Source organism: Paenibacillus sp. J22FR83, assembly GCF_059691955.1.
Genome location: NZ_JCAUAM010000024.1, coordinates 1 through 104,094, shown reverse-complemented (window position 1 = coordinate 104,094; position 104,094 = coordinate 1). Strand labels below are relative to the sequence as shown.

75 protein-coding genes and 2 pseudogenes are annotated in these 104,094 nt (G+C 45.0%); 54 read left to right on the top strand and 23 right to left on the bottom strand.

Annotated features, from left to right (window positions below; all coding sequences use genetic code 11):
* Window positions 1–359: 359 nt before the first annotated feature.
* From AC58PV_RS31200 to AC58PV_RS31185, 4 genes are read right to left on the bottom strand one after another with little or no spacing between them, the layout of a single operon-like run.
* Window positions 360–1,052 (bottom strand): LrgB family protein, encoded by a 693-nt coding sequence (locus tag AC58PV_RS31200; protein WP_497436806.1) that lies wholly within the window; start codon window positions 1,050–1,052, stop codon window positions 360–362.
* Window positions 1,049–1,447, bottom strand: a complete 399-nt coding sequence (locus tag AC58PV_RS31195) for a CidA/LrgA family protein (RefSeq protein ID WP_497436805.1) — start codon at window positions 1,445–1,447, stop codon at window positions 1,049–1,051. Before AC58PV_RS31195 ends, AC58PV_RS31200 begins: the two co-directional genes overlap by 4 nt.
* Window positions 1,448–1,479: 32 nt before the next feature.
* On the bottom strand, window positions 1,480–3,288 hold the full coding sequence (locus AC58PV_RS31190) for a cache domain-containing sensor histidine kinase (protein WP_497436804.1): 1,809 nt from the start codon (window positions 3,286–3,288) through the stop codon (window positions 1,480–1,482).
* A gap of 4 nt (window positions 3,289–3,292) precedes the next feature.
* The gene (locus AC58PV_RS31185) at window positions 3,293–4,912 is read right to left on the bottom strand and encodes a response regulator (protein ID WP_497436803.1); all 1,620 of its coding nucleotides are present in this window, start codon (window positions 4,910–4,912) and stop codon (window positions 3,293–3,295) included.
* Between the two features lie 222 nt (window positions 4,913–5,134).
* Between AC58PV_RS31185 and AC58PV_RS31180 the strand changes: the two genes are divergently transcribed.
* From AC58PV_RS31180 to AC58PV_RS31155, 6 genes are all read left to right on the top strand, one after another.
* Window positions 5,135–6,535 (top strand): ABC transporter substrate-binding protein, encoded by a 1,401-nt coding sequence (locus tag AC58PV_RS31180; protein WP_497436802.1) that lies wholly within the window; start codon window positions 5,135–5,137, stop codon window positions 6,533–6,535.
* An 81-nt stretch (window positions 6,536–6,616) separates the two neighbouring features.
* A complete protein-coding gene (locus AC58PV_RS31175; RefSeq protein ID WP_497436800.1) occupies window positions 6,617–7,513 on the top strand; it encodes a carbohydrate ABC transporter permease in 897 nt (298 codons plus the stop codon).
* Between the two features lie 11 nt (window positions 7,514–7,524).
* Window positions 7,525–8,355 carry a carbohydrate ABC transporter permease gene (locus tag AC58PV_RS31170; protein WP_497436799.1) on the top strand — a complete coding sequence of 277 codons (831 nt, stop codon included), beginning with the start codon at window positions 7,525–7,527 and terminating at the stop codon, window positions 8,353–8,355.
* Window positions 8,356–8,417: 62 nt separating this feature from the next.
* A complete protein-coding gene (locus AC58PV_RS31165; RefSeq protein WP_497436798.1) occupies window positions 8,418–9,335 on the top strand; it encodes a dihydrodipicolinate synthase family protein in 918 nt (305 codons plus the stop codon).
* Window positions 9,336–9,354: 19 nt separating this feature from the next.
* Entirely contained in the window at window positions 9,355–10,038 is a 684-nt protein-coding gene (locus AC58PV_RS31160) for an N-acetylmannosamine-6-phosphate 2-epimerase (RefSeq protein ID WP_497436796.1), read from the top strand.
* A gap of 11 nt (window positions 10,039–10,049) precedes the next feature.
* A complete protein-coding gene (locus AC58PV_RS31155) occupies window positions 10,050–11,006 on the top strand; it encodes an ROK family protein (protein WP_497436795.1) in 957 nt (318 codons plus the stop codon).
* 443 nt (window positions 11,007–11,449) lie between these two features.
* On the opposite strand, the gene AC58PV_RS31150 is transcribed toward AC58PV_RS31155, so the two are convergent.
* Window positions 11,450–12,250 (bottom strand): helix-turn-helix domain-containing protein, encoded by an 801-nt coding sequence (locus tag AC58PV_RS31150; protein ID WP_497436793.1) that lies wholly within the window; start codon window positions 12,248–12,250, stop codon window positions 11,450–11,452.
* 166 nt (window positions 12,251–12,416) lie between these two features.
* On the opposite strand from AC58PV_RS31150, the gene AC58PV_RS31145 reads away from it, so the two are divergent.
* Window positions 12,417–13,181, top strand: a complete 765-nt coding sequence (locus tag AC58PV_RS31145; protein ID WP_497436792.1) for a phytanoyl-CoA dioxygenase family protein — start codon at window positions 12,417–12,419, stop codon at window positions 13,179–13,181.
* 60 nt (window positions 13,182–13,241) lie between these two features.
* Here AC58PV_RS31145 and modB read toward each other — a convergent pair whose 3' ends face one another.
* Complete coding sequence (gene modB, locus AC58PV_RS31140; protein WP_497436791.1) at window positions 13,242–13,913, bottom strand: molybdate ABC transporter permease subunit; 672 nt, start codon at window positions 13,911–13,913, stop codon at window positions 13,242–13,244.
* A gap of 2 nt (window positions 13,914–13,915) precedes the next feature.
* Window positions 13,916–14,776: a molybdate ABC transporter substrate-binding protein gene (gene modA, locus AC58PV_RS31135; RefSeq protein ID WP_497436790.1), complete on the bottom strand. Its 861-nt coding sequence runs from the start codon at window positions 14,774–14,776 to the stop codon at window positions 13,916–13,918.
* A 172-nt stretch (window positions 14,777–14,948) separates the two neighbouring features.
* Here modA and AC58PV_RS31130 point away from each other — a divergent pair, with 172 nt between their 5' ends.
* The 6 genes from AC58PV_RS31130 (at window position 14,949) to AC58PV_RS31105 (ending at window position 20,747) form a co-directional block, all read left to right on the top strand.
* A complete protein-coding gene (locus AC58PV_RS31130; RefSeq protein WP_497436788.1) occupies window positions 14,949–15,902 on the top strand; it encodes a substrate-binding domain-containing protein in 954 nt (317 codons plus the stop codon).
* Window positions 15,903–16,085: 183 nt separating this feature from the next.
* Window positions 16,086–17,141: an ABC transporter ATP-binding protein gene (locus tag AC58PV_RS31125; protein ID WP_497436787.1), complete on the top strand. Its 1,056-nt coding sequence runs from the start codon at window positions 16,086–16,088 to the stop codon at window positions 17,139–17,141.
* Window positions 17,138–17,947, top strand: a complete 810-nt coding sequence (locus AC58PV_RS31120) for an ABC transporter permease (protein ID WP_497436786.1) — start codon at window positions 17,138–17,140, stop codon at window positions 17,945–17,947. The genes AC58PV_RS31125 and AC58PV_RS31120 overlap by 4 nt, the downstream gene beginning before the upstream one ends.
* Before the next feature lie 4 nt (window positions 17,948–17,951).
* Complete coding sequence (locus AC58PV_RS31115) at window positions 17,952–18,773, top strand: ABC transporter permease (protein WP_497436784.1); 822 nt, start codon at window positions 17,952–17,954, stop codon at window positions 18,771–18,773.
* 446 nt (window positions 18,774–19,219) lie between these two features.
* Entirely contained in the window at window positions 19,220–19,948 is a 729-nt protein-coding gene (locus tag AC58PV_RS31110) for a hypothetical protein (protein ID WP_497436783.1), read from the top strand.
* Window positions 19,914–20,747, top strand: a complete 834-nt coding sequence (locus AC58PV_RS31105; RefSeq protein ID WP_497436782.1) for a hypothetical protein — start codon at window positions 19,914–19,916, stop codon at window positions 20,745–20,747. The genes AC58PV_RS31110 and AC58PV_RS31105 overlap by 35 nt, the downstream gene beginning before the upstream one ends.
* Before the next feature lie 260 nt (window positions 20,748–21,007).
* Here the strand turns inward: AC58PV_RS31105 and AC58PV_RS31100 are convergent, their stop codons facing one another.
* Window positions 21,008–22,519, bottom strand: coding sequence for a sulfatase family protein (locus AC58PV_RS31100; RefSeq protein ID WP_497436781.1), 1,512 nt, complete (start codon window positions 22,517–22,519; stop codon window positions 21,008–21,010).
* Between the two features lie 158 nt (window positions 22,520–22,677).
* Here AC58PV_RS31100 and AC58PV_RS31095 point away from each other — a divergent pair, with 158 nt between their 5' ends.
* Window positions 22,678–23,520 (top strand): AraC family transcriptional regulator, encoded by an 843-nt coding sequence (locus AC58PV_RS31095; protein WP_497436779.1) that lies wholly within the window; start codon window positions 22,678–22,680, stop codon window positions 23,518–23,520.
* Between the two features lie 11 nt (window positions 23,521–23,531).
* Here the strand turns inward: AC58PV_RS31095 and AC58PV_RS31090 are convergent, their stop codons facing one another.
* Window positions 23,532–24,368, bottom strand: coding sequence for a helix-turn-helix domain-containing protein (locus AC58PV_RS31090; RefSeq protein WP_497436778.1), 837 nt, complete (start codon window positions 24,366–24,368; stop codon window positions 23,532–23,534).
* A 177-nt stretch (window positions 24,369–24,545) separates the two neighbouring features.
* On the opposite strand from AC58PV_RS31090, the gene AC58PV_RS31085 reads away from it, so the two are divergent.
* Window positions 24,546–25,685 (top strand): glycoside hydrolase family 88 protein, encoded by a 1,140-nt coding sequence (locus tag AC58PV_RS31085; RefSeq protein WP_497436777.1) that lies wholly within the window; start codon window positions 24,546–24,548, stop codon window positions 25,683–25,685.
* An 83-nt stretch (window positions 25,686–25,768) separates the two neighbouring features.
* On the opposite strand, the gene AC58PV_RS31080 is transcribed toward AC58PV_RS31085, so the two are convergent.
* The 4 genes from AC58PV_RS31080 to AC58PV_RS31065 form a co-directional block, all read right to left on the bottom strand.
* Window positions 25,769–27,379, bottom strand: coding sequence for a type 2 periplasmic-binding domain-containing protein (locus tag AC58PV_RS31080; RefSeq protein ID WP_497436776.1), 1,611 nt, complete (start codon window positions 27,377–27,379; stop codon window positions 25,769–25,771).
* A 161-nt stretch (window positions 27,380–27,540) separates the two neighbouring features.
* Window positions 27,541–28,422 carry a carbohydrate ABC transporter permease gene (locus tag AC58PV_RS31075; protein ID WP_497436774.1) on the bottom strand — a complete coding sequence of 294 codons (882 nt, stop codon included), beginning with the start codon at window positions 28,420–28,422 and terminating at the stop codon, window positions 27,541–27,543.
* Between the two features lie 10 nt (window positions 28,423–28,432).
* Window positions 28,433–29,413, bottom strand: coding sequence for an ABC transporter permease (locus AC58PV_RS31070; RefSeq protein ID WP_497436772.1), 981 nt, complete (start codon window positions 29,411–29,413; stop codon window positions 28,433–28,435).
* A gap of 200 nt (window positions 29,414–29,613) precedes the next feature.
* Window positions 29,614–31,932 carry a helix-turn-helix domain-containing protein gene (locus AC58PV_RS31065; protein WP_497436771.1) on the bottom strand — a complete coding sequence of 773 codons (2,319 nt, stop codon included), beginning with the start codon at window positions 31,930–31,932 and terminating at the stop codon, window positions 29,614–29,616.
* Between the two features lie 397 nt (window positions 31,933–32,329).
* Here AC58PV_RS31065 and AC58PV_RS31060 point away from each other — a divergent pair, with 397 nt between their 5' ends.
* From AC58PV_RS31060 to AC58PV_RS31025, 8 genes are all read left to right on the top strand, one after another.
* Window positions 32,330–38,977: a CBM96 family carbohydrate-binding protein gene (locus tag AC58PV_RS31060; protein WP_497436770.1), complete on the top strand. Its 6,648-nt coding sequence runs from the start codon at window positions 32,330–32,332 to the stop codon at window positions 38,975–38,977.
* A gap of 76 nt (window positions 38,978–39,053) precedes the next feature.
* Window positions 39,054–40,814, top strand: coding sequence for an S-layer homology domain-containing protein (locus AC58PV_RS31055; protein ID WP_497436769.1), 1,761 nt, complete (start codon window positions 39,054–39,056; stop codon window positions 40,812–40,814).
* Between the two features lie 463 nt (window positions 40,815–41,277).
* Window positions 41,278–42,429, top strand: coding sequence for a Gfo/Idh/MocA family protein (locus AC58PV_RS31050; RefSeq protein ID WP_497436815.1), 1,152 nt, complete (start codon window positions 41,278–41,280; stop codon window positions 42,427–42,429).
* A gap of 13 nt (window positions 42,430–42,442) precedes the next feature.
* The gene (locus AC58PV_RS31045; protein ID WP_497436767.1) at window positions 42,443–43,615 is read left to right on the top strand and encodes a dihydrodipicolinate synthase family protein; all 1,173 of its coding nucleotides are present in this window, start codon (window positions 42,443–42,445) and stop codon (window positions 43,613–43,615) included.
* A 5-nt stretch (window positions 43,616–43,620) separates the two neighbouring features.
* On the top strand, window positions 43,621–44,442 hold the full coding sequence (locus tag AC58PV_RS31040; protein ID WP_497436766.1) for a sugar phosphate isomerase/epimerase family protein: 822 nt from the start codon (window positions 43,621–43,623) through the stop codon (window positions 44,440–44,442).
* A gap of 91 nt (window positions 44,443–44,533) precedes the next feature.
* Window positions 44,534–45,328 carry a helix-turn-helix transcriptional regulator gene (locus AC58PV_RS31035; protein ID WP_497436765.1) on the top strand — a complete coding sequence of 265 codons (795 nt, stop codon included), beginning with the start codon at window positions 44,534–44,536 and terminating at the stop codon, window positions 45,326–45,328.
* Window positions 45,329–45,371: 43 nt separating this feature from the next.
* A complete protein-coding gene (locus tag AC58PV_RS31030; RefSeq protein WP_497436763.1) occupies window positions 45,372–46,601 on the top strand; it encodes a DUF455 family protein in 1,230 nt (409 codons plus the stop codon).
* 57 nt (window positions 46,602–46,658) lie between these two features.
* On the top strand, window positions 46,659–46,811 hold the full coding sequence (locus tag AC58PV_RS31025) for a hypothetical protein (RefSeq protein WP_497436762.1): 153 nt from the start codon (window positions 46,659–46,661) through the stop codon (window positions 46,809–46,811).
* Between the two features lie 58 nt (window positions 46,812–46,869).
* Here the strand turns inward: AC58PV_RS31025 and AC58PV_RS31020 are convergent, their stop codons facing one another.
* Window positions 46,870–49,113, bottom strand: coding sequence for a helix-turn-helix domain-containing protein (locus AC58PV_RS31020; protein ID WP_497436761.1), 2,244 nt, complete (start codon window positions 49,111–49,113; stop codon window positions 46,870–46,872).
* Between the two features lie 237 nt (window positions 49,114–49,350).
* On the opposite strand from AC58PV_RS31020, the gene AC58PV_RS31015 reads away from it, so the two are divergent.
* From AC58PV_RS31015 to AC58PV_RS30975, 9 genes are all read left to right on the top strand, one after another.
* The gene (locus tag AC58PV_RS31015) at window positions 49,351–50,241 is read left to right on the top strand and encodes a carbohydrate ABC transporter permease (protein ID WP_497436760.1); all 891 of its coding nucleotides are present in this window, start codon (window positions 49,351–49,353) and stop codon (window positions 50,239–50,241) included.
* 64 nt (window positions 50,242–50,305) lie between these two features.
* Window positions 50,306–51,859, top strand: coding sequence for an extracellular solute-binding protein (locus AC58PV_RS31010; protein ID WP_497436758.1), 1,554 nt, complete (start codon window positions 50,306–50,308; stop codon window positions 51,857–51,859).
* Between the two features lie 81 nt (window positions 51,860–51,940).
* A complete protein-coding gene (locus AC58PV_RS31005; protein WP_497436757.1) occupies window positions 51,941–52,861 on the top strand; it encodes an ABC transporter permease in 921 nt (306 codons plus the stop codon).
* A 141-nt stretch (window positions 52,862–53,002) separates the two neighbouring features.
* A complete protein-coding gene (locus tag AC58PV_RS31000; protein ID WP_497436756.1) occupies window positions 53,003–54,751 on the top strand; it encodes a sensor histidine kinase in 1,749 nt (582 codons plus the stop codon).
* Window positions 54,752–54,754: 3 nt separating this feature from the next.
* The gene (locus AC58PV_RS30995; RefSeq protein ID WP_497436755.1) at window positions 54,755–56,317 is read left to right on the top strand and encodes a response regulator transcription factor; all 1,563 of its coding nucleotides are present in this window, start codon (window positions 54,755–54,757) and stop codon (window positions 56,315–56,317) included.
* Between the two features lie 96 nt (window positions 56,318–56,413).
* On the top strand, window positions 56,414–57,748 hold the full coding sequence (locus AC58PV_RS30990) for an ABC transporter substrate-binding protein (protein ID WP_497436753.1): 1,335 nt from the start codon (window positions 56,414–56,416) through the stop codon (window positions 57,746–57,748).
* Between the two features lie 553 nt (window positions 57,749–58,301).
* Window positions 58,302–59,204 (top strand): carbohydrate ABC transporter permease, encoded by a 903-nt coding sequence (locus AC58PV_RS30985; protein ID WP_497436752.1) that lies wholly within the window; start codon window positions 58,302–58,304, stop codon window positions 59,202–59,204.
* Between the two features lie 67 nt (window positions 59,205–59,271).
* Window positions 59,272–60,048, top strand: a complete 777-nt coding sequence (locus AC58PV_RS30980; RefSeq protein ID WP_497436814.1) for a carbohydrate ABC transporter permease — start codon at window positions 59,272–59,274, stop codon at window positions 60,046–60,048.
* A gap of 31 nt (window positions 60,049–60,079) precedes the next feature.
* Window positions 60,080–61,123, top strand: a complete 1,044-nt coding sequence (locus AC58PV_RS30975) for a glycoside hydrolase family 88/105 protein (RefSeq protein WP_497436751.1) — start codon at window positions 60,080–60,082, stop codon at window positions 61,121–61,123.
* A 312-nt stretch (window positions 61,124–61,435) separates the two neighbouring features.
* Here AC58PV_RS30975 and AC58PV_RS30970 read toward each other — a convergent pair whose 3' ends face one another.
* A complete protein-coding gene (locus AC58PV_RS30970) occupies window positions 61,436–62,194 on the bottom strand; it encodes a YheC/YheD family protein (protein ID WP_497436750.1) in 759 nt (252 codons plus the stop codon).
* Window positions 62,195–62,314: 120 nt separating this feature from the next.
* Window positions 62,315–64,306 (bottom strand): beta-galactosidase, encoded by a 1,992-nt coding sequence (locus tag AC58PV_RS30965; protein ID WP_497436748.1) that lies wholly within the window; start codon window positions 64,304–64,306, stop codon window positions 62,315–62,317.
* 251 nt (window positions 64,307–64,557) lie between these two features.
* Here AC58PV_RS30965 and AC58PV_RS30960 point away from each other — a divergent pair, with 251 nt between their 5' ends.
* Genes AC58PV_RS30960 through AC58PV_RS30950 form a run of 3 tightly spaced genes read left to right on the top strand, consistent with a single transcriptional unit; the run spans window position 64,558 to window position 68,071 of the window.
* Window positions 64,558–65,529 carry an ABC transporter permease gene (locus AC58PV_RS30960; RefSeq protein ID WP_497436747.1) on the top strand — a complete coding sequence of 324 codons (972 nt, stop codon included), beginning with the start codon at window positions 64,558–64,560 and terminating at the stop codon, window positions 65,527–65,529.
* 23 nt (window positions 65,530–65,552) lie between these two features.
* On the top strand, window positions 65,553–66,437 hold the full coding sequence (locus tag AC58PV_RS30955) for a carbohydrate ABC transporter permease (RefSeq protein ID WP_497436746.1): 885 nt from the start codon (window positions 65,553–65,555) through the stop codon (window positions 66,435–66,437).
* Between the two features lie 47 nt (window positions 66,438–66,484).
* Complete coding sequence (locus tag AC58PV_RS30950) at window positions 66,485–68,071, top strand: extracellular solute-binding protein (protein WP_497436745.1); 1,587 nt, start codon at window positions 66,485–66,487, stop codon at window positions 68,069–68,071.
* 61 nt (window positions 68,072–68,132) lie between these two features.
* Here the strand turns inward: AC58PV_RS30950 and AC58PV_RS30945 are convergent, their stop codons facing one another.
* From AC58PV_RS30945 to AC58PV_RS30935, 3 genes are read right to left on the bottom strand one after another with little or no spacing between them, the layout of a single operon-like run.
* On the bottom strand, window positions 68,133–68,918 hold the full coding sequence (locus tag AC58PV_RS30945; RefSeq protein ID WP_497436743.1) for an ABC transporter permease: 786 nt from the start codon (window positions 68,916–68,918) through the stop codon (window positions 68,133–68,135).
* A 29-nt stretch (window positions 68,919–68,947) separates the two neighbouring features.
* Window positions 68,948–69,940: an Ldh family oxidoreductase gene (locus AC58PV_RS30940; protein ID WP_497436742.1), complete on the bottom strand. Its 993-nt coding sequence runs from the start codon at window positions 69,938–69,940 to the stop codon at window positions 68,948–68,950.
* A gap of 26 nt (window positions 69,941–69,966) precedes the next feature.
* Window positions 69,967–71,013 (bottom strand): aliphatic sulfonate ABC transporter substrate-binding protein, encoded by a 1,047-nt coding sequence (locus AC58PV_RS30935; RefSeq protein WP_497436741.1) that lies wholly within the window; start codon window positions 71,011–71,013, stop codon window positions 69,967–69,969.
* 120 nt (window positions 71,014–71,133) lie between these two features.
* Between AC58PV_RS30935 and AC58PV_RS30930 the strand changes: the two genes are divergently transcribed.
* A complete protein-coding gene (locus AC58PV_RS30930; RefSeq protein WP_497436740.1) occupies window positions 71,134–72,039 on the top strand; it encodes a LysR family transcriptional regulator in 906 nt (301 codons plus the stop codon).
* Window positions 72,040–72,075: 36 nt separating this feature from the next.
* Here the strand turns inward: AC58PV_RS30930 and AC58PV_RS30925 are convergent, their stop codons facing one another.
* Window positions 72,076–72,846, bottom strand: a complete 771-nt coding sequence (locus AC58PV_RS30925; protein WP_497436812.1) for an ABC transporter ATP-binding protein — start codon at window positions 72,844–72,846, stop codon at window positions 72,076–72,078.
* 235 nt (window positions 72,847–73,081) lie between these two features.
* Here AC58PV_RS30925 and AC58PV_RS30920 point away from each other — a divergent pair, with 235 nt between their 5' ends.
* The gene (locus tag AC58PV_RS30920) at window positions 73,082–74,884 is read left to right on the top strand and encodes a sensor histidine kinase (protein ID WP_497436738.1); all 1,803 of its coding nucleotides are present in this window, start codon (window positions 73,082–73,084) and stop codon (window positions 74,882–74,884) included.
* Complete coding sequence (locus tag AC58PV_RS30915; RefSeq protein WP_497436737.1) at window positions 74,881–76,047, top strand: response regulator; 1,167 nt, start codon at window positions 74,881–74,883, stop codon at window positions 76,045–76,047. The genes AC58PV_RS30920 and AC58PV_RS30915 overlap by 4 nt, the downstream gene beginning before the upstream one ends.
* A 57-nt stretch (window positions 76,048–76,104) precedes the next feature.
* Here the strand turns inward: AC58PV_RS30915 and AC58PV_RS30910 are convergent, their stop codons facing one another.
* The gene (locus tag AC58PV_RS30910; protein ID WP_497436735.1) at window positions 76,105–77,016 is read right to left on the bottom strand and encodes a LysR family transcriptional regulator; all 912 of its coding nucleotides are present in this window, start codon (window positions 77,014–77,016) and stop codon (window positions 76,105–76,107) included.
* A gap of 118 nt (window positions 77,017–77,134) precedes the next feature.
* On the opposite strand from AC58PV_RS30910, the gene AC58PV_RS30905 reads away from it, so the two are divergent.
* The 12 genes and pseudogenes from AC58PV_RS30905 (at window position 77,135) to AC58PV_RS30850 (ending at window position 95,553) form a co-directional block, all read left to right on the top strand.
* The gene (locus AC58PV_RS30905; protein WP_497436734.1) at window positions 77,135–78,391 is read left to right on the top strand and encodes a YbfB/YjiJ family MFS transporter; all 1,257 of its coding nucleotides are present in this window, start codon (window positions 77,135–77,137) and stop codon (window positions 78,389–78,391) included.
* Complete coding sequence (locus AC58PV_RS30900) at window positions 78,372–79,196, top strand: alpha/beta fold hydrolase (protein ID WP_497436733.1); 825 nt, start codon at window positions 78,372–78,374, stop codon at window positions 79,194–79,196. Before AC58PV_RS30905 ends, AC58PV_RS30900 begins: the two co-directional genes overlap by 20 nt.
* Window positions 79,197–79,685: 489 nt before the next feature.
* Window positions 79,686–81,076, top strand: a pseudogene (gene ltrA, locus AC58PV_RS30895) (group II intron reverse transcriptase/maturase).
* Between the two features lie 390 nt (window positions 81,077–81,466).
* Window positions 81,467–83,029, top strand: coding sequence for a type 2 periplasmic-binding domain-containing protein (locus AC58PV_RS30890; RefSeq protein ID WP_497436811.1), 1,563 nt, complete (start codon window positions 81,467–81,469; stop codon window positions 83,027–83,029).
* A 106-nt stretch (window positions 83,030–83,135) separates the two neighbouring features.
* On the top strand, window positions 83,136–84,152 hold the full coding sequence (locus tag AC58PV_RS30885) for a response regulator (RefSeq protein WP_497436732.1): 1,017 nt from the start codon (window positions 83,136–83,138) through the stop codon (window positions 84,150–84,152).
* Complete coding sequence (locus AC58PV_RS30880) at window positions 84,149–85,957, top strand: cache domain-containing sensor histidine kinase (protein WP_497436731.1); 1,809 nt, start codon at window positions 84,149–84,151, stop codon at window positions 85,955–85,957. Before AC58PV_RS30885 ends, AC58PV_RS30880 begins: the two co-directional genes overlap by 4 nt.
* 220 nt (window positions 85,958–86,177) lie before the next feature.
* Window positions 86,178–86,996, top strand: a pseudogene (locus AC58PV_RS30875) (ABC transporter permease); the annotation flags it as partial.
* Window positions 86,997–87,070: 74 nt separating this feature from the next.
* Complete coding sequence (locus tag AC58PV_RS30870; RefSeq protein WP_497436810.1) at window positions 87,071–87,898, top strand: carbohydrate ABC transporter permease; 828 nt, start codon at window positions 87,071–87,073, stop codon at window positions 87,896–87,898.
* 193 nt (window positions 87,899–88,091) lie between these two features.
* On the top strand, window positions 88,092–90,437 hold the full coding sequence (locus AC58PV_RS30865; protein WP_497436729.1) for a helix-turn-helix domain-containing protein: 2,346 nt from the start codon (window positions 88,092–88,094) through the stop codon (window positions 90,435–90,437).
* A 123-nt stretch (window positions 90,438–90,560) separates the two neighbouring features.
* Entirely contained in the window at window positions 90,561–93,128 is a 2,568-nt protein-coding gene (locus AC58PV_RS30860) for an exo-rhamnogalacturonan lyase family protein (RefSeq protein ID WP_497436728.1), read from the top strand.
* 95 nt (window positions 93,129–93,223) lie between these two features.
* Window positions 93,224–94,420 carry an FG-GAP-like repeat-containing protein gene (locus AC58PV_RS30855; RefSeq protein WP_497436809.1) on the top strand — a complete coding sequence of 399 codons (1,197 nt, stop codon included), beginning with the start codon at window positions 93,224–93,226 and terminating at the stop codon, window positions 94,418–94,420.
* A 26-nt stretch (window positions 94,421–94,446) separates the two neighbouring features.
* Entirely contained in the window at window positions 94,447–95,553 is a 1,107-nt protein-coding gene (locus tag AC58PV_RS30850; RefSeq protein ID WP_497436808.1) for a rhamnogalacturonan acetylesterase, read from the top strand.
* 778 nt (window positions 95,554–96,331) lie between these two features.
* Here the strand turns inward: AC58PV_RS30850 and AC58PV_RS30845 are convergent.
* The gene (locus tag AC58PV_RS30845; protein ID WP_497436727.1) at window positions 96,332–98,497 is read right to left on the bottom strand and encodes an S-layer homology domain-containing protein; all 2,166 of its coding nucleotides are present in this window, start codon (window positions 98,495–98,497) and stop codon (window positions 96,332–96,334) included.
* Between the two features lie 414 nt (window positions 98,498–98,911).
* Here AC58PV_RS30845 and AC58PV_RS30840 point away from each other — a divergent pair, with 414 nt between their 5' ends.
* The 4 genes from AC58PV_RS30840 (at window position 98,912) to AC58PV_RS30825 (ending at window position 103,552) form a co-directional block, all read left to right on the top strand.
* A complete protein-coding gene (locus AC58PV_RS30840; RefSeq protein ID WP_497436726.1) occupies window positions 98,912–99,202 on the top strand; it encodes a hypothetical protein in 291 nt (96 codons plus the stop codon).
* Window positions 99,203–99,293: 91 nt separating this feature from the next.
* Complete coding sequence (locus tag AC58PV_RS30835; protein WP_497436725.1) at window positions 99,294–101,021, top strand: AAA family ATPase; 1,728 nt, start codon at window positions 99,294–99,296, stop codon at window positions 101,019–101,021.
* Between the two features lie 121 nt (window positions 101,022–101,142).
* Window positions 101,143–102,816 (top strand): FAD-binding dehydrogenase, encoded by a 1,674-nt coding sequence (locus AC58PV_RS30830; RefSeq protein ID WP_497436723.1) that lies wholly within the window; start codon window positions 101,143–101,145, stop codon window positions 102,814–102,816.
* Between the two features lie 40 nt (window positions 102,817–102,856).
* Window positions 102,857–103,552 (top strand): Dph6-related ATP pyrophosphatase, encoded by a 696-nt coding sequence (locus AC58PV_RS30825; RefSeq protein WP_497436722.1) that lies wholly within the window; start codon window positions 102,857–102,859, stop codon window positions 103,550–103,552.
* A gap of 293 nt (window positions 103,553–103,845) precedes the next feature.
* Here AC58PV_RS30825 and AC58PV_RS30820 read toward each other — a convergent pair.
* On the bottom strand, window positions 103,846–104,094 hold a 249-nt coding region (locus AC58PV_RS30820), incomplete at its 5' end, for a hypothetical protein (protein ID WP_497436721.1).

The following is a 104,094-nucleotide window of genomic DNA, read 5'->3' as shown; positions in this document are numbered from 1 at the left end:
GTGGAAATTACCGTAATATCCAAGGTGAAGAACGTCGGAAAGCCGTGTGAGGGAAAACCTCACGCACGGTTTGATGAGGAGAGGCTGGTAAACCCAGCCTTTCACTCTACAATTCATGTGAAATTGAAGAATTGGTAGAATTATATGGAAATTAACTGGAGAAAATCCATCTATTGTTGCAATATTGGGAGAATCAGCAAAAATAGATACATAAAATCCATTTAATTTGTTTTTGACGGTTGAGAAAGGTTTGAGTGTCGCTAAAGGTAGAGATAGTAGTATAGGCAGAGGAAGAACGTCCAAAATCGCCGCCAAGCTGAAGCAATAGCTTGGCGGCGATTTTGGGTGCACAATTCCCTCTAACTAAACCACCAATACACCGGAATAAACAAAATCGACGTTATGATCCCTGCGGCGCCCATGGCGAAGCCGCTCATACTGCCTTCCTCCTCCGAATCTTTGAGGAGGCGAGCAGTGCCAATCCCATGCGCGGCGGTGCCAACGGCGATGCCGATGGAGAGCGAATCGCGCCATCCGAGCCAAGTCAGCAGCTTGCGGCCGATCATGCTGCCGAATAGCCCGGTGAGGACTGTTAGCACAGCCGTTAGCTCCGGCAAGCCGCCGAGATGGCGTGAGATTTCGAGCGCGATGGGTGAGCTAACGGATTTCGGCAGCATGCTGAGCAGAATCTCACGGCTTCCGCCGAGCAATCCAACCAGAGCGGCAGCGGTGACAATGCCGGCTAAGGATCCGAGCGTAACCGCAAGCAGGATGCTGGTGAGGTGTTTTTTTATCAATCCCGCGTGCTTATACAGCGGAACACCTAAGGCTACAGTTGCTGGCCCAAGCAACAAGGTAATCAGATCCGCGCCTACCTTGTAGGCGGCGTAAGGGATGTGGAAGCTAAGCAGGACCAAGATGATGAAGCCGGAACAAACAAAAAGCGGATGCAACCATCGCCACCGCTGATGAATGAACTGAGCAGCCGTATAGGCTGCGACACTGAGCGTGATGCCGAACATCGGGTTCATTAGCCAAGAGGAGGTCGTCATTTCATACCACCTTCAGCAGTTTTTGGCCCAGTAGCACCAGAATGGGTGCGATGTCCTTGATCTTTGCGGTTCGTCATTTTGGATGTGATAAAGCCTGTTACAAGTAAGACCGCGATCGAACTTCCCATGACGCCTACTCCGATAGAAAGCCAGTTTCGCCCAATCAGGGGGAAGAAGGCCATGGTGCCCACGACAAATGGCAGAAAAAACAGCATCATATGGCCCGTGAACCAGTTCGCGGTCGTTTCGACCCATTCGAGCTTAATAAGCTTTGCAAACAGAGCGATGGTAAAAAGGATAAGTCCAATCACATTGCCTGGTAGTGGGATATGAAAGCTCGTTTGAAGCCAAATGCCAATGAAGTTAAATGCAAGCAATATTGCGAGTCCTAGCATAAGGTCCTCCTGTCTGATGTCGTGTTATTGCACTACCGCGCTGGAATCCGTATCCTCACGAGAGTCCCTTCGCCAAGCTGACTCTCCACTTCGATCCCATACGAATCGCCGAAGTAAAAAACGATACGATCATGCACATTTTTGATGCCAATATGTGTTTCGTCCAGTGTGTCCGAAGGTTGAGCGAGCCGATTTCGCAACTGGCCAAGTTTCATTTCATCCATGCCAACTCCATTATCCTTGATCTGGATCAGCAAGTCATCCCCCGAAACCATGGAATATACTTCCAGAAGCCCTGCATGACTGCTCCTTTCCAGTCCGTGGACGAAGGCATTTTCGATTAGCGGCTGCAATGAAAAATGCAGAACTTGCAACGTCTCACTATCTACCGCGAGTTCTTCGCGATACTGAATTTTATCCCCGAAGCGCAGTTGTTGGATTTTCACATACAGGCGAATGTGGATTAATTCTTCCTGTAGGGTAACGGTTTCTTTTCCCGTCTGAATATGAATGCGGAACAACCGGCCGAGAATACCGACCATTTCACCGACATCACGCTGTCCGCTGATAATTGCTTTCATTTGAATTGTTTCCAGCACATTGGCGAGAAAATGCGGATTGATCTGACTTTTCAAAGCGCCATACTGGGCAACCTTCTGCTGGGCTTTGGCCATGGAGGAACGTTCAATATAGTTCTGCAAGTCTTCTAACATTTTACGAATACCTTGATATAGCACGCCGAACTCATCCTGCCGGTCCGAGCTAAGATCCACATCGAAATTGCCTAAACCAACCATTTTTACCTTGCGGCTCAGTAGAATGATCGGTTTCGTCACGCGCGCGGATAGAATGAACATGAATAGAACGGCAGTTCCTAAGGATAAGAAGGCTAGGGCTAATATAATTTTGATCAAAATCTCCGCCTGCTTCGTCATTTCTTTCTCATCGATGGATTGAATGACCTTCCAGCCCGAGTAGGGCGAGGTCACGAAGTTAATGAACGAATTGGCACCGGCAAAGTACGCGTAAAAGCTCCCATTCTCAGCATTCAGAACGTTCTGAAGCTTCTGATTCTCGAGTGTAATCGGTCCATTGGCATTCGCAGACGTATTTTCAGAATTATAAATACTAGCACCTTGGCTATCTATAATCGTGAAGTTGCGTTTACTCGTCTCCGACAATTTCAATATTTCCCGTAAAGAATCCAACCGAATATCAATCAGCATAACCCCGAGTGGCTGCTTACTTCCGACTTTGTTAATGACCCGCGCGATGGAAATAACGGGATCCTTGGCATTTACACGATGAAAGGGGAGGTGTGTTCCGAATAAAACGATGCCACCTTTACTTTGCTGTGTCTGCAAGTACCATTCCTCATGCGTGAAATCTTCCACATCATAATCCGAACGATTGAAATTCGCCGAGTAGAAAACACGAGAACCTGCGTAAATTTGCACGCTATCGACATTCTTGATTGTCATTTCGATCGAACTGACGAAGTGCTCAATCGTGTTCCCGTATTGAATCCGCTGATCGTTATTGTTCTCATCGCCATCTGCAACCCAATGCTCCAAGGCATTCTGCAGTTGCCCGTCCATTTGCGCGTTGAGCGTTCCTTTCTCGATACTTTGCAAATATTGGTCGATATTGAAGGACAGATTCGTAAGAATAAGGTTCGAGGAGCTTTGGTACTCATTTTTGACGGCTTGGATGGAGAAAAAATAAATAATGACCGAGATAATCAATAAGGGTACGGTAATAATCAGAATCATGAGCATGAAGATTTGATGGTTAACATGCTTCATCCGATACTGCTGCGAGAGCCGCCGCCATGCGTTCAAAGGTTCACCATCCCCATTTCTTCCGATAGTCCGTTGGTGTCATATTTGTAAGGCTTCGGAAAGTTTTGACAAAATGTTTGTAGCTTTTATACCCGCACATCGCGCACACATCAGTGACCAGATATTCTGGCTTCTTCAAGCATTCTTGCGCATATTGGATACGAATTTCGGTTACAAACCGCATATAGTTCTTATCTAATTTTCTTTTGAAAATACGACTTAAATACGAAGGATTATAGAAGAATCGATCGGCTACCATCTGCAGCGTAATATCTTGATCGATATGCTCTTTAATATAAGCTTCAATGAGCTCGAAAATAAGCACATCCTGGTGATTCGTTGAAGAGAACTCATCTCGGTACACTTCGCTGACTTGTACCATCCAAGCAGCCAGCCAGTTGAACAGGGCATCGAGCGTTGGAAAGTCATCGACACACGTTAGCTTTAGCAGTTTTTCACTGTAAACGCCTTCAACAGGAATGCCATTGCGATGGGCGAAGCGAATGGTAATCGAGATGATGTCTTGTATATAGGCGAATCCACGATCCAGCGAAGTGTGGGGCATATGCGTACGCAGATCCGTGGCTAATCGCTGCATGAGCTCCTCAATATCCCGTTTATTACCGCTCTCAAGTCCTGCGATCATTCGGTTCTTATCGGCGTCTTCCAGAAGTAGTCGGGAATCCTTAGCACGCGAGTGGATCTCGTTCGATTCACTTGGCATGAAGAACTGTCGATGGGCATAATAGTAGCGTTGATACAGCGCTTGATCCGTTTGATGAAGCAACTGTGGCAATTGCGAACTATCCGATGTTGGTTTACCAATTGCCATGTATAAGCTGGTATCGCCCATTGAAAATGAGTCGGGATCGACCTCGTGTGTACTTGGTTGATCACTTAATAGCGCAATTGCATAGCATTTGGTCTTATCTATATAGAAGACTATTGGTGTGGGAATACTGGAACGATACACTGTTTCAATGGCCGTCCGAATAATGCCTTCGGCTTGTTGTCGGAACTCTCTTTTATCATAAAATGAGGCCGGATCTTGAGGAAACCATGTCACGACCATGGGTTGATACTGAGTCGTCAAATGCCCAAGGTCATTGAAATGTTGACGAACGCCTTCCTCCCAAGCTGCGTATTCATTTTCCAGTAGAAACTTGACCAATTGGTTGCTTTTATAGGTTCTGTTTTCGTTAGCTTGTTGTTCCAAATCCATACGTTGCGCTCGTTCATGATGCCTTTGCTTTAGTGTAGCCATACAGCTTTGAAGAGTCGCGAAACTCTCCTCATATTCAAGCGGCTTAAGTAGAAAGGCTTGTACACCGCCAAGACGAATCGCCTTCTGCGCATATTCAAAATCGTTAAACCCCGTCAAAATAATAAAAAGGGTATCCGGGCGTGTCGCTCGAATGTGTTCAATCATCTGAAGACCGTCCATCTCGGGCATCCGAATATCTGTAATAATCAAATCAGGTTGCTCTTGAAGCGCCGTGAGCCAACCTTCCTTGCCATTGACAGCTTCAACAATCGTGGTGACACCAAGTTCTGTCCAGTTAAAATAGTGCTGCAAGCCAGCTCTGATGAGTGGTTCATCCTCGACAATTAGTAGTTTATACATGAAGTTCCCCCAGCTTGTTAGGACTTGAAACCGTGCGGTCACTCCAGTATAACACTAAAATTATCGGAAATGAGGCTCTCATTTGCTGGAAAACGAACAGGTCAGAATACGACTATGAATGTAAAGATACGGGGATTCTCCAACATTTTAATTTCACGTATGCTTAGTGCACGGAATGAAACGAACCATGTTTATTCCACAAACATTAACGGGGGTGCTCACATGAGGGCTATGAAAAAAGGACTTATGACACTGGTAGGCGTTGCTCTTGTCGGGTCGCAGTTAGTTGCATGTACGAATTCATCTACGAATACACCAGCGAACACAGCCACGAGTACGACTGAAAGTAAAGCGGTTACACCAAGTCCAGTGGCTGCGAAGCCAGTTGAGATTACATGGTGGAACTTCCCGAATTTTCAACCGCTGGATGGAGAAGTTGGGAAATACGAGAAGGGGATCATTGCCGCTTTTAACAAGAAACATCCAGAGATTAAAGTCAATTTAGAGATGATTACCTTTGAAGGTGGTCCGCAAAAATTGAACGTTGCCATCGCTTCGAATTCGGCGCCAGATGTGATCTACGATGCGCCTGGCCGCATCATTGACTGGGGGAAGAAGAAGTTACTCGCTCCGCTGAATGACATCGTTACCGAAGAAGTGAAGAAAGATATTACGCCAGCCCTGTGGAAGCAATCCATGGTTGGGGATCAGATTTACATGTATCCGATAAATACAGCACCGTTCATGATGGCCGTTAATAAGACCGTATTTGAGAAAATCGGTGCGCTGGATTTGCTGCCGCTAAGCCGTCCTGACCGGACGTGGACCATGGCTGAATATGAGAAAGCGTTGCAAGCCGTGAAGGAGAAAGCGCCTGAAATCATCCCAACGGGCTTCTTCGCCAAAAGTACAGCAGGAGATCAAGGGACTCGCGCCTATATTGCCAATCTAGGAGTTTCAAGATTCTTGAGTGAAGATAACTCCAAAGTAGCGATTAATACGGACAACGCTGCCAAAGCATTGGATTGGGTTGCTAAAGCAACGAAGGATAAGATCAGTGTGTCCGGTTCTGCTTCCCTTGCTGCAGCGGATGTCAACGATTTATTCTTGCAAGGTAAATTAGCTTTCACGCTTAATTATTCAGCAGTTCTTAAAGCGCAGAACGTTCCGCTCAAAAAGGTGCAATTCGAAGATGTCTTGCTGCCATTCCCAACATTAGATGGGTCTAAGCCTAAGCTTGAGCCGTATTTGGGCGGTATGGCCGTGTTTAATAACGGAAATGCGGACAAGATTACAGCAGCCAAGAAGTTAGTCGATTTCATTGCGAACGATCCTGAATATGCGAAGAAAAACTTAATTCAAACAGGCGGTTTGTCTGCCCGTACGTCGATTACAGGTCTTTATAGTGATGCTGAGTATAAATATGCAGAGACAGCTCGTCAATTCATCACCGATGCACCAACAATTGCCGATGGTTACGCTGAAATTCGTACGTTCTGGTTCCCTGAGTTGCAACGTGTGTTAACAGGCGGAGCAACAGGCAAGGAAGCGTTGGATAGCTTTGCGGCTAAGGCGAACGAGGCCATTGCCAAAGCGAAGAAAGAGCAAGCAGCTTCCAAATAAGTCATGAGGCATGTCCACTGGGAGTAGAGTGCGATTGTACTCTACTCTTTGCATCTCAATAAAGAAAGGGAGGGAAGAAACATGGAGGTTACGGTTCGTAAAACCAAAAGTTATATTCGTCGAGACTGGCTTATGAGCTATATTTTTCTATTGCCTGCACTTGGATTCTTTCTGCTATTTGTTGCTTATCCCATGGTGAAAGGGATTTACATTAGCTTCTTCGATTATTCCTTGCGTACATTTAACTTTATAGGATTCGCTAATTACGTCGATTTGATTCATAACGAAACGTTTCTAAAATCGATGCGAAATACGCTCCTGCTTGTCGTGATAACGGTTCCTATTGTCATTATTTTCTCCTTATTCGTAGCGGTTTCCATTTATAAGAAAAAGGAATTTGCACGATCATTCTATCGAGGCGTATTCTATCTGCCAGCCGTTTCTTCTGTCGTTAGTATTACGGTTGTATGGGGATGGATCTACCATCCGAATTATGGCATTCTCAACTATTTAGGGGGATTAATTGGACTTGAACCGATGTCATGGCTTGGTGATCAGCGAACAGCTCTGTTGGCGATTATCGCCGTTTTAATTACGACATCTGTCGGTCAACCGATCATTCTTTACGTAGCTTCCTTAGGCAATATCCCGACTTCTTATATTGAAGCAGCTGAGATCGATCGGGCTAATCCGTGGCAAATCTTTTTGAAAATTATTTGGCCTATGCTCATGCCGACCAATCTCTATATTATCGTCATCACGACGATCAATACGTTTCAATGTTTCGCCTTAATTCAGTTGCTAACTTCTGGCGGACCTGTTTATAGCACTTCGACCGTCATGTATGGCGTGTACGAGCAGGCTTTTGTGCTTGGTCATTTCGGCAGCGCCTCGGCGATGGGCGTATTCCTTGCGATTATTATCGGGGTTATCTCGTTGATTCAATTTAAATTCTTTGGCAGCGATGTTGAGTATTAGGAGGGGACATCATGAGAATAAACGCTGGGCAAAGGGTATTTAACGGATTTTCTACGTTATTATTAATTCTTTCTACATTGTTTTTCATATTTCCGTTTTATTGGATTGTGACGGGGGCTTTTAAATTCCAAACGGTGGCTACGCAAATTCCGCCAGAATGGTTCCCGCTCAAACCGACTTTACAGAATTGGGTAGATTTATTCAAAAATCCCGTATGGCGCTGGACGTTAAACAGTTTCATCATTGCGGTAGTTGAGATGTTCGCTGTCTGTCTGGTTTCGGCTTCTGCCGGTTATGTCCTGGCGAAGAAGTTGTTCCCAGGCCGGAAAATTATTTTTACCATGTTCATCGCTGCGATGGCATTACCGAAACAAGTCATTCTTGTTCCGCTCTTTACGATGTTGGCCGACTTCGGGTGGGTCAATACGTATCATGGACTTATTTTACCAGCAATCGGTTGGCCGTTCGGTGTATTCTTAATGAAACAATTCGCTCAAACAGTACCGGGGGAGCTAATTGAAGCGGCGAAGATCGATGGCTGCTCCGAAATCCGACTATTCTCTACGATTATCTTGCCATTACTTAAACCAGCATTAGGCGCGTTAGCGATCTTTACTTTCATTGCCTCTTGGAACGATTATTTCAGTCAGCTCATTATGACGAGGTCCACCTCGATGATGACACTGCCGCTAGGGGTAGCCACGATGCAAGGCGAATTTACAACCAACTATGGAATCATGATGGCCGGAGCCGCACTTGCGTCTGTCCCTATGATTACGATCTTTCTCGTGTTCCAAAAAGCCTTTACACAAGGGATTACGATGGGTGCGGTCAAAGGTTAAGGTTACATGTGCAGTACATGGCTTAACAATTCAATCAAATCATCACTTGGAGGAAATAGGATATGAAACCTTATCATTTAGAACAATTTCGCGGTATTATTATCGCTTTATATGCGAGTTATGATGAGCAGGGAGAAATGAATACAGTCGCTGTTCGTCGATTGGCTCGTTATTATGCCTCGACTGGCGTCAAAGGCCTTTATGTTGGGGGCAGCTCAGGAGAGGGCATGCTGCAAACGGTTGAAGAGCGTAAGACGATTCTTGCTGCTGTGATGGAGGAAGTCGGGAATGAACTGACGATCATAGCTCATGTAGGAGCAGCCGCTACAAGAGATAGCGTTGAGCTTGCCAAGCATGCAGAAGAAGTTGGTGCGCACGCGGTTTCAGCAGTTCCTGCGATCTATTACCGCTTATCACCCCATAGTGTAGAGGGACATTGGCAAGCGATCATTGACAGTACTTCGCTGCCGTTCATTATTTACCATATCCCGCAAACGACGGGCTTTCAATTATCGAAGAGTTTGTTAGTGAAAATGGCTGCGCAAGAGAAGGTAATTGGCGTGAAGATTTCCGCAGAAAGCACCTTTGAACTTCAACAGTTCAAGGCGGCAGGAGGCAGCGACTTCCTCGTATTCAACGGTCCTGATGAGCAGTATTTAGCTGGGCGCAGTATTGGCGCGGATGGTGGCATTGGCGGAACCTATGGGGTGATGCCGGAGCTATTCCTCAAGATCGAACAATGCTATGTAACGGGACAAATGCGCGAAGCGCAGGAGTGGCAGTTCAAGGTTAACGAACTCATTGTCGAATTACTTTCCTTTCCGTCCTTATATGGGGCTTGCAAAGCGATTCTAAAGCTGCGTGGTTACGATATTGGAGAGCCGAGAATGCCATTATTACCATGTACAGCAGGAGATCAAGGGCGGATCGAAGAATTGAATACGCGGATCATGACGCTGGTTCAGTTGGCTAAGGCATAAGTAAGGAGGAATGGTAACGATGGAACCTAGAGAGATATTTCAAGCAGGCGGCTTGATCGTTTCCTGTCAGGCGCTAGAGCATGAACCTCTTCATGGTGGAGATGCGATGGCGAAAATGGCCAGAGCAGCTGTTCAATCGGGAGCGATTGGCATTCGAACGAACGGTGTTCTCGATATTTTGATGATAAAAAAAGAAGTAGATGTGCCTGTGATTGGACTTATCAAAAGAGATATAGCTGGCTCTGATGTATTTATAACACCAACTTTGGATGAAGTAAAAGCGATTGTGATGGCAGGCGCTGATGTTGTTGCGCTTGATGTTACGAATCGCGAAGGACGATTGGAAGCGGTGAAGCCGCTCATTGCATGGGCTCACGAAATGGGAGCCGCTGTGATGGCGGATATTTCAACCTTGGAAGAAGGACTTGCAGCAGAAGCGCTCGGTGTGGATTTCATCGGAACGACGCTAGCTGGCTACACACCCTATAGTACGCAGCAAGAAGGACCTGATTATGAATTGCTTGAACAGTTATGCGGAAAAGTTCGTGTACCTGTTCTCGCCGAAGGGCGGATCTGGACGCCGGAGGAAGCGGTGAAAGCGATGGCTTGCGGCGCTTCCTATGTCGTGGTGGGGAGTGCGATCACGAGACCGCAGCTCATTACCGAGCGTTATGTGAAGGCATTATCCACTTTGCGTGTGTAGGGGGAGGACAGATGGTAGCCTATACGTTTAACCCCTCAGCGGATTATGTGATTGGCGTTGATGTAGGAGGTACGAAGATCAATGCTGGTCTCGTAAATGGGCAAGGTGAAGTCTTGCGCATGGTCAGTTTAGCGACAATGGCGGGCGAAGCGAAGACGGTGGATCGAATTCTGCAAGCGATTCAGGAAGTGATTGCAGAGGCTGGGAGCATGGAGCCATGTTTATGTTTGAAAGGCATTGGCGTCGGAAGTGCAGGGCAAATCGATTGGGCGAGCGGCTCGATTCGCTCGGCGTCTGACATTATCCCCGGTTATGCGGGAACGAGGCTTAAGGACATCCTCGAGGAGCACTTTCAGCTGCCTGTTATCGTGGATAACGATGTGAATGTGCTCGCGGTGACGGAGAAACATTTGGGGGCTGGACAAGGTGTGGCGCATTTTCTATGCCTTGCGCTAGGAACAGGTGTTGGCGGCGCACTCGTTGTAGATGGCCGACTGGTCCACGGAGCATGGGGCGGTGGCGGTGAGCTTGGCCACATCTCAGTTGACTTCAACGGTCCCCCATGTGTATGTGGCGGGATTGGATGTTTGGAGCAATATGCGTCAGGGACTTCGATTGCTAGACGGATGCGCGAGAAACTTGCGCGCAGGGGAGAAGGCGAAGATGGTGTTGACTCCCGTGAGGTTTTTGCGCGATGGCATAGGGGAGATTTGTTAGCGAATGAACTTATGCAGGAAACCATGTCAGCGCTAGGATCGGCCATAGCTTCTTTCATCCATATGTTTAATCCCTCGTTAATCGTCATCGGCGGCGGGGTAGCCGAAGCGGGTGATCGGTTGTTTGGTGAGCTACGCAGAGAAGTAGCACGAAGAACAATGCCTGCCATGCTGGATGGTGTTCGAATCGAGCCAGCCTATCGTGGCAATTGGAGCGGTATGATTGGTGCAGCACTGCAATTGTGGGAATGATCGTGGAGGGCCTCGCTACTGAAGCGAGGCTCTTTGTTTGTTTAGACCTTGGTACAACTCAACAATTTCAGCTTCTTAGTAACTCAGCAACTCACCCATTCCAACAATCTAGCAACTCCAAAACCACAAATAGCACCACTACTGTTACTCGTCACGCCAACACTCATCTACTTTCGACCAATTTGGACGTGGCTCGCAAGTTTAACTGGAAAACCTCCATCTATTTTCGCCCAAAAAACCTAGAATTGCTGATTAGATGGAAAATATACAGGTATATTTCCCTCTATCCCTTGTTTGGGCTAAATCCGGGCAAATTAGCTGTAGAAAATCCATTTAGTTGAGCGGATTCGATGAAACGGAGGGAATTAACTGTAGTTTTTACAGTTAAACTTGGCTAAGGCGCAGACAATGTGGGGAGGAACAGCTTAGTTAGCCCGCGCCCATCATTTCCCACGCCAGTTGCCTTGCCGGTAATCGGATGGCGTTGTGCCTGTTGTACTTTTGAACACACGAGCAAAGTGAAACGAATTCTTGAAGCCGCAGCGCATGGCGATCTCACCAATGGCTAAGCCGGTTTGCGTCAGCAACTCGTTGGCTCGTAGAATGCGATAGTTCCACACGAATTTGATTGGTGTGATGCCTTCGTGTTTACGGAACAAGCGAACCAAATGCTCGGGAGACAAGCCAACTTCATCGGCTATGCCTTCGAGCGAGAGATGATCATGAAATTGCTGCTCGATATATTGCTTTGCGTGTAGAACCGAAGGGTGCGTATGCTGCATGTGATTGCTGGTCGATTCTGCAATAAATAACTGAATAGCCGCTAGTCCCAGACTGCGAAGGGTATCTGATGCCGTCTCGTAACGCAATTTTAAGGAGATGAGGATATCTGTTAAGCGATTCATTTCTTCACTTATAGGTTGTGTGTGTGGCAATTGTGCTAATTGGTCGCGTTGATGCTCCGAAAGCTGGTCAACATGAACGGCTATCCAGCGATGCCAAGTTTCTTGTTCTTTCGCGAACAAGAAATGTTCTTGATGTCCAGGTTTCAGAAGAATCACTTGCCCGGGCTGTATCGTATGGGGAATCTCATCTATATACACGGTCATAGAGCCAGTGTGCAGCAAGACTAATTGGAGATCAGCTTGTATGCGTGGACCAAATCGACTGCCAGGCGGGTAGACAACCGTTCCGCCAACAGCTGCATGTACCTTAGGTAGGTGTATGTTGAATTCGGAGGTCATAAGCATGTTCCTTTTCAATAATATAATGAAACAGAGTGCAGTTAATCATTTGACATGAATATCAATTACAGATATATTATCGTCAATCACAGCCATGTTCGAAATGCGAGTTCATCTGTATGCTAAGTATATAGCTAGAGCTTACATTTTGAAAGGGGAATGGGATATGCAAAGTGTAATTAAGGAACGATTAGCACCTTTAGGGGAAGAAGAGTTGGCGTTTTTTCATAAACATGGGTATTATTTGTTGAAAAAGGGGTGCAGTTCAGATCTTGTGGATGCCTTTAATGGACACATTCACAGTATTCGCTCCGCAGATGAGATAGCCGAATGGGCTCTCCCCAAAAAAGGCACTCAAGAAGTCTCGGATAAGGATCGATTCTCGGTGCGATTATTTAATCCACATAAGCATGATGGCTTCTCACGACAACTCATGAAGCTGCCTATCGTGCGAGGTGCGCTTGGTCAGATGATGGGAGACGAGGCCGTTTGTGTGCAAAGCATGTACTTCTATAAGGAGCCAGGCTCACCAGGGCAAGCGCCGCACCAGGACTATTACTACATTAAAGATGATCCGAAATCAATGATCGCAGCTTGGATCGCTTTGGAAGAAAGGGTGGATGAAGAAAACGGCTGTTTATGGGTTATTCCTGGCACGCACAACTTAGGATTGCTTCCACATGGTAAGGTGAAGAATTTAGAAGAACATGAAAGCTGGACAGAAGAAACCGAAGGGGTAGATCTTACCAAAGAGATCCCAGTTATTATGGAAAAAGGGGACATTTTATTTTTCCATGAGCTTCTCATCCACTCTTCCTATAAGAATCGCAGTCTGGATCGTTGGCGCCGCTCGTACGTGTGCCATTATATCCGCAATGATTCCAGTGTGCTGTTTCGAGAAGATTTACGCGTCAAGTATCCTCTATACTAAATAGCAAAACCGCAGCTTCTACAAGAGGAAAGCCCTCCTTTAGATGCTGCGGTTTTTTGTCTAGTTCTTCGTTCTGTAATTCGCGATAAACAGCAAACCGAAAGAGATCAAGATGATGGCTGCTGCCCAGTACCAAGCTAGCGTTTGATTCCCGGATTCCACGGCAATATATATCGCAGTTGGTAAGGTTTGGGTCTTGTGCGGGATGTTGCCTGCGATCATGAGCGTCGCACCGAATTCGCCAAGCCCTCTGGCGAAGCCGAGGATATAAGCGGCTATGAGTGAGCGCCATGCCAAAGGCAAGGTAATATGCCACAGCACCTGCCATTCGCTTGCTCCAATAGATCTTGCGGCATCCTCAAGGTCTTTGCTGACAAGTAGGAAGCCGGTTTTCATCGTTTGGTACACGAGGGGGAAGGCCACTACAATTGAAGCAATCACGGCAGCTCCCCACGTGAAAATGATGGATTGATGGAATGCATAGTCCATCAAGTGCCCGATCCAGCTTCTTTTACCAAGGAGAATTAGCAATATGAAGCCGACGACGGTAGGAGGTAATACCAAGGGCAGCATAAAGGTAGTCTCTACGACGATCTTCCCTTGAAAACTTCGACGTGACATTGCCCAAGCAGCTAATCCGCCGAAGATAAGGACAAACACACTGGATACAATAGCAACTTTTAATGATAAGAGAATAGGATCAAGGAATTCAGTCCAGTTGATTTGAGCCATCTTTATTTAGGTATTGAGAATCCGAATTTAACGAATACATCTTGTGCTTCTTTACTTTGCAGGTAGGTGTAAAAGTCGGACGTTTCTTTGCTGTGCTTGGTAGCTTTTACGATCCCTGCAGGGTATTCGATTGGTGTATATGTTTTTGGATCCACACGGAAGGCAACTTTTACACTTTTGGAAGTCAGCGCATCGGTTTTATACACGAAACCAGCTTCGGCGTTTCCGGACTCTACGTAGGTAAGTACTTGGCGAACGTCTTTACCTTGTACTATTTTCGCTTGGAGGGAATCCCATAACTTCACATTCGTCAATGCCTCTTTGGCATAACCACCGGCCGGAACAGTTGCAGGCTCACCAAGAGCTAGATGTTTGATGCTATCGCTGGAGAGATCTTCAACTTTCGTTACTGCAACTTTACCATCTGCTGGAATGATGGCAACTAACTCGTTAATAAGCAGGTTTTTTTGCTGTGTTGTATCGATCAATTGTTTGTCGACTAAGGTTTTCATATTTTTGGTAGCCGCTGAGAAGAATAAGTCCGCAGGAGCACCTTGTTCGATTTGCTGTTGTAATGCGCCGGAAGCGCCGAAGTTAAAATTGAGTTTGATTTGTTTGTTTTTAGTTTCGTAGTTCGTTTGAATTTCTTTCAAAGCATCCGTTAAACTAGCTGCAGCGGAAATTGTTAACTCAACTTTTTCCGTAGGTACAGGCGTAGCGGCTGGTGTTGCTGTTGATTGTGCAGCTTGCGTTGGTGCTGTGCTTACTGCGGGTTGTGCTTTTTCGCTAGAGCACCCCGTAATGATCATGGTTGCAATTGCGAAACTCAACAAAACCATACTAAACTTCTTTACATATGACATAAAACACCCTCCGATTATCGTTTTTCTATCTATTTAGATATAAATGATACTATCTAATACTTTCTTATTATATATAACCCTAATTAAATCGTCTATATCAGGATTGAAATACACCTTATATCAGCTTATGATAGGAAAGAATGGTTTCGAAAGATACCTTATGGAGGTTCCTATGGCAGCAGACGTTTCCTATACAACGGAAGAAATATCTAAACTTTTGAAAATCTCCAAATTAACCGTGTATGATCTGATCAAAAAAGGCGATCTAGCCGCCTACCGTGTCGGCAAGCAAATGCGCGTAGATGCCTCGGATCTTGAAGCCTATAAAACGCGTGCAAAAGGTGGGAAGGCTCCTGTCGTGCACAACGAAGCATCCGAGCCTTATGCACAGCCAGCAGTGTATGCCGGACGGTCGTCCAAGCAGTCCCTTGTCATAACGGGACAAGATGTAAGCTTGGACATTTTGGCCAAACATATCGAAAGACAAATCGCACCTTATAGACCGCTTCGCGCCTATGTCGGAAGCCTGGATAGCCTGATTTCAATGTACAAAGGCGAGTCGGATATTGTCAGCACGCATCTGCTGGATGGTGATACAGGGGAATATAATCTGCCTTATATCCGAAAATTACTGATTGGTTCTTCCTACGTCGTTGTAAATCTGGTTTCACGCTCAGCGGGTTTGTTCGTTCAGTCAGGTAATCCGAAGCAACTCTATGGCTGGGCAGATCTCAGTAGAACGGATCTTCGCATGGTGAATCGCGAGAAAGGGTCTGGCGCACGGGTTCTTCTGGATGAGCAGCTTCGTCTTCATCACATTTCACCGCAGTCGCTCAGCGGATATGACCGCGAAGAATCGAATCATATGGGCGTTGCGGGAAAAGTTGCTGTAGGTGAAGCGGACTTCGGCGTAGGGATCGAAAAGGCCGCATCGATGGTAGGTGGCGTTGATTTCATCCCGCTCATCCAAGAACGCTATGATTTGGTAATGTTAAAGAAGCCGGAAAACCTTGCTTGGATCGAACGCGTTAAGCAAATCCTGCAATCCGAAGCTTTTCGGAATGAGTTGCGTCCTATTCGAGGCTATGACCTATCCTTGACAGGACGCGTGTTATACGAGACTTAGTTGCACATAGTGTAATCAAAGGGATGTCTACGAATGAGTAGACATTTTTGGCATATCGTTTCGACTAACCGCGGAATGGCGTTATAGGGAAAGTCATTTGGAAAAAATAGTTACTCCCAGTTGGAACACTGATATAATGGTTGAAGTTCAGTTGAGACTATCGCAACCAAAGGGGAGAGCGCATTGTCATTCATTGAGGTCAAACATTTACGCAAAACATTCGAAACTGATGTAAGACGAACAGGGCGATTTGCCATGATTCGGAGCCTGATTAAGCCGGAGAAGCGAGAGATGGTCGCTGTCGAGGAGATTTCTTTTTCCATTGAAAAAGGCGAGAGTGTTGCCTACTTGGGACCGAACGGTGCGGGCAAATCGACAACGATCAAAATGCTGACCGGCATCTTGGAGCCGAGCGGTGGAAGTATTGAAGTGGCGGGCTTAGTTCCGCATAGGAGTAGAAAGCTTAGTTCGTATCAAATTGGTGTCGTATTCGGACAACGGAGCCAGTTGCTGTTTGATTTGCCTGTGAAGGATTCGTATGATTTATTGCGATATATGTACAGCATCTCATGGGAGCGATATCACAGAAATTTACGTGAGTTTGCCGAGGTTCTGGAAGTCGAACATTTACTTAACCGACCTGTAAGAACGCTTTCACTCGGTCAACGGATGCGTTGTGAAATCCTGGCCTCCTTGTTGCACGAGCCAGATATCCTCTTTCTGGATGAGCCTACAATCGGGCTTGATGTTGTGGCGAAGGAACGAATCCGTGCGTTTATTGAGAAGATCAATCGGGAAAAAGGCGTCACGCTGCTCCTAACCACACATGACATGCATGATATTGAACGGTTATGTTATCGGACAATGATTATCGATAAGGGTCGCCTCATTTATGATGGCAGCCTGCAGCATATTCGCGACCATTATGCGACTGAACGTCAAATTAAGGCTACTTTCGAGGATACCAATCTCGCAGAAAAAGCCGCTTCGCTGTTCGCGGACTTCCACGTGCACACGTTGGTTGAAGAGCGCATGCTCAAAATATCCTACGATCAGCATCACATGGATACGTCCACCCTACTAAAGCATCTGTTAGAATATGCACAGCCGCGTGATCTGACCATGCAAGATGAGAATATCGACGCATTAATTTCTCGGATTTATCGCGAAGGGATCTCGGATTCGCAGCAGAAGCCTGAGTCTGGGCGCGAGTTGGAAAGTGTGGTTATCCCTTCATGAATACTCTTCAACGACTAGGCGGAATGTCCCGTATTGCGGTTCGCCAGCGCATGCAGTTTCGGTTTGATTTTATGATGACACTCGTGTCAACGCTTATGTTCTGTGTGCTGTATTACATGCTTTGGAAGGCGATTTACATGTATGGCAGCGGGCAGGTGTTGCCTTGGGAGCAATTAATTACTTATGTGATGGTTGGCCAAACGATTAACTTTGCTCGCTGGTCACCAGCGGAGCGTGCGCCTACCTATGCCATGGCGTTGCGAGTCCGTTCCGGGGACATTGCACTGGATCTGATTCGACCGGTGGACTTTCAAGTACAGCGATTTGTAGAAGCCGCAGGCTTTTTTGCCGTGGAAATGTTGTGGGTCAATATTCCTGCGCTCCTGCTTCTCATCTTCGGGCTTGGCATTCAATCACCAACAAGCTTGGGGGCTGGAGCTGCCTTTGTGCTAAGTCTTATCATCGGTTTCTTAGTAGCATTTAGCATTAATTCAATTATTATGATGATTTCGTTCATGACGACGAATACGTTCGGGGTACAGTTGGCGAAGCGAGCGATGATGGATATTTTCGCAGGAACGTTGATTCCATTCGATTTCTTTCCAAGCAGCCTACAAACCGTTCTGACCTATTTACCTTTTCAAGCTATGGCATATATTCCCTTATCCATTTATACAGGCAAGCTGACGGGGGCGGATATGGGCTTCGCCCTATTGGAGCAGCTAGCGTGGGCAGTGGTGATGATTGTCATTAGTCGATTGTTGTGGATGAAAGCGGCGAAACGCTTAGCGATTAACGGGGGGTGAGAAGATGTTAGCACCAAAGCGAAGTTTCATGGGTCAGATAGCGTATCTGATAGGAATGTATGGTCATTTTCTAAAAGTGTATGTCAAAACGTTGGTCGCGTATCGTGCGGATACGATCATTGCGGTCATTGCGGGGATCGTTGCGCAGGGAAGTACGCTGGTATTTTTGACAGTCATATTCAAACGGATTCCCATGCTAGCAGGTTGGGACTATAACGAGTTAGTCTTTATGTTCGGACTTGCGGCCACGGGGCGAGCACTGAACCAAACCTTCTTTAATGCGCCATTCATGCTAACGGGCAACATTCGAAATGGGCGGATGGATATGATGATGGTGCGGCCTGTTGGCGTGCTTTTCCAAACCATAGGCTACTCACAAGAATTAAATGGCGTCGGCCAGTTGATTACGGGCATTGCTATTATGGGGTATGCGGCATCCCATTTGGATATGAGTTGGACGTTCTGGAGCGTGCTATACGTCGTCATTGCTCTACTCTGCAGCGCTCTTATTCAATTCTCAATCCTACTAACAATAAGTGTATTCACATTCTGGTTTCAGGAAATTCGATCTCTGATATATCCAATAACTTGGCTATATGACTTCACGAGGTATCCCATGCAAATCTTTCATCCGATTCTGCGTGGATTGCTAACGTACATCATACCGTATTCCCTAGCTAGCTTCTATCCAGCGGCATATTTATTGCGGCCAGAGCAATACGGCTGGGCCGCTTGGGGCGTACCAGCCGTCACATTGGTGATCGTCATGGGGGCTTACTTTATATGGTCACAGGGGCTAAGGCGTTATTCGAGTGTTGCGGGATAAATGGCTCGCTGCGACTACAGTCGATATACATCGGATATACACTTTCCTGGCTAGGGGGAGACACTTTGATGAGTATCGGAGAAATCGCTGCGGGCAGGGGGGCGTGCACGTTGGCAGCTGTCTGTCTGAGGCGTTTACTCTTCTCGAAAACATCAATGACGAGATAGTACATAATACATAGCACGATAAAACCCAATCCGCAGATTTGTAAGTTTTGCATCCTAGTACGCCTCCTATGAATCTTTTTTCATAGATTAACGTATTTGGGATGCGATGTCGCTCGAAAATCGGTGTCGTATTGTGACGATTTGTAAAAAGACTCCTAATTGTATGCCTTTATCTTGACATTACCAGTGAGAACCATTATCATTCGAATTAGAGATCTAAATGAAAATGATTATCAATAGGTGACGAGAGTGAACGGCATCATGAGGGGGCTAGTCGATATGAATCATAGCGAGAATGGTATTGGTGTCGGGACCTTGCAGGTAATAGCAGACTTTCAGTTAGAACGCTGGCTGCATACCCTTACGCATGAAGATCATGGGAGAGATTCGCAGGATCTGAATTGGCAGCAGCTTACCCAATACGCAGCGTATCACGCGATTCATGCATGGTATACATTACCACCTGCTGCACGTACACAACAGGTGATTAATCATGAATTTGAGAAAAAGTGGACGAATAAGGTGCAGAAATTCGGTAGCGATACGTTCTATGGCGAGGTTAAACATCGCGTTATTGATCAGTTGTATCGTATTCTGACGAGTAGAAGTCGGATCGAATGGCCACTCCTTTTATTCGAAAGCTTGGATATATGGGTTGATGAGCTAGATTTGGGATTATCGATGATTGTTCAGGTGATGGAATCATCTCAAGACACGATTGTCATTCATAAATTTGTCGTGGAAGACAGCGCGGCTTCCCTTGACCTGTTTACACATATGTCGGTAGTTTTTTGTAACAAGGCGTTCGGAGGGAAGCCTGTGAAACTGCAAGTTGTTAATCTAATGACGGGTAAACAACACCAAATTGAAACAAAGCATTTCACAATGGACCAATCGCTTGATTATCTTAGACTTGTGAAAGATCTGTATTTGGAAAGTCGCAGATGCACCTGCTGCAGAGAGGAAGGACTTCATGGAAATAAACTCGACATGGCAATCCACCAATGACTTGCTATCCCTAAAGTTTACTACGTTGACCGCATCCCCAGAAGGGGTGTTGTATGCGGGGACGGAAGAACACGGCGTAGTCCAGTTCTCGCCGCTGCGTTCCTGGGAAAGCGCATCTGATGGATTGCCAGATGCGGTCCACGTGTACCGTTTAGATTGGGTGGAGGCACAGTTATTCGCTTCAACGAGCCAGGGATTGTATCATTTAGAGGATGAGATATGGCAGCAAACGAGCGTCACCGATCCTTGTTACGCGGCAATTGGCTGGGGTGATCGATTTGTACTTACTGAAAATGGTTTACTCTGTGGGAATGATGATGACTGGCTGCCACTCGCTTACCGCGGGAAGAAAACCTATGATTTGCTAGTGACGCCTCATTTTATATTCCTGGGGTATGAGGATGGCGTTGCTTTTTATGATTTATTTACAGGTAATTGGTGCAGTATGCCCCTCCATCATGCCGTGACTAGTTTAGCTGTATTCAACACGAAGCTGGTCGGAACAACAGAGCGCGGTGGTTTAATTGTGGGGAATAAGAATGGCGGGTTCAATCAGCATCGGTTCGAGGGAATGTTCTTGAATCGCTTAGTCACGCATCGCGGCGAGGTCTACGTGTGTGCCAACACAGGGCTCTATAAGCTGATTGAGATCAGAGGGAACGTCGTACTGCATGCATTAAACGCGCAAGCTGAGGTGACCGATCTGCTGATTTGGCGTGATATGATGGTCATCTCGACACGAGATTCAGGTATTAAATATAAACATGCGGACAAGACGGGTTTTCAAACGGTTCTGTAAGAAAGAGAAGCTCCCAGCGACGAGTATGCGCGGGAGCTTTTTCAATTACCCTATTCGGTTGTCCAATAGCGAATTCGGAAACATAGCGTTATGCCATAGTGTTATTTCGACATAAATGACCGGATTCGCTTGATTATAACGAAATAGTGCTATATCGTAATTCTATTTTCCCAAAGAACACCCATTTGGAGCAAATAACGTTATGGCAGAGCTTTATTTGAAATAGCACGTGAAATTAGCGACCTTCGGAGTCACGAGCTTTAAGCGTGCCAAATCCGTGGCATCGCTAACGGTTCTTTCCCCAGCTCTGCCCAAATATAAGAGAGCAGCAGGCGAGATTTCAAATCTCGATACGCAGGCTCATCCCACAAATTACGAATCTCACCTGGGTCTTCTTGAAGGTCAAAGAGTTCGCCATAAGTTTGATTATAGTAGACGGTTATCTTATACCGCTCGTCCACATAGGTTTTCTGGTGAATCGTTGTTTTCTCGTGGCGGAATTCGCAAATCGCATGGTCTCGTGCATGTTCGGCCTGACCTGTCCATACGCTGCTTTGGTCAACTCCTGTCATGAAGCAAGGTATAGGCAGTCCAGCCATGGAGAGGAAAGTAGGCGCAAGATCGACTAGAGATTGGATCGCATTCGAAGTTCTGCCCGCTGGCACGTGACCAGGGTAACGAACGATGAAAGGGAGCTTGATCAGATCCTCGTAAAGGAAGCCGCCTTTATATTGAAGACCATGCTGTCCGAAGAAGTGACCATGATCCGTTGTGAATACGACAATCGTATTTTCGGCAAGCCCTAGCGCATCTAGTCGATCCAAGATACGACCAATGTGAGCGTCCATACAACTGATCATGCCGTAATAGGTGGCTACGAGCTGCTTGCGCTCACTTTCTGGCAAGTGAGAATGAGAGTGGTAACCATGGATGCCATAACCGCTTTCTTTCAGATAAGAGAAGTCGGGATTCGCTTCTTGTGTGAGCTGAAAGTGTGGTGGATTCTTCTCATGTTCACCGGGTGTGACGGATGGGATCGTCAATTTCTCGGGATCATACATCGTATCCCATGGCGAAGGGACTAAATAATCCGGATGTGGATCGAAGAAACTTGACCATAGGAAGAAGCCTTCATCGGACTCCTTATACTGTTCCAACAGCGCATTGGTTCTTTCTGCAATCCACGTATTATAGTGAAATTCCTCTGGAATTGCCCAGTGATGCAACTGATTCGGATCCATTGTCCCCGTCGGAGCCAAGAAATAGTCCCGCCAGTTCGTTAGCCCCTTCTCTACCATCCATAGCGCATAATGTTGTCCCACATGAGCTTCATTCGTATGATTGCGTGCTAATTCAACATGGTCAAAACCATAGAAAGGTTGATCGAACGCTTTCCAGTAATCCAGGTCCTGCAGAAGGGGGTAAGCTTCTAGTGAGGGATACTCGTCTGTCCCTTTGAGCGGCTGGAAGTGGGCTTTACCAATCAGCGCAGTGCGATAATCTGCTCTCTTGAAATCTTCCCCTAAGGTGTGGCGATCCTCCAAAAGCTTGGTGCCGAGCGTCCATGCGCCATGTTGGCTAGGATATTGGCCGGTTATAATGGAAGATCTAGTCGGTGTACAAGTCGGATTAGGGCAGTAAGCCCGTGTGAAAGTCGTTCCTTCTTGCACGAGTCGATCCAAATTAGGCGTAGATAGCTCTGGATTGAAAGCGCCAATCGTATTCCAATGCTGCTGATCACTTGTGATGAGTAGAATATTCGGTTTCTTCAAGAGATGTTCCACCTTTCTATTTGCCTATCTACAAGTAGTATAGAAATAGGATCGTAAAAACAACATGATGGAATGTTAGAAAGTTGTCATTATGTCTACTTTTTCGTAAAATTAGGGGTGAGTAAGTTGGGCAATTGGCGTGCAAGGGGAGGAACAAGATGCAAGAATATGAGATGGAATTCGCTGATGTTTGGTTTGCTATTCCCCAGCCCTTTCAGACCGCAAGCGGTTGTTGGATTGTGCGGGCAGGGCAGAATGTGGCTAAGCCAACGTATCACATTGGACCTAAGGTAATTGAACAGACGAGCTTTCATTGGATTGTACAAGGCAAAGTGAGCGTGACTTCACTCGATCATACCGTTGAATTAAGCGAAGGCGACGTGTTCTGCTTATTTCCAGGACGTCCCTATGTATATCGAACGATGCAAACGGAAGAAGGTATCCCGCCTTTGAAAATGATCTGGCTAGCCATGGAAGGCAGTCAATTGCCGATTTTAACCGCAGAGTTTGGCTTGACGCCCAATAAATATTGGTTACATGACATTGTGAATAACGAAGTTGGCGAAGCGTTGCGAAGTGTGATTGGTGCTCTTTCGGGGACGAAGAGGAATATGTTTCTTGAACAGCGGACACTCAGTGATCTTTTTTATAAAATGAACCTGCAAGCGAACCGTTCTGCCTCCAAAGAGAAAGAGAACTGGCTCGCACAAGTGAAAGAATTCTTCGATTTACACTATACGGAGCATATTCGTGTCGAGGATGCCGCTAACCATTTTGGCTACCATCGGTCGCATGTGTATGCTGCATTCCTGAAGAAGTATGGCACCTCACCACAGCGTTACTTAGCTCAAAAGCGCTTAGAGAAGGGGGCGGAACTACTCAAAACCACGTCGTTATCAGTCACGGAAATCGCCTATTCGTTGGGCTATTCCGAGTTGTATGCTTTCACACGGGCATTTACGACGTATAAGGGAGTCTCGCCACGTACCTATCGGGGGTAATTGCCACGAAGCTAGGAATATCCCGCAGGCGATACGCCCGTAATTCTTTTGAACGCTTTATAAAAGTTAGAGTAGTCCTCAAATCCTGTCATTTTACATGCTTCGGCAGGGGGGACGGACAACTTCAATAATTCGATGGCTTTGGCGATCCGTTTATGTATCACGTATTGTTTGAAGCTATACCCTGTTACTTTCTTGAACAGATGCGAGAAATAGTACCGATTAATATAGAACGTATCCTCGATATGCTGAAGCGTTAGTTCGCGATACAAATTGTTGTGGATGTATGTAACAATGTGCTCAATTTTCGCATTATATTCTCCTTCTAGCTGGGACGTATGAAGATGCGTAGCAATGATGTCATTAAGATGAATGAGAAGTCGAATGAACGTCAATTCGATCAGCACCTGACTCGCAGGTTGATTGGCATGGTAATGTTCTTCCATATCTGTAAAATATACGCCTAGTTGTTCAACCAATTTGCTTGGAATACGGTTGAAGCTTCCGGGCTTTTTGCGTTCAAAATAGTGCAGAATGGGGTAGCTCTCATGGTGATAATGCTGGCAAAATTCAGGCGTGAAGAAAATGATAATTCGCTCATAGCTGGAATCCGACGTGAAATAGGGGCGATGCATTTCCTTATTCGTGATAATCAATAAATCCCCGGGACTCAAGGAATACGTCTGATCTTCTACTTGATAATTCACACTGCCAGAAATAAGATAATAAATTTCGTAGCAATCCAACATATACGAGCGGTGCTGCTCATCATGTGGACTTTGAGTAATGGAATGCATGTAGCTAAAGGCACCATTCTTGAGCTGAAATGATGTAAGCTTCTCGTTCATCGTATCCCTCTTCGAGTTTGATTTAGTTAGCTTTACTATATCATGAAAATCAAAGATAAAAAGCAAGTTATGCAATGTTTCTCGCAAGGTCTACTATAGGTTACAGCCCTGAAATCCCACTATACTTAGCTCATTGGAGCTGCAAGGATCCAAGCTAATATCGAGGAGGTATGTAAATTGAAAGCGATTTTACAAGAGAATAAAACGTTTATTCAGGGGACTTGGGACCGAATTGGTGCAAAAATTTCGAAGACATCCCAACGCATTCAAGATGGTTTCCCACACACCACGATCAATGGTGTCTATGACGATTGGCATGATGATCTTTCCTGGTGGACCAATTCATTCTGGGCGGGTATTCTGTGGCAGCTGTACAAGGATGATCCAAGTAACGAAACCTATAAGGGTTATGCCCAAAGTATAGAGAAGAAAATGGATGCTGTTCTACATAGCTACGATCAATTACATCATGATGTAGGCTTTATGTGGCTGTTAACTTCGGTGTTGAATCATGAAATAACAGAAGATCAAGGTGCAAGGCAACGGGCGATGTTGGCAGCGAATGTATTGTCTGCTCGTTACAATATGGCAGGAGGCTATATTCGCGCATGGAACGGAGAGGGGAATGAGGGTTGGGCAATCATCGATTGTATGATGAATATCCCACTTCTATTCTGGGCGAGCGAACAAAGCAAGGATGATCGATTTAAGCATATCGGTATTCAACATGCAGACAAGACGATGAAAACATTCATTCGAGAAGATGGTTCCGTCAACCATATTGTTAGCTTCGATAAGGATACTGGGGAAGTGGTTGATATCCCTAGAGGTCAAGGCTATGTAAGTGGATCTTCGTGGTCAAGAGGGCAGAGTTGGGCCATTTATGGCTTTGCACAAACGTATAACTGGACTGGGAAAACGGCATATTTGCAAGCTGCGAAACGAATTGCACATTATGTAATGACGTGTCTACCGCTAACGGGTTATGTGCCGCCATGCGATTATCGCCAACCTGCGGATGCCACATTGTTAGACAGCTCAGCTGGAGCCATTACTGCTTGCGGATTAATTGAAATTGCCAAGGCTGTTCCTGAGGCAGAGAAGGATCTGTACTTACAATCTGCTATCCTTATTCTTAAAGCACTTGATGAGAAATGTGCGATCTGGGATCTATCGGATGAATGCATCTTAACGAGCGCAACAGCAGCGTTTCATCGAGGAAATAATCCACGTACAGCAGTCGAGAACGGCGCATTAATCTATGGCGACTATTATTTCGTGGAAGCCATTGCGAAGCTAAGAGAGTTAGTAGACTAATTATTGTTTGTGAGAAACCATCCAGTGCTCCGCAGCCAATTCGCTGTTCAAAGCCTGGATGGTTTTATTATGACGGTATAAGCTTAGCGTTTATTGTAGCGATCCAAAGCAGCTTGTTGAATTTTGATAGCTTCATCGATGTTTAATGATTTAAGTTTCTTGATAAAAGTATCATAATTCTCAATCGGTTCTGCATTCATAACGAACTTGTTAAACATTTCGCCTACATAGGTGTTCACATCACTCATAATGGAAGCGAATTTAGCGCTTTCTTCCGGCGATGGTGTAACTGGCGGCATTTTCTTCTTGTTGATGGCATCACTCCAGTTCTTAACGGACTGCTTCAGAACAGGTGTTGTCCAGCTGTATTGCTCGTTATAACGTACATCGATTAATTTAGGAGAACTGCCAGCATATTTCGATAACGCTTGTGCCATTGGTAAGCCCTGTGGGTTTTTCATAATAAGATCGGTATATTTCGGATAGCCATTCTCCATCGTGTAGGAAACGCCTTCGATGCCGAAGTTAAAGAGAAGATTACCTGCCTCACCATAGCGATAATCAAGATATTTCACGGTTTCGATAGGGTTTTTATTCGCTTTTGTAACGGCTGCACCAAGACCATTGAAATAGTTGATTTTTTGGCCAATTTCCGCGCGATCACCTTTCTTGAGGGTCGGATAGGTGATACCTTGGAGCACGAAGTTAGGATTCTTATCTTTCATTAATTGATTGAATTTCCCTACACCTCCGCCGGCGAGGACAATACTCGAACCAATTCGTTCACCTGTTACTTTGGCATCAAAGAGCTTCTCATCGTTTGTCGCATACTCAGGGTCCAATAGGCCTTCTTTGTACCATTTCTGCATCGTCTTCACATACTCTTTGAACTCAGGTTGAGTCACACCGTACTTCACAACACCGTTATCTTGATAGAATTCGAAGCCAATACCCCAAGCACCTACAAGGAAGCTGGAATCTCTCAACCAGAAATCGGTATTGATATGGAACGGAATTTCATCCGCTTTGCCGTTGCCATTCGGATCTTTCTCTTTAAATGCTTTCAATACGGTATACCACTCATCAACGGTTGTCGGTGCAGCTAAACCTAACTTATCCAACCAATCCTGACGGATGACAGGTCCCGTATACGTTAATTGTTCATTTTTCAAACTGAGATCGGGGAAGGAATAGATTTTACCACTATCTGTGGAAATTTGTTTCTTCACTTCTGGATTTTCCTTTAGGATCTTACTCAGATTTGGCGCATACTTATCAATCAATTCCTTGAGGTCAATGATCACGCCGTCATTAATCGCTTTCTCAGGTCCACCTGGATAAGACAGCCAGTTAAAGTCAATGACATCCGTTAAATTATTGGAAGCAACCATCAGATTTAACGCTTGTTTGACTTGCTCAGGACCTATTGGCGGATGGGTATACTCTACCTTAACTCCAGTACGCTTCTCTAATTCCTTATACATCTCTCTATCATTGTAATTTTTGGAGACAGGAGCTGCGTTGTTGTTCATTTCTAAAAAATAAGTAAGTTTCGTTAATGGTTGTGTTGTTGCGCCTGCGGATGCTGCTGGACTAGTGGCTGGTGTCGGTGTGCTGCTGCATGCACTCAGCATGGCGGCTATGACAATAGCAGACGTGGAACCGATTACAACATTTTTCAAGGTTACTTTCATTTCGTGTTCATCCCCTTAGTGTTTTTTTGTAGGTTGTCTAACCTTCAACGCAAATATAGTGAACATTCAGCTGGTTGAATACCATCCATTTGGGATATTTACTATCAAATCTCTGCTTTTCGCGACCAACAATCGGTACACAAATCCATAATTGCTGTAGATTACCCTTTGATTGCACCAATCATAACACCTTTGACAAAGTACTTCTGGAGAAAGGGATAAACGATGAGAATTGGTGTCGTTGTCACAATAATTGCCGCATATTTAATGGTGCTGGCAACAAAAGCACGATCATCTGTCGTCATATTCGTCGTCATGCTGTCTGTGCTATTGATAATCAGGATCTCTCGTAAAATCATTTGCAGCGGATACAAATCCCTGTCTCGCAGATAGATGAGTGCGTTAAAGTAAGCATTCCAATGACCAACACCGTAGAATAATATCATAACCGAGATAACGGGCATGGATAAAGGTAGGATGATGCGAAATAATATGGTGAGATCATTCGCTCCGTCAATACGAGCCGATTCCTCCAGACTATCGGGTATAGCTTGAAAAGAAGTGCGCATAATGATGAGGTTAAAAGTTCCTACTAATCCAGGTAGAATAAGTGCCCATCGTGTATCATACAAGCCAAGCCCATTCACCAGTAGATACGTTGGGATCAGTCCGCCACCAAAAAACATGGTAAATACGATAATCATCATAATAGGGTCACGAAGCATGACATTTTTACGAGACAAGGCGTAAGCACCTAAGCTAGTGAAGAAAATATTGAGCACGATACCAATGACGACGTAGAAAATGGTGTTTAAGTACCCAATAGCAATCATTGGATTATTGAAAACGAGCCGGTAACCCTCTAGTGAAAACCCTGTAGGCCAGAACATGAGACCTCGCTGCTGTGCAAACTTGGCAGGATCACTGAATGACGCCATAACAATATAGAAGAATGGGTACAAAGTTACGATGCACAACAAGGTGAGGATGAGGTATGTCGTCAAATCAAAGCTGATATCGCCAATCGTTTTACGTTCTTTCATGGTGAGCCTCCTACCACAGTTTCGTGTCCGTTAAGGAACTACTGAGTCGATTCGTAATGATTAATAAGATGAAATTAATGACAGAATTGAAGAGTCCAACAGCTGCGCTGAAGCTATAGTTAGATTCCAGTAATCCTTTGCGATAAACAAATGTTGAAATCGTATCTGCTGTTTCATACATAGCGGGATTGTAGAGTAGAATAATTTTCTCTGCGCCTACGCTCATGAAATGCCCAATCGTCAGAATGAACAAGATGATGATAGTCGGTGCGATCCCCGGCAGTGTAATATGCCGAATCTGTTTGAAGCGGTTCGCACCATCTACGCGAGCTGCCTCATAGAGAGCAGGATCAATGCCCGCAATCGCAGCCAGATAAATAATAGATCCCCAGCCAACGCCTTGCCAAATCCCAGATCCTACGAAGAGGAAACGGAAGTAATCGGAGCTATTGAAGAATTTGAGCGGCTCTACACCGAATAAGCCGAGCAACTGATTGACTAATCCATTGAGAGAGAAGAAATCGACGGTCATTCCAACCACAATAACTACGGAGATAAAATGGGGGATATACGTAATGGTTTGCACGGCTCTTTTGAAAAAACGTACGCGCACTTCGTTTAATAGCAAAGCCAACAAAATGGGTGCTGGAAAACCAAAAATAAGTTCGTAAAAACTGATTAATAGTGTATTCTTTAGGACGCGCCAGAAGTAAAACGAACTGAAAAACTGCTTGAAGTGGACGAAGCCGACCCATTCACTAGCCAGTATACCTTTCGCAGGTGAAAATTGCTTGAAGGCAATTTGCGCCCCGTACATGGGTACATAATGGAAAATAACGTAATACGCGAGAACGGGTAGAAGGATGAGGTAGATCAGTTTATTTCGAACTAGATCCTTCTTGAGCCTAACCAAGTAACCCGCTTTCTTCTTGACTGCAGATGCGTCGATGGACCTCGCAGCGGTTGTCGTGCTGCTCGAATTGCTATGCATGGGGATGATCACCCTTTCTATGTGTTTAATTTGATTATAGAAGGGCAACTAGCTGTCAGCCTACCGTATATCTACCCCAAAAGCCTGCGGAATGCCACATTACGGACAATCAAATGGTAACCATCGCCTGCAAGTTTCCTTGTTTGGATAGAAAAAAGTGAAAAACCAGAGGTCCTGCATACGAGATGCAGGCTTCTGGTTTATTTGTTTCCAGTTCGATATTTGCCAGGTGTTAGTCCCGTATGTTTCTTGAATATGCGCTGTAGGCCTATATCCGTTGAATAACCGAGCTTTTGGGAAATGTCTAGTACGGTCATATCTGTCTCTATAAGTAATTTCTTCGCCTCTTCGACCCTCATCTTGGCAATGTAATCCGTAATCGTTTCACCTATATGGAGTTTAAAGAAACGTGATACATACTTGGGCGACAGCCCGAAATGGTCTGCGACATTCTCGAGCCCTAGATTGGCATCGTACACGCTAGTTTCTAGGTAGGTAACCATTCTGCTCATTTGCTCATGATTATGATCAGACCGATCGCTATCCACATATGTGCAGAGTGTCGCATACATCTGTTTAATCTCTTGATACATTTCTATGGACGTATCGCAGGCGGCTAATCGTTTGTCGGGATCGTCATCCTGATCGAATACTTCACGGTATGTGAGATTGAGAAGCTGTAAACATTTCAAGAGTGTACTCACAATGTTGTACATAAGCCATTTTCCTAGTTCAGGAGCGATGGCGCCACGATCGAAATTCATGGTATATACCTGATCTAAGAGTTTATTGACCTGATCTAGTTCACCATGTTTGACGAGATTAATGATTTGACTTTCGGTATCAACTGGATAGAAGTAGGTTTTCTCTTCTTCACCCAGATCGTTGTAGAAGATAACCGAATGTTCACCCTTCAGCCATTTGTGCTCCATCGAACGCAGCGCTTCTGCATAGCATTCGCCAATCTGCGAGGGAGAGGGACGACTATCACTAACCGCAACCGTGATAAAGATGGAAAGGCGGCTCTGAAGTACTGCATTTAATTCCTCCAAGCATGGCAATATGTTAGGTTTCCATTGATCTTCTTCTAGACTGTGGTTGATCAGAACACCTACTTGTTCTCGCTCTATTTCGGCAAAGAAGGCGGACATGCCTCTCTCCTTAATCAGGTCTTGGAGAATGTTCATAACAATGAACCTTACATGAGCCCATTGACGCTCAGAGTTATCTTTGACAAATTCCGAGCAATCATCCAACTCAATCAGGAGGACAGCGAAATGGTTATAGGCAAAAGGAGCGCCTAACATCTCCATTGCTGATTCTTGAATAGATTCACTTTCAACGCGCCCCCGAATAAGACGGTGAATATAGCTGGATTGAACTGTAGGAAAGTGTTTGTGAAGCTGACCACGTAATTGGCGCTCCTCTTCCATAGATTCCTCCATGGAGTTCTGCAAGGCCGTCCATTCATCCCATTTCCCAGAGCGAGAAGTAGGTAATGGCTTAGGATTAATTACGCTGATTAATTTACGTAAAGGGCTGTAATTCCTTTCCGTCAATAGGTACGCCGCAATAAGGCCGAGTAATAGGCAGGCCACAATGGCAGACAAAGCAGCATATTTGACATGCAATACGGGAGCAATAAAGGATTTCTCAGGAACCGTAGCGATAAATGTCCAGCCTGATTGTTTGGAATTCTCAAAATTAACCATGCGATGATCCGTATCTGAAGTCGTTGTAAGCGAACCAGATGGGGATTGTGTAAGAGCTGTCAGGATTTCATCTTGTAACGGGGCATCTGATGTACGCATAATAATTTGTTTATCCTTATTCAGGATATAGAACTGCACTTGGTTGGATGCGGAAGACATTTCTGCCGAGTCTAGCAACTTTGATTGATCCATCGTCATTATTAATTTCCCGAGCGGATTCGTTCGATCGCCAAGCGGAATGGATGATGTGTAGGTTAACATGAATTGACCGGAAGTCGTCTGGATAGCGGGTAAATAGTGCTGATAGCTATACCCAGTTACAAAGGATTTCATCCAATCCGCATAGGTTACATTTCTAAAAGGTAGATAATTGTCATAGTAAAATTGCGTATCCATGCGTGCATTAGTTGTGAAAATACTATTGATGGGTTCGCTGCTTATTATGAAGTCATCAATTATGCTATTGACCTGCGAATAATTTCGAAGCTCAACAAGGAGTTGGCTTGCAACATAATCTTTATGCGGATTATCAGGTTTAAGTTCTGCCAATAAGGTTTGGATTTTGGGATTTACAGAAATTAAATAGCCGAATTGTTGGAGTTCGGTTATTCGATGATCGACATTCTGACGAAGTTGACTAATTAAGATACTATTGGCCTGGTAAGCGTTCTCATAAATGATCTTCTCGAGTTGCGTATACATCCCCCAACCAATAAGGAGAGGAAATAACAGCATGATGACATTGGAGGTAAATAAGCGGTAAAAAACTTTTTTGCGAGGTGCAAGGAATTTCGTTCGGTAGATCATGTAATCACCGCCTTAAAGGGAAGAATAAATGAACTAGATGATAGAGTCCAATTGAGCTTTATGTTGTTATTTAGCATTCTAGCATAAGACGATGAGGATAGACCAGCAGCATTTCAATTTGCTAAAAAGTAAAGTCTTTTCACTAAAATGTATAAGAGTGAAGTTGTGACTACGAGATAAATTAAACGAATAAACATGAATTTTGTTAAAAAGTGCAGCGTTTTGACAAGTTAGTCAAGTATACAAGAAGCGTTGGAAAATTTAAGCTAAAGTTAGGAGGTTTGTCATACTTTCACCCTTGATAGCGCTTTCTTATAAACTGGCAATGAGAATACGTGGATCGTAGAGTGAAGAGAACATCCTATATTACTATATTTTGAAGTCGAGGAGTGAAGTGATGTCAAAAATGAGATTTAAACAGACGGTTAGCAAGATTCTTTTGGCCACATTGCTGTTAGGTACCTGCAACACCTTTCTGACGAGTCCGCTGAATAAGGTGGAAGCCGCAGAGACCAAATATTTACCAGAAGCAGATACCTATGTATCTAGCGTTCCTGCTGAGAGAGACGTTAATTACAATGTAGCGCCTGTCGCCAATCAGTTGCATTTGAGAACTTCAGGGGATAATAACACACAGTATCCGTTTTTTCGCTTTAACTTGTCTCAATTACCAACCAACTTGGATGGGGCAACGTTTAAGCTTCGATTATTTAATAACTATGTAACGAGCACGGAGACGGTTGCAGTCAATGTCTATGCCGTTGCCGATGATACATGGTCAGAGACAGCCATGACTTGGAACACTCAGCCTGCCTACGGTCCACTCATCACGACGTTCAATTTGGAACAAGCGCCTGCAGCAGGGGGGCCAGTAGATATAGATATTACAGACTACATTAAACAACAGAAGGCATTAGATGGGAAAGCAAGCCTAGTTGTGATTAGCAAATCCAGCTCATGGCGAGCGTTCACGAATAAGGAAAGAACGTGGGAGGCCAATAAACAACCAGGGTTGATCTACCTAAGAGATGCGGAAGCACCGATTTATCAATCGGCAACCGTCAGTTCTGATTTTAAGGAAATCTTTTTAAAATTTGACGAGGTACTCGTTGATCATACAGCTGGAAGCCTTAAGAGCAAGGTGCTGCTCACAACTGATGGGACAACATTTCATCCATTAGGTGTTAGTGATACAGTGACAGTTAGCAACAATGTCTACTTAAGAGTAAATCTTAACACAGGCTTAGTAGGCGAAAATAACAAAATAAAAGTGTTAGCCAACACGTTAAAGGACGGTTATAACAATATTGTTTCTACTGATGTGGTTACTGCTCCCCTAATCGGGCAGGTAGATTTAACCGTACCCAACTATTTATCAGCTACTGTAGGCGGTACTGCCAAAACGGTATATCTTAACTTTGATAAAGCGCTAGCCTGGACGAATGGTAACCCCAAGGCAAATTTTCAAGTTTCCAGTAACGGGGGTAGTACTTATCAAGCGCTTGGAGCAAATGATACCGTTGCCATCAATGGCACTACCGCTTCAGTTCAATTTGCATCAGCATTAATTGGAAGCAACTATAAAATTAAGGTGCTAGGTAACACCATCAAATCACTGGCAAGCAATTTGCCAATTACAACCGATCTGATAACCAATACACTGAACATTCCGGCTCCCTTAACATCACTGGCTACGGTCAAAGTTGCAGCTGATACGTATGTCGATGCAGGTGGTGCTGTGGGAACTTCAGATGTTAGTGCAAACAGTCCTTACTATAAGAATTATGGAAATGAAGCGCTCATGTACATTAGAGAGGTGTCTGGTGCTAATGTGATTGGCGCAGCAAAAGCAAGATCTTTCATGAAGTTTGATATCGCAAACTTAGGAACATTCAATACCGGAAAATTGAGGGTTTATCTGCAATATGGGACCACACAAGCTGGAACGGCTTCTTTCTATGCGATAGAAGATGACAGCTGGACAGAGACAGGTATGACGTATGCGAATCAGCCTGCATATGGGGAATTACTTGGTACTGCGGAGATTAGTGCCAACCGGACAGATACTTGGTATGAAGTAGATATCACGGACTATCTCAGTAAGCAGAAAGCCAAAGATGGCGTTGCTAGTATCATGATTATGAACGATTCAATTTCAACAACAGTTGCAAGAAGCTTCAGGACCAAAGAAGGTTCGACTGTAGGAACCATTTATCCTCAGCTTGCTATTGATTATGACAGTAAAGCTCCTGCTGTATCTGGTGTTGTCGTTACGGATAATCAAAAAGTTGAAGTAACTTTCAATGAAACGATTACGAATAAGGCTCCAGATTTAAAAACAGCACTGAGCGCATCATCGAATCGTGTTGACTTCACAGCGCTTGCTGCGGGGGATACAGTTAGTATTGGTGATAAGAAGCTGACAATCAATTTTGCTCAAAAGATTACAGCATCTGCTTTGACAATTAAAGTAGCAGCGGGAACTTTGGCGGATCCATTTGGCAATGCCAATGAGGTAGCCATCGTGACGCAAGCTATTGTGCTCGATGTAGCTGCTCCTATTTTAGAATCAAATGTAACGTTAGATCCTAGTAATAAAGTGATTACGATTCGAGCTAATGAGGCTCTTATTAGTAAGGTTGCTGATGCTGCGGCACTTAAAGCAGCCGTTACAATTAGCCAGAGCAATCAAGCGTTCGTACCTTTGGCACAAGGAGATACTGTTGCAATTAGCGGAAATTCACTCGTTGTAACACGGGCATCCAAACTGTCGGGTTCCGATTACAGAATCAAGGTGGCTGCATCTACATTAAAGGATGCAAGTGGAAACTCCGTAGCCGAATATGTATCGAACTCCTACTCTGAAGATGTGGAAGCACCGACATTGACTGCCGTTTACACGGTAAACTTTAACAAAACGATTAAAGTAGCATTCAATGAACCCATTACCAATAATTTAGGGGATTCTGCTGCCTTAAAGAATGCTGTCCAGCTTTCTTCCGATGGCGGTGTCACGTACCAGCCGTTGGGGGCTAACGACAAAGTTGAGATTGGTAGTAAGCAATTAAATATTATTCTTCAACAGCCTGTTGCTGGAAGCAATAGAAAGGTCAAGATACAAGCATCCGCACTTAAAGATACAGTTGGTTTGGCAACTGCTGAAGTTGTAGGAACATTCTCTGCACAAAGTGTAGGTTATCCTTACGCAGAGCCGTCACAGCATTACCTAGACGATGCCTTGCTTCATATTCGCAATATTACATTCGTCAATCCGAATACGGGCCAAGGAAGCGCACCGGAGACAGAGAATGCGAAAGGGTTTGCCGTTGTGGCCCAAGCGATTGCTGCTGGAAACGATAATCCAGTGCTAGTTGATGAATATGTGGATGCACTCAAAAAAATCTTGACTGTACCGGCGAAAATGCCGAATCTTCAAGCAGGACTTGATGATCGCTCACAATCTCCGATCGTGTATGCGATAGCGCTTCTCTGGAACGATTCACGCGTCACATCCAGACTAACAGCGAATGAGAAGGAAGCATTGAGCACTTTCATGAAAGCTGCACTCATTGCCGAAATGTACATGTTGAGCGATTACGATAAAGATGACAATTATATTGGGCATACAACGAGAAGATTAGCGATGAATGGAGATTCCAATAACGGGGTTACGGGTAACTTTGGAGAGCCTCACTTAACGAGTTTATTTGCCTCTGCATTTGCCATTGGATTGGATAATATTAAACCAATCCTTGCTTCTTATGACCACAAAGCTTTTATTGCAGAGTTAAAAAGCAAAGGTTTAACAACCATTGCAGCTAGCTTTGAGAATACGAACAATTTCTCTACCGCTGCGACGGATGCACTTAAACTGACAGAGAAAGCAGCTAGAGTAGAAGCTACTTTGAAGTCCAGTAAATGGTCATTTATGAACGTTACACTGAACGAGTTCTTGGAAGATCCTTTAAAAATTCATGCGGCTCAAGAAGCTTACAACTGGCCGTATTTGGCAGAGGATGGCGAGTTTCAAGGTCAACTCGGGATGGGTTTTGAATTTCAATCAGCCGATCAAGGCGGACCAAGAGAATCGCCGAGTTACGTAGTCCTAGGATTGGAACCGGCCATCTCGAATACCGTTTTGTTAAATTATTTTGGATATTTGCATACGCCAATAAGCACAGATGTAGCGAATCACATCGAGAAGATACAGAAAGTTGCAGCAAATGATCTGTATGCGAAATTGGTCAATGGGTATTTTGGCCAAAGCTGGATTGATACCCATACGTATACGATTGCGAATGATGTCTGGGCTTTCTTAATGGAACTGTTATTTTCTACGGGGAATATTACGGCAACAACATTCAATGATACGTTCAATTACAACAGTGTTGGGGATATGACGGCCAAAAGCTGGGTGGTTGATCCCGCTGCATCATCAGTAACGCATGACAACATCATTCCTTTTAACAAAAAAGCGGTCACGAATGCTTCCGTCGTAGGCGGTCATAACTATGATGAGAATGAGAAAATATTTACGTTAAATGGGGGCGCTTCGACTGTCATCGCTTACCATACAGCGAAGAAATTAGCCAACATTAACTATTATGCTTGGATGAGCACACCTGCAATTGGCAGCGGCGAAGCGGGAATCCTTGCGCGGGTCACAGATGCCAACAACTACTATCAAATATCTTATACGCAAGATAAGCTCTTCATTAAGAAAAAGGTGAATGGCAACTTCAGCGTTATTGCGGAGAAATCTTTTACATTGCCAACGACTAGACCTGGGGCTATTTTCTACTTTAACCCATGGGGTTGGAAGGATACGTTAGTAGAAGCCAAAACTCACAGATTGCGGGCAGAGCTAACGAATGACACGATAAACGTTTATGTCAATGGGAACAAAGAGCTAACAGCTCAGGATTCAACATTTGCAACAGGGTATGTGGGGATGACTGCTACTGGTGCGAGTACGAAATTTGATGGTCTGCTGGCTTCTTACACACTACCTGATAAACCAGTATTGAATTCTGTTCATGTGGGGAACGGCAGTTTAAGCCTTGACTTTACACCGGTGGATGGTGCACTGAAGTATAAAGTGAAGTATGGAACGACTTCTGGCGTATATACGAACAGTATTACAACGGGTAGTACAACTCCGGTTATTCCTAATCTCGCCAACGATACAACGTATTATTTTGCTGTTACATCGTTAACTGTGCAAGGTGAGAGTGAGATTTCCAATGAGGTATCGGGTACTCCTAAGGCACCTGATGCTGTGACACCTGTCATTACGAGTTTACTTGCAGATGGCAACAAAGTTACGGTGAACTTTACAACCGATCCTAAGAATACTTCTTATATCATTAAGGTTGGGAAGTCGAGCGGGAATTATTTAGGTACGACTTTCAATGTGACGAATTCTGGTTATGTTGTGGATTTGCCGCCAACTTCAAGACCGTATTACTTTACGATCGTGCCTTACAATGCGAATGGTGCAGGTACGCCTTCGAATGAAAGCAGTGTTGTACTAGATACTCCATTCTTATATATTGCTGGGGTAACGGCTAGCTTGGATGTAGATCCGAAATATATCGCTATGAATACAATTGATGGTGATCTGGATCCTGAATCACGTTGGTCAGCAGAGAAAGAACAGTGGATTCAGTATGACTTGGGCGCACTTAAAGAAATTAATGCAGTTTCGCTAGCTTTCTCGAATGGTCATGTTCGGAAAAATTACTTTGATATTGCGGTATCTAGCGATGGTGTCAACTGGACGACTGTGTATGCTTCTGGTGTAACAAGCGGCACAACGCAGGCATTAGAAACATACAGATTTAATGCCATGACCGCGAAATATGTTCGTATCTTATGTCACGGACATTCGGTTGCAGGCTATGGACTTGGGTTTAATAGTATTATTGAAACTCAAATTTTCGCGGCTGCTCCAAGCAAGCCAACAGGTCTGCAAGTTAACAACATAACGGCTAACTCTGTAAGTTTAGCTTGGAATGCCTCTACAAATCAAAGTACTGCTGCAATCAGTTATGATGTTTGGCAAGATGGTATTAAGATCAACAACACAGAAATCACGAATACGGCTTATACGGTATCTGGCTTACATCCGAATAGAGAGTATGTATTTACAGTTGTAGCCAAGGATTCGGATGGAAAGACATCCATATCCAGCAATGCGTTGACGGTAAAAACAGAAGCAGGTGCAATGAGTGGAACGGTAACCTTAACGGGGGAGAGCATTGTAGAACCGACAATTCCACTAAGTCTGTTCTATGGTCTTGCAGGCGCGGAGAGTATTACCGCACAGGATATTACCGTTTCTTATGACAAAGCCTTATTCCGTTTCGAAGCTGCAACTCCTGTTCCAAATGGCACAACGATTGAAAGTGTAAATAACGTACCGGAGCAAGGAAAAGTCCGCATAATTGTGTCGCATACGGGTGCAAACCATGCAATTCAGGGTGATGTACCTCAAATTGTGAAACTGACATTCACACCGCTAGCTTCTGGAAATGGGTCCATTAGCGTAACTGCCATTGAGCTAGGCAATGGGCAAGGAGACATCCTCGGGGCTCAACTTGCTAGCAAGTCCATTACCATTGGATCGGACAAAACCGCATTGATTGCCACTATTCAATCTGCTCAACTCATCTATGACGCAGTTATTGAAGGGCTGGCCAACGGACAGTATCCAGCAGGTACGAAGTCGCAATTGTTGAATGCCATTACCGCAGCAACTGTTGTACGGGATGGGATTTCAGATGCAGATCAGATTGCAGCTGCTATTGCTAGTTTGAATGGTGCGCTTAGTACATTCCAAAGCTTAGTGATTACTAGTCGAACTGGCGACTTTAATGACATAGTTGGGTATGATATCGGGGATTTGAGTAAGGTTGCTCCACAGTTTGGTAAACATGCAGGGGTATCCGATTGGAACGTTGTTAAACAAATGGATATTAATAATGACGGTATAATCGGTATCTATGAAATAACATTTGTAGTAGAGAAATATATTAACAAATAATAATTCCTACAAACAGCGGATAGGAAGGTTGCGTAAGTAGCCTTCTTATCCCTATTTATGAAGAGGAGCGATATAGATGAAGTTTTCTAAATTAATGCATGCACTACTGCTTTCCTCCTTAGTTATTAGTTTATCATGCCCTATTGAAAGAGCCGATGCTGCTGTTGTTGCAACGTCGTTTGATATACAACTCGATAAAACCGCCATTGTTAATGGAGATGAGGTGGTTGTGACCTTAGTAGGAGCTGGAGAGCAATTGTTTAAAAGCTATGAAGCGGAGGTTGCTTTTGACGCAACGAAGTTGAGTTTTATTCGTGGTGATGCAGGTTCGCAACAATTTACCTATCAAGCCGATTATGTAGAGGGCAATCATGCTAAAGTGGGTGTAACGAGCTCCTCTTCAAGTGTCGTTTCTGCAGATGGCATTCCTATTCTAAAGTTCAAATTCAAAAGCATTGCGATCGGTTCCGCGGATGTCACTCTTGTTGGCGTAACGGCCTTGAAACCACCCATTCTAGCTGCGACAAATTTTTCGCCGAATGTTACTAAATCGTTCACAGTAAGTACAGCTACCAGTCAGCCACCAGGCGGTAGTGGAGACCCGCCACCAAACGGTAATGGAAACAACCCATCTCCTGTAACCTCACCACCAGGAACAGTTGAGGTTCAAACAACTAAGCAAGGGGAATCCGCTCGAGCAGGGCTAGATGCTTCAACCTACGCGTCCGCTCTTGGACAAGCGCCAATGGATCAACAAGGGAATAAAGTTGTCACAGTGGTGCTTAAGTCGGAAGAAGGCGTCAACCAATATATCGTGACATTGCCAAAGGAGGCTTTCAATGCTACGAAGCCCAAAGCGCAGGAGTCAGATAAGAAAGTTGAAATTCAGTCACCGCTTGGAAGTATTACGTTACCTGATAATATGTTTAAATCGAAGGATTTGGGGACGAACCCCTCATCAATCGAGTTCTCCATTGCCAAGGCGAATACCAGCTCATTCTCTCCGAAATTGAAAGAGAAAACGCAGAACAAGCCGGTTATTGAGCTGACTATCAAAATCAATGGGGAAGTCGTTGCTTGGAAGAACAAAGATGCACCAGTCACCGATAGTGTACCCTACACGCCAACAGCGAAGGAGCTTCAGAATCCCGAACATATTGTGATCTGGTATGTAGATGGTGATGGCAAAGTGATCAAAGTGCCATCGGGTAAGTATGATGCTACGACAGGCAACGTGACCTTTACCACTACGCACTTTAGTATGTATGCAGTAACGTACGAGGAAACTACGTTTGATGATATTCAGGGTATCTCTTGGGCGAAGAAGCAAATCGAGGTTTTAGCTTCCAAAGGTGTAATTAATGGCACTACGGAATCCACATTTACACCGAGTGCAAACATTACGCGTGCGGATTTCCTTAAGCTATTAGTGGAGACTTTAGGTTTACATGCAGAAGTAGAGGGTAACTTTGAAGATGTCCAACCAGCGGATTATTATTACGAGGAAGCTGGAGTGGCTAGACAACTCGGAATATCTGCAGGTGTAGGGAGTAATAAGCTGAATCCGAAGGATTTTATTTCCAGGCAGGATATGATGGTTATGGTAGAAAGAGCAATTAACATTGCCGGGAAAAATGTGAAGGTCACAGGTGCTGCTACTGTGGATATGAACGCATTCAATGACTTCGTGAACGTTGCAAGCTATGCGAAGGATAGCATCAAAACCTTGATTCAGCAGGGATTGGTTGAGGGAGATGGGCAGAACATGCACCCGACAGGGAATACGACCCGCGCGGAAGCAGCGGTATTACTCTATAAACTGTATTATTTACAGTGATTGATAACGATTAAGACTTGCGTGATTGTGGGCGCGAGTCTTTTTTGCTCTTAGTAGGTTCTGAAAGGTTAAAGAGTCTGATTTAACTGGAAAATCTACAGCTATTATCACGCTTTGGAGTCGGAAATAACGATTAGATGGAAAAAATGTAGTTATTTTTTGATTATTTGCTTGTTATGCGGAGAATGGATGAATTTAGCTGCATATTTTCCATTTATTCCATTTTTAAAGGGGGGAATCGTGAATTTAACTGTACTTTTTCCATGTAATGATTTGATCGAGAGTTGGGGACGAGGGGGAGATGATGAGGATGGGAAAAATCGAGTAAATTATAGTTCCGAAAATGAGAATTCATATCTTAAAGTCATATGACAAGAAATGGAAATGTACGTAGGATGAAGATAGTACGTTAGGCAGTGGATCGAATGAGCGGCCAACGGGAAATGAAAGGGGAGAATGAATGATGGCAATTCATCAAATCGGTATTATCATGAATGGTGTTACGGGACGAATGGGAACGAACCAACATCTTATCCGTTCGATCGTAGCAATACGCAATCAAGGCGGTGTCAAATTGCCCAATGGCGATGTCATCATGCCGGATCCAATTTTGGTCGGCCGCCAAGAGAATAAATTGAAAGCGCTAGCAGAAGCTTATGGCATTACGCGATTCTCTACGAATTTAGATGCATGTCTGGCAGATCCCCATGATTCTATATATTTTGATTCACAGATCACTAGTTTCCGTGCTGAAAGTGTTCGTAAAGCGATCCAAGCAGGAAAGCATATTTATTGTGAGAAACCAACGGGGACGAGTCTTGAGGAATCACTAGATCTTGCACGCCTTGCCAAAGAGGCCGGTGTGAAGAATGGCGTCGTGCAAGACAAGTTGTTTCTCCCAGGTTTGATGAAGCTTAAACGGCTGGTGGATTCCGGATTTTTTGGCGACATATTGACGGTTCGGATGGAGTTTGGTTATTGGGTTTTTGAAGGGGATTGGCAGCCGGGACAACGTCCATCTTGGAATTATCGCAAAGAAGACGGCGGCGGAATTATTGTCGACATGTTTGCCCACTGGCGTTATGTCATCGATAATCTATTTGGCAAAGTGCGCTCAGTATCGTGCTTAGGCTACACACATATTCCTCATCGTGTCGATGAGAATGGTAACCGATATACGTGTACAGCAGATGATGCAGCATATGCGACCTTTGAGCTGGAAGGCGGTATCATCGTGCAAGCCAATTCTTCCTGGGCCGTGCGTGTCAACCGTGAGGACTTGCTAACCATTCAAGTAGATGGGACCGAGGGAAGCGCTGTTGCCGGTTTACGTGACTGCAAAACACAACATCGTGTAAACACCTGCAAACCTGTTTGGAACCCAGACATTCCGAATCCATTTAATTTCAAAGAGCAGTGGATGGAAGTACCGGATAATCAAGTATACGACAATGGTTTTAAAGTGCAGTGGGAATTATTCCTTAAGCATATTGTGCTGGATACACCTTTTCCTTGGGATTTGCTGGAGGGTGCGAAAGGCACGCAGTTATCCGACTTGGGACTGCTCTCATGGAGCGAACGCCGCTGGGTTGATGTTCCTGATTTGAACGTGTAGGAGGAATGTACAGATGTCGAGCCATTTGAAATTGATTGGAGAAGACAGATCTCTCTACGCATATAAAGCAGGTCGTGCAGGTGCATTTGAAATGCCGAGCGGAAAATCGTTCGTAAGCCGGATCGCTTACTCAGCAGCACACGTCGTCTGCGATCCCTATGCGGATGCGGATCCTCTCGCCAATGCTCAAATTGATTGGGAATCGACCTTAGCATACCGACGGTACTTATGGTCCCTAGGTTTATCCGTAGCGGAAGCGATGGATACCGCACAACGCGGGATGGGCTTGAACTGGGATCGGTCCAAAGAGCTGATAGCACGCTCCATTGCTGAGGCAAAGGCGGTCGGAGGTCGGGTTGCCAGTGGCGTGGGAACAGATCACTTGCTTCCAAGTGCAAGTGTCACCATTGAGGATATTATCCGTGCCTACGAAGAACAATGTGAGTTTGTGGAAAGGCACGGCGGCGCAATTATCCTGATGGCAAGCCGAGCGCTTGCCAGTTACGCCAAAGGCCCTGAGGACTATGAGCGCGTATATGGCCATATTTTGCGGCAAGTGTCGAAGCCAGTGATCTTGCATTGGTTGGGAGATATGTTCGATCCCTCGCTCAAGGGATATTGGGGGCATGCGAATGTGGACGAGGCTATGGAGGTCTGCCTTCGTGTCATTCATGCTAACGCTGAGAAGGTGGATGGCATCAAGATTTCTCTGCTGGATGCCAATCAAGAAATTACGATGCGTCGTCGTCTGCCCGCTGGCGTCAAGATGTACACGGGTGATGATTTTAACTATCCCTCGCTTATTCAAGGCGACGAGAGGGGCTTTAGCCATGCCTTGCTTGGCATCTTTGATGCCATTGCTCCGGCTGCAGCTTCGGCTATGCACGCTCTTGATGAAGGGGATTTAGCGAAATATAACGACATACTGGCCAAGACAGTACCTTTATCACGCCACATCTTTCAGAAGCCGACTTTTGCGTATAAGACAGGGATTGTCTTTATGGCGTATTTGAATGGACATCAGTCTCATTTCAGAATGATCGGCGGAGCAGAAGGAGCACGCTCTATCGTACATCTCTCGAAATTATTTACACTAGCCGATCAGGCAGGTTTATTGGTTGATCCGGAACTAGCAACTCAGCGAATGAAGTTAGTCTTGGCACTATCAGGAATTCAAGGGGGATAAGAGGTATGCAGCTACTACGCGATTGGGAACGTCTCAGCTTAAATCAAATCACTACAGCAAATTGGAGTTTGAAAGAGGCTGTAGAAGGCAGTGCAAGAGCAGGCATTCCTTGGATTGCTCCTTGGCGTCATAAGGTTGCAGAGATAGGCCTAGCAGAAAGTAAGCGCATCATTCGTGATACTGGATTACAAGTATCGAGTCTTTGCCGTGGCGGCATGTTTCCCGCAGCAACAGCTGCCGAACGCAAGGATAAGCTTGATGACAACCGCCGTGCAGTGGAAGAAGCAGCGGAGTTAGGCACAGACGTGCTGGTACTCGTATGTGGACCAGCACCGGATCGGGACCTTGGCAGTGCAAGGCAATGGGTTGCTGAAGGAATAGAGCAACTCGTTCCATTCGCGCAGTCGCATGGGGTTAAGCTCGGAATCGAACCTCTTCACCCGATGTATGCGGCGGAGCGATCGGTCGTTGTGACATTAGCGCAAGCGAATAGCCTTGCTGAGCCTTTCCTCCCCACGCAAGTTGGGGTTGTGGTTGATGTTTTCCACGTGTGGTGGGACCCCGAATTGTATGCTCAAGTGGAAAGGGCGAGTGGACGTATCCTAGGTTATCATGTATCAGATTGGATTGTCCCTACACCAGACTTGTTGCTAGGACGCGGAATGATGGGCGATGGCGTCATTGAACTGCGCAGAATAAGGGAAGCGGTAGAAGCAGCAGGATATGCAGGGCCAATTGAAGTGGAAATCTTTAATCAAGCGATATGGGATTGCTCAGGTGATGACGTGCTGGAATTGATGAAGAATCGTTATTTGGAGTATGTATAAGTTGGAGCTGTTCGCTATAATAAGGATGAAGAGTGAGCCATTCGCTCCTCATCCTATTTCGCTCTAACAGTATTATGGAGGTGCAGCGGCCGTGAACGGTATCCACTTGTACGAAAATAAACATACGGAGGGCTATAATATCCGCGTACATTTTCATCATCATTACCAGTTATTGTACGTCATTGACGGGGAAGGCAGCATTCTGCTGGAGGGGGATTCACACCACATATCGGAACATTCGACGATGGTTATATTTCCGTACTCGAAGCACGCCGTTTCCTCCAATACACGTATGACTTTACTGGTTTTGTCATTTGATGAAGATATGTTGGAAGGCATGTTCACACCGTTAAACAAGGAGGATATCGGTTTTACAGGGTCGTTTTGTTGTAAACTTCCTCATCTGCAAGCGAATGAGATCAAATTACTTCTGAGGAAGCTCTTATTCGAGGAAAGACAGCAGGGGTTGTTTCATGACTGGGCCATGCGAACGCACCTAAGCGAAATCCTATTGGGATTATGCAGAGCAAGGCAGTCTGAATGCATGCAAGATGCGAATAGTCTCCGAGCAGAGAAAATTCGCACTTATATAGAGAAGCATTATTACGAATCGCTGACTGCCGAGCAGTTGGCACAAAAGTTTGGAGTCAGCGCACGCTATTCGAATACGATATTTAAAGAACGGTATAAGCAGACACCTATGCAATATGTGAATGAGATCAGGCATAGTTTGGCTAAGAAACTACTTGCTGAGACGGATATGAACATTGTATCGCTATGCTTTGAGGTAGGCTACGAATCATTACCGACGTTTTACAGAAGTTTTAAACAACTGGCTCAGATGTCCCCTACTGTATTTCGTCAGATGAATCGGCATGAAACTTAACTTGTAACCGCTATCATTTCTTGATTGAAAGGGAGAATGTACGATGAATGAGAACTTACAGGCTTATGTAGATCGTCGTGGTCAAAAGGGGATGGACATTAGCAAATCAGTCGAGCTATTTAGACGGTATGCTTATGTAGAGCAGAGTTGCATTAGAGCGCTTGCCGGGTGGTTTCTCAAGATGCCGAATTGGGAGACTAAGATTAAACTCGGTTATCATCTCTACGCACATGCAGAACGGTTGAATGAGCTTGGGACGCGGTTGGAAGAGTTGCGCGGCGGTCGCCATCGCGATGCCAATATTGAGCCAGGGCTAGCACGAATTGGGGAAGAATTGGTTCAAGCTCCAGATGATCACAGTTTTATTACTGGCTTATCTTGGATGTTGGGGCATCTCGTCCATATGTACAAAGAACATTTGGATGTTGCAGATGCAAGTGCCAATGCGTTGGAAATCCGAATCTTACTTCGATTACAAGTAGATGCAGAGAATGAACTACAGGCTGTCCAAGAGCTTGAGCAGCAACAGTACGGGAATTCACAGGTGAATACATCGCCGTGGACACAATATTTGGAAGGACTCATCGAAGAAGCCGGCGGTATTAGTGGATTAGGACTTCGTAGCGGGAAGAGTGCGATGCGACCGGAGAAGGCTCAATTCGATTGGCCATCTACGATGGTATTTGATCATCGTATTGTTCATGCCGATTTGGGAAGTTATCAATCTAAGCTTAACTTACCTCTAAAAGAACGCTCAATAGGGGAATTTAAAGTCTATTTCAACGAGTTTTATGCTGCTGCTTTACTGGCTACGATTATCTATGATTCATGGAAATTGGATGCCCCAAGGCAATATTTCATGGATATTGCCCACCACTTCTGGGATGAAGTCAGGCATGCGGAATTTGGAGCCATTCGCTTGCGTGAATTAGGCGTCGAGCCTTCCGTAGTCAATATGGTATTATTCGATAATTCTCAAGGGCTGCCGTTACTTCATCGGCTTTGTTATTTGACATTAGGACTTGAGGTTTATTTTATGCCTCGCAAGAGTGTAAGGGTAAGATACTACGAGCAAGAAGGAGACCCACGTTCGCAGTTGTTTGCTGATGTAGATTGGTCTGACGAGTCGAATCATGTTCGTTACGGCAAACAATGGATGGATTTTTTTCTCAAGGACGACGCCAGAACGATTGAGGATGTTCAAGCAGAAATTGCCAAATATATGGAAAATAATGCTAATAATATGACTGAAGGGCAGAAGGTTCCATGGTAAGTGACGCAAGGTTCTCATAATAAAGTGGATAGCGTGTGCCTAGGAGGCGAGAACGGTATGGATTCAGATTTCATTTGTCAATTCTTGTTTTGGCAAGAAGATGGGGAAGAAGTTGCCAGTGAAGAGCGAAGGAATAACTGGAGAGATATCTGGAGAGATCTGTTTGGCAGACATGAGCGAAACGAGGAGAACGATCGTAATTGCGACTGATTTAGTAAATAGCAATAGCAAGGGCTTGCACAGTCTACTGTGTAAGCCCTTTTTCCTACTATCCGTTCCTATACTCAGCCGGGGTAATGCCTGTATATTTTTTAAACACTTTATAGAAGTAGGTACTGTTGTTGTATCCTGTTTTCTGCGAAATTTCCTCAATGGAGTCATGCGTCGTGGAAAGGAATACCTTCGCCCGCTCAATTCGATATTCATTCAGATAATCAGGGATAGACTGCGCAATCAGTTTCTTAAAAATTCGTCCTAGATAAGCAGGTGACATATCGATGAGTTCAGCAATTTTAAACAAGGACAATTCACGATCGGCATAGTGTTCCTGAATGATTTTATCCACGGTAGCTACAAGGTTATCATGTTTGGAACTCTTACGCTCCTTCAAACCAGCGCATATGGATTCAATTAAATCACTGAAATGGTTGCGAACATCTTGCAAGGTTTCCAACCTATGCAGCTGCTGAACGAAGTGCGTGAAGTCATAGTTAAACGTGATGCCTGAGCTTTTCTCCAAATGAATGGCAGTCGTCGAGATAGAATAGGCTAATTGGTGGAAAAGCATCGTATAGACAAGATAAGATTGATGATCCGTTGCCGTTAATATGTCATTGAACCATTTCCTCGTCTCATCTGCTTTCCCTAGCTTAAGCGTTTCCAGCATATTATTCTCAAGGGCAATAGGATGAACAAACACCTGTTGCGCAGCCTGCGGAACATGGGAACTCTGCAAGATGCTTCGGTATCCGAAGACAAATTTATGCTCCAACAATTGCACGGTTTCTTTGTGAAGATCCGAGATTTCGAATAGATTGTCCCCTACTTCGCTGATCGCAATGGTCATCGAAAGGTTTAAATAAACTTGAATGGAATCTTGTACTCGCAAGGCTAGCTCTCGAAGAGGCAGGGTGTCCTGAAAATCCCCATTTAACAGCACAGCCACATGTCGCTCATCCACATCTATACACTCACATTTACCAAGACTTCCGAATAGTTCTGTCGCAATATTCATGGTTCCGTACTTCAATAGAGAACGATCTTCAAAGTTGTATTGACTGGAAAACTGGTCGAAATGATCGATACTTAACAGGATGACGATGAAATCTCGGTAGGGATCTACGCCAATTTCATATTCTTGCAGTTTGGCTTCCATATCCATAAGTCGCTTGGAAGAGCTATCCCAAATTAATCGGCGTAGAAAATCTTGTTTGAGTTTAAATTGATTGTTACGTTTCTCATTGGTAAGTAAATTCATTCTTGAAATGACACGATCAATTGGTTTGTGCAAGGATTTGGAGATGAGATACGAAACGGTAAGGCCAATTAGTAAGAGAATGGTGCAAACGATGAGCACATTCTTCTTCATAGCATCAATTTTACCCATAATCGTATCGTAAGGAAGAACACGGATGAACGTCCAGCCCGTTTGATCATGTTTAGAATAGACAACCAACGATTTCACACCCTCGACATCATCAACAAAATAATCCGAAGGTTGCATCGTGGAAGCGGTTAACAGCTTATGAATATAGGGACGATCCTTTAAGTCTGAAAGGAAAGGCATAGACTCTGTACTTGTGACTAATTGGCCCTTGCTGTCAATGATGAAAGTGGAGCCGCTTTTATTCATATCCAAGCTCATAATCGCTTCCTTCATCCAACGTTCGGAAACATTAAGCATAATGACATTGTCCAAATCTTTAGAAGGACCTTGCAAATCGTAAAATACGAAGGTGTACACATTGGTCAACTTCTCAACACCTTGAAAAGGCGTCTGAATGGGAATGATTCGTGGTATGGGTGCAAGCCGCTTATAGGTGCTGAAATTCTCAATTAGTTTGACAGCATCAGGATCTGAGAAATGCTCAATATCTTGTATATTTTTGATGGAAGATTGAGATGTAGCGTAAATGGTCTTTGAGTTTTTGCTGTAAATATAGATGGAATGGAAGAAATTACTTACATTCATATAGGTGCTCAAGCGGTTGAGCGCATTATTCGTGTCTAATGAATTCGGTGCAGTATAGTGGAGCAATTTATCGAACTGCGGATCTGCATAAATTTGGAGAGCATAATTCGTTGAGCTTTCAATCATAGATTTAGCACTATAGCTAGATTGGGAAAGGCTGCTTTTCTCTGAAGCATAAATATTCGAAAGCGCGATTTTCTCAAAATTAGCATAGAGCGCAAACGATAGGGTCACGATCGTAACAATGATGCAAATGATGAGTGAGAGAAAAATGTTCGCATAAAGTTTCTTGGAGGTGCGGGCTTCTGTAATGATCTGCATATGTTGTTGCTCCTTCATCAAACAGGATCTTCCATGTACGTTTTATTATAATGAAATACCTAAAAATACGTAAGTGTATCTGCAAAAAGTGTATAGATGTACAAATTTGTATAGCCCAATTCCTCTAAAAAGTAGAGTGTTTTCAAGGGATTGTGAAGTATACATCAAATTACGACATGGGCTAGTATGAAGGTAGGAAACCGGTCATCCTAACCACACCTGAGATGGAGGGTCTGCATGGAGAGTAGACATACTGTAGAGAAATATTCATTTAACATTATCGGATATCTAATTATTATTGCATTCGCAGCATTGTGTGTGATCCCATTTGTCATGATTATTATGGGTTCATTGACAGATGAATCCGAAATCGTTAAAAATGGCTATCAACTGTTCCCGCAAACATTTTCGACAGAGGCATATTCGTTCATTATTAAAAATCCAAAGCAAATACTAAATGCGTATAAAATTACGCTGCTAGTAACAATCGTGGGTACGATCGTTGGTTTGTTTCTTTCGGCGATGACTGCCTATGTATTGCAAAGGAAAGATTTTACGTATCGTAATGTGATTTCCTTCTATTTCTTTTTCACAACGTTGTTTTCAGGGGGGCTAGTTCCTTGGTATATCTTGATTGTCAAATACTTGGGCTTCAAGGATTCCATTCTGGCCTTGATTGTACCCCTGTTGTTGAATGTATTTTACATCATTATATTAAGAAGCTTTATTAGCTCAACAATCCCGGATGCCATTAGTGAATCAGCGAAAATAGATGGAGCTGGCGATTTCCGAATTTTCGTCTCTGTGATTTTGCCGCTGCTGAAACCAGCACTTGCTACGATTGGCTTGTTCATTGCGCTGAATTATTGGAACGATTGGTACCATGCGACCTTATTCGTAAATAAAGAGAGTTTATACCCGCTGCAGTATTTCTTGTACAAAATTTTGAATAGCTTAACGTTCTCCAACGCTTCCGTTGCCGCTCAAGGCGCGGTCGTCATGGATACGCCGAAAGAATCGTTTAAGCTGGCTATGACGGTTGTGGCAACAGGTCCAATCATTTTATTGTATCCGTTTGTACAAAAATATTTTATCCAAGGAATTACGATTGGCTCTGTAAAAGGGTGAACCCGGTTTATGCCGGTTTATCATATGGCTTCATGTATAATCAGATTAAGGGGAGGATTTATCAATGAAACAATTCAGAGTACTTATGGCCGTAGGTTTAACCGCTTCCATGCTCATCGCAGGTTGTACATCCAAAACCGCTACGGAAGAAACGCCAAAAGGCAGTACAGCACCGGCGACAACGGAAGCGGCAGCCACGAAGCCAGATACATCCAAAGAAGTTAAATTGAAAATGTATTTAATTGGAGATGCCCCGAAGGATCTCGGACTTGTCTATGATGAAGTCAATAAAATGCTCAAAAAAGATATTAATGCTACGGTAGAGCCCGTCTTTTTATCTTGGGGCGATTATGCTCAGAAATACCCGTTGTTGTTCGCAACTGGGGAAGACTTCGACCTTGTATTCTCTGCGAATTGGTACAAATACAGCGAATTTGCGAATAAAGGCTCATTCAAAGAATTGACTCCTGACTTGCTGAACAAGTATGCACCGTTAACGATGAAAGAAATGCCGAAAGAAGCTTGGGATCAAGCCAAGGTACAGAACAAAATCTTCATGGTGCCTAACTCCAATAAAGATTTCGGTATGGCAACTGTAGGAGTAAGAGGAGATCTCCGTGAAAAATATAAAATTGCTCCACTTAAAACGATTGATGATTATGAAAAATATTTAGACACGATTGCGAAAAATGAACCTAGTTTGGTTCCGTTTGACGAGAATGGAGCCGGTTACTCGATGTACGATATGATTATCGGGGCGGAAACGACAACGAAAGTTATTGTGAGCAATTCCTTACTTTCTATCGATCTGAAGGATAAATCAGGAAAAATCGTTGATGTTGCACAATCTCCACAATATTTGGAGTATGCCAAGAAGATGGCGGATTGGAATAAACGTGGTTTCTGGTCCAAAAATGCGCTTGTCAATAAAACACCAAGTAAGGAATCTTTCCTAGCAGGTAAAAGTGCTTCTATGGCAGGAAACTCCCTGGATATGAGCAATACAGTTACTGCGGCAAACCAAAAACATCCAGAGTGGAAAGCCGAAATGTTTGACTTGTACAACGGTAAAGCAACGTATGTAAATAACTATACAGGCAACGGAATGTCGATTAATGCAAATTCCAAGAATCCGGAGCGCGCGCTAATGATGCTGGATCTTTTCCGCAACAACGAAGACTACTTTAACCTCACTACGTATGGTATCAAAGGGAAACATTATGACTTGACATCTGATAAGAAAATTCAAGCATTAAACGGTTCGGATTCAGGCTTCAAACCGGATTCAGGTTCACCTTGGGGTTGGAGAACGGCAGGTCTTTATAAAGCATTAGCAGATCAACCAGCTGCCTTCACCACGATTAAAGAAGCATGGACGAAAACGGCCGTAACGAATCCATTGCTTAACTTCGTACTAGATACAACGAATATCAAGAATGAATTAGCAGCTATTAAAAACGTGAAAGATCAATATCGTGATCCAATCAATCTTGGTGTTCTTGCAGATGCAAATGAAGCGGTAAAAACATTAAATGCGAAGTACAAAGAAGCTGGCTTAGAGAAAGTTCAAGCAGAAGCACAAAAACAAATTGATGAGTTCTTGAAAAACAATAAATAAGAGAGATCATGGGAGCAAGAGAGACAGCGCCTGTTATCGGGCGGTCTCTCTCTTGTTATTGGCTACTAGGAGGTTATTCGGATGATCGCAAAGAGATTATGGGGAGATTTAATTAAAAATCGTACGATGTACATCATGATTTTGCCAGCCGTGCTTTTCTTTCTTGTATTTAGTTATTTACCAATGGCAGGTTTGGTTGTAGCCTTTAAATCCTACACGTATAGCAAGGGGATATTCGGTAGCCCCTGGGTTGGGTTTGATAATTTTACGTTTTTCTTTGAATCGGGGAAGGCACTTCTCGTCACCAAAAACACCATCGTATATAACTTTATTTTTCTCATCGTGAATAACTTTCTGGAAATTTTCATTGCAATTGTGCTGTTCGAGTTAGCAGGGAAGTATTTCAAGAAAATACTGCAGTCTGTCATTTTTCTACCCTATTTCATCTCTTGGGTTGTTGCTGGAGCCATCGTTTACAATCTATTGAACTATGAATTCGGTGCAGTCAATACCGTGTTGAAATCTCTGGGTTTCGACCCAATGAACTTTTATAACAGCCCGAAACTATGGCCGTATATACTTGTTTTCTTCAGCGCTTGGAAAACAGTTGGTTATGGAACGGTCATTTATTTAGCGAGTATTGCAGGGATCGATACAGAAATGTATGAAGCAGCCAAAATAGATGGCGCAAATGTCCTGCAACGTATTATTCATATTACACTTCCATCTATTGTACCAACCATCATGGTTCTTCTTTTGCTAAAAATTAGTCAAATCGCGCGAGGCGATTTCGGCATGTTCTATCAACTTATTGGTACGAACGGTATATTATTTGATAAAACAGATGTCATTGATACATACGCATTTCGTGCGCTCCTTGATATGCAGGAATTTGGGATGTCCGCAGCCGTTGGCGTGTACCAGTCCGTACTGAATTTCATCATAATTATCATTGTAAATACTTCTGTTAGGAAGGCTAGTAAGGAGAATGCTTTGTTCTAAGAAGCAGCCGTATAGTGTAATAGGACCGCGTTTCCTTGATATTCAAGGGAAGCGGTCTATTTCGTTTTTAACTGTTTAACGTTGACCATTTTCCCTCGGAATGCCATAATCGATAAAAACGAAATAGGGAGTCGGCCAGCTATGGGATTACGTTCAGTTCTTGATACGTATCGGCATATGAAGATCAAAAATAAGTTGTCGATTTTGATAACGATGATTATCGCGGTTTCATTGGCATTTACAATTCTGATCCAGCAGTATGTGTTTTCGATCTACGATGGGCAAATTTATGATAAATCTTCACGTGTACTCAATTTATCATCCACAGCGATCGAAACAGAACTTAAGCGGTTGCAACAGCTCTCATATCGGATTCTGGCCGAGGAGCAGGTGCAAGAATGGTTAACTTCACTCAAGAAAAATCCGTCCGATTATGACCGTCTCATCATTAGTCAATATTTGGTAGATCGTTTGATCAGCTATTCAGGTGAAGAACCTTATTTATTTTCTATTCAAATTATGGATGCCAATGGAAATGAGCATGAAGGCGGTAACATTCTTAGAATGGACGCTGAACGGAAAAGGCAAATTATGAATGTGGCAGCAGAAGGGAATGGCGAAAATCGCTGGATATATCCGGATAGCAAGGACTCAGCCTTGCTTGCAACACGAGAAATTCGTTCGTTTCACAAAACGAACTTTGATTTGGACTATCTAGGCACATTAGTCATTCGAATTAATATTGAGAAGCTTGTACGTGATATCGCGCCTGAAGAGGGCGATGTGATGATTGTATCCGATGAACATGTTATCTTTCCAAGTGAACCTTCCTTCGATTTGCGTCGAATAGCGAAGCCTGCGAATGCGGGTAAAGGCTATGATATCCAGAACATGAATGGGGAAGAATATTTCATTGCCCAGATCCAGTCACTGAATACAGGTTGGACATACTTAAATTTAACGCCATTTAATCAAATTTTTGATCGTATTATTTTTATCAAGGAAATGGTCGTATTCGTCTTTATCGGGATATTCGTCGTTGTGATTCTGTTAGGCATACGTTTCTCCTATAGTTTAACCCGGCCGATTGACGAACTTATGGTGCGGATGAAACTAGCGGAGAAAGGTAATTTCGAAGAGGCGAATTTATTTCCGTCAGTGGGCCAAGTGGCCATGGATGAACTAGGTCTCTTACAGCGGAGCTTCCGATTCATGATTGAGCGCATCAATACGCTGATTCAAGAGAATTATGCGAATCGACTGCTCATTAAGGAAACGGAATTTAAGGCCTTGCAGTCTCAAATTAATCCTCATTTTCTGTACAATACGTTGGAATCCATTAATTGGATGGCCAAAGTGAATCGCCAAGCCAAAATTTCCGAGATGGTAGAAGCGCTAGCGTATTTGCTTCGCCACTCTGTTGATTTGAAGGAGCCTATTATTACTCTCGGTGAAGAGATTGATATCGTCCGCAGTTATGTGACGATACAGAAAATTCGCTTTGAAGAACGATTGGTGTTTAAACTGAATGTGCCTGAAGAATTAATGAGCCGGCCTATTCCCAAATTGACTCTTCAACCATTGATGGAGAATGCGATTCATTATGCGCTGGAATCCACGATTGAACCTTGTGAAATCTCGATCCGCGGCTGGAGTACCGAAGACGGAGTCTTCCTTGCCGTTGATGATACAGGCCCGGGATTCCCGAAAGGGATGATTGACAGGCTGCGTAGTGGTGAAGTAACTACGAAGGGCAAAGGCATTGGTCTTCTCAATATTGATGATCGAATGAAGCTAGCCTTTGGAGAAGCCTATGGTATTCATGTGGATGAATCTGCTGAGCAAGGGGCTTCCATTATTCTACGTTTACCCAAAGGACAGGAGGAATAAGTCATGTATAAAGTATTGTTAGTTGATGATGAACGAATTATTCTGGATGGCATTTCACGTATGGTGGACTGGACTTCTTTACAAACAGAGCTTATGGGGACTGCACGAAATGGTGTTGAAGCCTTTGAATGTATACAGCGACAGATGCCTGACATAATTATAAGCGATATTCGTATGCCCGGGATGGATGGGCTAGAGCTTGTGGCCCGAGTGCATGAGGCTTATCCACAGATTCGCTTCGTGCTGCTATCAGGTTTTGGCGAATTTGATTATGCGAGCCGTGCGATGCAATATGGTGTGAAACATTATTTACTCAAGCCGACGAATGAAGGGAAGATTGGGGAAGCGCTTAAGGAGATCGTGGCTGACCTTGAACAAGAAACGAGTAAGGAATCATTCGTTCGGAAGATGAAGGCGGAGCTTGAGAAAGTAATGCCGCATGTAAAGGAACAATTCCTCAAGGAGTTTGTGACGAATAAGACGTATGGCCAAGTGGATTGGGATTATTTCCGAAGCTTGTTTAAGCTTGATTTTGATTACCAAATTCGACTGCTTTTGTTCCAGTTGGAAGAAGGGTTTGAGTTTGAGCATCTGTTTGCCATCAAGAATATTGCCCAAGAAATATTAGTTAGTCCGCTGCTAAGTACGACAATAGGCAATCATGTTTTAATTTTGCTGGAAGAATCCGATGAAATTGATCAGCTCCATGAGCGCATTTATCATATACGAGACACTTTCCAAAGTTATTATAAAAGAGATGCAACCATCGCGTTAAGTGAACCGAGCCATATTACTGGAGCTAGAACATTGTATAGACAATGCTTGCATCTGCTTAATTATCGCTTTTATTTGGGAGAGGGCAGTCTCATTACCCGGAAAGACACCGAAGTCTCTCAAGAAGCTTCGCCCAAGGAGCTTGTTTGGGATGAGGAACGACTCAATATGTCAGTGAGGTCAGGACATCGTGAGGAAGCGGAAGCGGCTTTACTTGCTTTTATCGGGGACTTGAAAGAAGCTCAGCTAGATATTGATGCAACGAAATCCTATGTCATTCAGCAATTTGTATCTCTTGTCCGACAATGCGCGCCAGACGAGATGAATCACTATTTCACTCAAATTCCCTTGATTGTGGAGATGAATACGCTTCAGATGATTCAAACGTTTATGGAGAATGTCGTTATTACCATGACGGAACGATTCTATGGACTTAACAAAGTGAAACATAGTGCGATTGTTCAAAAAGTAATTGACGTTATTAATTCCCAGCTAGGCAACTCAGAGCTGAGCTTGAATTGGGTTGCGCATGATATGTTGTATATGAATGCAGACTATCTTGGAAAGCTATTTAAGAAAGAAACGGGAGAGAAGTTCTCTAATTATGTGATGAAAACGAGAATTAACCGTGCCACTGAAATGATTGCTGAGGATGCCGATGTCAAAATATTTGAACTCGCTGAACGACTTGGTTTCGGAGACAATCCTCAATATTTTAGTCAAGTGTTTAAGAAATATCGAGGTTCAACCCCATCAGAATACATGAAATCGACGGACACCTCTGCATTTTAAACAAATAGGTCTGTATTTTGGATTAACGTTTGCTCCTTCCAGCGGCATAATACAAGTAGAAAGAAAACGATTACAACTTTGGGGAGGAAATAACAGATGAAAAAAGTCATGTTTACGGTTATATCAGCTGCATTACTACTTGCAGGTTGTGGGACAAGCGGTTCTAGCGGATCTACAAGCGCACCAAGTACAGGCGCTAGCCCAGCAGCAAGTTCAGCACCTACAACAAGCAGCAAAGGGGATCCAGTTACACTGCGCGTAGCTTGGTGGGGCGGACAAGCACGTCATGACTATACATTGAAAGTCATTGAGCTGTATCAACAGAAGCATCCGAATGTGAAAATCGAATCCGAATATGCAGCATTCGACGACTACTGGAAGAAGCTTGCACCACAGGCTGCTGCTAACGGATTACCAGACGTTTTCCAAATGGACGTTTCCTACGTTACGCAATATGGTACTAGAGGGCAATTGGAAGATTTGACACCATTTACAACAAGCGGTGTACTGAATGTGAAAGATGTTGCTGAAAATAGCCTCTCTGGCGGTAAAATCGACGGTAAACTGGTTGCAATGAACGCAGGCTCCAATGCTTTAGGTGCTACCATTGATCCGCAAATGTTGAAAGATAATGGCATTACACTTAAGGATGACTGGACATTCGGTGATCTAGATGCCGTGGGCGCATCGCTGAAAGCCAAAGGCAAGTTGCTTGCTGGTGATCTTCGTCACGATGTGTACTTCCCGTTCTATCTGAGAAGCGTTGGTCAAAAGCTATATGCAGCTGATGGCGCTAGTCTTGGCTATTCCGATGATAAAGCGTTTGTTGACTACTACACGATGTACAAAAAATGGTATGATTCCGGTTACTTACTGCCGCTAGATAAGTTAGCACAGAAAAAAGGAACAGCGGAAGACGATGAAATGGTACTTGGCAACGCGGCTACAACATTTGCTTGGTCCAACCAATTTATTGGATTCAACACAGCTGCGAAGCGTTCGCTAGATATCATGAAAACGCCAAGCTGGGGTCAAAATAAAGCACTCTTCTTGAAACCAAGTATGTTCTGGTCTGTGTCCAAAAGCTCCAAGAACAAAGAAGAAGCAGCAAAATTCGTTGATTTCTTGATCAATGATATCGATGCGAACAAAATCATCATGGGTGAGCGCGGTGTACCTGTTTCCTCCAAAGTGAAAGAAGCTTTGATGCCGCTATTGACGCCTGAACAAAAGAAAGTATTCGAGTACGTTGCATGGGCTGAGAAAAATGCTTCCCCAATGGATCCACCAAACCCAATTGGCTCTGTTGAAGTAGAGAAATTGCTTAAAGACACAGCAGAACAAATCATGTACAAAAAGTTGACAGTCGAAGAAGGCGCCGCGAAATTCCGTAAGGACGCAAATGCAATCTTGGCTAAAAATAAAAAATAAGCTTGTGCTGAAAGCCTCCGCATCTCTATATGTGCGGAGGCTTTTCATTGTTCAGGTGGGATCGGTGAAGAGCCGGATCCGTCGGGATCGACAGCTTTAGTGATGTTTTTCATCACTAAAGCGTAGGAGAGGAGTCCGATCCGCCGGGATTGTCAGCTTTAGTGATGTTTTTCATCACTAAAGCGCAGGAGAAGAGCCGGATCCGTCGGGATCGACAGCTTTAGTGATGTTTTTCATCACTAAAGCATAGGTGAAGAGCCGGATCCGTCGAGATCGTCAGCTTTAGTGATGTTTTTCATCACTAATGGCAGGTGAAGAGTAGAATCCGTGGGGATCGTCAGCTTTAGCTCTCAATTAACACCCGAGCCTGCCGTACCCCACGATAGAAATGAACATCTAATCGAAGAATGTAACCGTTATTATCAGTCTGTTATTTATACAAACAGAACGGTTTTTTGCCTTCTGGCAGCTCTTCGATTCTTTTATAATGAAGATACAAAAGAGAGGAAGCGAGGCTTCCACTTCAAAAATCGACGTTAGGGGTTGATCACCAATGAACAAGCTGCGCTATAACGATAACCTGGTGGGGTACATATTTGCTTCCCCTTTCATTCTGGGGTTTCTCATCTTCACACTGTATCCGATTTTTTCTTCACTCTTCTATTCATTTACGGATTACAACCTGTTTGATGCACCTAGTTTTATCGGTTTCGACAACTATGAAAAAATGTTTACCGCGGACGACAAGTATTGGAAATCCGTCAGTGTAACTTTCACGTACGTGTTCGCCAGTGTGCCACTAAGACTTGCATTTGCTTTAATGGTGGCAGTTCTGTTGAATAAAGCGGTCTCTGGTATCGGTGTTTATCGCTCCTCGTTTTACTTGCCTTCCTTGATCGGGGGCAGCGTGGCCGTATCCATCATGTGGACGCAAGTGTTCGGAGATAAAGGTTTGATTAACTCCGCATTGGGTGCAATCGGCATTCACACAGATACATCTTGGATTGGTAATCCGTCGACAGCACTATGGACGCTGATTGCCCTGTCCGTCTGGCAGTTCGGTTCTTCTATGCTAATCTTTCTTGCTGGTCTCAAAAACATTCCAGCTTCCTATTATGAAGCGGCTAGCGTAGATGGCGCGAATAAAATTCGCCAGTTCTTCAAAATCACACTTCCACTACTTAGCCCAATTATCCTGTTCAATCTGATCATGCAAACCATCTCTGCCTTCATGACTTTTACACCAGCTTATATTATCTCGCGCGGTGAAGGTGGGCCACTGGACAATACCTTATTGTATTCTTTGTACTTATACCGCAGAGCATTCCAATTCTACGAAATGGGTTATGCTTCCGCGATGGCATGGGTCATGCTAATTCTTGTTGGTATCATTGCACTCGTTATTTTCCAAACATCGAAATACTGGGTTTACTATGAAAACAAAGGAGAGAAATAATATGGCACATTCGAATCCTTATAAACGCTTTAGCTATCATCTCCTTCTAGTTCTAGGCTCGCTTATCATGATGTATCCCATCATTTGGCTGCTTGCAAGCTCGCTGAAGCCTAATAGTGAAATCTTTTCAACCGCTTACAGCTTGATTCCGAGCAAGATTGCTTGGGAGAACTTTCAAACAGGTTGGAAAGGCTTCGCAGGCAATTCTTTCGGTCGCTTCTTCATGAACTCGTTCTATATCGTAATCCTATCCACGATCGGTGCGGTAGCAAGTTCTGCGCTTGTTGCTTATGCTTTTGGGCGTATTCCATTTTTTGGCAGAAACTTCTGGTTCGGCTGTATGATGTTAACGATGATGCTGCCGCATGATGTGACTATCATTCCACAATACGTATTGTTTGCAAAATTAGAATGGATTGGCTCCTTTAAGCCGATCATCGTTCCGCAGTTTTTCGCTATTCCATTCTTTATCTTCCTGATTATGCAGTTCATTCGCACGATTCCTATTGAGCTAGATGAAGCTGCCAAAATGGACGGCTGCTCTAAATACAGTATCTTTTTCCGGATTTTGGTTCCACTTATCGTGCCAGCGCTTATCACATCAACGATTTTCTCTTTCTACTGGCGTTGGGAAGATTTCATTAACCCGCTCTTATATTTAAATAAACCGAGCATGTACCCTGTGTCCCTGGCGTTGAAATTATTCTTGGATGGAGAGTCTGTGAACAACTGGGGCGGCATGTTCGCTATGGCATCCGCGTCACTTGTACCGATTGTAGTCGTATTCTTCATTTTCCAACGGTACATTGTTGATGGGATTAGCACGAGCGGCTTGAAAGGATAGAGGATCGAGAATGAGAGGAGAGCTTATAGACATGCCGAAATTAGTATTTGAGGAAAATGATATCAGAGCAGCCATTGACCGTGTGGTAGATCGCACGTTTCGAATGGACTTCGGATGGGATTGGCCAGGTGGTGTTGCTTTCTATGGGGTATGCGAAGCTTATGAGGCAACTGGAAATGAATCCTATCTTACAAGACTGAAGGCTTGGGTAGACGAAAATATGGAGGACGGCTTGCCGAAACTTTCGGTCAATGCGGTTTCTATCGGTCACTCCCTTCTGACTCTCTATGAGGTGACCCAAGAAGAGAAATACTTAGACACGGTAAAGGAAATGGCTGATTTCCTTGCGACACAAGCGGAACGGTTTGGAGATGACATTCTCCAGCATACGGTTAATTCGGAGACGTATAACTTTCCAGAACAAGCTTGGGTAGATACGATGTTTATGGCGGGTTACTTCCTGCTTCGTGTTGGGAAATTACTAAATAAAGATGATTATTTCGAGCTAGGCTTGAAACAGTATCATGGGCATGAGAACGTCTTGCAGGATGCGAAAACGAACCTGTACTATCATGGCTGGGACAATATCGCGCAAAATAATATGTCCGCTATGTTCTGGGCACGCGGGAACTCCTGGGCGGCCCTTACGATGGCACGTGCACTTCATCTCGTTGAAGTAACGCATCCTTCGTTCATGATCATTGATGGATCGCTGCGTGATCAACTAAGTGCACTTGTCCGATTGCAGGATGATTCAGGTTTGTGGCACACCATTCTGGATGATGCCTCAGCGCCGCTGGAAACTTCCGGATCAGCTGGAATTGCCACAGCTTTGTTAACGCGAGGCCGACTGTATAACAAATACACGCAGAAATCGATCGACGGTATCTTGGCACGCATTACCGAGGAAGGCACAGTGACTGGCGTCTCCGCGGGTACGGCTGTCATGAAAAACGCCGAAGGTTACAAAGGCGTTCCGGACAAACGCATTCAAGGATGGGGACAAGGGTTAACCTTGACGTTCCTTGCTGAGGTGCTGAACTCGAAGAAGGATAACTTCGGAAACGGGTGCTAATCGGCCATAGCCCGACCGACCAACATGACCCGACTTATCACACCTTAGCCCGATCGGCATAGGTTAGATGGAAAAAATAAAGTTATTTTCAAGTATTTCTGGTGAAAAGTAAATATAAATGGAAAACCTCCAGTTAAAATCGGTCATTCTCTGCGAAACGCACAGAAATGGCTTAATTAACTGGAGGTTTTCCTGTTATTTCATAAAATTGGAAATAAAACAAAGAAAAAGATGGAGGCTTTCCATCTATTTCGCATATTTCACATATGTCATATGTTAGCTGATTTGTCTCATGATCCTAACCAACAACTTCTACTTCTTACGCCCATACTGCTTCCCTATGTCGACCATCTGTCGATACAACTTGCGATTAGACATGTTCTTCAGCGGGTAGAACTGTGGCCTCGTATTCACTTCAAGTATCCAGGGAACCCCTTGGGAATCAATTGCGACATCGAGACCCAGTTCTCGGAATCCTCGTTTGTGATTGTCAAATGCATTTCCAACCGCCACGCCTAATTGCTTTAGTTGCACTTCACGCTCTTGAATGTCAGCAGCGCCGTAGCCTGCTCCGCGCATCGTAGGCTTGAAATAGCCAATAGTTCCGCCCTGATTATAGTTCGTAGCTACTTTTCCTTGTCTTCCGATTTTGGCAAAGATGCCTGTGCTGACCCATTCACCTTGATTGTTTTTCTGCACCATCACGCGAATATCGAAGGGTCTGCCATTGGTTTTGGCAAGCTTAATCCCTTTCTGGAGTAAATAGGAGCGCTTGCCCGCATGTTTGGACAAGTTGCCGTGCAGTATCTTCCTAGTGGAATAGAAGTGTTTCGTTCGATTCAATTGGGTTTGGAAGCCTTCCGGCTGCCTTTTAATACGTATAATATTTGAACCTCCAGAACCATCTGTCGGCTTGAAGAAGACCGTCTTATAGTCATTTAGCATCGTATGCAAATTGGTTTTCGTAAAAAGCAATGTTCGAGGGACATAGTGACGCAACTGAGGTTGCTCAAGCAGCCACTTTGTTTTACGCCATTTGCTTTTGATTGAACTGCTTTTATACGTGGGCATAGGAAGTACACCTCTTTTTAGACATCGTATGTGAGGTGTACGCTGCTTGTCAGTGCTTATACCCAGTTGAGGAATCCAATTTGCATGGCTGCTATAGTGGCTTAGTTTAGGTAACTTTAACTAGTCAGCAGTGAATTGAATCACTTTATGTTCATAACGGCCAAGTGTGAGCTGCCCTTCAGGATAGACAGTTCCCGTGATCGGATCTACACCCTCACGCGGAAGTGTCACACGGCCGCCTGCGCCATCCATGTTAACCACGACCCATACCTCGCAGCCATCGCCATGTCGCGGTGCAACAATGGTACCTGCCGTTACGTCAGTCCGCAGTTGCACTCCTGCATCATCCGCATACCGCAGGATCAGCTTATTCAACAATTGCTCGCCAGCATCCCCAGTCGGCATGGAGCCGAGCATAACGATCTTCCCTTTGCCATAAGCTCGCTCGGTAAGGAAAGCCAGTCCCGGTGTGATCCCCGATGCAATGGTTCCAAGGGCATTGGCGTCCTTCGGCTCGAAGACGGAGCTCCATAGCGAGAGCGGAGCAGCAACCTCAAAGGCGTTGCCGATCGAACCGCTGCCGTCCATAGGGAATGTGTAGACTGTTTCTACACCTGCGAGGTGCTCCAAGTCTCCCAGTGCCGCATGCGTATGCATCGTATGCTCTTCGGTGCGACCGCCAGACAGAGGACCAACGACCCATACGCCGCCTTCTGCGACGAAAGCAGCAGCACGTTTCATCAAATCCTCTGAGATATGAGGGAGGAATGGCGTAAACAGCAGCTTGTACCCTTCCAGTTCAGCACCTTCTGGAATGAGATCCCGGTGGATGCCTAGATGGAGAATCCGCTCATAGAAACTGGTCACAAGACCGCGATGATTCAGATTCTGATGCGGTTCCGTTTTCAGAAACGCTTTGGCGCGATCCGAATAGGTCATGGCAACTTCAGCCTGAGTCGGGCGAGTTGCTAATATGGTAGCTTCAATCTCTTGTCTAGCTTGCTCGACTTCCAACACATTCGGGAAACCAATTGTAGGTTTACCCCATGAACTGATAACCGAGCCATGCGGCTGTTCGCAGCCAGCCCGTTGCTGCCGCCATAGCCAATAACAGAAAGCTTCTGCCCCCAAGGCATAAGCGGCTACTGCTTCGGCTTTGAGATAGCCGTTGGGATGCGGCTTGGCGTAGCTTGCCAGTGAAGCTGCATGGGAGGGACTTGTTTCCATGATCCAGTAATCGCGGCCGCGCTTAAAGTTCCGCCACAGATCATTATTCAATAGGTAGTTCGCTGGATGATCGTAAGTCGCGTACGTATCGAATGAAGCAAAATCCAACTCGCGGAATAAACGCTCATTATCGACGCTGAAGGCGACGCTGCTATTATGCGTGATCGGCGCGGCGGAGAATTGGCGGATAATGGCTGCCTGTTCGTCTGAGAACTGAGCGATTTTCTCCATAGAAAATAGTTGATACATCGTACTAAGGGATGAATTGTGCAAGAACGGCACAGGACCAGGCTGCGGAACTTGCTCGAAGCTGTGATAATTTTCGCTCCAAATGTGGGCGCCCCATGCATCATTCAGCTCTTCAATGGTTCCGTAGCGTTCTTCTAACCAGGAATGCCACTGCGTGAGGCAGGTTCCGCACATACATTCCGAGACATGGGCTTTGAATTCGTTGTCGATCTGCCAACCGATCAGGCCAGGTAAACGTCCGATAGCTCTTGCAATGTGCTCCGTGATGATGGCTGCTTTTTCGCGGAAATAAGGATGATTCGTACAAGCATGCTGACGCGATCCATGGCCCATCACTTCAAGCTTTTCATTCACATACATGCGTTCTGGATGGCCATGTGTGAACCAAATGGGCGGTGTAGGTGTCGGCGTACACATGACGGTTTCTATCCCATTTTCATACAAGAGGTTAACCATTCGTACAAAAAATCCAAGATCAATATTTCCCTCTGTTGGCTCCATATTCGACCAGGCGAATTCGCCGATTCGCACGACATTCATGCCTGCTTGCTTCATCAGAACGATATCTTGTTCAATGACGGATTGATCCCAAAGCTCAGGATACCAAGCCGCTCCATGATATAACTTTTTAGCCATTATCATCATCCATCCTTTATCAGAAAGTTAGTTTCTACTATAAGTGCTATTTTACTCCGGGGCAATAACACATTCTTGATGGGTAAATATGGAACTTTTTACTGTTTTGCTCGGTTTGCACTTTCTTGATGCAACGAGAATTTATCGGTTTGGAAGGGCTTACAAAAATGTCTGATAGGCGGTAAATCACAGGGGATGCATAATAAGGCTACAAACGCTCACAAGGCGATCATGACATGGAGGTGAAGAGGATGAAACAGGGAACTGTTCCTAACAACAGAGAGCTGATTCAAGTGAGCGAGGCACAAGGGCTTCGCAGGTCACAGGTATGGGCCAGATTGCGCAAAGATAAATGGATCTACGCATTGTTAGCGCCAGGCTTATTGTATTTCATTATTTTTAAATATGTGCCCATGTGGGGTGTGTTGCTCGCCTTTAAGAATTATCAGCCTTTTCTAGGCTTTTGGAAGAGTGACTGGGTTGGCTTGGAGCATTTTCGTGTATTTTTTCAAAATCCAGAGTTTTTCATGCTCCTTCGCAATACATTGCTGCTTTCATTATATAATTTGGTGTTTTACTTCCCGGCACCGATTGTGCTTGCCCTTCTATTAAATGAAGTCAGGGTCAATATGTACAAACGAACGATTCAAACGTTAATTTATGTACCGCATTTCATATCTTTAGTCATTGTGGCCTCCTTAACGTATGTCTTCTTAACGACGCAAGGAGGGTTGGTTAACGAGCTTCTGGAGAAATATGCGGGTCATAAAATTGACTTCTTAGCTAGTCCCGAATGGTTTCGGCCGATGATCATTATACAAACGATGTGGAAGGAATGCGGGTTTGGCACAATTATCTTCCTTGCTGCGCTTGCTGGGGTCGATGTGGAACAATATGAAGCTTCCATTGTGGATGGCGCTAACCGCTTCCGACAGCTGTGGCACATTACACTGCCATCGATTCGCAGCACAATCGTGATTCTGCTCATTTTGCGGATGGGGGATGTGTTGGATAACGGTTTTGAACAAATTTTCCTGATGCTGAATCCATTGAACAGGGAAGTTGCGGAAGTATTTGATACCTATGTCTACATGATGGGGATCACGCAAGGCGCGTTTAGTTATAGTACAGCAGTTGGTTTGTTTAAAGCGGTCATTGGCGTCATTCTGGTACTCGGCGCGAACTGGACAGCGAAACGGTTCGGACAATCCGGCATTTATTAGTGGGAGTAAAGGAGGAGAGGGGCTTGGCCAAGCAATATAAGAGTGTTCCCGGAACCATCTTCGATGTAAGCAACTACGTGGTTCTAGGAATCATTGGTATCGTAGCTATTCTGCCATTTCTCTATGTCATAGCAGGTTCATTTGCTTCGGATGCAGAGCTGACCAAACGTGCGGTCTTCTTGATACCTGAGCAATTCACCTTAGCGTCGTATCGGTTTATTTTCTCGACAAGTACCATTGTGAAAAGTATCGGCGTATCGCTCTATGTGATGGTTGTAGGTACCTTCGTGAACTTGTTCTTCACCGTTACGATGGCTTATGCCCTATCGAAACGGAGTTTAATGGGACGGAATACGGTACTCAACCTGATTATTTTCTCCATGTTGTTCGGAGGCGGGTTAATTCCGACCTTCCTGGTTGTACGTGAGTTGCACATGTTGGATACCTACTGGGCATTGATGATTCCTGGCGCAATTAGCGCGTTTAACTTGATTATTGTCAAAAACTTCTTCCAAGAGATCCCTCCCGAATTAGAAGAAGCAGCGAAGATTGATGGCTGTACGGAGATTGGTCTTCTGTGGCGGATCGTGCTGCCCTTGTCCATGCCTGTATTGGCAACGTTCACGTTATTTTATGCCGTGGGTCATTGGAACAACTTTTTCTCTGCATTACTGTATATCAACGATCCTGCCAAGTGGCCGCTGCAGGTCATGCTCAGACAGATTGTTTTACTCTCACAAGCTGCAGCTGGAGATATCAATTCCATGGATCCGAATTTCGTGAAGCCGCCCGAGCAGTCGATCAAAATGGCTGTTATCGTTGTGGGCACCATTCCTATTTTGCTTGTCTATCCGTTCCTGCAAAAACATTTTGCTAAAGGGGTCTTGATCGGCTCGGTCAAGGGGTAACGGATTACGATAGAGGCAAGTCCAAACCTTAGAGGAGGCATGTTTAGATGAAGAAAAATACGAAAAAATGGGTTACTGTAGCAACCGTGGGTACAGCTGTCGTAACAACTATGGTTGGTTGCTCCAGTGATAAAGAGGGTTCCGCCACGCCAGCAACATCCGCCTCAACCACACAAGCAGCTACACAGACCAAGGCGCCAGAGAAGCTAGCCCCACTAGAGTTAAGCATCATGCTTCCGATTTTCAAAACAAATTTTCCGAAAGATGATGGCCCTGTTACGACTGAAATTGAGAAGAAGACGAACACAAATATTCATTTGGAGTGGGTACCTAACGCTTCCTACACAGATAAATTCAATATTACATTGGCTTCTGGCAAGCTGCCGCAAATCATTTATGTTGGTGATGTGAAAAACCCAAGCTTCGTTAACGCGGCTAAGTCAGGCGCATTCTGGGAAATTGGGAAATATCTGAAGGATTATCCGAACTTAAGCAAAGCCAACCAAGTCATTATGAACAACTCATCTATTGATGGGAAAAACTACGGTATTTATCGTGGGCGTGCACTAGGCCGAAATGGGATTAGTTATCGGAAAGACTGGCTCGAAGCAGTCGGCATGCAGCAACCTAAAACGATTGATGATTTCTACGCGATGTTGAAAGCGTTCAAGGAAAAAGATCCAGATAAGAACGGAAAAGATGACACGTATGGCATGGTTTTGGTCAAATGGACAGGGCAATGGGCAAGCGGGTTTGATACGATGAAACTATGGTTCGGAGCACCGAACAAATGGGGTGTTGTGGATGGTAAGCTCGTCCCCGAGCATCAAACGGCCGAATATATGGAAGCGCTTAAATTCATGAAGAAGCTATATGATGAGAAGCTGATTAATCAAGATTTCGCTGTCTTTGATTCCGCCAAGTGGAACGATCCTGTGGTTAATAATCAAGCAGGAGTTATTGTTGACGTAACAGATACAGCTACACGGATTGATGATCGCATTCATGCCGCACTAGCGAAGGATGGCAAAGATAATCCGAACATTCACTATGTAGATAATATGATTGGCGTCACTGGCAAAAATGGTTTGAAAGCCTTACCTACTTCCGGTTTTGCAGGCATCCTGGCGATTTCGAAGTCCAGCGTGAAAACGGAGGAAGAACTGAAGCGAGTTCTAACATTCTTGGATCAAATGAACGAGCCGGATCTTCAAACTTTAGCCGGTTATGGGATTGAAGGTAAGCACTACACCAGAGATGGTGAAGCGCTTGTGCCAAGCAAGGATACAGCTATTCTCGAGTCTGAAGTGGAAGGCTTGAACCAAATGCTACCGTTCATTCCGGAAGATCGCGGCTTGAAAGTGAAGCAAACGCCGCTTCGTCTGCAAACAACGAAGATTCAAAAAGAAGCAGAAGCGTTCATTGTGGCTAATCCTGTGGAGCCGTTCATCTCCTCCGTTTATTCGCAAAAAGGTCAACAGCTGGATAACATCATCAATGATGCGCGTATTAAATTCATCGTCGGTCAAAGTGACGAAGCGGCTCTAAAAGCTGCATTTGAAACGTGGAAGAAATCTGGCGGCGATGATTTGGTGAAGGAAATGAACGATTTGTATGCGGCTGCGAAGAAATAAGGTAAATGGAGAGCACCCGTGAGGGTGCTCTTTCTTTAGGGCTCAACACAGTTGTTTTCTATTATTTACTATCTACGCCATCATAATTATCTCTCCAGCGAAGCATTCGCTCCTCGAGCTTGCGGACAAGGGAATCTGTAAGTTTACCCACTAGAGCAAATATGACAATTCCGACGAATACAACATCTGTTTGGGCAAATTGTCTCGCATCCGAGATCATGTAGCCTACGCCTGAATTGGCTCCCATCAATTCAGCGACAATAAGACTTAACCACGCCATACCTATCGAAAGTCGAACACCAAGTAGAATGTTGGGCATTGCGGAAGGCAATATCAGTTTAGTAATCTGCTTGAATCGACTGAACTCGAGCACACGAGAAACCTCGAACAACTTAGAATCAATTCCTCGTATACCTAGGAAGGTGTTCAGATAGATAGGGAAAAAGGCACCTTTTGCAATTAACAGTACTTTAGAAAATTCGCCGAATCCGAACCAAAGAATGAATAAAGGCATGATAGCCAAGTGAGGAACAGTTCTAATCATTTGGAGAGTAGGATCCAAGGTGTATTCCGTTTTTCGAAAGAAACCCACAAGCAAGCCTGATATCAGACCGAGTCCTCCACCGATGAGAAAACCGATAACGGCCCGATAGATACTAACAGAAAGGTTATCAATCAAAATACCATCTCTCGTTAAGCTAATGAAGGCTTTGAAAATGTTGATGGGTGTTGGGAGCAATTGAGGTGCAACCCAGTGCAGCGATCCGACCAATTGCCAAACCGCTAAAAGGATAGCAGGCAAAATGATTCCATACACATATTTTTTATAATTCTCGCGAGTTTTCATTGAAAGTCCTCTTTACTGGTAGTCTGATGTTACTCATCTCGCAGTTGTTTGTTCATATAGGCAATAACAGATTCATGTACGGTAATGACACCAGAAAGCAGACTTTCACGGTAACGCTGTTCGGAAGCTTGGCCTGGATAAGTAATGGACTTGTCTGGATCAAGCGTCGGAATGTTGTTAATTTCGCTTAGAAATCCTGTGATTTGTTCTTTGAAAGATTCCACGGTATGACCGAAGGCGGTAGGATCGATTAGCTGGATCAATGCGCCTCTTCCTTTTCCAGGACCTTTGGAGCCAATTGGCACATTAACAAGTGCGCCGCTTAACATTTCAAATGCCAAAGCAAGTCCAAAGCCTTTATAACCGCCAAAAGGAGATAAATATTTAACATCGGCAGGGTTGGTTGTTGGATGTCCTTGTTGATCGACGCCCCACGTATCAGGGATGGTTTCCTCATTATATTTGGCCAAAGTCACATGCCCCCAAGCACGCTCGGAAGTGGCCATATCCAGAACAAACAACGGATCTGTATGGGGAAAAGCAATCCCAATTGGCGTGTTATTCACGGCAGCTACTGTTCCTCCCGGGGGTGTCATCACGCTTGTCCCGCCATAAGCGAATACGAGTGTGACTGCACCTTGCTCGGCGCCATACCGGGCAATCGTGCCTGAGCAATTAAAACGGGTAATATCCGTTAGCCCGATCGTAATCATTTTACGGTCAGTGAGAAAGGGAATGGCTAAATCAATGGCTTCACGGGCAACAATATGCCCAATGTCTCGATTGCCAATGATATGCATGTAAGATCCGTCAAACGGACCAACCTGATAGGTTCCCTTGTCCTCGAAGGACTCGACAGCATTTCTAAAGAAGGTAATGCCATGAGAGGAGCGGCCTCTAAGGTGAGCCTCCAAATAGTCTTCGGTTACGATTTCTGCTTCACGCTTCGTTGCTCCGTGTTTGAGGAGGACTTGTCTGCCAAGCTCTCTTAGTTCCTGTATAGGAAGAGTTACCGTATTCATGATGTAAGATCACCTTGCCTTGTGAATTATTTATTGTTCTTAATATCCTCTAATGCTTGTTTGATGTAAGTGTTGTCAACAACTTTGGATGGATCGACTAGCTTGTTAATGGCTTTTTCATTCAGGAGGAACTGGGCAAGATCTTGTTGGCCTTTTACGAACTCATCGGAAACCGGCAGCGTCGCGAAGCTGACATTATTAATGACGGATTTCACAACGTCTGCATTGAGTTTAGTACCTTCAGAGTAAATTTTCACAGCTTCATCAACGTTCTGTTTTTGCCACTGCAACGTTTTCTCTAGTACTTTTAAGTAAGCTGTAACCAGCTCAGGATGTTCTTCGGCGAATTTAGTACGGGCCACGTGGAAAGCTGGGCTAATGTAGTTAATATTTGAACCATCAGCTAGCACGATCGAACCGTCATTGACGACAGAAGTAGAGAGGTATGGTTCTCCAATGGCCCAAGCATCAACGGAACCACCGATAAATGCTGCTTTGGCATCGTCGGCAGTGAGCTGAATGGTTTGAATATCGCCTGCTTTCAAGCCTGCTTTATCAATTAATCGGAACAACATATCATAGCCGCTGGTTGCTTTGGCAACGGCGATTTTTTTGCCTTTTAATTGTTCAACGCTTTTAATTGCACTGCCTTTTTGAACGATCAGGGCATTGTTCTTGGAACCTGTACTGCCAACGGCAATCGTTTTGAAAGGAATATCTGCTATTTGTGCAGTAATAACAGGCGTATTGCCCGTTACAGCCAAATCAAGACGGTTCGTTAGGATAGCATCGAATTGGGGCGGTCCGCCTTGTACCTCGAGCCAGTTCACTTTGGCATTATGTTTAGCAAATTCTTCTTCAAACCATTTCTTTTGTTGGGCTAGGACCAGCGGGGCCACGGCGTGCTGAACACCGATATTCACGACAACTTCTTTTTGGGAAGCTGGTGCACTTGAACTTGGGCTCGGTACCGTGCTGCTCGATGCAGCAGGGCTTGTCTTACTTCCGCATGCGGACATAACAAGTAACAAACTTAATGCTAATGCGGGGACGGCAATTCTTGACAATTTCATGAGTAATCTTCCTCTCTTATACCTTGAAGTGGTTTTAGTTTACTATATCCGAGTAAACAAGTATATTAACTATGTGTTATACTGATATAACTTTAGGTTATCGCAAAAAGGGGTTTGGTTATGAATATTGAGCAATTGGAATATATCGTAAATATTGCAAGAACAGGTTCGATATCCACAACAGCTGAAATCATGCATGTTTCCCAGGCAGGAATTAGTAAAGCATTGGCGAGGTTGGAGAAAGAAATTGGTTTTGAGTTATTTGAACGTACACGTGTAGGGACGCTGCCTACTGACCGTGGGAGAATCATTATCGAGAAAGCAAATGAGGCGCTCTTGAAGATTCAAGATGTCAGGGACGCCGTCCTTATGCAAAATGACCATATTGAAGGCGAAGTTCGGCTGTCTGTAAGCCCGAATTTCATGGCGGTGTTACCGAAGTCTATCGTTTCTTTCAAAAATTACTTTCCTTACGTTCGTTTAGAAATTATTGAGAAAGATTCCATCGATATTATCGAGGACATCAAGCAGAACAAAACGGATATGGGTTTGATATATTTGAATCATGAACCTAAAGTAACCGAGGAACTATGGTTAACCAAGATGTTCGAATCGAGGGTAGTCGTATGTGTAAGTAAGCATTCATGGCTCGCTACCAAAACCAGCGTTACCCGCAAAGATTTGATTTCACAACCATTTGTAAGCATAAATGGGAGTTTTTCAAGCCGTTACATGGCGCAATTTAAAGAGAAATATGGCCCAGTCAACATTATTTTTACATCGAACAATCAAGAAGTGCTGAAGCGGACAATTGCCGAGGGGGCAGCCATTGGTATTTTCATTGAATTTAGTATTAAAAAGGATCCATTGATAATGAGTGGTGAAATTGTGGCTATCCCGCTAGTGAGCAATGAGAGGAATATTGTAACTTTTGGATGTGCGCGCTCGAAGAAGCAGAATTTTCCAAGAACGCACCAAGTCCTTTTGAAATATTTATTGAATGAAATTCATGCACTCGAAAAATAAAAAAAAGATTCGCCCCAATGGCGAATCTGTCGTATTTTAAATGGAGTAAGCGTGTTCCATTTCCTCATGTCCGCCTAGTGCTTGCATGACGCGTCTGCGATATTCCAGGAACGTCGTGGAAACCTGAGAACGCGGATGAGGTAACGCGATAGGGATAATTTCCTTAATTGTACCAGGCTTCGCTTCCATGACGACAATGCGATCAGCCAAGAAGATGGCTTCATCAATATCGTGAGTGACGAGCAGCATTGTCATCCGATTCTCACGCCAAATGTCCAGCAGCGCCTTCTGCATATGATTTCGGGTAAAGGCATCGAGAGCGCCAAAAGGTTCATCAAGTAGAAGAAGCGTCGGCTGATGCATAAGTGCGCGGGCGATTGCCACTCGTTGGGACATTCCGCCTGAAAGCTGCTTGGGAAAAGCCTTCTCGAAGCCGGTTAACTTGACTAATTCAATCACTTTGTTCACTTGTTGCCGGACGGCTGGATCTTTGAGCGATTGATTGGCAGCAATATTTTTCTCAACGGTTAACCAAGGGAACAAACGATGCTCTTGAAAGATGACGCCTTTCTCAATACTGGGCTTCGTCACAGGTTGATTATCCAGAAGAACGGAGCCTTCATAGTTGACGTCTAGCCCTGCGGCAATCTTTAACAATGTGCTTTTTCCACAGCCGCTTGGGCCAATAATGGCGACAAACTCATCCTGTTGTAATTCCAGATTCACATTGCGCAGTGCTTGGACCGTGCTTTCCTTTGAAATAAATGTTTTGTTTACATGATTAAATTTCACATTCGCCATGCTGATTTCACCTCGTGTGTGTAGGAGCTTATACAATTGACGTTATATGAGTTGAAATCTTAGTTTAAGTGTTATGGAAAGTCAAGTGAAATCTATCTGGATAACTTTTTATTATTACGGGGGGTGTGAACGCGTAGGGACCTCAAGTCTTGCGCTTTTTTATTTTAAGCATGTATATTGAAAAGAGAGGATTACATCGAACTGACCCGATGGCAGTTCCACAGTCAGGAGAGAAGCTGCAGTGAACACTGTACAATGGTTGTCCTTACTGCTTTTTCTGGCAGCGGGTTTAATGATATATGTCGCGTTCTTGTCCTATCAGAAACGCCATCTACCAGTTGCTAGAACGATGATTCTGATCATGCTAGGAGCGGCTTGCTATGCAATTGGCTATGCTTTCGAGTTGCTAAGTCGTAACTTATCCGAAGTTAAGCTGTCACTGCAAATTGAATATTTGGGTATTCCATTCATCACGACGCTTTGGCTTTTCCAAGTCATCCAATTTACTGGAACGGCTTCGCGTTATCGAAAGCGCCTTGCATTGGTGCTATTTATTATCCCAGTCGGGGTGTTTTTTCTCCATCTGACCAATGAGTGGCATCATCTATTTTATGAGCAATATTTCTTGAATGATCAATCTTCATTTCCGTTATACCAAACGGTCAAAGGACCTTGGTATACAGCACATACGCTCTATAATTACTTCATGTTAGTGTGTGGATTTTTTCTGTTCATTCCCATGTATTGGCAGTCTTCACGCATCGTGCGCAAACAAATTATTGTACTTACCATGGGAGCTGCTGTGCCCTTACTTTTCAACATATCCTTGTGGTTTGGCATGGTCGTCGATTTGACGCCTTTCGGGTTCGCGGTGTCTGGAACTGTTTATGCGTGGGGGATTCTGCGATTTAATCTGCTCCGATTTACACCTCTTGCTCTGACGCAAGTGTTCGATACCATCCGGGATGGTGTTATCCTGCTCGATTATAAGGATCAAATTGTTAGTTACAACAAAGCGGCCGAAGCCGTTTTACCGGAACTCACTTTGACGAAGCATTACCCCGCTTATATCGGTGAGGTTCTCTTCGTGAATCCAGTGTTAATTCATCTCATTCTTGACTCTCATAACGGCAACGAACGGTTTCCGTTCTACCGATCTCAAGATGGCGGCAATAAGCATTATCAATGCAGCGTATCGTTCATCTATGATGCAGGCACACCTATCGGTAAAATGATTATGTTTAACGATATCACGGAGTTGAAAGAAACCGAGACTAGGCTGCGCGAGAGCGCGAACCAGCTTGTGGAATTAAATTCGTTCAAGGACAAGATGTTTACCCTTGTGGCACACGATATTCGTGATCCAATCGCGCTCTTAGTCAGCTTAACCGAACTGCTTGGCGAAGAGATTGCTGCGGATAACAAGGAGCATGCTGAATTGTTCGCAGTACTCCAAGGACAAGTGCAGAACACGTTCCATCTGGTTGAGAATTTGCTCGACTGGTACCGCAGCCAGAAAGGAAATGTTGTGTTTCGACCGCTAGGCTGGAATTTGCAGCAAGTCGTTCGTCAAGCACTATTGCTAGCGGAATCGAAGGCAGGAATGAAGCAAATTGTAATGAGAGAGAACATTGACGAGAAACTGACCGTTAGTGCGGACAAAGAGATGCTTGATCACATTCTCCGAAACTTGATTTCCAATGGGATTAAGTTCACGGGAATTGGTGGATGGATTGAAATTGGAGCTGTGGCGGACAAGGATAGGATCGTTGTGACCATACGCGACAATGGAGCAGGAATGGATGAAGAAACAGCGGATATGTTGCGCCGAGACGATACATTTATCAAAGTGCTGGACCCCGAAGAAGGAGCAGGTCATGCCAGATTTGGACTTATGCTAACCCGCGAATTTATCGCGATTCATGGCGGGAATCTATGGTTTGATAGCGTGCCGGGTGTAGGAACGACGTTCTTTTTTACTTTACACAGTTCGAGGAGCGGAATGGACGTAATTGACCCATGGCAGGGAGGCGAAGACGCATGAAAGTGATTTTGGTAGACGATGATCCGACGATGCATTTGATTTTGAGCAAAATGTTGCATAAGCTGCCAGAAGTTCATGTTGTTGGCGCCTTCACGGATACGAAGTCGGCGGCCTCCTTCTTACAATCGCATGGGGATATCGGCCTCGCATTCGTTGATATCTCCATGAAAGGGGAGAACGGGATTGAATTCGCCGCTAGGTTAGGAAGCTCTGGTTCTCAAGTGCAACTTGTATTTGTCACCTCTCATAAGGACTTCGCCCTAGAAGCTTATGAGCTTTCGGTCATTGATTACTTGGTCAAACCGGTCTCCCAAGAGAGATTGCAGCGGACAGTCCATCGTGCACTCACGAATTGGCGGGCTTTTCATTTGCCCAAGACCGAGGTGCCACCAGCTCAGGATGAAAGGAAATATATGATTACAGCACTCGGAGACGTTGTTGTGAGCAATGAAGCGGGCCGAGTGAAGTGGATCTCGCGGAAATGCACAGAGCTATTCGCCTATCTCCTGCTTTATCGAGGTAGACGTATACCGCGTTCGAAGCTGGTTACTGATATTTTTGGCGGCATTGAGCATGCCGGTGCGGAGAGTTATTTGAATACGACAGTGTACCAATTGCGTAAATCACTGGAACCTTTGGGTATGCGGGAGGTTATACGCTCAGAGAACGACGGCTATGCCCTTGAATTAAAGGACTCCATAATTGACTATGTAGAGTTCGAGGCGCAAGTGGAGGAACTGCTCACGAGTGATGCTCTTCATGTGGAAAGTGCCCTAAACGTTGAACGGCTTTACACCGGTGATCTGTTTGGCGATAAAGCGTATGTGTGGGCCATTCACGAAACAGAACGTTATAGTCAAATGTACACCACATTCGTCAAACGACTAGCAGCCGCGCTTATTGCGTCGGGAGATACAAGCTCCGCTTCTAAGCTATTACTCAAACTAAATGAGCGCAATCCGCTGGACGATTCGGTGATACGCAATTTGATGATGATACGCCAGATGACAGGGGACAAAAAGGGTTTAACCACACTGTATACGAATTATGTTCGGCTGCTCAATCAGGAGCTTGGGATCCGTCCTTCTGAGGAACTGACTACGCTATATGACTCGTTACTGCGAGCGTTAATGGATAAAAAGATAAAAGCCACGAAGCCTTGATGCTGCGCGGTTTTTGTCTTCTTATCCTACCTGGTTTACAACCAAGTGGGGGAAGCCTTATTCTGTGTGCCGATCATCATAAATATCATTTAGGTTTTTCAACTCTCTTAACGCATCCATTAATAATAATGATGCCTTCCCCAAGAAGTTGGTATCTTTATAAACCATGCCAATTACGATAACGGGGTCAATATCGACAAAAGGTCGAATAACCAAGTTACTTTCTAGACCCAAATAGTTATACCTAGGAACAAGGCCAATTCCGAAACCTGCCATGATCATTTGCCGAATCACATAAAAACTCCCAACCTCAATACCCGTAAAAGGATTCTGACTAGTTCGAACTAACATCCCTTCGGATAACTCCCGATAGATACAATTTTGCTCTTTTAAAAGGATGGTTAGTCCTGCGAGGTCGTTCACTGCTATGTGGTTTTGATTGGCTAATGGGTGATCAGCCCTCATTATTACTCCCAATTGTTCCTCGATAAGTGGCTCAAACTCCAACATAAGGTTTGCGGCTGGAGGCGCGCATATGCCAAAATCCAATTCACCGGATCGCACTCTTTCCGAGATCGCTTTACTGCCACTAACCTCCATAGATAACTGCACTTGCGGACGAAGTTTGCAAAAATCAGCTACGATTGTCGCTATCTTCTGGCTCGCAATAGGTTCAATAGCGGCGAAACGAATAGCTCCGCCATCCCCTGTATCGATATCAGAGATCGTTTGTCTCATAGATCCAATCGTTTTCAGCAAAGAGGATGCTTCCTGATAGAGCCATCGACCGGCTTCAGAAGCAATCATACGTTTGCCATCACGAATAAATAGAGTGACCCCTAGATCCGCCTCAAGGCGCTGAATCTGAAGTGTTACCGTAGAGGGGGCATATTGAAGTTCTTCTGCAGCTTTCTGAAAACTGCCCAGACGTACAATCGTTTCAAATGTTTTTAATGCTCGCAGATCCATGATTCTCACCCTTTGTTTAATGAAAATGAATAATTCATTCAGATAGTTCAATTTTACAAAACATTGATGCCAATTTACAATAGCGCTATAGAAAGTATTTTTGGGCAGGAGGGATGCTATGGGTTTGCGTTATCAATCAGCATTCAATTGGATAACCTTATGGGCATCCTTATTATTTGCTGTAATCCTTGGATTCTCGCGGCTGTCCTATGGATTGTTCTTGCCGGGGATTCAAAGGGAAATAGGTGGGAGTTACGGTCAATTAGGCATGTTAGGAACTGTTAATTTCATTGGATATTTGATTGGAACCCTATGCCTGCCGCCATTCATTGCCCGCTTTCAACATAAGAAGAATGTAATGAATCGATTGTCATGTATGTTACTTGGATTGGCTATGATGGCCTCGGCGTTTAGTAATCATTTGATTCAACTTGGGCTATGGCGGTTCATGATTGGCTTTTTTTCAGCTTTAGCTACAGTGTTGGTCTTGTCTATTGCAACAGACGCCGTTCAGCCAGCTGAACGAGGAATGGCTTCGGGCCTTATCTGGCTAGGCGGATCTGCCGGAATTCTGGTTACAGGGCTATTTGCCCCCTACACCATAGATCCTTCTCATTTGGAGGGGTGGCGTTATGCTTGGTTTGCCATGGGAGTTTTCGGTATTTTTGCTGCGGTGGGCTTTGAGATCGTATCAAGAAAGGAAAAATTGGAAAGGATCATTTACACACAAATTGAATTGAGTCAAGGGGACAAACAAGAAATGAGTGTTTACAGACTTATGTTTAGTCCCAATAAATTTTTATTCTTGCTTGGGTCTTATTTCTTCTTTGGATGGGGATATATCATTTATTTCACTTTTTTGATTCCCTATCTTGTGAGTAAAGGAATTCCATCGATCTATGCGGGACTAGTTTGGTCCGGTATTGGATTTGCAGGTTTGTTCAATGGTTGGATAGGAGGGAGAGCTATTGATCGATGGCCGAGTGGGTACACACTTGCACTAGGGTTAGCACTTGGCACGATCGGTGTGATAGGCGTAACGACAAATAGCATTCTGGTTACTTCGTTAGGTGCCGGAATGATTGGGTTGGTTTCATTTATTACTCCGCCATTGATGACGACTGCGCTTCTTCGCCGTTATGCACCACATAGCGTATATGCGGTATGCCTTAGTGTAGCCACCTCTTTTTTTGCAGCAGGTCAAATTATCGGTCCTCTCGTTGGAGGATGGGTTGTCGAGCAGTACGGTTTGCAATTAGGCGTAACATCAAGTGCTATTTTCATGGCAGTTTCCGCGGTGTTTGCATGTTTATATGGACGAAAACAACAGATGTTGATAAAGGAGAGAAGTAACGATGGTGAATTCCAACGCTAACATGTCGGCAATACGAAAATTTTTTAAATCAGGTAATCTTCAGCTTTCCTATCTTGATTTTGGTGGAGAAAGTACTCAAGTGCTTGTTATGTTACATGGGTATATGGCAAATGCGAGAACATTCTCGGAACTGGCGGTCAAATTTAAAGATTGGCGGGTTATAGCTGTTGATCAACGCGGACACGGTTGGAGTGATCATCCCACTGACAAGGCATATGCTAGGAATGATTATATTAATGACATACGAAGTCTGATTCAAAATGAACTCGGGGCACAACCCGTAACGCTACTAGGGCATTCTCTAGGTGGGTTAAATGCTTATCAATTCGCTGCTCGTTATCCTGAATGGGTCGATGCCGTTATCGTTGAGGATATTGGTGTGGAAATTAACGCTGACTTCTCATTTGCCGTGAAGCTTCCATCTCGATCGGCTTCCTTAAAAGAACTAAGAGATTCACTTGGACAAGCAGGACTCCGAGCGATCGATTATTTCTCGGAAAGTGTGTTCGAGGATGAACGGGGTTGGGGGTTCCGTACGGATATACAGGGGCTGCAGGTTTCCGTTCCGCAATCTAATGGGGTTTGGTGGGAAGACTGGTTATCTTCAAATTGCCGTATTTTGCTGATTCATGGTAAGAAAAGCTTTTTTCTTAACGTCCATCAGGCAGAACAAATGGAAATAAGGAGACCTAACACCAAGCTTGTCGTTTTCGAAAAATGTGGACATGGTGTTCACTCCGACGATTTGGAAGGTTTTTATCAAGTTGTGAATGATTTTCTTGAAGAACCTACCGTAAGGCCCTAATGTAGAGAAAGTCATTCAAATTCCATAATGTCATACTGGGACTTAATAGCAGGCGCATATGATGCGTCTGCTATTTTTATGTACGCCCAGCATGAGCGTCATCTCTAGGGTGAAAGTCCCGAACGGGGGCTGGCGAACGGCTACCGTTAGTCAAGAGCAAGGGTGTCCATCGTGAGATGGAATCTGAAGGAAGCTGGAGGCAAATGCACGAGCCAAGGTACACGAACTGGGTTAGAGGCAGGGTTAGTCGGATGAGTCACCATAGCATGACGAAATCCGAAGTCGCCAAAGGCTAACTTTGTAAACCCCAGTGGTTGCGGGCAGAAAGATGACGTTCTTATCTGGGGAGGCCTGTGAAAAAAATGCGAAGTAACTTCGTAACCGCAACTGAGAAGTTGCGCTGAATCCGCAGGAGTCAGCAGAAGTCATAGTACGCAAGTTGTTGCAACAGCTTGCGGAAGGACTGAACCGAAAGGAGAGAGGAAAACGATGCGTTCGTATGAAGAGCAAAGACAGCAGAAAATCTCGCAAGAGAGCTCGCGGCAAAGAGAAGCGGTGAAGCCGTTAGGGTATGTCGGAGTGCCGAGTTCTTCGTCGGCACAAGTCGTCCCTTCCCCTCGCGAAGATCATGACGACCTACTGGAGCGAATGCTCGAAGGGGACAACCTTCGGCTTGCCTACAAGCGAGTGGTACAAAACGGAGGAGCACCTGGTGTGGACAATATAACGGTAGCCGAGCTACAAGCTTATTTGAAAACCTACTGGGAATTGGTTAGATCCGAACTCTTCGTGGGAACTTACAAACCGTCGCCAGTCAAACGGGTGGAAATCCCCAAACCCGGAGGCGGTGTGCGGCTACTCGGTATTCCGACCGTAATGGATCGCTTCCTCCAGCAGGCACTTCTACAGGTGATGAATCCCGTCTTCGACGCACATTTCTCGTGGTACAGCTACGGTTTTCGTCAAGGGAAACGAGCGCACGACGCGGTGAAGCAAGCACAGCGTTACATCCAAAACGGCTTAAGATGGGTCGTAGATATGGATTTGGCCATATTCTTTGACCGAGTAAACCACGACATGCTCATGGCAAGAATAGCGCGAAAAGTAGCAGATAAGCGTGTACTGCTATTAATACGAGCTACTTAAACGCAGGAGTGATGGCAAAAGGTACGCTAGAGAGAACTATAGAAGGCACACCTCAAGGTGGTCCAATGAGTCCTCTCCTGGCGAACATTCTACTGGATGATCTGGACAAAGAGCTGACCAAACGAGGGTTGCGATTTGTTCGATATGCGGACGACTGTAACATTTTCGTCGCTAGCAAGCGAGCAGGTCAGCGCGTCATGGAGTCTGTTACTCGCTTCGTGGAAGGAAAGTTAAAACTAAAAGTGAATCGAGAGAAAAGTGCGGTAGATAGACCATGGAAACGAAAGTTTCTCGGCTTTAGCTTTCTAAGTGATAAGAAAGCAACGATTCGAATAGCTTCGCAAACTCTCTCAAGATTTAAAGAGAAGGTTCGGGAGCTGACGAATCGCACGCGTTCGATGTCTATGGAGAACCGCATCATGCAACTGAACCGTTACCTCATTGGTTGGATAGGCTATTTTAAACTGGCTTCGGCAAAGAACCACTGTGGAAAATTTGATCAGTGGATTCGTCGAAGACTGCGAATTTGTCTGTGGAAGCAGTGGAAACGGGTTCGCACTCGAATCCGAGAGCTTCGAGCACTCGGAGTGCCAGATTGGGCTTACTTCGTCATGGCCAATTCAAGGAGAGGTGCATGGGAAATGTCTCGAAACATAAATAATGCCCTTCCCACTTCCTATTGGGAAGCGAAAGGGCTGAAAAGTTTACTTTCACGTTACTTGGAACTTTGTTAACCATTCGGAACCGCCGTATGCGGACCCGCATGTACGGTGGTGTGAGAGGTCAGGGGCTAGCCGCCCCTATCTACTCGATTTTCTTCGAGTTATGAAACAATATAATAGTATTTATTATATTTCCTTATGATACTTTAAATGGTAAGCGTGTTGGACAACTATTTCTCCCATGCCGTGACCGAAAATACTACAGCCATGCCCATCCTGCAAAATATATAATGTCAAGCACGCTTTCTATTTAATTATTTAATCTAGTGATAACGAATGGTAAAGTGTTAACACAAACACAACTCCATTGGTAAAAAACACATTCCTCATCAAACTAAGGAAGAGTAAGATGTAGATATCCAGTTCCGGTGGATAATTATGAAAGAGATGGGGCAGAAACGAATGAAAAAAGGGATGGTTATCGCATTAACCCTGGTTTTGACAGCTGGCGCGCTTTCGGGCTGTGGTGGTGGAGAAACAAAACCAAAGTCTGGCGTTACAGCGAAAAAAGATGACGTACAAAAGTTTTCCATGTCCATGACGACAAGCGGTTTCAAATATGCGGAGCAAACAGCCGATGTGAATAAGGAAAAATGGGTCAAAAAACTGGAAGAGCTTACAAATGTAGATCTGGACCTTCGTATGATTCCATTGAAAGATTTTGACCAAAGAATGTCCCTGATGTTTGCTTCCAATGATATTCCAGATGTCGTCCAAAATGTTGGCGGCGCTACGACCAAAGGAATGTCTGGTTCTGTAGAAGCAGGAGTGTTCATGCCTTTGGACGAGTTGTTGCAGCAATATGCTCCAAATCTAATGAAAGCGGTGCCAAAGGGAGCTTGGCAAGAAACCAGCTTTAACGGCAAAATCTACGGTATTCCATCGTGGCTTTCCAATCCTTCCCGCCGTGCGACCTTCATTAGAGCGGATCTACTTGCAAAAACAGGACTGTCTGCACCGAAAACAGTTGATGAATTTATGACACTGATGAGAGCGCTGAAAGCAAAGGGGGTAGAGAACCCGTATCAAATGCGCGAAAACTTCAAGTACGCAGATACAATTCTAGGAGCCTACGATGTGCTTCCTGCTCAATTTGAAGTCAAGGGAGATCAAGTCGTACCCAAATTCTTCGATGTGGAGAACATGACTAAAGCGCTTCAAACCTTCAAGACCATGTTTGACGAAGGCTTAATTCCAAAAGATTTCGCATCAATCAGTTCTACCGATTATAATAAGAATATTGAAGCTGGCAAGGTAGGCATGTGGTCAGCGAATGCCCAAAGCTTGTCCGGTTACCGCAACAAATTGAAGAACCTCGTCCCAGATGGGAAAATTGAGATCATTTCGTCTCCACGCGGACCGGAAAACTTCGGCGGACATCTGCTCTATTCCAGTGTAGGTACTTCCTATTACATTAATAACAAGACCTCGAAGGAGAAAGCGATCCGGATTATTCAATTCTTTGAATGGATGCTAACTCCGGAAGCTGAGAAATATTTCTCATTCGGTATCGAAGGCGAGACTTATACTACCGAGAATGGCAGTATCAAATTCACGCCTCCAACGGAAACTTCAGCTATTGAAGAGGATCAGTTCCGCGGTATGTTCTGGTTTGTACATGATTTAGTCTATAATAAAGCCAAAGAAGAGATGTCTGCGGATGGACGCGACATGATCAAATACTTAGATACGATAGTGTCCAAAGAAGGTTTGGGTTCTATCCGCTTTGTACCGCAACTTGAATCGTTCTCGAAATATCCCGATGTAGCTCCTGCTGGCGATGATGTAGGACCTAAATTAATTATTGATCATATGATCAAAATGATCTATGGCAAGGAACCCATCTCAGATTGGCCGAAAGTGATTGAGGAGTATAAAACAAAAGGCGGCAACGATATCCTGAAAGAAGCAACTGAGCGTTATAAGAAAGGCAATGGGGCTATCGTTTCCAAAAACATAAACTAAATTCAATGCAAAGAAAAAAGGATTTGTCCCCGCAATCGGCGGACAAGTCTCTTTTTTCTTGGGCGTATAATTTTCGACAAACGTTAAAGGTGGAGGCTTGGGCAACATGAGATTGTTAATTGTAGATGATGAACCGGTAATTCGCAGCGGCTTGATGATGATGGCACAGAGCTATACGCACAAGTTTCAACAAATTGAAACCGCGGTAAACGGAATTGATGCTCTGGAACAAATTACTCAGTTCGAACCAGACCTGCTTCTAACGGATATTCGAATGCCCAAAATGGACGGCTTAGAGTTATGCCGAAACGTATACGAGAAATATCCTCATATTATGATGATTGTTGTATCAGGTTATAGTGATTTTGATTACGCGCAAAAGTGTTTGTCTTATGGGGTCAAGCATTATCTGCTTAAGCCGGTGACACCGCAGGATCTGCACGATGTATTCGATATCATTATGAAATCGCAATCACAAGGTTATATACCCGTATCCCTCTATGTAGAATGGGTTGAGCGGATAGAAAACAGCATCTGGTTACTGCAGGAGGAGGAGTTGCAGAAGATTATGGAAGAATGGAAAGAACATTGCTCCCACTTGTCTGCGCTTCAGCTGAAGGGTCAACTCTTGGATGCGGCCGTACTGCTGCAAAAGCAATTTCATGAGAAAAATCGCGTGATCAACGCTGATGTAACCGAAGATTTCCGATCCTCTTCGAAGGCGGAGCTTTTTAAGGAATTTGAGGAACGGCTGCAAACGGTAATGATGGATATTTTGGTAGTGCGCCGTGGTAATTTCAAGGATCCAATGGAGGAAGCCAAAACCTATATTGACAATCATTTGTCGGTTGATATTACGTTAAAAGAAGTTGCGGACAGGGTAGGGATTACCCCGAATTATTTTAGCACCTTGTTTAAAAAAATGAGTAATGAAACCTTCATCAGCTACCGGATTAATAAAAGAATGGACAAAGCTCGTGAGCTGCTGGCGATTCCACATAAGCGAACTGTGGATATAGCAGCAGAAGTAGGCTACGATGATTACCCCCATTTTACAAAAACATTTAAGAAGATTTTTGGTGTTTCTCCATCGGAATATCGGGAATCACTCGGTATGAAATGAGAAAATTTAATTTATACCCTAAACTATTCCTATCCTATTTCGTTGTGATTATGATTTCTTTGACGAGTGTCGGTGTATTTTCATACTGGAGTTCTTCGAATGAGCTGGATCAGATCGTGGAGAAACAGCTAACACAAGTGGTAGGAAATGCAGCACACCATACGGACCTGTATATCCGAAGTTATGAACGGTCCATGGTTTCCTTATTGAGCAGTAACTATGTCAAACGGTTCATTGATCTACCTGAGGGGGAAATTGGTTACCCTTATTACGAGGTGAGAAAACTCATTAAGGAGCTTATCATTGAGCCGGCGTTTACCCGCAATCCAGAAATATCCAATATTTATATGATTAGCTTTAATCAGAATTCGATGTATTTCTATAATGATTCCGTGGGTGGATCGTTTAATAAGGAAGAAGCACAACAACAGCTGGCATTTTTCAAAGCAAATACGAAGCCTGATGGCAGCTTGAGTGTACTGAACCACAGTATTTTATCCGGACAACAAAACATAACCCTAGTCAGGCAGATTCGCGGGCTTTCCTCTACAGAACCCAAAGGGATTCTAGTGGTGGAATTACGGGCTGCTGAGCTGTCAGAGCTATGGGAAGGCATAGATTTGGGGGAGGATGGCTACTTTTTTATTACCGATGATAATGGCAAGTATGTATATCAACCAGATACAGAAAAGACAAGCACAGAATTGCCCGAAGCCATACGAAATCAGGTGCTAGAGGCGAGTACTCATGCATTTATTGCTGCAGTTGATGATGAGCCGCGGATGTTCATGAGCCGCCGATCCACCTATGGCAATTGGCGGCTGGTCGTTGCGATGTCGGTGGAGGAGCTGCGCAAACCGAGCGATACCATTCGGACAACGACGATCATCGTTGGATGCTTTACACTCGGGATTGCGTTGTGGATAGCTTTCCGCTTCGGAAAATCGATCACAGGGCCGATTCGCATACTGAGAAGTGCCATGCGCCAAACCGAACAAGGGAATTGGGTCCAAATTCCGCTTTCGGAGCATCGGGATGAGATTTCAGAGCTGATGAGCCGTTACAATCTGATGGTGACCCGCCTGTCAGAGCTGGTAGATAAGGTATACCAAGCTGAGCTGAGTGATCAGAAGAGCCAGATGGAACGCCAGAAGGCAGAACTGCAATCTCTGCAGCTGCAGATTAATCCTCATTTTTTATATAACACACTAGAAACGATTGTTTGCTATGCGGTCATTAGGGATTCCAAGGAAATATACGAAATTGTTAAAGCACTTGCTTATATGCTGCGTTATTCCGTGCAGACCAATCTGGAAGAGATAACAGTATCTAATGAATTAAAACATGTCATGTTCTATCTTGTGGTTCTTAAGCATCGTATCGGACGGGAATTTGAAGTAGATGTCGCCATTCATCCGGATTATTTGCTGAACAATATGGTTCGTTTGACGCTGCAGCCGCTGATTGAAAATGCCTTCCAGCATGCATTTGCCGACGGTGTTGAGGATTATCATTATATTCGGATAGATGCTGGTGAGGATCATGATAAGTTCTGGGTTAGCGTTGAAGATAATGGTCTTGGTATCAACGAAGCTAGGCTAGAGGAACTGCGTGAGAAACTGCACACCAACCAGCTTGCGGATAAAGAGAATGATTCCTCGAACGGCATTGGCGGTATCGGAATTGTCAATGTCCATCGACGAATTCAGATGGTGTTTGGCGAGCAGTATGGCTTGCAAGTCGAGAGTCAAGTGGACAAGGGAACCAAACTGATTATGGTAATGCCAACTTCAGCTCGTGGCTAACGTTAAATAGTTGTGAAATCTTATGAACCTTGCCGTAGGCAAGGTTTTTTTTCATGCTCGGATTGTTGAAAAACACACCTCGAAATGAAGTTTCTCCATGGTTTCACTCGGAGGCCCATAGTATGATGAGTCCATCAAACATTCAGATGGAAAGAAAGGAAAGACGACTATGGCTTCAAAGACAGATTCGGCAGGACAGACGGTTTATACTTTTGCATAATATATTCCCTTGCTAGGTTCTTCCATTGCCTTTCAGAACTACAATATTTTCAAAGGAATAACAGGCAGTCCGTGGGTAGGTTTAGAACATTTTAGGCGGATGTTCGCTTATGATGAATTCCTCAGCATTTTAAAAAATACGCTATTGATCGGAACCTACGATGTGCTCTTCGCCTTTCCCATACCGATTATACTCGCGCTGCTGTTAAATGAAATTCGTTACAATGGGTATAAAAGAGTGCTGCAGACGGTCATTTACATGCCGCATTTTCTTTCATGGGTTATTGTAGGCGGGATTGTCATCGGAATACTTTCACCTACTACAGGCATTTTTAACCACGTCTTAGGCTTGTTCCATATCGAACCTATTTATTTTCTTGGTGAAAACAGCTACATTCGTTCGATCCTGATCACCTCAGGCATATGGAAGGACAGCGGATGGGGTACAATCATTTATTTGGCAGCTATCGCGGGCATTAACCCAGACCTCTATGAGGCAGCTGAAATTGATGGAGCGGGCAAGTTCCGTCAGGTGATGTCAATTACGATTCCCTCGATTATGCCGACTATTACAATTTTGTTCTTATTGCATATCGGAAGCTTTCTGGACTTTGGATTTGAAAGGGTATACGTCTTCTTAAACTCGCTTAACAGTGAGAATGGTCAAATCCTGGATACTTACGTTTATCGCGCTGGTCTTATCGATCGTCAGTACAGTTATACAACAGCAATCGGCCTCTTCAAATCGGTCATTGGTTTATTACTTATTATGCTTGGTAATACGCTAAGTAAAAGAACGACTGGCAACGGTTTGTACTAACATGAGTTCAGTCAAAAGGAGGAATAAGGAACGTGATTTTAACAAAAGGACAGCGTGCATTTCAGTTAGTTAATATGATTTTTCTGCTTGTAATCGGCCTCACAATGTTTCTTCCGATCTTGAATGTCATATCGCAGTCATTTAGTGATGCTATTTCAATTAACAGCGGATCCGTAGGATTTTGGCCCGTTGGCTTTACACTCGAAAATTATCACATGATTCTGAAAGACCCTTCAATCTGGATTTCATTCCGAAATAGTGTCATTATTACGGTGTTTGGTACATTAATTAACTTAACGGCAACGGCAAGCTTGGCTTATCCTTTGTCTCGCGCTGAATATATTTACAGAAAACCAGCTCTGTTATTGGTACTGTTCACTATGATTTTCCATGCGCCACTTATTCCTAATTACTTACTTCTAAAAAATCTGCATATGCTCGATACTTTGTGGGTATTGATCATACCGGGCGCAATTAGTGCCTACAACTTGTTCGTCATGCGGTCTTTCTTTATGACACTGCCTACCGAGATGTTTGATTCTGCCAAAATGGACGGGTGCGGTGAGTTCCGCATGATCTGGAGCGTCGTCCTCCCGTTATCCAAGCCGGTAATGGCAACGATGGGAATCATGTACGCCGTCGGGAACTGGAATATGTATTCACAAGCCATTTATTACATCAGCAGCAGGTCGCTGATTCCACTGCAGGTACGGCTGCGTGAAATTGTTATTACGGATAACTTGGGCTCGGCGGATGTATCCTCGGAATTGCTGCTGTCCATTTCGCCAGAAGGACTGAAAATGGCAGTAATCGTTATCGCAACGATCCCGATTATGCTTGTATATCCATTCCTACAAAAGCACTTCATTAAAGGGATGATGGTGGGTTCAATAAAATCTTAATGGCCAAATTAGGAGCCATATACTAGCAGGCGCACACAATGCGTCTGCTATTTTCATTTTCTAACTATGATGCAAATAGTCGGAAAAGTAATGAAAGTTCACTGGAAATTAACTTCCATCCACTGGCCAATCGGTATACGCTCTAAGTTGAAGTCTACGCTCCAAACTAAACTTTCGAACGGTTGGTGAGAGCATGTTCCGAGCAATGAAAGAAGGGCTGGCAAGAACCTTAAGCCAAACGCTGGGGGGACAAGGACGCTTTTACAAAAAGAGTCTGATTACGATCTTCATCGTTTCGGGTATTCCTGGACTACTGATGGGCGTGCTCGTGTATTGGATGGCTGGCGGGCGCGTGGAAAGTGAACTTCTTCAACTGCATTATCGGCAAATTGAACAACGGTCGCAAAATATCGATGACCAGTTAGGCAATCTGGAGCTGTTGCTATCCCATTGGGCATTCGATAATAAATTTGACTATAGCCTGGACGGGTTTGACTTTGTAAGGAATTTCGAACGGACGCAGGATATTACCAGAACACTGGTTGCCATGCAAGGCTCCAATGCGATGGTAAAGCATGCGGAACTTTATGTAGGTGGAACAAGCTCTGTGCTGTTCAACCCGGAATATTTGAAAATAGATGATCGAACAGCTGCCATAGCTTCCCTATATAATCCACTCATCCACGGTCAAAATACGACCTACTGGACGCAATGGTCCTTTGATGCGAATCGTCCCGATAACAAGGATTTAACGCTAGTTCATCAAGTCCCGGGTGGAAGTTTGAAGCCATTCGGAGTGCTGGTATTCCGTTTTGATAACCAGAAGGTGGCCAACATGCTCAACACGCTGACGCCTTATGATGGCGGGGAGACGTTCCTCATTCAGAATGCTGGCGAACTGTTCGTTTCAGCAAACGGGAACTCGAAGTCATCGCCATTTGTAAGCGCTCTTCGCGACAAAATTGCCTCATTAGCAGGCAATAATGGTTCTTTTTTTATGGATTGGAAAGGTTCCACATACACAGTATCGTACGGCAGTTTGGCGCGAATCGCGGAAGATTGGACTTATGTGTCCGCATCGCCGATATCAAGCATCACATCACCGGTTGTTTTTATCTCCAAGTTGATTATCACAGTAAGCCTAGCGGTATTGCTCCTTGCAGCTATTCTCGCATGGTTAGCATCACGGCGCATTTATCTGCCGGTCAAAAGGCTTGTTGTCATACTAGGCGGCAGTGTGGCTTACCATGAACATGGGGACGAATTCACATTACTGGAGTCGAAGTGGACGAATCTGCATAACGAGAGTTTAGCGTTGAACAACAAGTTGACAGAACAGCTGCCTCACTTGAAGGACAGCTTTCTGCACCAACTGCTGCAAGGCTATTTGAATGCGTATTCAGAGGATGATCTGCGCCATCGAATGGAGCGCTTTACGTGGGATGTGAAACAGAAGCAATTCGTAGTCCTCTACGTCCAATTGATTGGGATGACGAGCATGGAGGGGAATTTTCGACTAGGCGAAGAAGGGTTAGTTACTTTTGCAGCGGTAAATATGATTGATGAGCTGGCGGCTCAGTATTTTGAACAGCGTCACACGCTGAACTTTCACGATTTAACTGCGGGTATTCTTCTTATCCTGCCGGAGAATCAGTCCTATACAGAAGCAACGCAAGCATTTTGCGATGATTTGAAGCAGTCGATTAACCGGATTTTGAAAATGCGCATGACCATGGCGATAAGCCGGCCAGTATCGCTGATATCGGATGTTCCGATTGCCTTTGAACGCGCGAAACAAGCAGTTAGCTATCGCTACTTCGAGAATGTGAATCAGATTATCGATATGGAGCATGACAATTATGCAGGAGATGAAGACATGGAGTTGCAATATCCATTTACACAGGAGCGGGAGCTCATACAGGCCTTACGGACAGGGAAAGAAGGAGAAGCAAGTGAATTGCTGGTGTCCTTCCTGGAGGTTTTAACTTGCAAAGGGGCCAAAGAGATCGAGGTTCAGCAAGGGATGCTGCATCTGCTTGGGAATGTTCAACACGCCATCATGGTGTCTGGTATTAATCCGAATCGCCTCTTCAAGGGCGCGAACTTATATGAACAGCTTTCCCAAATTCGAGAGTCTACGAGAATTCTTGCTTGGTTTCAGGATAAAGTGCTCAGTCCCTTCATGCGGGAAATGTCAGGTCGTTCCGATGCGCAAGTGAAACGGATGATAGAACAAGCGATGATTTATTTGCAAAATAATTATAGACAGGATATTTCGCTTGATAATTGTGCGGAGCATACGGGGACGAATCCATTTTTCTTAAGCAGATCCTTTAAGCAAGTGACTGGCAAAAACTTTATCGATTACCTGACGGAGCTGCGCATGGATAAAGCGAAAGAATTGCTCAGAGATTCGGAAATGCGAATCAACGATGTGGCCGATCAGGTGGGATACCAGCATACGTATTTCAATCGGATTTTCAAAAAATTAGAAGGCATGACGCCAACTCGCTATCGTGAGCTCAGTCGATCTACGTAGCAATAAAGTATGAGTTCGCCAAAAAAGTGCAAACCGCCTCATCACGGATTCGCAATAATGTCCGCTTGTTCGCAAGTTCTCCTCTTTCTACAATAAGGCTACATGTGAAAAGGAGATGATCACTTGGCTTCAGATCTGGCAATTAAGCTGCATTGGTTGGACAAAGAGGCGATAAAGCCTGTAGGAATAACGTGGGGAATACCTTGGCGTGAGGGTGAGCTTAAGCGTGATGAATCGTTGCGTTTGGAAAAGGAAGATCGCCAGGGCGCTGTGCCTGTACAAAGCTGGCCGATTGCTTACTGGCCGGATGGCAGTGTGAAGTGGTCTGCCCATGCGGCTTCCGTTCAACCTGGATCTGTTGAAGGGTATGCCATTCGTAAAGGCGAGGGCTCTGAGTCGGAACACCGTATGAATGTAACCGAAACGGACGATACCATAACGCTGGATACAGGTATCATGATTTGCACAATAGGCAAACAAGGAGAACAGTGGCTTCGCAGTATCGTTCGTGAGGGCAACGAGATATGCAGCGGCGGCGTGCTGATCGGTTTGAAAGAAGAACTGAGCGAAACGTCTGGTGTACGGATAAGCCGCGAAGAGACTTTCGAAAGCCGTGTCTTACGCGTTGTTGTTGAACAAAACGGACCGATTCGGGCTGTTGTTAAAATAGACGGCAAGTTACGCTCAACAACAGGAACGAGAGAGTGGCTGCCTTTTTCCCTTCGGATGTATGTGTATGCAGGGCAAGAAACGATTAAACTCGTACACACGTTTCATTATGATGGAAATCCCCATGAGGATTTCATTAAAGGCTTAGGCATTCGCTTCATCGTGCCAATGAGAGGGGCGCAATACAATAGGCACATTCGGTTGGCAGGTGATCATGGCTATTTCAGCGAATCCCCCAAAACCTTACATACCCGTCGAACGAAAGGAAAGTATAGGGAGTTATTTGAGAGTCAAACGGCAGGTGAGTTAACGACATTTGATCCTGCCGAAGATGCGTATTTCCTTGGTTTGCTCGATGATTCGGCAACATGGGATAGCTTCAAACTCGTACAAGATTCTTCTGAACATTATCGGATATGGAAGCGGACGAAGGCCGGCTGCAGCTGGGTCAAGGTGACAGACGGCGCTCGCGCTGGCGGTCTAGGCTATGTCGGCGGTGAAGGCGGCGGATTAGCGGTGGGGTTGCGGCATTTCTGGGAGAAGCACCCATCTAGCTTGGAGGTACACAGCACAGCCGGTGCGGAGGCTGTGTTTACGATCTGGTTGTGGTCCCCTGATGGGACACCGATGGATCTTCGACATTATGATACAGAAACACACGTGGAATCATCGTATGAAGGTGCTGAAGAGTTGCGGGCTACACCATATGGCATAGCGAATACGAGTGAATTGATGCTGTGGTGTACGAGCGAAACGCCGGATGCAGCGCTTTTGGAGCATATGCAGGCTGAAGCGCAAAATCCCTCATTACTCATTTGCGAGCCTAGGTATTATCACGAAACGGGTGCTTTCGGCTATTGGAGTTTACCAGACCATAGTCATCCGGTGAAAGCGCAGATGGAGAATAGGTTGGACGGCATCATTACCTTTTATCAAGAGGAAGTTGAGCAACGGAAGTGGTACGGTTTCTGGGATTATGGCGATTACATGCATAGTTATGACCCAGTACGCCATGTATGGAATTACGATTTAGGAGGTTGTGCCTGGCAAAATACAGAGTTAGCGCCCAATATGTGGCTATGGGTGATGTTCCTTCGCACGGGGCGTGCGGATATCTTCCGGATGGCAGAAGCGATGACTCGGCACACGAGTGAAGTGGACTTGTACCATTTCGGTGAATATGCGGGGCTCGGCTCTAGGCATAATGTGGTTCACTGGGGCTGCGGCTGCAAGGAGGCTCGTATAGGCATGGCGGGCTTGCATCGGTACTTCTATTATTTGACTGCCGATGAACGGATCGGGGACATCATGGATGAAGTGCGTGATTCGGATTTCACGACGGTGAATTTGGATCCGATGCGCGCTTATTTTCCGAAGGATGAACATCCAACGCATATCCGTGTGGGTCCGGATTGGGCGGCTTTTAGCTCGAATTGGATGACACGTTGGGAACGCTATGAAGATACCTCCTATCGGGACAAAATCTTGGTAGGCATCAACTGTATTAAGGACGCCAACTATGGGCTTATCTCGGGACCGACTTATGGATATGATCCCAAAACTGGTATTCTCTCGCCGCTTGGCGACGATAATTGGGGCAGGCACTTGGCCATATGTATGGGAGGACCACAGGTGTGGTTTGAGCTTGCTGGTATGCTAAAAGATCCTGAATGGGAAGACATGATGGCGGAACTCGGCGTTTACTATAACCAAACGCAGGAGGAAAAGGATGAGCTGACCCATGGTCAGATATCCACGAAAAATTTCGAGCATCCAGTGCTCAGTGCAGCGATTACAGCGTATGGCGCATTTTATAAAAGGGATGATGAGACCGCAAAGAAGTGTTGGTCCATATTGCTAGGGAACGCGTTTGCTAAGGTTGATCTTCAACAGGAAGCGTCTCTCGTCTCACACGTGGATACCTTGCAAGAGATCGATTGGATGAATACGAATGAGGCCGCGCAATGGTCCTTGAATACGATTATCGCACTTGAGCTTATTTCGGAGTGGCTGCCCCAATAAACGGATCTGAGGAGAGATGAGCTGTGGAACTTACGTGCAAGGAGCCTTATCTGTTAGGTACGGTAGATATTAGCTCGGCGGGTCCGCGTTGTAAAATGCTGCTAGGCGACCTGAATGGTGACGGTCGCATGGAGATGCTGTTGGTGCATCCCGACAATCGGCAGGATGTTCGCTATATTCCCCATCAGGTGCAATGCCTGACGGCTTTTGATCTAGAGGGCAATCTGCTATGGCAGACAGGAAAGCCCGATTCGGGTGCAGGAAGTGCAGGGTCCGACTACCCTGCGCAGATTGCTGACATCGACGGTGATGGTCAGTTAGAAGTACTGTGTGTGATGGATGGGCGTTTTCTTATCCTGGATGGAGCGAGTGGCGAGATAAAGTCTTCTTATGAGCTGCCGCATGAGCATGCCCATGATTGCATTATTGTGGCCAATTTGACGGGTGGGGCATATGCCAGTGACATTATTCTCAAAGACCGTTATCACACGATGTGGGCGCTGGATCGCCATTTTAATCTACTCTGGACACATCAAGGCAACCCGGGACATTTCCCATGGGTCTATGATTTGGATGGTGATGGCAAAGACGAGGTTATGGCAGGTTATGATCTCTTGGATCATGATGGTCAGAAACTGTGGAGCTGCAAGGATCTTGAGGATCATGCTGACTGTATCTGGGTCGGGGATGTGAATGGGGATGGGCAACCTGAGCTTGTGATCGGCGGCAGTGTTACCGTAATGTATGACCGCTTCGGGAAAGAACTGTGGCGCTATGAAGGCTCGATTGAATCGCAGCATATTGCTTTGGGCCGGTTTCGCAGTGATAAACCAGGATTGCAAATTGCCGGATTGGATCGACTTGTCCGTGAGGATGATGGAAAGGGACTGAAAGGGAAGGATGGTTTGTTTTTGCTGGATTGCGAAGGTAATGAGATTTGGAAGGAAGACCGTCAAACAGATGGCTGGCTGACGATTATCGAGCCACTCCGTGGTTGGGAAGCCGACTCCGCAGATCTGATATTGGCCTATCGCAGAGGCGGCGGTGTCTGGCCATCCTTGTATGATGGTGAGATGAATGTTGTTGTTGAATTTCCACTAAACGGGTATGCTGTACATGCCGATGTATGCGGTAGTGGGACAGAGCAAGTGATTATTTATAATGACGACACAGCTGCTATTTATGCCAGTGGACCGCTTGTGCTGCGCAATGGACGATCCGGCATACCAGTGCCGCAGCCCAAACGATTGTCTAGCTCAACCTTATATCCTGGCGGCGAAATTCCGTTGTGATGTTGTAAAAAGGAAGGGAAGTTATGATGACACACGCGTTGAAGTTTGATTTCGGAGTAAGTAACCCGGAGTCAGGTTATACCAAGATTACGCCGCATACCGAATATGAGAAAGCGGTTGGCTATGGATTTAGCAATGTGAAGAATGTTCATGCGAAAGATCGGGAAGAACCAGGTGCGTTGCGCAGAGACTTCTGCATACCGCTGGACACATCGTTTCTGGTGGATGTTCCGGACGGGACCTACCGTGTTACCATTCTGTTAGGCGATGAGATCGCACAAACAGAAACGACGGTCACCACAGGTGAAGGAAGGCTTGTGCTTCATAAGCAACAAACATCTGCGGGACATTTTGTTCGCACAAGTTTCTCAGTATGGGTCGCGGATGCACAGTTGAAGCTGACATTCACGGGTCGAGCCCCACGCATCAATGCGCTAGAAATCGAGTCTGTGCCTACAACGTGTACATTGTTTCTAGCTGGGGATTCTACCGTGACCGACCAGCCGACAGACGGATATCCGTATGCAGGCTGGGGGCAAATGCTCCCGCTTTTCGTCAAAGCCGATGCAGCGGTAGCCAATTATGCCTTGTCGGGCCGGAGCTCATTGAGTTTTATCCGCGAAGGTGTCTTGGATACGATATGGAGCCGCGTCAAGCCACACGATTACCTGCTCATCCAATTCGGTCATAATGACCAGAAGCCGGATGAAGCGCGATTTACGGAGCCATTTTCCTCCTACAAGGAAACATTGAAAATCTATATCGACGGCGCCCGCGAGCGAGGCGCCTATCCGATTCTGGTCACGTCGGTGCAACGGCGTTTCTTCGAGGAAGATGGTACGCTGCGTGATACGCACGGCGATTATCTAGTTGCCATGCGCGAGTTGGCGGCAGCGGAAGACGTGCCATTGATCGACCTTGCTGCTAGCAGCAAAGTGTTGTTTGAAGCATTAGGGCCAGAAGGAACGAAACGATTATTCATGTGGCTAGCGCCAGGTGAGTTCTTGAATTTCCCGGACGGCGTGGAAGACAACACGCATTTCCAGCAGTTAGGCGGAGTTGAAGTAGCGAAGTTGGTTCATGCAGGTTTGAAAGACTTGAAGCTGCAGCCGCTGAGCTTGTATTTGCGTTGAGGCAGGGGACACCGTTGCCTGGGTAGAGGTGAAAGGGAGCTAAGCGTGCGCTTAGCTCTTTTTTGCGTGAGTTTGCGTGGCTGCAGCGGGGGGATGAGCTGGCGCGCGTGCTAGAGCAGTAACGATGAAAAACCCCGTTACAGCACCGAAAATCGCTCGTCCCGCCGATCTTTGTAGCTGTAACGCTGAAAACCCCGTTACAGCACCGAAAAGCTGCCATCCCGCCGATCGCAGTAGCTGTAACGCTGAAAAACCCCGTTACAGCATCGAAAATCTGCCACCCCGCCGATCTTAGTAGCTGTAACGTTGAAAAACCCCGTTACAGCACCACAAGCTGCCATCCCGCCGCGCTCCCGAGCAGTCATAATAATCACCGCCAAAAAGCGCTCGAAATTCCCCGCCCCCCGCCCCTGCCACACTAAAATTACCGTCAAAGTTGCGAAAATACACTTATTTCCATGGGATTTGCCCGAATATGGAAAATTAGTGCAAATAGGCAACCTTTTAGACAAAAAAGAGCCAAAATGATCGTCATCACACAAAATAGTTGCCTTTTTGCAAGCATTTTAGCTAGCGAGGCCATTTCGACTCAAAATAGATGTATTTTTGCACTTTTGAAGCACTCCAGCACCCTAGCAGCACGGTTCGACGCCAAATCTTTACGATCAGCGTAGGAGGCGTAACATCACGGTACACTTGCTTGTCACTTCACGCAAAAAAGAAGCCCCCCTGCCACTTACGTGGTTTCAGAGAGGGCTTCTTTCCTTCAGCTACTTTCCTACTGAATGTTAATCTTCGTTATCAAGGCTCCCGTGCCTTGCAGAGTTATGGCGTGATTTTGCACCATGTTTGAGATGTTGCCCGTTATGTTTACGGATGAGGACACGTTGTAAGTCGACGTCACGTTGCTTCCATTTGTTCCTGTTTGGTTGATGGTGATTGTGGCAATCTTGCCTTGATTCGTAAAGGTTACACTGTTAAATGTGCCTGTCACGCTGAAGTTTTGATTATTCCCACTGGTCAGCTGCGTGACTTCCGCATAGATGGCTGAATTGTTGTAGGAACGGATTTTAACAATATCACCTGCTTGTAGCGCTGAACCACTGACCTGGGTACCGTTACGATAGATGAAAGCTTTGTCGTTTACATTGACTGCTTGAGCCTGATTGCCATTGACAATCACGATGAGAGTGTCTGTTGCTGAAATGACCGTACCTGTGAGCTGGGCAATGGTTGGCTGCGTAACCGAGGTACCATCCCCACGCTGAAGGATTTCGGCATGGAGCACAACGCCGTTATAGTAGTGGACTTTAATGACTTGACCTGGTTGCAATATCGCACTCGTCGTTTGAACACCGTCGGAGTAGATGGAGGTGTTCGCGTGAAGCTGCAGGCTATATGACTGTCCACCACTCGTGAGTGTGAGTAAATTGTTGCTGACTTGACCAGAAATCGTTCCTGTCATCTCACCTGTCGTTGTGACGGGGGAGACACTTTTGGTTACTTCAATAACCGCAGCTGTATGATTATAAGCGTAAGTTGTTAGAATATCGCCTACTTGAAGCGCGGAAAGAGTTGTAAATGCACCATTTTTATAAACGATGGTAGAACTGTTCAGTGAGACGCCTTGAACCCCGGCCGACGAGGTGGTTAGCAGTAAGGTATTATCGCTAATCGGATAGGTCAAAGTACCAGTGATAGTCGATGCCAAATTCGTTGGTGTCCCGACTGTGCCCACTGCTTGCGTCACTTCTACATAACTGACCCCATAGTTGTAGGAACGAGTGCTTACGATGTCGCCTACTTGCAAGCCTGCGGCTGTCGTCTGTGCGCCATTACGGAAGTAAAGCACGTTGCTATTTAGAGGTAGGGAGATCGTCTGTCCATTGCTTAAAAGGGAGATCGTATTCCCAGTTATCGCGGAAGTTACCATACCTGTCTTTACACCTAAAGCTTGCGTTGGCGTTGTCGGGTTGCCTCCATTGGACTGGGAAACTTCGATATAAATGATGGAATTATCGTTGGATCGAATCTTGAGGACATCCCCAGTTTGCAAAGCGGAAGGACTGACCTTGGCACCATTTCGATAAATAAATACATCGGGATTCAATGTCAAATTCATGTTTTGGCCGTTCGTACGGACGGTTAAGATATTGCCGCTGACTGGTGATACGACTGTTCCTGTAACGAACCCTTCAATACTACCCGGTAATTGATTGCCTGCGCGATCTAATAGGGCAGCGATTTGTGCGCGAGTTACGAGTTGTTTGGGGCGGAATGTATTGTCCTCAAAACCGTTCACAAGACCTTTGTCGACGGCCACCTTCACATATCCCACCGAACCAGCAGGAACGCTAGACGAGTCGGAGAAAGGGAGCTTCGCATTCATGTTGGCTTCAGCTTCATCTTGAAGCTTCAATGCTTTAACAAGGAGCGTTGTCGCCCATAGGCGATCAGCAGGTTGATTCGGGTTGACGTTCGTGTCCGATTCGGTAAAGAGATCATTCTCCAAAGCAACAGCTACATAACCGACAGCCCAGGAAGGTACACTTGCGGCATCAAGGAAATTTAGTTTGGTCGCTTTTTCTGCATCAGATTCAGCTTGATCACGAAGTCCCATTAATCGTACAGCTGCTGTAATGGCCTCGATGCGTGTAACTGTTTCTTGTGGTTTGAAGGTGCCGTCGGGATACCCATCGAAAATGCGCCGAGAGACGAGACTCATAATGTAGTTTAAGGCCCATTCGAATTCTTTGCCTTTGATATCTTTGAAATCAAACTTAATTGGGGTTTGCGGGCGTTTGTCAAAATTTTGACGTGCGTTATTGTTCCGATTATCGTTATGATCTCGACCGTTCTGTGCGAAAGCTGTTGTGCCAGTCGTCATGACAAGGCTGAGGGCTAGTGTGGGGATAAGCAGTTTTTTCATACGTGAATGCTTCATCTTTTTCTTCTCTCCTTAATAAAATAAATGAGTAGAAAATTGCGACCCTGCGGTGTGTGCTTAAGCGAGTTAAACTTAGTAAGAGTATTCGGGTGTAGATGGATTTTTCTGGGTGTTGATTTGTAAAAAAAGGGAAAATAGTTTTAGTGCTATCCCTAATTAGCATTAGCTTGGTTGCGCTTTCGCAATCTAGAAGCTATTTCGTGCAGATTTTCAAAGATTCCAATGCTTTCTTCGGAATTATTTCCAAAAAAAAGTAATATATTTTTCTTAAAACAACCCGCAGTGAGAAGGAAAATAAAGCCGAATGAAGTATGTAATAGAAATGAAATATTTCAAACGAATCGTTCTAGCTTACTGGTCAATCACCCGTCCAAATTCCTAGCATAGTATGTAGGAAGGTGGTGATGAAAAGTGACAAATACACTTGAGGGCTGGATAATTTATACGATTTGGGGCGTTTTTGGCTTTATGATCATTGATTTTCTTATTGCATTCTTCAAATCTTTCTGGGTTGGCTCCTTCGGACCTACAGTCGTGTTAGGTTATTTGAAAGATGTCCTATACTATGTGCTGCCACTGACGGTTCTATTATCTATGATTTCTTTCGATCCAACAGGGTGGATAGTGGTGATTTTCTATTTCATTTGCGGCCTCGCTGTTATGGCGAAGTACGTGCTCGATATCATTAAAAAATTTCAATAAGTGTTCCCGTGGCCCTGCTTCTAGCGGGGCCAAGATGTATGCTTTTTTTCATAGGGATATTCAAACTTAATCATAGGAAGGAAGTGTAGCCATGAGGAGATATCAATGGATTAGATGGCGAAAGTTAATCCTCTGGCTAGCAGCCATCGTGTTGTTTGGCGGGCTGCTATGGGCAGGTGGGCCAACCGCTTGGGGGATAGCGATCAGTGTTGTAACGTTATTGATGCAACTCGTATTCGCTATGGCCTTTATGATCATTCAATTCGTTGCGCTGTTCTGGTTTCTTGCTCGAGGGCGAACGTATTGGATTCTGCCTGGAGAGACTGGATCGACATGGGATGACTATCGTGGAAATCCTGAAATTGTCGAGAATGCGAAGCGAATTGTTACCCTGCTTAAAGGTGTTAGGGAGTTCAAGGAGATGGGTGGCGAAGCGATTCGCGGATTATTGCTTTGTGGACCGCCAGGTACTGGGAAGTCCTACTTAGCCCAGGTTATTGCGAATGAAGCTCAGGTTCCTTTTGCTTATGCATCTGCACCAAGTTTTCAGAATATGTTCTTCGGTGTAGGTAACCTCAAAGTTATGGGCATTTACAAGAAAGCCCGCAAACTTGCACGTGTCTATGGTGCTTGTATCATCTTTATTGATGAGATTGATGCGATCGGCATGAGCCGTCAAGGCGGCGGTGGCGGTATGGGCATGGGAATGATGGGAATGGGCGGCGGTTCAGGCCTACTGAATGAGCTGCTCCTACAGATGGACCCGCCTAATATTGATACGTCCAAAATTGTAAAAATGCTGCGCTCTCTAGGGTTGCGCCGCAAAAAGGCGGAACGCCCGCCTGTTCTTACGATAGCAGCTACTAACTTGCCTGATGTACTCGATTCCGCTTTGCTCAGGCCAGGTCGGTTCGATCGCCAACTCTGGGTGGATGTCCCGGATTATGACGGTCGGGTTGATATTTTCCAATACTATTTGAAAAAGGTCAAAATGGACGAAACGCTTACCGCTGAAAAAGCAGGTCTTGATTCCATTGGTTACAGCCCGGCGCAGATTAAGCATATTGTCAATGAAGCTGTCGTGCTCGCCCATCAACGTGGTGCGCAAGCGGCCAGCTATGAGGATTTCCGTGCTGCGATGGAAACTTACGAATGGGGACTGAAACAGCCTTATCGGTCCATGCAAGACGACGAGAAACGCAGTATTGCTTATCACGAAGCGGGTCATGCGGTAGCTCAATTTTTGCTTAAGCCTCACTCGCGTGTATGGAAAGTTACCATTGTTCGTCGTGGTGGTGCGTTAGGACTCTCGGCTACGAAAGAAAATCATGAGCGACACCTCCAAACGGATGCTGAGATGCTTGTATCCATTCAGGTGAGTCTCGCTGCACGTGCAGTAGAGGATGAATTCCTGCATAAGAAATTGAATGGGGTTACATCTGATTTACAGCGTGCTACTGAGGTGGCGGGTGCCTACTTGGGCATGATGGGTATGGGGGATGAGCTGTTTAGTTTCCTTGCAGTTGGCTCACGTGTGGATGGACTTAAAACGCTTCGTCCGAAAATTAATGAGCTGTTGAATGAGCAAATGAAGCAGGTTAAGGCACTCGTTCTTGAATATTCAGAATTCGTCCATAAGATTGCAGAAGAGTTGCTGAAGCGGGAAGATCTAACTGGTGATGAGGTTGAAGAGATATTCGTTCAATTGTATGGCGACACCAAGGCAAGAGCTATCGAGGTTGTTCCTCCTGCTCCCAAAAAGCTATCTTCACCTACATCTACTACTCAGCAAACTGAGGAAACGGATGAAGATTTGTAAAAGGTATAAGAGCATGCCATGTATGAAGGATTGCCTCCTTATTGGCCTTATGGGTCATCATAGGGGCAATCTTTTTTCGAACATATGACGATCAAGACAGAATGCAAAGGAGAACTCGATCATGGACTATGACGCTATTGTGGTTGGAGCAGGACTCGCGGGTTTAGTGGCAACGGTAGAGATTGCGGATGCTGGCAAAAGGGTACTGCTTCTGGATCAGGAACCAGAAGCCTCGTTTGGCGGACAAGCCTGGTGGTCGTTCGGCGGTTTATTTCTCGTTAATTCTCCGGAGCAGCGCCGATTAAGCATTCAGGACTCACATGAACTTGCTTGGCAAGATTGGCAGGGGTCTGCTGGCTTTGATCGGGAAGACGACGAGGATTACTGGGGTCGCAAGTGGGCAGAGGCCTATGTCGAGTTCGCTTCTGGTGAGAAACGCGCATGGCTGCATGCCATGGGGATCCGCTTTTTCCCAGTTGTCGGCTGGGCGGAACGCGGAGGCTATCTGGCAGAGGAACATGGCAACTCTGTGCCTCGTTTTCACATTGTTTGGGGGACAGGCCCTGGCATCATTGCGCCATTCGAGCAGCGCATTCGCGCGTACATGAAGGATGGTCGTGTCGTCTATCACCCTCGTCATCGTGTGAACGAGCTTATTCAAAGCGGTGGCGCAATCGCAGGCGTTCGTGGTTCTGTGCTTGTCCCTAGCTCTGCGGCTCGCGGGGAAGCGAGCTCGCGTGATGTGATTGGCGAATTCGAATACCATGCGGGAGCGGTAGTCGTGTGTAGTGGCGGAATAGGTGCCAATCACGAGTTAGTCCGCCAATATTGGCCGAATCGGCTGGGTGCAGCACCCAAGCGGATGCTCTCTGGTGTGCCTGCTCATGTCGATGGGCGCATGCTCGCCATTACGGAGCAATCCGGTGGTCGGATTGTGAACCGCGACCGGATGTGGCACTACACGGAAGGGATCAAGAATTGGAATCCCGTGTGGCATAATCACGGTATTCGTATTCTACCGGGACCATCTTCACTTTGGTTAGATGCGCGTGGTCAGCGTTTTCCAGCACCAAACTTTCCTGGATTTGATACATTAGGCACGTTAGAAGCGATCCAAAAGTCAGGCTACGACTATTCCTGGTTTATTTTGACGCAGAAAATCATTGAGAAAGAATTCGCCCTGTCAGGATCTGAACAGAATCCCGATTTGACGGGGAAAAGTATACGTAAAGTGTTGTCTAGAGCGCTGCCAGGAGCGATGGCGCCGGTGCAAGCTTTTATGGATAAGGGAGAGGACTTCGTCGTTGCATCCACATTGGCTGAGCTGGTCACGGGTATGAATGCGTTGACGGAGGAAAAATTGCTGGATTATGCCCATATTGAGCGGCAGGTCAAAGCTAGAGATCGGGAAATTGTCAATAAATTTACGAAGGACCTGCAAATCACAGCGATTCGAGGCGCTCGCCATTATGTCGGTGATAAATTAATTCGTGTTGCGAAACCGCATCGACTGCTGGACCCTGCGAATGGCCCGCTTATAGCGGTGCGTTTGAATATCGTGAGTCGTAAAACGTTAGGCGGCTTACAAACAGATTTATCTGGCAGGGTATTGAATCAAGCGGGAGAGGTGATTCCAGGACTGTATGCTGCCGGAGAGGCAAGCGGGTTTGGGGGCGGTGGACTTCATGGGTATCGTGCGCTGGAGGGAACGTTTCTCGGAGGGTGCTTATTTACCGGTCGAGTAGCGGGACGAGCTGTTGCGAAGGAGTTGAATGGGCTCAGCAGCAACTTATGATATGATGATCAGAGCATACAAACAAAGGAGAACATCAAGAATGAACCACATCATTAACTGGTCGAATGGCGCTCACGGGCGTAAGTTTATTGCTTCTTTTAGCGGGGGAAAAGATAGTGTTCTAGCGCTATATAAATCACTGAAAGTTGGCGAAGCGGTAGGGCTTATCGTGATGCTGGAGGAAGAAGGGAAACGATCCCGATCCCACGGCATGCCTCCTGAGCTTATCCGCGCCCAAGCGGAATCTATCGGTTTACCTGTATTTATGGCTGCTGCAAGTTGGGATGACTATGAGGAAGTTTTTATGGGGCTTTTGGCAGAGGTTAAACGCCAAGGTGCAGAAGTGTTAGTCACGGGTGACTTGGATATGCCCGAAGAGGGCTGCTGGCATGACAAGGTTACCCAGAATGCTGGCTTACATCTTGGCATGCCACTATGGCGAATGGACCATGTCCAAGCAGTCAAAGAGTTTATTGATCTGGGGTTTGTGTCCGTTCTCGTCACGGTCAATGTATCGTTAGGGATGCGGGAAGCCGATTTGGGACGAACGCTAACCCATGACTATGTCGAAGAACTGCAAGCCCGTGGTATCGACCCATGTGGAGAAGGCGGCGAGTTCCACACAACCGTCATCGATGGTCCGATCTTCAAGCGTCGTATTCCTGTTCGCAAAGGGAATATTCTGAGGAACGGGGATTATGCCTTTATGCCACTGGAACTGCTCGTTACTACTTGAGTCGAGCATAGCGAAAATTTGGAATAACAGACATCCTCCGGGGCGTGGTCTTCACAGATCGCACGTTGGGGGATGTTTATTGTGTTCAATTGAGTAGCTAGCTTTACCAAATAGATGTAAAAAGTACAGCTAATCTAGCCGTTTAGGAGGGGATTTAGCAATTAAATGGAAAAAATACATCTAATTTATGATATAATGGCGGATTGGTGGATTGTTGAGGGAATTAACTGTAGAAAATCCATCTATTGCTCCAAAAGGGCCGAAATCAGCAGAAATAACAACATAAAATCCATCTAGTATGTTTGTGGTGGTGGAGGAAGGTTTGTGCTCAGAATGTAGAGGTAGAGGTAGAGGTAGAGGTAGAGGTAGAGGTAGAGGTAGAGGTAGAGGTAGAGGTAGAGGTAGAGGTAGAGGTAGAGGTAGAGGTAGAGGTAGAAGTAGAAGTAGAAGTAGAAGTAGAAGTAGAAGTAGAAGTAGAAGTAGAAGTAGAAGTAGAAGTAGAAGTAGAAGTAGAAGTAGAAGTAGAAGTAGAAGTAGAAGTA

What these genes read in the sequence shown, in the direction of transcription:
- AC58PV_RS31200 (WP_497436806.1), bottom strand. Translation starts at nt 1,052, where the DNA reads ATGACGACCTCCTCTTGGCTAATGAACCCGATGTTCGGCATCACGCTC.
- AC58PV_RS31195 (WP_497436805.1), bottom strand. Translation starts at nt 1,447, where the DNA reads ATGCTAGGACTCGCAATATTGCTTGCATTTAACTTCATTGGCATTTGG.
- AC58PV_RS31185 (WP_497436803.1), bottom strand. Translation starts at nt 4,912, where the DNA reads ATGTATAAACTACTAATTGTCGAGGATGAACCACTCATCAGAGCTGGC.
- AC58PV_RS31180 (WP_497436802.1), top strand. Translation starts at nt 5,135, where the DNA reads ATGAGGGCTATGAAAAAAGGACTTATGACACTGGTAGGCGTTGCTCTT.
- AC58PV_RS31175 (WP_497436800.1), top strand. Translation starts at nt 6,617, where the DNA reads ATGGAGGTTACGGTTCGTAAAACCAAAAGTTATATTCGTCGAGACTGG.
- AC58PV_RS31170 (WP_497436799.1), top strand. Translation starts at nt 7,525, where the DNA reads ATGAGAATAAACGCTGGGCAAAGGGTATTTAACGGATTTTCTACGTTA.
- AC58PV_RS31165 (WP_497436798.1), top strand. Translation starts at nt 8,418, where the DNA reads ATGAAACCTTATCATTTAGAACAATTTCGCGGTATTATTATCGCTTTA.
- AC58PV_RS31160 (WP_497436796.1), top strand. Translation starts at nt 9,355, where the DNA reads ATGGAACCTAGAGAGATATTTCAAGCAGGCGGCTTGATCGTTTCCTGT.
- AC58PV_RS31155 (WP_497436795.1), top strand. Translation starts at nt 10,050, where the DNA reads ATGGTAGCCTATACGTTTAACCCCTCAGCGGATTATGTGATTGGCGTT.
- AC58PV_RS31150 (WP_497436793.1), bottom strand. Translation starts at nt 12,250, where the DNA reads ATGACCTCCGAATTCAACATACACCTACCTAAGGTACATGCAGCTGTT.
- AC58PV_RS31145 (WP_497436792.1), top strand. Translation starts at nt 12,417, where the DNA reads ATGCAAAGTGTAATTAAGGAACGATTAGCACCTTTAGGGGAAGAAGAG.
- modB (WP_497436791.1), bottom strand. Translation starts at nt 13,913, where the DNA reads ATGGCTCAAATCAACTGGACTGAATTCCTTGATCCTATTCTCTTATCA.
- modA (WP_497436790.1), bottom strand. Translation starts at nt 14,776, where the DNA reads ATGTCATATGTAAAGAAGTTTAGTATGGTTTTGTTGAGTTTCGCAATT.
- AC58PV_RS31130 (WP_497436788.1), top strand. Translation starts at nt 14,949, where the DNA reads ATGGCAGCAGACGTTTCCTATACAACGGAAGAAATATCTAAACTTTTG.
- AC58PV_RS31120 (WP_497436786.1), top strand. Translation starts at nt 17,138, where the DNA reads ATGAATACTCTTCAACGACTAGGCGGAATGTCCCGTATTGCGGTTCGC.
- AC58PV_RS31115 (WP_497436784.1), top strand. Translation starts at nt 17,952, where the DNA reads ATGTTAGCACCAAAGCGAAGTTTCATGGGTCAGATAGCGTATCTGATA.
- AC58PV_RS31110 (WP_497436783.1), top strand. Translation starts at nt 19,220, where the DNA reads ATGAATCATAGCGAGAATGGTATTGGTGTCGGGACCTTGCAGGTAATA.
- AC58PV_RS31105 (WP_497436782.1), top strand. Translation starts at nt 19,914, where the DNA reads ATGGAAATAAACTCGACATGGCAATCCACCAATGACTTGCTATCCCTA.
- AC58PV_RS31095 (WP_497436779.1), top strand. Translation starts at nt 22,678, where the DNA reads ATGCAAGAATATGAGATGGAATTCGCTGATGTTTGGTTTGCTATTCCC.
- AC58PV_RS31090 (WP_497436778.1), bottom strand. Translation starts at nt 24,368, where the DNA reads ATGAACGAGAAGCTTACATCATTTCAGCTCAAGAATGGTGCCTTTAGC.
- AC58PV_RS31080 (WP_497436776.1), bottom strand. Translation starts at nt 27,379, where the DNA reads ATGAAAGTAACCTTGAAAAATGTTGTAATCGGTTCCACGTCTGCTATT.
- AC58PV_RS31075 (WP_497436774.1), bottom strand. Translation starts at nt 28,422, where the DNA reads ATGAAAGAACGTAAAACGATTGGCGATATCAGCTTTGATTTGACGACA.
- AC58PV_RS31070 (WP_497436772.1), bottom strand. Translation starts at nt 29,413, where the DNA reads ATGCATAGCAATTCGAGCAGCACGACAACCGCTGCGAGGTCCATCGAC.
- AC58PV_RS31065 (WP_497436771.1), bottom strand. Translation starts at nt 31,932, where the DNA reads ATGATCTACCGAACGAAATTCCTTGCACCTCGCAAAAAAGTTTTTTAC.
- AC58PV_RS31060 (WP_497436770.1), top strand. Translation starts at nt 32,330, where the DNA reads ATGTCAAAAATGAGATTTAAACAGACGGTTAGCAAGATTCTTTTGGCC.
- AC58PV_RS31055 (WP_497436769.1), top strand. Translation starts at nt 39,054, where the DNA reads ATGAAGTTTTCTAAATTAATGCATGCACTACTGCTTTCCTCCTTAGTT.
- AC58PV_RS31050 (WP_497436815.1), top strand. Translation starts at nt 41,278, where the DNA reads ATGGCAATTCATCAAATCGGTATTATCATGAATGGTGTTACGGGACGA.
- AC58PV_RS31045 (WP_497436767.1), top strand. Translation starts at nt 42,443, where the DNA reads ATGTCGAGCCATTTGAAATTGATTGGAGAAGACAGATCTCTCTACGCA.
- AC58PV_RS31040 (WP_497436766.1), top strand. Translation starts at nt 43,621, where the DNA reads ATGCAGCTACTACGCGATTGGGAACGTCTCAGCTTAAATCAAATCACT.
- AC58PV_RS31030 (WP_497436763.1), top strand. Translation starts at nt 45,372, where the DNA reads ATGAATGAGAACTTACAGGCTTATGTAGATCGTCGTGGTCAAAAGGGG.
- AC58PV_RS31025 (WP_497436762.1), top strand. Translation starts at nt 46,659, where the DNA reads ATGGATTCAGATTTCATTTGTCAATTCTTGTTTTGGCAAGAAGATGGG.
- AC58PV_RS31020 (WP_497436761.1), bottom strand. Translation starts at nt 49,113, where the DNA reads ATGCAGATCATTACAGAAGCCCGCACCTCCAAGAAACTTTATGCGAAC.
- AC58PV_RS31015 (WP_497436760.1), top strand. Translation starts at nt 49,351, where the DNA reads ATGGAGAGTAGACATACTGTAGAGAAATATTCATTTAACATTATCGGA.
- AC58PV_RS31010 (WP_497436758.1), top strand. Translation starts at nt 50,306, where the DNA reads ATGAAACAATTCAGAGTACTTATGGCCGTAGGTTTAACCGCTTCCATG.
- AC58PV_RS31005 (WP_497436757.1), top strand. Translation starts at nt 51,941, where the DNA reads ATGATCGCAAAGAGATTATGGGGAGATTTAATTAAAAATCGTACGATG.
- AC58PV_RS31000 (WP_497436756.1), top strand. Translation starts at nt 53,003, where the DNA reads ATGGGATTACGTTCAGTTCTTGATACGTATCGGCATATGAAGATCAAA.
- AC58PV_RS30995 (WP_497436755.1), top strand. Translation starts at nt 54,755, where the DNA reads ATGTATAAAGTATTGTTAGTTGATGATGAACGAATTATTCTGGATGGC.
- AC58PV_RS30990 (WP_497436753.1), top strand. Translation starts at nt 56,414, where the DNA reads ATGAAAAAAGTCATGTTTACGGTTATATCAGCTGCATTACTACTTGCA.
- AC58PV_RS30985 (WP_497436752.1), top strand. Translation starts at nt 58,302, where the DNA reads ATGAACAAGCTGCGCTATAACGATAACCTGGTGGGGTACATATTTGCT.
- AC58PV_RS30980 (WP_497436814.1), top strand. Translation starts at nt 59,272, where the DNA reads ATGATGTATCCCATCATTTGGCTGCTTGCAAGCTCGCTGAAGCCTAAT.
- AC58PV_RS30975 (WP_497436751.1), top strand. Translation starts at nt 60,080, where the DNA reads ATGCCGAAATTAGTATTTGAGGAAAATGATATCAGAGCAGCCATTGAC.
- AC58PV_RS30970 (WP_497436750.1), bottom strand. Translation starts at nt 62,194, where the DNA reads ATGCCCACGTATAAAAGCAGTTCAATCAAAAGCAAATGGCGTAAAACA.
- AC58PV_RS30965 (WP_497436748.1), bottom strand. Translation starts at nt 64,306, where the DNA reads ATGGCTAAAAAGTTATATCATGGAGCGGCTTGGTATCCTGAGCTTTGG.
- AC58PV_RS30960 (WP_497436747.1), top strand. Translation starts at nt 64,558, where the DNA reads ATGAAACAGGGAACTGTTCCTAACAACAGAGAGCTGATTCAAGTGAGC.
- AC58PV_RS30950 (WP_497436745.1), top strand. Translation starts at nt 66,485, where the DNA reads ATGAAGAAAAATACGAAAAAATGGGTTACTGTAGCAACCGTGGGTACA.
- AC58PV_RS30945 (WP_497436743.1), bottom strand. Translation starts at nt 68,918, where the DNA reads ATGAAAACTCGCGAGAATTATAAAAAATATGTGTATGGAATCATTTTG.
- AC58PV_RS30940 (WP_497436742.1), bottom strand. Translation starts at nt 69,940, where the DNA reads ATGAATACGGTAACTCTTCCTATACAGGAACTAAGAGAGCTTGGCAGA.
- AC58PV_RS30935 (WP_497436741.1), bottom strand. Translation starts at nt 71,013, where the DNA reads ATGAAATTGTCAAGAATTGCCGTCCCCGCATTAGCATTAAGTTTGTTA.
- AC58PV_RS30930 (WP_497436740.1), top strand. Translation starts at nt 71,134, where the DNA reads ATGAATATTGAGCAATTGGAATATATCGTAAATATTGCAAGAACAGGT.
- AC58PV_RS30915 (WP_497436737.1), top strand. Translation starts at nt 74,881, where the DNA reads ATGAAAGTGATTTTGGTAGACGATGATCCGACGATGCATTTGATTTTG.
- AC58PV_RS30910 (WP_497436735.1), bottom strand. Translation starts at nt 77,016, where the DNA reads ATGGATCTGCGAGCATTAAAAACATTTGAAACGATTGTACGTCTGGGC.
- AC58PV_RS30905 (WP_497436734.1), top strand. Translation starts at nt 77,135, where the DNA reads ATGGGTTTGCGTTATCAATCAGCATTCAATTGGATAACCTTATGGGCA.
- AC58PV_RS30900 (WP_497436733.1), top strand. Translation starts at nt 78,372, where the DNA reads ATGGTGAATTCCAACGCTAACATGTCGGCAATACGAAAATTTTTTAAA.
- AC58PV_RS30890 (WP_497436811.1), top strand. Translation starts at nt 81,467, where the DNA reads ATGAAAAAAGGGATGGTTATCGCATTAACCCTGGTTTTGACAGCTGGC.
- AC58PV_RS30885 (WP_497436732.1), top strand. Translation starts at nt 83,136, where the DNA reads ATGAGATTGTTAATTGTAGATGATGAACCGGTAATTCGCAGCGGCTTG.
- AC58PV_RS30880 (WP_497436731.1), top strand. Translation starts at nt 84,149, where the DNA reads ATGAGAAAATTTAATTTATACCCTAAACTATTCCTATCCTATTTCGTT.
- AC58PV_RS30870 (WP_497436810.1), top strand. Translation starts at nt 87,071, where the DNA reads ATGATTTTTCTGCTTGTAATCGGCCTCACAATGTTTCTTCCGATCTTG.
- AC58PV_RS30865 (WP_497436729.1), top strand. Translation starts at nt 88,092, where the DNA reads ATGTTCCGAGCAATGAAAGAAGGGCTGGCAAGAACCTTAAGCCAAACG.
- AC58PV_RS30855 (WP_497436809.1), top strand. Translation starts at nt 93,224, where the DNA reads ATGCTGCTAGGCGACCTGAATGGTGACGGTCGCATGGAGATGCTGTTG.
- AC58PV_RS30850 (WP_497436808.1), top strand. Translation starts at nt 94,447, where the DNA reads ATGACACACGCGTTGAAGTTTGATTTCGGAGTAAGTAACCCGGAGTCA.
- AC58PV_RS30845 (WP_497436727.1), bottom strand. Translation starts at nt 98,497, where the DNA reads ATGAAGCATTCACGTATGAAAAAACTGCTTATCCCCACACTAGCCCTC.
- AC58PV_RS30835 (WP_497436725.1), top strand. Translation starts at nt 99,294, where the DNA reads ATGAGGAGATATCAATGGATTAGATGGCGAAAGTTAATCCTCTGGCTA.
- AC58PV_RS30830 (WP_497436723.1), top strand. Translation starts at nt 101,143, where the DNA reads ATGGACTATGACGCTATTGTGGTTGGAGCAGGACTCGCGGGTTTAGTG.
- AC58PV_RS30825 (WP_497436722.1), top strand. Translation starts at nt 102,857, where the DNA reads ATGAACCACATCATTAACTGGTCGAATGGCGCTCACGGGCGTAAGTTT.